General features: G+C 60.1%; 116 protein-coding genes and 1 pseudogene. 64 read left to right on the plus strand and 53 right to left on the minus strand.

Annotated elements, in window-relative coordinates; all coding sequences use genetic code 11:
• Positions 1–664 precede the first annotated feature (664 nt).
• Complete coding sequence (locus GOX63_RS23665; RefSeq protein ID WP_217356203.1) at positions 665–2,053, minus strand: hypothetical protein; 1,389 nt, start codon at positions 2,051–2,053, stop codon at positions 665–667.
• Position 2,054: 1 nt separating this feature from the next.
• A complete protein-coding gene (locus GOX63_RS14745) occupies positions 2,055–3,344 on the minus strand; it encodes a M16 family metallopeptidase (protein WP_170546238.1) in 1,290 nt (429 codons plus the stop codon).
• 673 nt (positions 3,345–4,017) lie between these two features.
• Between GOX63_RS14745 and GOX63_RS14750 the strand changes: the two genes are divergently transcribed.
• Complete coding sequence (locus GOX63_RS14750; protein ID WP_170327304.1) at positions 4,018–4,980, plus strand: M15 family metallopeptidase; 963 nt, start codon at positions 4,018–4,020, stop codon at positions 4,978–4,980.
• 74 nt (positions 4,981–5,054) lie between these two features.
• On the opposite strand, the gene GOX63_RS14755 is transcribed toward GOX63_RS14750, so the two are convergent.
• From GOX63_RS14755 to GOX63_RS14790, 8 genes are all read right to left on the minus strand, one after another.
• The gene (locus GOX63_RS14755; protein WP_170327303.1) at positions 5,055–5,300 is read right to left on the minus strand and encodes a hypothetical protein; all 246 of its coding nucleotides are present in this window, start codon (positions 5,298–5,300) and stop codon (positions 5,055–5,057) included.
• Between the two features lie 92 nt (positions 5,301–5,392).
• Complete coding sequence (locus GOX63_RS14760; RefSeq protein ID WP_170546241.1) at positions 5,393–8,710, minus strand: ATP-binding protein; 3,318 nt, start codon at positions 8,708–8,710, stop codon at positions 5,393–5,395.
• A 219-nt stretch (positions 8,711–8,929) separates the two neighbouring features.
• The gene (locus tag GOX63_RS14765) at positions 8,930–9,400 is read right to left on the minus strand and encodes an aminoacyl-tRNA deacylase (protein ID WP_170327301.1); all 471 of its coding nucleotides are present in this window, start codon (positions 9,398–9,400) and stop codon (positions 8,930–8,932) included.
• Between the two features lie 196 nt (positions 9,401–9,596).
• Entirely contained in the window at positions 9,597–9,980 is a 384-nt protein-coding gene (locus tag GOX63_RS14770; RefSeq protein ID WP_170327300.1) for a carboxymuconolactone decarboxylase family protein, read from the minus strand.
• Between the two features lie 17 nt (positions 9,981–9,997).
• The gene (locus tag GOX63_RS14775; RefSeq protein WP_170327299.1) at positions 9,998–10,738 is read right to left on the minus strand and encodes a sulfotransferase family protein; all 741 of its coding nucleotides are present in this window, start codon (positions 10,736–10,738) and stop codon (positions 9,998–10,000) included.
• Between the two features lie 19 nt (positions 10,739–10,757).
• Positions 10,758–11,576, minus strand: coding sequence for a hypothetical protein (locus GOX63_RS14780; protein ID WP_170546244.1), 819 nt, complete (start codon positions 11,574–11,576; stop codon positions 10,758–10,760).
• A 19-nt stretch (positions 11,577–11,595) separates the two neighbouring features.
• On the minus strand, positions 11,596–12,684 hold the full coding sequence (locus GOX63_RS14785) for an aromatic ring-hydroxylating oxygenase subunit alpha (protein ID WP_170546246.1): 1,089 nt from the start codon (positions 12,682–12,684) through the stop codon (positions 11,596–11,598).
• A complete protein-coding gene (locus GOX63_RS14790) occupies positions 12,681–13,568 on the minus strand; it encodes a MurR/RpiR family transcriptional regulator (RefSeq protein WP_170546248.1) in 888 nt (295 codons plus the stop codon). Before GOX63_RS14790 ends, GOX63_RS14785 begins: the two co-directional genes overlap by 4 nt.
• A 68-nt stretch (positions 13,569–13,636) precedes the next feature.
• Here GOX63_RS14790 and GOX63_RS14795 point away from each other — a divergent pair, with 68 nt between their 5' ends.
• From GOX63_RS14795 to GOX63_RS14830, 8 genes are all read left to right on the plus strand, one after another.
• A complete protein-coding gene (locus GOX63_RS14795; RefSeq protein ID WP_170327295.1) occupies positions 13,637–16,102 on the plus strand; it encodes an FAD-dependent oxidoreductase in 2,466 nt (821 codons plus the stop codon).
• A complete protein-coding gene (locus GOX63_RS14800) occupies positions 16,102–17,184 on the plus strand; it encodes an alcohol dehydrogenase family protein (RefSeq protein WP_254435980.1) in 1,083 nt (360 codons plus the stop codon). Before GOX63_RS14795 ends, GOX63_RS14800 begins: the two co-directional genes overlap by 1 nt.
• Positions 17,181–17,759 (plus strand): dimethylsulfonioproprionate lyase family protein, encoded by a 579-nt coding sequence (locus GOX63_RS14805; RefSeq protein ID WP_170546251.1) that lies wholly within the window; start codon positions 17,181–17,183, stop codon positions 17,757–17,759. The genes GOX63_RS14800 and GOX63_RS14805 overlap by 4 nt, the downstream gene beginning before the upstream one ends.
• Complete coding sequence (locus GOX63_RS14810; RefSeq protein WP_170327293.1) at positions 17,756–18,862, plus strand: mandelate racemase/muconate lactonizing enzyme family protein; 1,107 nt, start codon at positions 17,756–17,758, stop codon at positions 18,860–18,862. The genes GOX63_RS14805 and GOX63_RS14810 overlap by 4 nt, the downstream gene beginning before the upstream one ends.
• On the plus strand, positions 18,859–19,143 hold the full coding sequence (locus GOX63_RS14815; protein ID WP_254435975.1) for a cupin domain-containing protein: 285 nt from the start codon (positions 18,859–18,861) through the stop codon (positions 19,141–19,143). The genes GOX63_RS14810 and GOX63_RS14815 overlap by 4 nt, the downstream gene beginning before the upstream one ends.
• Positions 19,140–20,255, plus strand: coding sequence for a mandelate racemase/muconate lactonizing enzyme family protein (locus GOX63_RS14820; RefSeq protein WP_170327292.1), 1,116 nt, complete (start codon positions 19,140–19,142; stop codon positions 20,253–20,255). The genes GOX63_RS14815 and GOX63_RS14820 overlap by 4 nt, the downstream gene beginning before the upstream one ends.
• A 109-nt stretch (positions 20,256–20,364) precedes the next feature.
• Complete coding sequence (locus GOX63_RS14825; protein ID WP_170327291.1) at positions 20,365–21,468, plus strand: mandelate racemase/muconate lactonizing enzyme family protein; 1,104 nt, start codon at positions 20,365–20,367, stop codon at positions 21,466–21,468.
• A gap of 1 nt (position 21,469) precedes the next feature.
• Complete coding sequence (locus tag GOX63_RS14830) at positions 21,470–22,747, plus strand: aspartate aminotransferase family protein (protein WP_170327290.1); 1,278 nt, start codon at positions 21,470–21,472, stop codon at positions 22,745–22,747.
• A 223-nt stretch (positions 22,748–22,970) separates the two neighbouring features.
• Here GOX63_RS14830 and hemC read toward each other — a convergent pair whose 3' ends face one another.
• Entirely contained in the window at positions 22,971–23,930 is a 960-nt protein-coding gene (gene hemC / locus GOX63_RS14835; protein WP_170327289.1) for a hydroxymethylbilane synthase, read from the minus strand.
• A 108-nt stretch (positions 23,931–24,038) separates the two neighbouring features.
• On the opposite strand from hemC, the gene hemE reads away from it, so the two are divergent.
• The gene (gene hemE / locus GOX63_RS14840) at positions 24,039–25,073 is read left to right on the plus strand and encodes a uroporphyrinogen decarboxylase (RefSeq protein WP_170327288.1); all 1,035 of its coding nucleotides are present in this window, start codon (positions 24,039–24,041) and stop codon (positions 25,071–25,073) included.
• 61 nt (positions 25,074–25,134) lie between these two features.
• Here the strand turns inward: hemE and GOX63_RS14845 are convergent, their stop codons facing one another.
• On the minus strand, positions 25,135–26,244 hold the full coding sequence (locus GOX63_RS14845; RefSeq protein ID WP_170327287.1) for a CaiB/BaiF CoA transferase family protein: 1,110 nt from the start codon (positions 26,242–26,244) through the stop codon (positions 25,135–25,137).
• Positions 26,245–26,399: 155 nt separating this feature from the next.
• Between GOX63_RS14845 and GOX63_RS14850 the strand changes: the two genes are divergently transcribed.
• The 6 genes and pseudogenes from GOX63_RS14850 (at position 26,400) to uvrC (ending at position 33,095) form a co-directional block, all read left to right on the plus strand.
• Positions 26,400–27,329, plus strand: coding sequence for an ABC transporter ATP-binding protein (locus GOX63_RS14850; protein ID WP_170327286.1), 930 nt, complete (start codon positions 26,400–26,402; stop codon positions 27,327–27,329).
• The gene (locus tag GOX63_RS14855; RefSeq protein WP_170327285.1) at positions 27,326–28,087 is read left to right on the plus strand and encodes an ABC transporter permease; all 762 of its coding nucleotides are present in this window, start codon (positions 27,326–27,328) and stop codon (positions 28,085–28,087) included. Before GOX63_RS14850 ends, GOX63_RS14855 begins: the two co-directional genes overlap by 4 nt.
• Positions 28,088–28,200: 113 nt before the next feature.
• The gene (locus GOX63_RS14860) at positions 28,201–28,998 is read left to right on the plus strand and encodes a S49 family peptidase (protein ID WP_170327284.1); all 798 of its coding nucleotides are present in this window, start codon (positions 28,201–28,203) and stop codon (positions 28,996–28,998) included.
• A gap of 168 nt (positions 28,999–29,166) precedes the next feature.
• Positions 29,167–30,129 carry a calcium/sodium antiporter gene (locus GOX63_RS14865; RefSeq protein ID WP_170327283.1) on the plus strand — a complete coding sequence of 321 codons (963 nt, stop codon included), beginning with the start codon at positions 29,167–29,169 and terminating at the stop codon, positions 30,127–30,129.
• Positions 30,130–30,147: 18 nt separating this feature from the next.
• A pseudogene (locus tag GOX63_RS14870) lies at positions 30,148–30,930 on the plus strand (SDR family oxidoreductase); the annotation flags it as partial.
• A gap of 290 nt (positions 30,931–31,220) precedes the next feature.
• Entirely contained in the window at positions 31,221–33,095 is a 1,875-nt protein-coding gene (gene uvrC, locus GOX63_RS14875) for an excinuclease ABC subunit UvrC (RefSeq protein ID WP_170546254.1), read from the plus strand.
• Here uvrC and GOX63_RS14880 read toward each other — a convergent pair.
• Complete coding sequence (locus GOX63_RS14880) at positions 33,092–33,976, minus strand: DMT family transporter (protein WP_170546256.1); 885 nt, start codon at positions 33,974–33,976, stop codon at positions 33,092–33,094. The two genes, uvrC and GOX63_RS14880, sit on opposite strands and share 4 nt — an antisense overlap.
• Positions 33,977–34,159: 183 nt before the next feature.
• Between GOX63_RS14880 and pgsA the strand changes: the two genes are divergently transcribed.
• Genes pgsA through GOX63_RS14895 form a run of 3 tightly spaced genes read left to right on the plus strand, consistent with a single transcriptional unit; the run spans position 34,160 to position 35,522 of the window.
• Positions 34,160–34,828 carry a CDP-diacylglycerol--glycerol-3-phosphate 3-phosphatidyltransferase gene (gene pgsA, locus GOX63_RS14885; RefSeq protein ID WP_170327279.1) on the plus strand — a complete coding sequence of 223 codons (669 nt, stop codon included), beginning with the start codon at positions 34,160–34,162 and terminating at the stop codon, positions 34,826–34,828.
• A gap of 3 nt (positions 34,829–34,831) precedes the next feature.
• The gene (gene moaD, locus GOX63_RS14890; RefSeq protein WP_170327278.1) at positions 34,832–35,077 is read left to right on the plus strand and encodes a molybdopterin converting factor subunit 1; all 246 of its coding nucleotides are present in this window, start codon (positions 34,832–34,834) and stop codon (positions 35,075–35,077) included.
• A 1-nt stretch (position 35,078) separates the two neighbouring features.
• Positions 35,079–35,522 (plus strand): molybdenum cofactor biosynthesis protein MoaE, encoded by a 444-nt coding sequence (locus GOX63_RS14895; protein ID WP_170327277.1) that lies wholly within the window; start codon positions 35,079–35,081, stop codon positions 35,520–35,522.
• A 48-nt stretch (positions 35,523–35,570) separates the two neighbouring features.
• Here the strand turns inward: GOX63_RS14895 and GOX63_RS14900 are convergent, their stop codons facing one another.
• From GOX63_RS14900 to ubiA, 4 genes are all read right to left on the minus strand, one after another.
• On the minus strand, positions 35,571–36,101 hold the full coding sequence (locus GOX63_RS14900; RefSeq protein ID WP_170327276.1) for a hypothetical protein: 531 nt from the start codon (positions 36,099–36,101) through the stop codon (positions 35,571–35,573).
• A gap of 171 nt (positions 36,102–36,272) precedes the next feature.
• Positions 36,273–36,593, minus strand: a complete 321-nt coding sequence (locus GOX63_RS14905) for a hypothetical protein (protein ID WP_170327275.1) — start codon at positions 36,591–36,593, stop codon at positions 36,273–36,275.
• A 1-nt stretch (position 36,594) separates the two neighbouring features.
• Complete coding sequence (locus GOX63_RS14910) at positions 36,595–38,511, minus strand: OmpA family protein (RefSeq protein ID WP_170327274.1); 1,917 nt, start codon at positions 38,509–38,511, stop codon at positions 36,595–36,597.
• A gap of 64 nt (positions 38,512–38,575) precedes the next feature.
• A complete protein-coding gene (gene ubiA, locus GOX63_RS14915; RefSeq protein WP_170327273.1) occupies positions 38,576–39,538 on the minus strand; it encodes a 4-hydroxybenzoate octaprenyltransferase in 963 nt (320 codons plus the stop codon).
• A 12-nt stretch (positions 39,539–39,550) separates the two neighbouring features.
• On the opposite strand from ubiA, the gene GOX63_RS14920 reads away from it, so the two are divergent.
• The 8 genes from GOX63_RS14920 (at position 39,551) to pheT (ending at position 48,140) form a co-directional block, all read left to right on the plus strand.
• On the plus strand, positions 39,551–40,276 hold the full coding sequence (locus GOX63_RS14920) for a 16S rRNA (uracil(1498)-N(3))-methyltransferase (protein WP_170327272.1): 726 nt from the start codon (positions 39,551–39,553) through the stop codon (positions 40,274–40,276).
• Positions 40,273–41,121 (plus strand): GNAT family N-acetyltransferase, encoded by an 849-nt coding sequence (locus GOX63_RS14925; protein ID WP_170327271.1) that lies wholly within the window; start codon positions 40,273–40,275, stop codon positions 41,119–41,121. The genes GOX63_RS14920 and GOX63_RS14925 overlap by 4 nt, the downstream gene beginning before the upstream one ends.
• Positions 41,118–41,645, plus strand: coding sequence for a hypothetical protein (locus GOX63_RS14930; RefSeq protein ID WP_170327270.1), 528 nt, complete (start codon positions 41,118–41,120; stop codon positions 41,643–41,645). Before GOX63_RS14925 ends, GOX63_RS14930 begins: the two co-directional genes overlap by 4 nt.
• A 65-nt stretch (positions 41,646–41,710) precedes the next feature.
• Positions 41,711–43,081 (plus strand): glutamate--cysteine ligase, encoded by a 1,371-nt coding sequence (locus tag GOX63_RS14935; protein WP_170327269.1) that lies wholly within the window; start codon positions 41,711–41,713, stop codon positions 43,079–43,081.
• Positions 43,082–43,151: 70 nt separating this feature from the next.
• A complete protein-coding gene (pheS, locus tag GOX63_RS14940) occupies positions 43,152–44,225 on the plus strand; it encodes a phenylalanine--tRNA ligase subunit alpha (RefSeq protein WP_170546259.1) in 1,074 nt (357 codons plus the stop codon).
• 29 nt (positions 44,226–44,254) lie between these two features.
• A complete protein-coding gene (locus GOX63_RS14945; protein WP_170327267.1) occupies positions 44,255–44,800 on the plus strand; it encodes a hypothetical protein in 546 nt (181 codons plus the stop codon).
• A gap of 70 nt (positions 44,801–44,870) precedes the next feature.
• On the plus strand, positions 44,871–45,665 hold the full coding sequence (locus GOX63_RS14950; RefSeq protein WP_170546262.1) for an alpha/beta hydrolase family esterase: 795 nt from the start codon (positions 44,871–44,873) through the stop codon (positions 45,663–45,665).
• A 78-nt stretch (positions 45,666–45,743) separates the two neighbouring features.
• The gene (gene pheT / locus GOX63_RS14955; protein WP_170546264.1) at positions 45,744–48,140 is read left to right on the plus strand and encodes a phenylalanine--tRNA ligase subunit beta; all 2,397 of its coding nucleotides are present in this window, start codon (positions 45,744–45,746) and stop codon (positions 48,138–48,140) included.
• Positions 48,141–48,214: 74 nt separating this feature from the next.
• On the opposite strand, the gene GOX63_RS14960 is transcribed toward pheT, so the two are convergent.
• Positions 48,215–48,733, minus strand: coding sequence for a hypothetical protein (locus GOX63_RS14960; RefSeq protein WP_170327264.1), 519 nt, complete (start codon positions 48,731–48,733; stop codon positions 48,215–48,217).
• A 230-nt stretch (positions 48,734–48,963) separates the two neighbouring features.
• Between GOX63_RS14960 and GOX63_RS14965 the strand changes: the two genes are divergently transcribed.
• Positions 48,964–49,413 (plus strand): YtoQ family protein, encoded by a 450-nt coding sequence (locus tag GOX63_RS14965; RefSeq protein WP_170327263.1) that lies wholly within the window; start codon positions 48,964–48,966, stop codon positions 49,411–49,413.
• A 176-nt stretch (positions 49,414–49,589) separates the two neighbouring features.
• Positions 49,590–50,396, plus strand: coding sequence for a mechanosensitive ion channel family protein (locus GOX63_RS14970; protein ID WP_170327262.1), 807 nt, complete (start codon positions 49,590–49,592; stop codon positions 50,394–50,396).
• A 189-nt stretch (positions 50,397–50,585) separates the two neighbouring features.
• On the opposite strand, the gene ald is transcribed toward GOX63_RS14970, so the two are convergent.
• On the minus strand, positions 50,586–51,704 hold the full coding sequence (gene ald / locus GOX63_RS14975; protein ID WP_170327261.1) for an alanine dehydrogenase: 1,119 nt from the start codon (positions 51,702–51,704) through the stop codon (positions 50,586–50,588).
• Positions 51,705–51,841: 137 nt separating this feature from the next.
• Here ald and GOX63_RS14980 point away from each other — a divergent pair, with 137 nt between their 5' ends.
• Positions 51,842–52,300: an Lrp/AsnC family transcriptional regulator gene (locus GOX63_RS14980; protein WP_170327260.1), complete on the plus strand. Its 459-nt coding sequence runs from the start codon at positions 51,842–51,844 to the stop codon at positions 52,298–52,300.
• Between the two features lie 3 nt (positions 52,301–52,303).
• Here the strand turns inward: GOX63_RS14980 and GOX63_RS24130 are convergent, their stop codons facing one another.
• On the minus strand, positions 52,304–53,143 hold the full coding sequence (locus GOX63_RS24130) for a CPBP family intramembrane glutamic endopeptidase (protein WP_170327259.1): 840 nt from the start codon (positions 53,141–53,143) through the stop codon (positions 52,304–52,306).
• A 283-nt stretch (positions 53,144–53,426) separates the two neighbouring features.
• Here GOX63_RS24130 and ppk2 point away from each other — a divergent pair, with 283 nt between their 5' ends.
• Positions 53,427–54,344 carry a polyphosphate kinase 2 gene (gene ppk2 / locus GOX63_RS14990; protein ID WP_170327258.1) on the plus strand — a complete coding sequence of 306 codons (918 nt, stop codon included), beginning with the start codon at positions 53,427–53,429 and terminating at the stop codon, positions 54,342–54,344.
• Between the two features lie 58 nt (positions 54,345–54,402).
• Here ppk2 and GOX63_RS24005 read toward each other — a convergent pair whose 3' ends face one another.
• From GOX63_RS24005 to rpsU, 3 genes are all read right to left on the minus strand, one after another.
• On the minus strand, positions 54,403–55,593 hold the full coding sequence (locus tag GOX63_RS24005) for a CAP domain-containing protein (RefSeq protein ID WP_170546266.1): 1,191 nt from the start codon (positions 55,591–55,593) through the stop codon (positions 54,403–54,405).
• 202 nt (positions 55,594–55,795) lie between these two features.
• A complete protein-coding gene (locus GOX63_RS15000) occupies positions 55,796–56,878 on the minus strand; it encodes a CAP domain-containing protein (RefSeq protein WP_170546268.1) in 1,083 nt (360 codons plus the stop codon).
• A gap of 295 nt (positions 56,879–57,173) precedes the next feature.
• Positions 57,174–57,380 (minus strand): 30S ribosomal protein S21, encoded by a 207-nt coding sequence (gene rpsU / locus GOX63_RS15005; RefSeq protein ID WP_005614280.1) that lies wholly within the window; start codon positions 57,378–57,380, stop codon positions 57,174–57,176.
• Positions 57,381–57,491: 111 nt separating this feature from the next.
• On the opposite strand from rpsU, the gene GOX63_RS15010 reads away from it, so the two are divergent.
• The gene (locus tag GOX63_RS15010; protein WP_170327255.1) at positions 57,492–58,184 is read left to right on the plus strand and encodes a COQ9 family protein; all 693 of its coding nucleotides are present in this window, start codon (positions 57,492–57,494) and stop codon (positions 58,182–58,184) included.
• A 56-nt stretch (positions 58,185–58,240) separates the two neighbouring features.
• Positions 58,241–59,227 carry an NAD(P)H-quinone oxidoreductase gene (locus tag GOX63_RS15015; RefSeq protein WP_170327254.1) on the plus strand — a complete coding sequence of 329 codons (987 nt, stop codon included), beginning with the start codon at positions 58,241–58,243 and terminating at the stop codon, positions 59,225–59,227.
• Between the two features lie 34 nt (positions 59,228–59,261).
• Here the strand turns inward: GOX63_RS15015 and GOX63_RS15020 are convergent, their stop codons facing one another.
• Positions 59,262–60,119, minus strand: a complete 858-nt coding sequence (locus GOX63_RS15020; protein WP_170327253.1) for a DUF2189 domain-containing protein — start codon at positions 60,117–60,119, stop codon at positions 59,262–59,264.
• Between the two features lie 191 nt (positions 60,120–60,310).
• Here GOX63_RS15020 and GOX63_RS15025 point away from each other — a divergent pair, with 191 nt between their 5' ends.
• Entirely contained in the window at positions 60,311–61,294 is a 984-nt protein-coding gene (locus tag GOX63_RS15025; protein ID WP_170327252.1) for a quinone oxidoreductase family protein, read from the plus strand.
• Between the two features lie 52 nt (positions 61,295–61,346).
• Here GOX63_RS15025 and GOX63_RS15030 read toward each other — a convergent pair whose 3' ends face one another.
• The 9 genes from GOX63_RS15030 to GOX63_RS15070 all read right to left on the minus strand — a co-directional run bounded on the left by GOX63_RS15030 (position 61,347) and on the right by GOX63_RS15070 (position 67,479).
• The gene (locus GOX63_RS15030) at positions 61,347–61,880 is read right to left on the minus strand and encodes an outer membrane protein (protein WP_254435976.1); all 534 of its coding nucleotides are present in this window, start codon (positions 61,878–61,880) and stop codon (positions 61,347–61,349) included.
• Between the two features lie 271 nt (positions 61,881–62,151).
• Positions 62,152–62,625 (minus strand): YHS domain-containing (seleno)protein, encoded by a 474-nt coding sequence (locus tag GOX63_RS15035; protein ID WP_170327250.1) that lies wholly within the window; start codon positions 62,623–62,625, stop codon positions 62,152–62,154.
• A 195-nt stretch (positions 62,626–62,820) separates the two neighbouring features.
• A complete protein-coding gene (locus GOX63_RS15040; RefSeq protein ID WP_170327249.1) occupies positions 62,821–63,090 on the minus strand; it encodes a hypothetical protein in 270 nt (89 codons plus the stop codon).
• Positions 63,087–63,692 carry a glycerol-3-phosphate 1-O-acyltransferase PlsY gene (gene plsY, locus GOX63_RS15045; protein ID WP_170327248.1) on the minus strand — a complete coding sequence of 202 codons (606 nt, stop codon included), beginning with the start codon at positions 63,690–63,692 and terminating at the stop codon, positions 63,087–63,089. The genes GOX63_RS15040 and plsY overlap by 4 nt, the downstream gene beginning before the upstream one ends.
• Entirely contained in the window at positions 63,692–64,972 is a 1,281-nt protein-coding gene (pyrC, locus tag GOX63_RS15050; RefSeq protein WP_170327247.1) for a dihydroorotase, read from the minus strand. The genes plsY and pyrC overlap by 1 nt, the downstream gene beginning before the upstream one ends.
• Positions 64,969–65,355, minus strand: a complete 387-nt coding sequence (locus GOX63_RS15055; RefSeq protein ID WP_367646735.1) for a hypothetical protein — start codon at positions 65,353–65,355, stop codon at positions 64,969–64,971. The genes pyrC and GOX63_RS15055 overlap by 4 nt, the downstream gene beginning before the upstream one ends.
• The gene (locus GOX63_RS15060; RefSeq protein WP_170327246.1) at positions 65,340–65,858 is read right to left on the minus strand and encodes a hypothetical protein; all 519 of its coding nucleotides are present in this window, start codon (positions 65,856–65,858) and stop codon (positions 65,340–65,342) included. The genes GOX63_RS15055 and GOX63_RS15060 overlap by 16 nt, the downstream gene beginning before the upstream one ends.
• Positions 65,855–66,790, minus strand: coding sequence for an aspartate carbamoyltransferase catalytic subunit (locus GOX63_RS15065; RefSeq protein WP_170327245.1), 936 nt, complete (start codon positions 66,788–66,790; stop codon positions 65,855–65,857). The genes GOX63_RS15060 and GOX63_RS15065 overlap by 4 nt, the downstream gene beginning before the upstream one ends.
• Positions 66,791–66,849: 59 nt before the next feature.
• Positions 66,850–67,479 carry a scavenger receptor class F, member 2 gene (locus GOX63_RS15070; protein ID WP_170546271.1) on the minus strand — a complete coding sequence of 210 codons (630 nt, stop codon included), beginning with the start codon at positions 67,477–67,479 and terminating at the stop codon, positions 66,850–66,852.
• Between the two features lie 85 nt (positions 67,480–67,564).
• Between GOX63_RS15070 and GOX63_RS15075 the strand changes: the two genes are divergently transcribed.
• The 6 genes from GOX63_RS15075 to GOX63_RS15100 all read left to right on the plus strand — a co-directional run bounded on the left by GOX63_RS15075 (position 67,565) and on the right by GOX63_RS15100 (position 75,062).
• The gene (locus GOX63_RS15075; RefSeq protein WP_170327315.1) at positions 67,565–68,329 is read left to right on the plus strand and encodes a uracil-DNA glycosylase; all 765 of its coding nucleotides are present in this window, start codon (positions 67,565–67,567) and stop codon (positions 68,327–68,329) included.
• Positions 68,329–68,928, plus strand: coding sequence for a metallophosphoesterase family protein (locus tag GOX63_RS15080; RefSeq protein WP_170327314.1), 600 nt, complete (start codon positions 68,329–68,331; stop codon positions 68,926–68,928). Before GOX63_RS15075 ends, GOX63_RS15080 begins: the two co-directional genes overlap by 1 nt.
• The gene (locus GOX63_RS15085; protein ID WP_170327243.1) at positions 68,925–69,545 is read left to right on the plus strand and encodes a LysE family translocator; all 621 of its coding nucleotides are present in this window, start codon (positions 68,925–68,927) and stop codon (positions 69,543–69,545) included. The genes GOX63_RS15080 and GOX63_RS15085 overlap by 4 nt, the downstream gene beginning before the upstream one ends.
• A gap of 6 nt (positions 69,546–69,551) precedes the next feature.
• Positions 69,552–70,094, plus strand: coding sequence for a molybdenum cofactor biosynthesis protein B (moaB, locus tag GOX63_RS15090; protein WP_170327242.1), 543 nt, complete (start codon positions 69,552–69,554; stop codon positions 70,092–70,094).
• Positions 70,095–70,200: 106 nt separating this feature from the next.
• On the plus strand, positions 70,201–71,655 hold the full coding sequence (locus tag GOX63_RS15095) for an efflux RND transporter periplasmic adaptor subunit (RefSeq protein ID WP_170327241.1): 1,455 nt from the start codon (positions 70,201–70,203) through the stop codon (positions 71,653–71,655).
• A 5-nt stretch (positions 71,656–71,660) separates the two neighbouring features.
• Positions 71,661–75,062, plus strand: coding sequence for an efflux RND transporter permease subunit (locus GOX63_RS15100; RefSeq protein ID WP_170327240.1), 3,402 nt, complete (start codon positions 71,661–71,663; stop codon positions 75,060–75,062).
• On the opposite strand, the gene GOX63_RS15105 is transcribed toward GOX63_RS15100, so the two are convergent.
• Both GOX63_RS15105 and GOX63_RS15110 read right to left on the minus strand, forming a co-directional pair.
• Complete coding sequence (locus GOX63_RS15105) at positions 75,059–75,478, minus strand: NUDIX hydrolase (protein WP_170327239.1); 420 nt, start codon at positions 75,476–75,478, stop codon at positions 75,059–75,061. The two genes, GOX63_RS15100 and GOX63_RS15105, sit on opposite strands and share 4 nt — an antisense overlap.
• Positions 75,479–75,481: 3 nt before the next feature.
• Complete coding sequence (locus GOX63_RS15110) at positions 75,482–76,294, minus strand: protein-disulfide reductase DsbD domain-containing protein (protein ID WP_170327238.1); 813 nt, start codon at positions 76,292–76,294, stop codon at positions 75,482–75,484.
• A gap of 146 nt (positions 76,295–76,440) precedes the next feature.
• Here GOX63_RS15110 and GOX63_RS15115 point away from each other — a divergent pair, with 146 nt between their 5' ends.
• Positions 76,441–76,995 carry a YqgE/AlgH family protein gene (locus GOX63_RS15115; RefSeq protein WP_170327237.1) on the plus strand — a complete coding sequence of 185 codons (555 nt, stop codon included), beginning with the start codon at positions 76,441–76,443 and terminating at the stop codon, positions 76,993–76,995.
• Here the strand turns inward: GOX63_RS15115 and GOX63_RS15120 are convergent, their stop codons facing one another.
• Positions 76,996–77,946 (minus strand): L-threonylcarbamoyladenylate synthase, encoded by a 951-nt coding sequence (locus GOX63_RS15120; RefSeq protein WP_170546273.1) that lies wholly within the window; start codon positions 77,944–77,946, stop codon positions 76,996–76,998.
• Positions 77,947–78,084: 138 nt separating this feature from the next.
• Here GOX63_RS15120 and GOX63_RS15125 point away from each other — a divergent pair, with 138 nt between their 5' ends.
• The 7 genes from GOX63_RS15125 to GOX63_RS15155 all read left to right on the plus strand — a co-directional run bounded on the left by GOX63_RS15125 (position 78,085) and on the right by GOX63_RS15155 (position 84,599).
• Complete coding sequence (locus GOX63_RS15125) at positions 78,085–79,788, plus strand: acyl-CoA dehydrogenase (RefSeq protein ID WP_170546276.1); 1,704 nt, start codon at positions 78,085–78,087, stop codon at positions 79,786–79,788.
• Positions 79,788–80,834: an MBL fold metallo-hydrolase gene (locus tag GOX63_RS15130; RefSeq protein WP_170327234.1), complete on the plus strand. Its 1,047-nt coding sequence runs from the start codon at positions 79,788–79,790 to the stop codon at positions 80,832–80,834. The genes GOX63_RS15125 and GOX63_RS15130 overlap by 1 nt, the downstream gene beginning before the upstream one ends.
• A gap of 4 nt (positions 80,835–80,838) precedes the next feature.
• Positions 80,839–81,291, plus strand: a complete 453-nt coding sequence (locus GOX63_RS15135) for a DUF6173 family protein (RefSeq protein ID WP_170327233.1) — start codon at positions 80,839–80,841, stop codon at positions 81,289–81,291.
• Between the two features lie 64 nt (positions 81,292–81,355).
• Complete coding sequence (locus GOX63_RS24135; protein WP_170327232.1) at positions 81,356–83,194, plus strand: glycerophosphodiester phosphodiesterase family protein; 1,839 nt, start codon at positions 81,356–81,358, stop codon at positions 83,192–83,194.
• Positions 83,181–83,732: a hypothetical protein gene (locus GOX63_RS15145; protein ID WP_170327231.1), complete on the plus strand. Its 552-nt coding sequence runs from the start codon at positions 83,181–83,183 to the stop codon at positions 83,730–83,732. The genes GOX63_RS24135 and GOX63_RS15145 overlap by 14 nt, the downstream gene beginning before the upstream one ends.
• Before the next feature lie 68 nt (positions 83,733–83,800).
• Positions 83,801–83,935, plus strand: coding sequence for an aa3-type cytochrome c oxidase subunit IV (locus tag GOX63_RS15150; protein ID WP_170327230.1), 135 nt, complete (start codon positions 83,801–83,803; stop codon positions 83,933–83,935).
• A 31-nt stretch (positions 83,936–83,966) separates the two neighbouring features.
• Positions 83,967–84,599 (plus strand): hypothetical protein, encoded by a 633-nt coding sequence (locus tag GOX63_RS15155; RefSeq protein WP_170327229.1) that lies wholly within the window; start codon positions 83,967–83,969, stop codon positions 84,597–84,599.
• Here the strand turns inward: GOX63_RS15155 and GOX63_RS15160 are convergent.
• The gene (locus GOX63_RS15160) at positions 84,588–84,920 is read right to left on the minus strand and encodes an AzlD domain-containing protein (protein WP_170327228.1); all 333 of its coding nucleotides are present in this window, start codon (positions 84,918–84,920) and stop codon (positions 84,588–84,590) included. The two genes, GOX63_RS15155 and GOX63_RS15160, sit on opposite strands and share 12 nt — an antisense overlap.
• Positions 84,917–85,633, minus strand: coding sequence for an AzlC family ABC transporter permease (locus GOX63_RS15165; RefSeq protein ID WP_170327227.1), 717 nt, complete (start codon positions 85,631–85,633; stop codon positions 84,917–84,919). Before GOX63_RS15165 ends, GOX63_RS15160 begins: the two co-directional genes overlap by 4 nt.
• Between GOX63_RS15165 and GOX63_RS15170 the strand changes: the two genes are divergently transcribed.
• Genes GOX63_RS15170 through GOX63_RS15195 form a run of 6 tightly spaced genes read left to right on the plus strand, consistent with a single transcriptional unit; the run spans position 85,632 to position 90,078 of the window.
• Positions 85,632–86,570 carry a formate dehydrogenase accessory sulfurtransferase FdhD gene (locus GOX63_RS15170; RefSeq protein WP_254435977.1) on the plus strand — a complete coding sequence of 313 codons (939 nt, stop codon included), beginning with the start codon at positions 85,632–85,634 and terminating at the stop codon, positions 86,568–86,570. The genes GOX63_RS15165 and GOX63_RS15170 overlap by 2 nt on opposite strands.
• Complete coding sequence (locus GOX63_RS15175; RefSeq protein ID WP_170546279.1) at positions 86,567–87,073, plus strand: hypothetical protein; 507 nt, start codon at positions 86,567–86,569, stop codon at positions 87,071–87,073. The genes GOX63_RS15170 and GOX63_RS15175 overlap by 4 nt, the downstream gene beginning before the upstream one ends.
• Positions 87,074–87,093: 20 nt before the next feature.
• A complete protein-coding gene (gene mobA, locus GOX63_RS15180) occupies positions 87,094–87,738 on the plus strand; it encodes a molybdenum cofactor guanylyltransferase MobA (RefSeq protein ID WP_170546282.1) in 645 nt (214 codons plus the stop codon).
• Positions 87,735–88,226 carry a molybdopterin-guanine dinucleotide biosynthesis protein B gene (gene mobB, locus GOX63_RS15185; RefSeq protein ID WP_170546284.1) on the plus strand — a complete coding sequence of 164 codons (492 nt, stop codon included), beginning with the start codon at positions 87,735–87,737 and terminating at the stop codon, positions 88,224–88,226. The genes mobA and mobB overlap by 4 nt, the downstream gene beginning before the upstream one ends.
• A complete protein-coding gene (locus tag GOX63_RS15190) occupies positions 88,223–89,488 on the plus strand; it encodes a molybdopterin-binding protein (RefSeq protein ID WP_170546289.1) in 1,266 nt (421 codons plus the stop codon). The genes mobB and GOX63_RS15190 overlap by 4 nt, the downstream gene beginning before the upstream one ends.
• Complete coding sequence (locus tag GOX63_RS15195) at positions 89,485–90,078, plus strand: GNAT family N-acetyltransferase (protein ID WP_367647209.1); 594 nt, start codon at positions 89,485–89,487, stop codon at positions 90,076–90,078. Before GOX63_RS15190 ends, GOX63_RS15195 begins: the two co-directional genes overlap by 4 nt.
• Here the strand turns inward: GOX63_RS15195 and GOX63_RS15200 are convergent.
• The 3 genes from GOX63_RS15200 to GOX63_RS15210 all read right to left on the minus strand — a co-directional run bounded on the left by GOX63_RS15200 (position 90,075) and on the right by GOX63_RS15210 (position 92,072).
• A complete protein-coding gene (locus tag GOX63_RS15200; protein ID WP_170546292.1) occupies positions 90,075–91,067 on the minus strand; it encodes a hypothetical protein in 993 nt (330 codons plus the stop codon). The genes GOX63_RS15195 and GOX63_RS15200 overlap by 4 nt on opposite strands.
• Positions 91,068–91,080: 13 nt before the next feature.
• Positions 91,081–91,551: a transcription elongation factor GreA gene (gene greA, locus GOX63_RS15205; RefSeq protein ID WP_170327221.1), complete on the minus strand. Its 471-nt coding sequence runs from the start codon at positions 91,549–91,551 to the stop codon at positions 91,081–91,083.
• Between the two features lie 140 nt (positions 91,552–91,691).
• Entirely contained in the window at positions 91,692–92,072 is a 381-nt protein-coding gene (locus GOX63_RS15210; RefSeq protein WP_170327220.1) for a VOC family protein, read from the minus strand.
• 87 nt (positions 92,073–92,159) lie between these two features.
• On the opposite strand from GOX63_RS15210, the gene soxR reads away from it, so the two are divergent.
• The 4 genes from soxR (at position 92,160) to GOX63_RS15230 (ending at position 97,025) form a co-directional block, all read left to right on the plus strand.
• Positions 92,160–92,615: a redox-sensitive transcriptional activator SoxR gene (soxR, locus tag GOX63_RS15215; protein ID WP_170327219.1), complete on the plus strand. Its 456-nt coding sequence runs from the start codon at positions 92,160–92,162 to the stop codon at positions 92,613–92,615.
• Between the two features lie 135 nt (positions 92,616–92,750).
• Positions 92,751–94,397 carry an electron transfer flavoprotein-ubiquinone oxidoreductase gene (locus GOX63_RS15220; RefSeq protein WP_170546295.1) on the plus strand — a complete coding sequence of 549 codons (1,647 nt, stop codon included), beginning with the start codon at positions 92,751–92,753 and terminating at the stop codon, positions 94,395–94,397.
• 101 nt (positions 94,398–94,498) lie between these two features.
• On the plus strand, positions 94,499–96,214 hold the full coding sequence (locus tag GOX63_RS15225) for a tetratricopeptide repeat protein (protein ID WP_174826806.1): 1,716 nt from the start codon (positions 94,499–94,501) through the stop codon (positions 96,212–96,214).
• Positions 96,204–97,025, plus strand: coding sequence for a 4-(cytidine 5'-diphospho)-2-C-methyl-D-erythritol kinase (locus GOX63_RS15230; RefSeq protein ID WP_170546301.1), 822 nt, complete (start codon positions 96,204–96,206; stop codon positions 97,023–97,025). The genes GOX63_RS15225 and GOX63_RS15230 overlap by 11 nt, the downstream gene beginning before the upstream one ends.
• Here GOX63_RS15230 and GOX63_RS15235 read toward each other — a convergent pair.
• Positions 97,018–98,016, minus strand: coding sequence for a polyprenyl synthetase family protein (locus GOX63_RS15235; RefSeq protein ID WP_170327215.1), 999 nt, complete (start codon positions 98,014–98,016; stop codon positions 97,018–97,020). The two genes, GOX63_RS15230 and GOX63_RS15235, sit on opposite strands and share 8 nt — an antisense overlap.
• 56 nt (positions 98,017–98,072) lie before the next feature.
• Between GOX63_RS15235 and GOX63_RS15240 the strand changes: the two genes are divergently transcribed.
• The 3 genes from GOX63_RS15240 to GOX63_RS15250 all read left to right on the plus strand — a co-directional run bounded on the left by GOX63_RS15240 (position 98,073) and on the right by GOX63_RS15250 (position 99,344).
• Positions 98,073–98,288, plus strand: coding sequence for a putative signal transducing protein (locus tag GOX63_RS15240; RefSeq protein WP_170327214.1), 216 nt, complete (start codon positions 98,073–98,075; stop codon positions 98,286–98,288).
• A complete protein-coding gene (locus GOX63_RS15245; RefSeq protein WP_170327213.1) occupies positions 98,285–99,058 on the plus strand; it encodes a tRNA1(Val) (adenine(37)-N6)-methyltransferase in 774 nt (257 codons plus the stop codon). Before GOX63_RS15240 ends, GOX63_RS15245 begins: the two co-directional genes overlap by 4 nt.
• A 121-nt stretch (positions 99,059–99,179) precedes the next feature.
• On the plus strand, positions 99,180–99,344 hold the full coding sequence (locus GOX63_RS15250; protein WP_170327212.1) for a YdcH family protein: 165 nt from the start codon (positions 99,180–99,182) through the stop codon (positions 99,342–99,344).
• On the opposite strand, the gene yddG is transcribed toward GOX63_RS15250, so the two are convergent.
• From yddG to GOX63_RS15305, 11 genes are all read right to left on the minus strand, one after another.
• A complete protein-coding gene (gene yddG, locus GOX63_RS15255) occupies positions 99,341–100,207 on the minus strand; it encodes an aromatic amino acid exporter YddG (protein ID WP_170327211.1) in 867 nt (288 codons plus the stop codon). The genes GOX63_RS15250 and yddG overlap by 4 nt on opposite strands.
• Positions 100,204–101,151 (minus strand): transcriptional regulator GcvA, encoded by a 948-nt coding sequence (locus GOX63_RS15260; protein ID WP_170327210.1) that lies wholly within the window; start codon positions 101,149–101,151, stop codon positions 100,204–100,206. Before GOX63_RS15260 ends, yddG begins: the two co-directional genes overlap by 4 nt.
• A gap of 298 nt (positions 101,152–101,449) precedes the next feature.
• Positions 101,450–102,172: an acetoacetyl-CoA reductase gene (gene phbB, locus GOX63_RS15265; protein WP_170327209.1), complete on the minus strand. Its 723-nt coding sequence runs from the start codon at positions 102,170–102,172 to the stop codon at positions 101,450–101,452.
• 186 nt (positions 102,173–102,358) lie between these two features.
• Entirely contained in the window at positions 102,359–103,534 is a 1,176-nt protein-coding gene (locus tag GOX63_RS15270) for an acetyl-CoA C-acetyltransferase (RefSeq protein ID WP_170327208.1), read from the minus strand.
• A 183-nt stretch (positions 103,535–103,717) separates the two neighbouring features.
• Entirely contained in the window at positions 103,718–104,551 is an 834-nt protein-coding gene (locus GOX63_RS15275; protein ID WP_170327207.1) for an EAL domain-containing protein, read from the minus strand.
• Positions 104,552–104,642: 91 nt separating this feature from the next.
• The gene (locus tag GOX63_RS15280; protein WP_170327206.1) at positions 104,643–104,831 is read right to left on the minus strand and encodes a hypothetical protein; all 189 of its coding nucleotides are present in this window, start codon (positions 104,829–104,831) and stop codon (positions 104,643–104,645) included.
• Between the two features lie 93 nt (positions 104,832–104,924).
• Positions 104,925–105,896: a sterol desaturase family protein gene (locus GOX63_RS15285; RefSeq protein ID WP_170327205.1), complete on the minus strand. Its 972-nt coding sequence runs from the start codon at positions 105,894–105,896 to the stop codon at positions 104,925–104,927.
• Positions 105,893–106,279: a hypothetical protein gene (locus tag GOX63_RS15290; RefSeq protein WP_170327204.1), complete on the minus strand. Its 387-nt coding sequence runs from the start codon at positions 106,277–106,279 to the stop codon at positions 105,893–105,895. The genes GOX63_RS15285 and GOX63_RS15290 overlap by 4 nt, the downstream gene beginning before the upstream one ends.
• Positions 106,280–106,338: 59 nt before the next feature.
• Complete coding sequence (locus GOX63_RS15295; RefSeq protein ID WP_170327203.1) at positions 106,339–106,668, minus strand: hypothetical protein; 330 nt, start codon at positions 106,666–106,668, stop codon at positions 106,339–106,341.
• An 89-nt stretch (positions 106,669–106,757) separates the two neighbouring features.
• Positions 106,758–107,123: a hypothetical protein gene (locus tag GOX63_RS15300; RefSeq protein ID WP_170327202.1), complete on the minus strand. Its 366-nt coding sequence runs from the start codon at positions 107,121–107,123 to the stop codon at positions 106,758–106,760.
• 66 nt (positions 107,124–107,189) lie between these two features.
• On the minus strand, positions 107,190–107,756 hold the full coding sequence (locus tag GOX63_RS15305) for a TlpA disulfide reductase family protein (RefSeq protein WP_170327201.1): 567 nt from the start codon (positions 107,754–107,756) through the stop codon (positions 107,190–107,192).
• Positions 107,757–107,777: 21 nt separating this feature from the next.
• On the opposite strand from GOX63_RS15305, the gene argH reads away from it, so the two are divergent.
• From argH to GOX63_RS15320, 3 genes are all read left to right on the plus strand, one after another.
• A complete protein-coding gene (gene argH / locus GOX63_RS15310) occupies positions 107,778–109,166 on the plus strand; it encodes an argininosuccinate lyase (protein WP_170327200.1) in 1,389 nt (462 codons plus the stop codon).
• A gap of 153 nt (positions 109,167–109,319) precedes the next feature.
• Complete coding sequence (locus GOX63_RS15315; protein ID WP_170327199.1) at positions 109,320–110,507, plus strand: sugar-transfer associated ATP-grasp domain-containing protein; 1,188 nt, start codon at positions 109,320–109,322, stop codon at positions 110,505–110,507.
• Positions 110,508–110,693: 186 nt separating this feature from the next.
• Complete coding sequence (locus GOX63_RS15320; protein ID WP_437436615.1) at positions 110,694–110,879, plus strand: argininosuccinate lyase; 186 nt, start codon at positions 110,694–110,696, stop codon at positions 110,877–110,879.
• The last annotated feature ends 13 nt before the right edge of the window (positions 110,880–110,892 follow it).

Below are 110,892 nucleotides of genomic sequence, written 5' to 3' on the forward strand. Positions count from 1 at the left end.
GCTCGTCAGGCTCATAACCTGAAGGTCGCAGGTTCAAATCCTGCTCCCGCAACCAATCTTCCAGGTCGGAAATCAAACACTTAGCCTCGCATCACACGAGGCTTTTTGCTTTGCGCCAACACAACTGGAAGCACTGTGGAAACATCAGGATGCGAATAAACCGTGCGGTGAATACGCAACAGAGATTAATCGCTCAAAAGTTAGGGTTCACTGTTTCAAAGGTTGCACGGAGAAACTCGTACCGAAAATCGCAATGTCTGAGCGGGTGCCGAAACAATTTTAACTACAACGATCCCGTCGCAATACTCGCGTCGTATAATTCAGGGTCGATACGTTCATAGTCGTAAACGGCGGCTCGACAAATTACACACCCAAACTTGGACCGCTGACGGATTTTTCGCTTGATTGGGGCTGGAAGGTTTCGCGGAAGCCCATGTCTGTTTGCCAAAGCAAGCCCTAACTATTAACCGCGTTGGCACAGTCGAAAAATGAATCCAGTTAGACAATACGGGATCTTGTATATTTTGATAATTCCGACCGAAAATGAAGGGTCAATTTCAGGATACTGCACGAACTCCTTTGGGCCGATTTACGCGCAAAATGAGCCTTGCACAGGCTAACGCTGCCGCTTGAAAGCGCAATCTAAACAAATACTACGTTTCATCTATAGGTTTTCAGCATTGGAAAGAACATCAAGGCAAAACCTTAAAGGGGTGCTTTTCGGCTGCGAACAGTAACCTTTTGACTGAAGGGCGTCCGAAGGAGAGTTTCCTCCTCCGATCAGAATGAGAAGGAAATCGTCCAAAGGCGGCAAAAGTTCTTGCGAGTTTGCTGCTGTCTCCTTCAGCGACAGTGTTTGAAACACTCCAAAAAGCGGAATTTCTATAGTGCCGTCTGCCCCCTCGGGATACTCGTGCAGATATTGCCGTGTTCCCCAGACAGGTTCGGTGAAAAAGTCGCGATAGTAAGTCCGGTCCAACTGACCGAACTGAATCTCCAAACCTTCCTGTTCAATCTTCCCGCTGCGGACACTCTGGTAAATGTCCATTATTTTCTCATGGATCTCCGGCCACCTTACCGCCTCAACTGTCGCGCTTAGTGAGATAATTGCCTTTTTCTTTCCCATCACAACGAAGTCTGAGCGTGGATCGTAAGCCGCGCGCATTTCCTGGCGGATGATCCGAAACATCTCGGACCCTTGGTTCGCGCCGATGTAATCTACCAAGACATTTGTCCCAACCTGGTCTGCCTCATCTGCAAACTCTTCTGCTTTGACAAAAAGGATCAGCATCTCGGTAGAGTCGGGATCGGCAAAGTGAATGACGCCCGTCGGAAGGGTGAAGGCTTCTTCGTTCGTACCCATCAAGGCTTCAGCCCATTTTGCGAAAGGCAATTCCCACTTTCCTTTCGGGCGGGGAAGCTTGTTGACCAGTCGAATGGTGCGGCGTTCTACTTCTTCATCTCCAGATCTTAGGATTGCCTGAATGGGCTGGCCGAAACGAAATTTGCCATCGCCAACCTCTGTTTCCGCTTCATCAGGTTCGTACTCGAGGAAATCCGCCACTTCATTCAGAACATGTTCTGGCCTTCTGGTCCTGGTAGACTGGGTAGGGCTGGTATACTGCAGCTCTCTTGCGTACCAGCCGTCCGAGTATTCCGGCTCAAGCAAGAGGTTTTCGAGGTGGACGAGGGTCTCTGGAAAGACTTCGTTTGGCGCCGAGACAGTGAGCATCAGATTATGGTGACTTGTTTCGACGTAATGCCTGATCCCCTTCAACTGCTTGTACTTAGCAATCTTGTGGGAGGAACGGCTTGATGTTCCTCCTGACACGACACTTGCGAGACCAGCACGCAAGGCAGCCACCCGTTCTGTTGTCGGCCGATCAATCGGCCAAACCAAGGTGAGTTCCGAAATACCGTTCTTCAGAGGCGTCAGAAAAGCAATATTCGCATCGCCAGTCGTTGCGATCAGCTCTGCCCGGACCTGCTGAACAGAGAGCAGGCTGAGAACCATAAAGAGAGTGGCAATGAAACGGCCTTTAAGTGTTTGCATGTTACTCTGCTTTTTCGGCCAACACGACAGATGTCGCTGCTGGCTTGATGACCTTTTCGGCAAAATCAATAACGTCCTGATCTGTTGTATCGTTCAAGATGTCGACAAATACCGACGGGGTGATAGGGGGGAAGCCATCAGAAGCCACATTCTTCAGGAATGATAGAAACGCTACGGGTCGGCGCGTAGCATTTCGGGCCGCAACGACCTGCATCTGGCGTGCTTGATTGATCTCATCCTTGGTGATCGGTTCGTTCAACAAATTGGCCAGAGTCTCTGTCAGATGGCTGTGCGCCGCATCCAAGCTGAAACCGGGCATCAGGTGCAAATCTATGGTAAGTTCCAGGTCAGCATTCTTGGCAAGAAACCAGTCGGCGTCGACGCTGAAAAAGCGCTCGTCTTGATAGTACAGGGCCTTGTAGAGCCGTTCTTTCAAAATATCGCTGGCGATGAAAAATGCGCCCTGCATATCAATGCTGGTTGACCGATCTTCGAAGTCCACGAATTTCGCAAACTGGACTGTGTCATGCGCCAGCTTGTCCGACTTGATGCGTTCAATAAACCTGAGCTCGGGATCCGGTTTGTGGTCCAACCAGGGTTTCTGAGGCGTCTCAGAAGGTTCTGTGTCCCCAAATATGCGAGCAACGAGTTCCTCGGCTTTTTCCGGTTCAATTTTCCCCGACACGATTAACGTCACATTGGATGGTGCATAATGTGTTTCGTGAAACTGATAGGCCGTCTCAAGGTTCAATTTGGGAAGATCTTCGATGGTGTTATTTGCCCGACCACGCAGACTGCCATAGAGGTTTTGAAGCGCAATTCTTCGGAGCCAGCGGAGCGGAGACTGTCTTTCGCGCAACTGTGTTTCCCGTTGAACGATATCAATTTCGCTTTCCGCAAATCCTGCCGGCAGCGACGGCGTGTCAAGAACGGCCCGAGACAGCTGCAACAACATTTCTATGTCAGAAGGTACGCCGGAATTCGTGTATACCGTCGATACATTATGCGTTGTCGCATAGATATCGCGCTCACGGGGCTTTCTGAGTATTGTGGCGTCCGCTGAAAACGCGGCCAAGTGCTCAGTTAAATGTGCCGTGCCGGATGGTTCTGGATCATCATACTCCCCCGACAGAACAATTAACTGAACGTCCACACGGTCGAAATCATCCCTCGGGACCACGTAGGCCGCAAATAATCCGCCTTTCTCAGAAAGAGGGATGACGCTTTGAGCTTGAGCAGTTCCAGCAAACACCCAGAAGACAAGCGAAAAAAACAATACGAATGCGCGCATCCTGATCCTTTGAACTTTGTCACTGAGGACAAAAACTCTGCCATCAGGCGTTGAACGAAAATGGCAGTGACTTGCCGAATGCTTGTGGGATTCAAGGTGCTTTTTCAAGCGGCCAACTGAAAACTTGTCGAACTGTGTTCGAATCGAAACCAAAAAACTCCAGAATGAGTGCCTCAGCCCTGTGTGGATTGACCGGCCAAAAGTCGTATTTAATACAACAGCGGCGAACGAAGGTTCTTCTCCAAAAGCTACGAGGGCAATGTCTGTTTTGTGACAGGCAAAGTCATTGATTCAAAGCTGGTGAAAGTTTTTTTGGCTTCTAGGGATTTGCAAAGTCTAGTTGCGAATGTCCGCTTTAAGCTCAGAGCGGGCACTGATGCGAAGAACTGCGGACGGCGACACTGAGCCCTTAGTGTCGTATGGTGCACGTTATATAAAGGTCCGGTCCTCAAGCGTAGTCAAAGACCTGGCAATATCTAAGGCGGTTCTGTCAACGGCTTGTGGCACAAGAATTTCTGACGATTTCGGTTGAGTGCTCCAAAGAGACAAAACGACCTTTTTGGGCAGGAAGGTTTTGAATGCAGGTTTTTTGTCCAGAATACAACTTCAGCGTTTGTTGAACGAGTAGGTCCACCTCGGCTAACATTCTTAGAAGTATCGCGGGGTGATGTTGTTGTCTGACATAGAGCTCAAGAAACTTGAAATCCTAGATCGCGAAGCGCGCGTCAAGGAGCGTGAGTTAGAGTACAATATTGCACAAGCTAAGAACAACTCGTGGAAGTCGCCGCTAGTAGTCGCAATTCTCGCGGCAGCAATCGGGGCAATGGGTAATGCGTTTATTATCTATTACAGTTCGTATCTTGAGCGCGCCGCAGCGGCTACCGCTCACCAACGAGAAATCAAACTGGCTGAGAGTGCCGCTGAGCGAGAACGCATTCTGGAAATGATCAAGATCGGAGAACCTGAACAAGTTCAACGAAATCTTGAGTTTTTAATCGACACTGAACTCGTTCAAGATTCCGAGACAGTTGCCAGTATCCAAGAGTATTACCAGAATATCACGCCCGGTGAAGGCCCCGGGGCATCGTCTGGGACAGTGAGTTTTGACGAGCTAGGAATTAATCGGTCAGAAATAAACGGAAGTTTGAAAGCTCCGAGCAGAATGTTTTTGAAAGAAAATTTGGGAAAGCCGCGCGAAGAGTTAAGTGATAGTTGCGAACCGGTTACCAACGAGGCGTTGAAGGCAAAACTGCAAGTCGGAGAAGTTGGTGATTTGCGGGTACATCTACTGGCTCCCGCAATTCAATCGCTTGAGAAGGTTTTTTCCGAGATAGAGGAAAAGCACCCACACATTTTGTTCAAAATCGGTAGCGCTGGAACGCTATGCGTTCGCAGGGTCCGTGGCTCCTCATCGACTGCAGGCTCTCACAGTTGGGGCACAGCAATCGACTTATACTTGGATGGTGAACTAGATCGCTTCGGTGATGAAAAGGTGGATGTCCAGCTGTATCGCGTCGCTCTTGTTTACATAAAGAATGGATGGGTTTGGGGAGGAGGGTTCGCCGGTGAAGATTCGATGCACTTCGAAGTAAGCGAACAATTGCTTCAAAGATGGATAAGCGATGGCGTCCTGTAAAATCATTGTGCCAAAACTCAAGTGTTTATGTCACAGGCGAATACAGCCGTTTCTGTCTGGCTGACCGGAAGCGGTCATTCCATAGCTTTCGGCAGCATGGGTGACCCTCCGATCCAACTGCTACCCCGCATGCCCATCAATTCGTGCATCGGATGACCGGGCCTTGGCCGGAAGACAAGCGCCAAAATTATGAGCGGTAAGCTTTGCTGGACCAGCGCCCAGTTCTGCGGCTTACCTCTTACACCGATGATGATCATTGTGATGCCGACAAGCCCAACGATAGGCGCAACATATTGGATGAGTTGATAAAGGCGCTGCATGATCCCTGCCTGATTGTCGAAACAGTACGGCAACCTTGATTCAGCCAGGGGAAGAAATCCAGAGGCTGGATGAGCCTCTGAGCATTTGGCATTTAGCCCGCCGTTACCTCATCAAGCAATGCACGAGCATCGGTTACATCGCTCGTATGCTCGCCTCCTGTGACTGTTTTTAAAGCAGTGCTTAGTGCGGAAGAGGCCGCGGGCGACCCGATTTCTGTGCATGCTCTAAAGTAGTCCACTGCAGTTCGGAGTTCGAACATCCTCGCGTGTTGTTGCTGCGCGGTTTGCAGAGCTTTGTGAAACTCTGCTTCGGCGGGACCATTCCGGGAAATTGCCAGTGCATAGACCCGGTCGGTTTCAGCTTGTGCCCAGCCCTCATTCGTCAGGTTTTGGTGTTGGCGTGCTTCGGCCAGCAATTCCAGGGCACCGTCCTGATCACCCGTTTCAAGAGTGAGTTCGGCAATCAAAGTCAGGAAGAACGGCTTGTAATTTCCCGCCCCGCTGGCCCACCAAGCTTCTGCCGCGTTTCGCAACGCGCGGATCGTCGCCGGGGCGGGTGAAACAAAGGCATCCACCCAACTGCGCCAGAGGGCTGCAGTCACGGACATGAATGTAAAGGAGTGTTTAGAGGCTAGTTCCTCAAGTTGGGTCACAGCTTCAATGACCTGGTCGGGTTCACGGCGCAGAAGGTGCAGCATGCACAGGTAGGTCAGTGACTGCGCGATGCTATGGGCATGTTCAAGCTCTCGGGCGGCAGCAACCGCTTGCTTTTGAACTTCCAGTGCCTTGTCCGGCGCGCCGCGCATCCAGATGGCCAGGCTCAGGAAACACGAGGTGATCGCGGCATGGTCCGACCCATAGATAAAAGCCAGATGCCCATCCCGTTCCCGGCTGTAGAGGTCGAGCGCCTGCTTCAAATGCTCGTAGGCCCGGTCCAGTTCACCAATGTGAAACAGCACGGCACCCATCGCCCGATGCGCCACCATCTGATGCTGCGTTTCACCGGTCGTTCCCGCCAGTTTCAGCAACTCTCCGGCAACATTTCTGGCCAGATCGTATTCGGCACGCACCAAATGAAACGAATACAAACCGTTCAACACCGGAAACAAGTGCTCGGTTTCGTCGACGCGTTCACACAGGTCCCTAATCCGTTCGTAGACAGAACCGGTTTCATCGGCGGCTATTCCGGCCGTTGAGCGCAGAACACCCGCTCTGAGAACCTGAATCTCGATTTCCTTTCGGTCACGGTCGTCGCTCTGGCTTTGCTCTCGCAATTGCTCGATTGCCAGGGAAAGCTGTGTGTTCGCCTCAATGTTTGCTGAACGCTGAACCGCACGCTGGCCCGCAAGGTGGCGGCAGTCGATGGCCTGCTTGCTCATCCCGGCCATTGTGTAGTGATGGGCCAGAATTTCCGGGCTGGCATCCCCTATGTGAAGTGCTTCCTGATTGAGCGTCTCAGCGACGCGCGCGTGCAGGACCCGTCGTTCGCTTTTCAACAGACTGTTGTAGGCCGTGTCACGAATAAGGGCATGGCGATAGCTGAAGGTTTCCAGGCCGTCTGTCGCGGCAGTTGTGACAATGCCCGCGTCCACCAGAAGCTCCAGGGCTGAACGCAACGCTTTTTCGCCAAAGCGCGAAACCTCGGCGATCAACGGATAGGAGAACTGAGGGCCGATGACCGCGCCGATCTGAGCCACCTCCTTGGCCGAACTCAGTCGGTCGAGGCGCGCCATCAGCGCATCATGCAATGTGCTGGGAACCGGGCTTGCCGGAGACGATGCGCCAACCGGTTGGGCTGCGTGGTCTTCCATCAAAGCGCCTGATTCCAAGAGGTCTTTTGTCACTTCTTCGACGTAAAGCGGGACACCATCAGATCTGGCGGCGATCACCTCATACATCTCATCCGAGATGGACTGACCTTGGGCAACTTCGTCCACAATGCTTTTTACCTGATGGAAATCCAGTTGCCTCAAGACAACTTTCGTTAGGTTCGATTGCAGCGCCCAGCCCGGGTCGAATTCGGGCCGGAATGTCATCACAACCAACACAGGAAGGTCTTTGATCCGATCCACGATCTGATCCAGCAGCAACTTGGTCGTCGGATCAACCCAATGCGCGTCCTCAAACAAAAGAAGCACCGGTTTCTCCGCAGCCATAGACGCCAGAATCTTCAGCATCATCCCCAGCGTTTGATCCATGATTTTCTGAGGCGTCAAATCCAGCGGTCCCAATCGGTCTTCGAAGGGAACAGAAAGCAAAGACGCGGCCAGCTTTAACACATGGTCGGACGGATCCCCCAGGACCGAAGATATCTTGTTGAGCTTTGTTTCGTCTGAGTCGTCGGGGCGAAGTTCCGCCACGATCTCGAACTGACGAATGACGGGATAAAACGCACTCGCAAAATGATAAGGTGAGCACTGATACCGGGTTTGAGTGTGCGACACCCCCGAAGCGTTTTTTCGTAGTTCTTCAACCAGCCGGGACTTGCCAATGCCCGGCTCACCCGACACCAGCACAACCTGTCCCTGACCACCGCTGGCCAGTTTCCACTTTTCGTTCAGCGTCCCATATTCAGCCGCGCGACCGACCAATGGCTTCAATTGCACATCGTCCAGCGCCATGAACCGGCTGACAGTTTCCCGTGTTCCGGTCACTTGCCAGGCTTCGACCTCTTTGGCGAACCCCTTGAGCTTGAATGCGCCGCGCAAAACGTATTCGAAAGCGTCCCCGGCCAACTGATGCGTGCTGGGTGCAATAATCAGCGTGCCGGGGTCGGCCATTGCCTGCAGACGTGCGGCAAGATTTGGCGTCTCGCCCATCGCGGTCCCGTCCTCAAACATCTTTTCGCCGCGCAAATCTCCGACGACAACCAGCCCGGTCGCGATTCCAATTCGGACGTTCAGTTTCGCATGGGTCCGGATGTCCGGGATTTCTTTTATGATCCGCAGGCCCGCACGAACGGCGCGCTCCGGATCATCCTCGTGGGCATGGGGAAACCCGAAAAAGACCATGATCCCGTCGCCGTAATAGCTTGCGATGTGACCATCAAAGGCAGCAACAGACGCCGCACATGTTTCCTTGAACAGCCGCAGGACCTCGGCCAAGTCTTCCGGGTCGACACGCTGGGCGATTTCGGTGGATCCGACCAGATCGATAAACATGACGGTCAGTTGCCGTCGCTCTGCCACAATGGCGGGGCCGAGTGCTGTGTTTTGTGGACGACGCCCCCCGTCTGCGCCGGCACGAACGGCTTTCATAAATCGCCGTCTCGGACCCAGAGGAAGCCCGATCGTGACAAGATCTTCGTCGGTCAACTCTGTAAGATCACCGAGTTCGATTTCGTGTTCTTCAAAGGCTCTGGCGTATTTGGACAAACCGTGGTTTTCCAGCCAGACCGCGATATCGGACATTTTTGATTGTCTTGCTTGCTGCTTCAGCAGAGCCCTTGCCTGCATCCAGCCAGCGCGCATCCCCCTTTTTGCTTGGCCTTTCAAGGACCCCCCATAGGTCCCGTCGAAATACGGAGTACTTCCTTCTCAATGAAGTACTCCGATGTGGCTTTGGTCAAGGGGGTCATCACCATTTACTGGGTTGGACCCGATACCGGTTTGCCAGAATTCACCCGGTCCTTAGTGCATACAGCAGAATGCCCCATGAGGCGCATCTTTCATTAGCGTGTCGAAATCCTTGCCGCGCATCTCGATCAGGGTTTTGTGATCCCCTGCCTCGAACCAGATTTTGTCCAGCCCGGTCAGGCTGTCGTCGACAACGGTCGGCAAATCATAGGCTTCGCCTACAGGCGGCACCGCACCAAGGGCGCAATCATCGAACAGACCATCCATTTCGGATTCCGGCGCCAAGCCAAGACGGCGGTTCATCATCGATTGAAGCGCGGTCAGGTCAACCCGGTGATTGCTGGGCAGAACCGCAAGCAGAGGACCTTCCTCCATGTGGATCAGAACCGATTTGGCGAGGTGGTCACCGGGGACATGCGCCGCTTCGGCGCATTCGGCGGCGGTTGCGGCATAAGGATGGGGAACGGTGTCAAACGGAAGCCCTTGGGCATCCAGATGATGTTTTAGACGAGTCGCAATGGTCATTTAGCCCTCCGTATCATCGAAGGCGTCCCGGTCGCGAAACGTGTCATGGTGCGCAACTAGGGCGCAATTGTATGTGAGGCTTTATTGTGCGCTGATTGGTCGGATCGGGCAAGGGAAAGGATTCGTGCTCGGCTGGAAAGGGCTGGAAGGGAACAGTACGCGACGCCTTTAAACCTGCTTAAGCCACCCTGTGGACCTAACTCGCCTCAAGCACCTTTCGCGCGACCCGAAAACACTCCAGCGCCTGAGGCACGCCGCAGTAGATGCCGACCACGTGGATGATGGCGCGAATCTCTTCTTTGGTCACGCCGTTGTTCAGTGCGCCTTTGCAGTGGATCTCCCACTCGTGCATCTTACCCAACGCTCCGATCATCGCGAGGTTCATCATCGACCGGGTTTTCGCGTCGATCACGTCGTCGCCCCAGCCAAAGCCCCAGCACCAGGCGGTCATCGCCTCTTGAAACGGGCGGGTGAAATCATCCGCGGCCGCGAGGTTCTTTTCCACGTATTCGGCGCCCAGAGTGCCTTTGCGTTGCTCCAACCCTTTGAGGAAAAGGTCTTCGTCGAAAATATCTGCCATGTGAGGTCTCCGGTGCTTCAGCGCGTCAGGCGGTGTTTGTAGAGGTGATCATAATGCGGTTTCATCCGGCGATGCACCTGTTTCACCCGGTCCGGCGCACCGTCGATTTCGATATATTTTCGCGGCTGCGGCGCAAGGCCGGTCGAGTTTGCAAGATTGGCGTGGAAGGACCCGCCGTCCCACCAGCTATGGGCCGACGGGTCGCCGCCCGCCTCCCAGTTTAGGGCGTCTTCAATGAAAGGAATGCCGACGGCGTCGCAGAACCTCTGCGTCATGCCGTGCGGGTCTTCCAGCAGGTCATCGCTGTCGATCACCGGCGGCGGGGTGCCGTTCAACGCAGTCAGCAAGTCGAACAGGGCGCGTTGTTCGGGAAAGCCAACCTCGCCCTCGGCGAAGTCAGGCCAGCGTTTGTACATCGAGGTGATGGTTTTCGCCGGGTCCCGGATTAGGAAGGCATGGGTGAAATGCGAAAGGAACTCTGCATCCCATATGTGGTTGATGTAATGCGGGAAATCCTTGATGAAGACCGGCCCCTTTTGCGCACGCGCCTGAATGTCCTGCCACACGCTGCCCAGCGTCAGGCCGGGCGTTGTCACGTCACCCGGTTGAAACCGGTGCCACAGCGGGTCTTCGCCCTGATACCAGGCCTCGCCGAAAGGCTCGTGCAGGCAATCCAGATCACCGCGTTGCCGCATCATCCATTCAAAGGCCGTCGAGGTGGACCGGGGCACCGCCCAGAGCGCGAGGATTTTGTGCATGGTTTTGGGATCTCCGGTTCTAAAGCCGTTTCAAAAGCTGGCCATGCGGCGTGTCCGGTGACAGGCCGAGCGATTTGAAGATGCGCCAATAAAGCGCGATGTCGTGACCGATCACTGGCTTGCCAAGTGCAGCTTCTAGCGTATCGGCCAGATGCAGCGGACGTTGTGGCAGACCCTTCAGGCCGGTTCGAAAATTGCACATCCCGTTGATCAGGATCGCATCGGCCTGCGGAGCCTGATCGGCGACGTATTCAAAGCTTTTCAGCGCCAGCTCACCGTCAAAGACCCAGCGACAGCTGTTCACCTCTTCCTGCGTGGCGAACCATCCCTGATCATGGAAATTGCCCGCATAAAGCACGTCGAACCCGGCCTCACGCAGGAACCCGACCGTGCCCTGCCACCATTCGGGCCAGTGATAGGCGGCGTTCAGGGCGACCCTTTCCACATTCATCTCGCGCAAGGCTTCGACCATCGCGTAACCGGCCATGTGAAACTGCGTGCCGTATTTGTCGGACAGGTCGGCACAGTGCTGACGGACGCCCTCGACCCCCAACCCGCAGGCATGGACCCAGTTGGACCCGACCTGCCCGCAGACATCGACACCGTTGCGAGACATGCAATGGACGAAATCCTCAAGCATCCCGAAGTTCTGCTTTCGCTGATCCAGCCCGTGCACATAGTCCGGCACATGCAGCATCCACCCGTGCACGCCGACCGTCTCGGGGCACATCCGCAGGAAATCCGACGGCGCAGCATCAAAATCGAAGGGCGGGCAGGTGAAGCCCACCTGATGCGGGAACAGCTTGTGTTCCGGCCGCCACTCTTCGGGCATCAGCATGGGCGGATCACCGCGATCATCAATCCACCGCCTCGCGCATCCATTGCTGCAGCCGGGCAATCGAGTGTTCCGACATCACGCCGCAACCGGGGTCCAGTACCAGTGGGCCGGGGCGGTAGCCGCGGGATTTCAGGCCGCGATGGACGGATTCGACCAAACGAATGTCCTCCTCGACCGTGGTTTCGCGATCCTGCACGGCCAGTTGCCGGATTACCGCGCTCTCGGATCCGCCCTCGGTGTACCAGCCGCGCCAGACGGTGCAGTGATCGGCATCGTTTGCGCGCCAGTGATAGGTGTTCAGCACATTGCCCGGATAGCACTGGAATGAGAACATCGGCCACAGGAACCAGGACTGGTAATCACCCGCATGGGGCACCGACAGATCGACGGGATAGGTCATCTTGTCGAGGCTTTGGCATTCCGTCGTATGGCGCAACACGTAACCGCCATCCGCGTCGGGCTGGATGTCATAGGTCTCGGGTTTGACCACGCCTTCGGCAAAGGTCGGGTGATTGGTCGGGCAGTGGTAGCATTCCGAGTAATTCTCGATACTGACCTTCCAGTTGCAGTGTTCCGGGATCTCGACCCATTCCAGCGGTTCCAGATCGTCGATATGCGGAACAAAAGCGCGAATTTCCTCGCGCACGCCGGGGTACCATTCGTCCATCGGGGCGGCGTCATCGTCGAGGTTGACGAAGATGAAGCCGTTGAACACTTCGGTGCGGACCGAGGTCAGGCAGATCGCGCTGCGGTCGAAACCGGGGACGGATTTGATGTTTGGACCCGCCCGCAGCTGGCCCGACAGTTCATAGGTCCAGGCGTGATAGGGGCAGACGACAACGCGGGTGTTGCCTGCACCGGTGACCATCTCATGCGCGCGGTGCTGGCAGACGTTGTAGAAGGTGCGGATTTCGCCGTCGCGGCCGCGAATGCAGAACAGGCTCTGTCCGGCGATCTCAAAGGCGAAATAGTCGCCGGTTTCCCGCACCTGCGCCACATGGCCCGCGAATTGCCACGTTCGGGACAGGAGCCCCTGCATTTCCTGCTGAAAAACCGCAGGATCGGTGTAATAGCGCGCGTCCAGTGAATGGGTCAGGGGTGCGTTCATTCGGGCTCCTCCGCGTAGAGGCCAAGTTGGTGTCTGCGTTGGTGAAACCGCTCCACCCGTTCGACGATCTCGTCACTGGAGACCGCGATCACGAAGGACAGCAGCGTTTCCAGCAACGCGATGGTTGAAACGGAGGACGGGAAAAATTGCGGTGTGTCGGCAGCAACGACAAAGCCGTGCTGCGCGTTCAGGATGACCGGACTGGCCGGGCTGTCGGAAATGCCGACGACGGTCAGGCCCTGTTGCCGCGCCAGCTTGATCGCGTCGATCACTTCGGTCCGGTAGGGGTGGCAGGTGATCGCAATCAGCACGTCCTGCTCATCAGCCCAGGCCAGATCGTCCACCGGGGTCGAGCCGGGGCGCGGGATGGCGTGGAACTGCTTCATCCCGGTCGAGGCCAAATAAGTGAAGTTGCGCGCGTTGGCATTGTTGACGCCGACGCCCAGCGTGAAAATCTGGCGACAATTCCATATGTCTTCGGCCGCCGCCTTCAGGCGCGCGGCGTCGATCCCGGCAAAGGTTTCTTCGATGTTGCGGATCGCTGCGCCGACCATATCGGCGTAAAGGCCGCCCAGCTCTCCGGACTTGCCGATATCCTGCAGCCAGCGGGCGCGGTCAGGAAAGGACACGCCGCCCTGCCGAATCGCATCCCGGAACGGGGCGCGGAAATCCTCATAGCCTTCGAACCCCACCTGCCGCGCCATACGCACGAAGGTGTTGGGTTTGACCTTGGCGGCCTCGGCAATCTCTCGCACGGTTGAAACCCCAACGTCCGTTGGGTTTTCCAGCACATAGCGCGCGGCTTTCTGCGCCTCGGGAGTGAGGGCATCCCACTCCTCGGAGAGGCGGTCCAGAACGGCTGATGATACATTTGTGTCATTCATGATTGACGATGGTACATTTGTGGAATTAGCCTGTCGAGCAGAAACGCGACTCGGGAAGAGGAAAAATCATGTCCGAGAAGAATCTGCCGTCACATGCCCGTGTAGTGATCGTGGGCGGAGGTGTCATGGGGGTCGGTCTGGCCTATCATTTGGCGCATGAAGGGTGGGGCGACGATACTGTCCTGCTGGAAAAGGCTGAACTGACCAGTGGCAGTACATGGCACGCGGCGGGCCAGATCACGCATTCGACCTCAAGCTTTGGGCTGGGCAAATGCGTGGATTACAATATCGGCCTGTATTCCGGTCAGCTGGAGGCCGAAACGGGTCAACCGGTGACATGGCATGGCTGCGGGTCCTTCCGCCTGGCCTATACCGAGGATGAGATGGACTGGCTGCGCCACACCCTCTCGGTGGGCCGGTCGCTCGGGTTCAATATCGAACTGGTCGGGCCAGAGAAGGTGGCCGAGTTGCATCCGTTCTATAACCTTGAAGGCGTGCTGGGTGCGCTGCACACACCGGATGATGGGCATGTCGATCCGACCAACGTGACCATGGCGATGGCTGCGGGTGCGCGTCAGAAGGGTGTGCGCATCTTCCGCAACTGCCGCGCCACCAACATCACGCAGGCCGACAATGGCGAGTGGGTGGTTGAAACCGAGATGGGCACCATCACCTGCGAGCATGTGGTGAACGCAGGCGGCACCTATGCGCGGCAGATGGGCGAATGGTCGGGGCTGCAACTGCCGATGACCTCGATGACCCACCACTACTTCGTGACCGAGCCGGTGCCCGAGTTCCAGAATCTGGACAAGGAACTGCCGGTGATCCGCGATGACCGCAAAGTCTCGGGCTATATCCGGATGGAGCAACAGCGCGGGCTGATCGGGATCTACGAAAAAGAGAACCCGAACTCGGTCTGGCATGATCACTGCCCGTGGGAATACGAGAACTGGCTGTTCGATGCGGATTACGACCGGGTGATGCCGTGGCTTGAGGAAAGCCTGAACCGGATGCCAATTTTTGCCGAGCTGGGTATCCAGCGTGACGTGCATGGGGCGATCTCGCATCCGCCGGACGGCAACCCTCTGATTGGGCCTGCGCCGGGTGTGCGGAACTATTGGTGCTGCTGTGGAACGCAGATCGGTATTGGCTGGGGGCCGGGCCTGACCCGCGAACTGGCGCGCTGGATGGTGCATGGGGCCGCCGACATCTCGATGCGCGAGTTCGATCCGCGCCGGTTCGGCAGCTATGCCACCAAGGACTGGCAAGTTATCAAGGCCGAGGAAGATTATTGCCTGCGCCACGAAATCCCCTTTCCGCATTTCAACCGTCTGGAGGGGCGTCCGATCAAGCCGTCGCCGCTCTATGAGTTGCTGAATTCCAAGGGTGCTGTGCACGAAGAGGTCTACGGATTCGAACGCCCCCGCTGGTTTGCGCGGGAAGGTGTGGAACAGCGCGATCACTACTCCTTCCGCCGCACCCCTGCCGACGACATGGTCGCGGCCGAGGTCAAGGCGGTGCGCGAGCGCGTCGGTATCATGGATGTTTCCGCTTTCACCAAGGTGTTGGTATCTGGCGATGATGCAGAGGTCTTGCTGGACCGCCTGATTGCCAATCGCCTGCCAAAAATAGGCCGGATCACGCTGGGGCATATGTTGAATCGGCGTGGTCGGATTGAGATGGAAGTGACAGTGTCCAGAGTCAGGGAGGATGCCTTCTACCTTGTATGCGCAGCCTTCTTTGAGCAACGTCTTCTGGATCATTTGGAAGCCCACAGGCAAGGAGCGCGCGTAAAGATTGAAAACTTGTCCAAAAGCTACTGCGCGCTGTCCCTGAACGGACCGAAATCTCGCGAGGTTCTGAACGCGGTTCGTCAATACAGCCCGCCGGAAGACAAGCTGTCCAATGCAGATTTCCCGTGGATGACGTTGCAAATCAACACTATCGCTGAGGAGCAGGTCTGGGCTTTTCGTATGTCCTATGCAGGCGAACTCGGCTGGGAGTTTCACATGCCGCGCGCCAGCCTCGAGCCGGTTTACAACGCGCTTTGGGCGGCAGGCGAACCGCACGGCATCACCGACTATGGCAGCTTTGCCATGAACGTGATGCGGATGGAGAAGGGCTTCAAAGGCGCGGGCGAGCTGACAAACGAGGTCACTCTGGCCGAGGCTGATGTGCTGCGCTTTGCCCGTACTGACAAAGATTATCTGGGCAAGGACAAAACCCTGAACACTGACCTGCCATGGGTCTGTGCCTATCTGGAAATCGAACCGGATGGCGAGATCGACGGCCACGGCGGTGAGGCGGTGATGCTAAACGGGCGTGTCGTGGGTTCGACGGCCTCGGTTGCCTATGGCCATACGGTCGGCAAAATACTCGCCTTTGCCTATATCAAACCCGAGGCAGCAACACCCGGAACCGCGCTACAGGTCGTGGTCCATGGATCGCCCCGCGCGGCGCGCGTGCTGGGTGAACCTGCCTATGACCCGCAAAGCCTGCTGCCCCGCACAGACGCCGCTTTGGAGATCGCATGATGACTCTACCCGATACAATGAAAGCCATGGTCACAATGGGTCATGGCGGCCTCGAACAGATGGTGCTGCACGAAAACTGGCCGCGCCCGGAACCCGCCGCCGGAGAGGTGCTGATCAAAGTGGCTGCCTGCGGCCTGAACAACACCGACGTGAACACACGGTCAGGCTGGTATTCCAAGACCGTCTCGGATGCGACCACCGGAGGCGCGTTCGAGGAGGTGGGCGAAGATGACCCCACTTGGGGCGGCAATCCGATCACCTTCCCGCGCATTCAAGGGGCCGATATCTGCGGTGAAATCGTGGCCGTGGGTGAGGGTGTGGACAGCGCCCGCATCGGCGAACGTGTCATCACCGATGGCTGGTTACGCGACCCGTCAGATCCCGGCAACATGGACAAGACCGGCTATTTCGGCTCGGAACGGGATGGGGGCTTTGCCGAATACGCCACCACGCTGGCCGTGAACGCGGTGCCGATCACGTCTGACCTGTCGGATGCGGAACTGGCGACTTTTTCGTGCTCTTATTCCACTGCCGAAGGGATGCTGACTCGTGCCAACGTGACCAACAGCGACACCGTTCTGGTCCCCGGAGCATCTGGCGGCGTTGGCGGTGCACTGGTGCAACTGGCCAAACGCCGCGGCGCACGCGTAATTGCGTTGGCGTCCGAGGCAAAGCACGCAGATGTCGCGGAGCTTGGCCCTGACCTGATCCTACCGCGCGCGCCCGAAAACCTGCTTGCGGCGCTGGGCGAAGAAAAGATCACCGTAGTCGCGGATGTGGTCGGCGGTCCCTATTGGCCGAATCTGATCGACATTCTGGAGCGCGGCGGGCGGTACACCTGTTCCGGTGCCATCGCTGGCCCGATGGTCGATTTCGACCTGCGGACTTTCTACCTGCGCGATCTGACCTTCACCGGATCGACCGTAATTGACCCGCAAGTCATGCGGAACCTCGTGAAGTACATTGAGGCCGGTGAGATCAAACCCGCCCTCGCCGCAACCTACCCACTGGAGGAGCTGCGCGAGGCGCAAGCCGCTTTCATCGCCAAACAGCACACCGGCAACATCGTGGTGATCCCATGACTATGGATGACGTATTAGAGGCCGCGCGGCAGCTGCATCAGGCGCATCCAGATCTTTCCGAGTTCGGTGCATGGCCCACGGACCTGACCGAAACCCAATTGCAGCCCAGCCGTATTCCCGCTGCCGATCTGGTGAGCGATTTCGATGCAGGCGGCAGCGAAACCACCCGCGCGTTGTCCGACGCGATCAAGGCCACCGCGCATCTGGCCCATTGGAAGCTGACCTATACCGAGGATGAAGTCGGTGCCGATTTCCTGCAACGTTATGGGTATTACGAACTGTTCGGTCCGACCGGTCATTTCCATTCGACCCAGTTGCGGGGCTATGTGGCCTATTGGGGGGCGGGTCTGCACTATAACTGGCATAGCCATCAGGCCGAGGAGCTGTATCTGACGCTGGCCGGAGGGGCTGTGTTCCGGGTCGCGGGTGATGAAAGTTATGTCGGGCCGAACCAGACACGCCATCATGACAGCTGGCAAAGCCACGCAATGACCACGACCGACCAACCGATCCTGACCTTTGTCCTCTGGCGCGGCGAAGGTATGGGCGATCTGCCACGGATGGATGCCGCATGAAGATCACCCGCATCCGCATCTACCAGACTGGTCTGCCCTATGTGGGCGGGACCTATGTCTGGGGTGCGGGTAATGCGATCAAGACCGCCGTCGCATCGGTCGTTGTCATCGACACCGACGCCGGATTGCAGGGGTGTGGTGAGTTCACGCCCTGCGGTGAGAACTACATGGTCGCCCATTCCGAAGGCGTGGCGGCGCTGGCGCGGCTGGTGGCGCCTAAGCTGTTGGGCAAGGACCCCCGACAGGTGGCGCGCATCGAACAGTTGATGGATCATCTGGTGCAGGGGCACGGATACGCCAAGGCTCCGTTCGACGCAGCCTGCTGGGACATACTCGGGCAGGCCTGTGATCAGCCCGTCTGGATGCTGCTGGGCGGCAAACTAACCGATGGTGCGCCGATGTACCGGGTGGCACCGCAAAAGGCGGTGGATGAGACGGTGACCGAGATGAACGGCTACCGCGATCAGGGCTATCGCCAGTTCCAGATCAAAGTTGGTGGCGACTGGGTTGCTGACATTGATCGCATTCGCACCACGGTGCCTTTGTTGCAACCGGGTGAAAAGGCGATGGCCGATGCCAATCAGGGCTGGCGCGTGGACAACGCGATCCGGGTGGCGCGGGCAACGCGTGATCTGGATTTCATTTTGGAACAGCCCTGCCGCACCTATGAGGAATGCCAACAGGTGCGCCGCGTCGCCGAACAGCCGATGAAGCTGGATGAATGCGTCACCGGAATGCACATGGCCCAACGGATCGTTGCGGATCGCGGGGCCGAGATATGTTGCCTGAAAATCTCGAACCTCGGCGGCCTCAGCAAGGCGCGCCGGGTGCGGGATTACCTGGTCGAAAACCGCATTCCTGTTGTCAGTGAAGACACTTGGGGCGGCGAGATCACCACCTCGGTCGTAGCGCATTTCGCGGCCTCGACCCCAGAAGAATTCCTGCAGAACACCACCGACCTCATGGACTATAACACCCGGTCCACCGGGGTCGGCGGGCCGGTGTCGCGGGATGGCAGGCTCTACGCCTCTGATGCGCCCGGGCTGGGCGTGAGCCCGGATTTCGAAAGCCTTGGTTCACCGATTGAGGAGTTCCGCCTATGAGAAAACAAGCCGTTGCGACTCAGATGATCGACGATGCACGGGTGCGCGTAACGCGGTTCGACTTTGCGCCCGGTGCAGAAACGGGATGGCACCGTCATGCGATGGATTACGTCATCACGGCCATTACCGAATGCCAAATGCGCCTGGAATTGCCCGATGGGTCGGTCAGTGACGTAATGGTTCCCGCCGGAACAGCCTATCGCCGCGATGAAGGGGTCGAACACAACGTGATCAACGCGGCGGACACCCCGATGTCCTTTGTCGAAGTGGAACTGAAATGAAGATCACCCGGATCTCGGTTTTCCAAGTCGATCTGCCGCTGGAGCATCCCTATTGGCTGTCCGCCGGACGGCTGAAGTTCGAAACGCTCGACGCGACGCTGGTGAAGATCGAAACCGATGCGGGCCTGATCGGCTGGGGCGAGGGCACGCCGTGGGGCCACACTTACATACCCGCGCATGGGCCGGGTATCCGCGCGGGAATTGAAACGATGGCATCGTTCCTCCTCGGCCTCGATCCGCGCAAGGTGCTGGAGGTGGAGCGCGCAATGGACCTTGCGCTGCCCGGACACCTCTATGCCAAAAGCCCGATCGACATGGCTTGCTGGGATATCGCCGGGCAAGCCGCGGGCTTGCCGATTGCCGATCTGATGGGCGGTGGATCACGCACACCGCGCCCGATTGCTTCTTCGGTGGGGGCAAAAACCATCGAGGAAACCCGCGAGGTGATGGAGCGCTATCGCAGCCGCGGCTACATCGCCCATTCGGTAAAGATTGGCGGCGATGTGGAACGCGACATCGCCCGCGTCCGCGACGTCGAAAGCACCCGGCGTCCGGGAGAGATCGTTCTCTATGACGTCAACCGCGGCTGGACCCGGCAACAGGCCCTGCGGGTGATGAGCGCCTGCGAGGATCTGAATGTCATGTTCGAACAACCCGGCGAAACGCTGGACGATATCGCTGCGATCTCGGGCCGTCATGCCTCGCCGGTGTCTGTCGACGAAAGCCTCGTGACCCTACAGGATGCCGCCCGCATTGCCCGCGATGGCCTGGCCGAGGTGTTCGGGATCAAGCTGAATCGCGTCGGTGGCCTGACTAAGGCCGCGCGAATGCGGGATATTGCGCTGGCACATGGGATCGACATGTTTGTCATGGCGACCGGAGGCTCGGTTCTGGCCGATACTGAGGCGCTGCATCTGGCCGCCACCATCCCGGATGACAATTGCCACGCCATCTGGGCCTGCCAGGACATGATTACCGTCGATATCGCCGGCGGTCGCGGGCCGCGCAATATCGACGGCCATCTGCACCTGCCGGAAACGCCCGGCCTCGGGGTGCATCCGGACGAAGACACCTTGGGCAACCCAATCGCAACCTACGAAGCCCCGCGATGATCCGCCTCTTCATCTGGCCAAAAATATCTCGGAGAGTGAGTTGGCCGCAGGCCAAGAGAGGGGCTGGCCCCACTGTCACAACCACGCCCAAACGCAAAGGATGGGTCGAATGAAGATCAACAAGATATCCCTCTGGTCCGTCGACCTGACCAGCCATGAAACCTATCACATGGCTGAGGGCAAAACCTGCGCCACCGTGACCTCTCATATCCTGTGCCTTGAAACGGATAGCGGTTTGCAAGGATGGGGCGAGGTCTGCCCGATCCCGCATTACCTGCCCGCCTATGCGGGGGGCGTGCCGGGTGCGATCAGGGAAATGGGGCCGGAAATTCTGGGCATGTCCCCGTTTGGTGCCGACGCACCGATGCGCAAACTGGACGGGTTTCTGCAGGGGCACCGCTATGCCAAGTCGGTGGTCGATATCGCCCTGTGGGATTTGTTCGGGCAGGCCACAGGCCAGCCGGTCTATGCGTTGCTGGGCGGTCGGACGCGGAAGGATATGCCGCTCTACCACTCGATCACCTGCATCGCACCGGATGACATGGCCCGCATCGCCAAGACCGCCTATCAGACCGGCATTCGCCAGTTTCAGGTCAAGCTGGGCGTGGAAGGTGACTGGCAGGCCGATGCCGAACGCCTGATCAAGGTGCACGAGGCCGTGGGGCCGGGGCCGCTGGTCTATGGCGACTGGAACTGCGGGGCGTCACGCCTGCAGGCCACGCGGACGGGCCGCGCTGTGGCACATTTGGACGTGATGCTGGAACAACCCTGCAAGACTTTAGAAGATTGCGCTGCCGTCCGGCAGGCCACAGGCCTGCCGATGAAGATCGACGAGAACGCGCATGATTTGCCCTCACTGCTGCGCGCGCATGAGTTGGGCTGCATGGATGCCGTCGCCCTGAAACTGTCGAAATTCGGCGGGCTGTCGGCCATGCGCCGGGCGAGGGATCTGACCGTGCATCTGGGGGCAGAGATTTGTGCCGAATGCACCTGGGGCTCGGATATCGTCACCGCCGCCTCTCTGCACTTCGCGGCCTCGACGCCGCATGGATCGTTGCTGAATACCTGCGATCTGTCCTCCTATGTGGCCCCGCGCATATGCCCGGACGCACCAAACCGTGAAGACGGCCGGATTGCCCCGCCCGAAGGTCCGGGGTTAGGTGTGACCCCGGACCCCGAAATCCTTGGTTCCCCGATATTGGAGATCGTGTGAGATGCTGAAGATCAATACTCAATCCGAATGGATCGCCCGCGCGAATGAGGTTCTGCCCGCCGGGGGATTCGGCAATTTCGACCCTGGCATCATCATCGCCCGCGGCGAAGGCAGTCATGTCTGGGACGAGGACGGCAATGAATATATCGACTACCTGATCGGGTCCGGTCCCATGCTGCTGGGCCATGGCCACCCCGAGGTGATGGAGGCCGTGCTGGAACAACTGCCCAGGGGCATGACCTTCTTTGCCAATAACTCCAAAGGCATCGAGCTGGCCGAAGCCATCGTCGACGCCGTGCCCTGCTGCGAACAGGTCCGCTTTGTCGCCTCGGGCGGTGAGGCGGATATGTACGCGATCCGTCTGGCCCGCGCTTATACCGGGCGCGACAAGATCCTGAAATTCGAAGGCGGCTATCACGGCATGAGCGCCGAGGCGCAGATGAGCCTCGCCCCCAGCCGCCGGGTCAATTTCCCTCAGGCGGTGCCGGACAGTGCCGGTATTCCTGACAGCGTGGCCGAACAGATGCTGATCGCGCCCTATAACGACCTCGAGGCTGTCGCGGCCTTGCTGGACGAACATGACGACATCGCCGCGATCATGGTGGAACCGCTGCAGCGGATCATTCCACCGCTGCCCGGATACCTGCAGGGTCTGCGCGATCTGTGTGACAAACACAACGTACTGCTGATTTTTGATGAGATCGTCACCGGGTTCCGGCTGGCCTATGGCGGCGCGCAGGAAAGATACAGGGTAACGCCTGATATCTGTACGTTGGGCAAGATCATCGGTGGTGGCTTCCCCCTGGCCGCGTTGGGCGCCAGCGCGGAGATCATGAAGCATTTCGACAAGGCAAAAGTGGGCGAGGGCGGCTGGCTGATGCAGCTGGGCACCCTGTCCGGCAACCCGGTGGCCTCGGTCGCGGGTCTGAAAACCATGGAGGTTCTGCGGCGCGACGGTATCTATGATCAGCTCCGTGCGACCGGGTCGGCGTTGCAGCAGATGCAGGTGGAGGCCCTGACGAAGGCCGGTATTCCGCATCAGATCGTTGGGGATGAGACGCTGTTCGATATCTACTTTACCGATGCTGCCTGCCGTGACTATCGCAGCGCCAAACATGACGACGCCAACCGCAATGCGCTCTACAACGATACGTTGCGCGCGCATGGGATTTTCAAATCCCCGGGCAAACTCTATCCGTCGCTGGCGGTGACCGAGGCTGATCTGGAAAAAACCCGTTCAGCGGTCCATCAGGCCGTGCAGGCGATCAGTGCGGTTTGAGGTGCTGTCCCAAAATAAAAAGGGCCGCTGTCATAATGTGACAGCGGCCCTAACCAACTGGAAACTCGTTTAGTCTCGCCCCCTCGAATACCACTTAATCAAGAATACTGAACAAAAAACTTTCGACATATTCGAGACCAAACCAGCATTTCAACCAGTCTGATACTTGTTTGCCTGATCTTCGCCTCGGTTACAGTGAAGCAGTTCACATTCAACAAGTTTTTTAGCTTCTCCAGTCGAAAAAGCCCGGTCCAGCCTGTTCAAGAAGCGTCTGAGCCATGGCGCGGCCCATCTCGGCGCCGTCGGCAATCGCGCCGGTGATGTCCTCGGATATCGCCTCGGATCCGTCGGGGCGAAGCACTTCGCCGCGCAGGCGCAGCTGACCGTCCAGTATTTCGGCCAGCCCGGCGATGGGGGTTTCACAAGAGCCATCCAGCGCCGCCAGCAAGGCGCGTTCCGCAGCAAGACGTTGGCCGGTTTCGGCGTGGTGGATCGCCTCAAGCATACCCGCAGCACGGGAATCTTCGCTGCGGCGCTCGATGCCGATCGTGCCCTGCGCGATAGCGGGAAGCATGTCCTCGGGGGCGATGGCCGTGGCCGGGACGTCCTCCATATTCAGGCGGCGGATGCCGGCCATGGCCAGAAAGGTGCAGTCCGCCACGCCGTCGGCCAATTTCTTCAGGCGGGTCTGCACGTTGCCACGAAACTCGACCACATTCAGATCAGGCCGCCGGTTCAACAGTTGCGCGCGGCGGCGCAGTGATGACGTGCCGACCACCGCGCCCTGCGGCAGGTCATGGATCGACTTCAGGCTGGGTGAGATGAACGCATCGCGCACATCCTCGCGGGGCAGGAACGTGTCCAGCACCAGACCTTCGGGCTGCTCCACCGGCATGTCCTTGGTAGAGTGCACCGCGATGTCGATACCGCCGTTCAGCATCGCCTCTTCGATTTCCTTGGTGAACAGGCCCTTGTTGCCGATCTCTTTCAGCGGGCGGTCCGCGTCGATCATAGCGCGGTTGTCGCCGGTGGTCTTGATCACCACAATCTCGAACGCCTCTTCGGGCAGGTCGAATGCCGTTCCCAGCCGTTGCCGGGTTTCATAGGCTTGTGCCAGCGCCAGGGGTGAGCCACGGGTGCCGATCTTGAGCGGTGAGTCGGGGGAGGGCAGGGTCAGTGTCATGCGCACAGCTTTAGTCGCGTCACATTGCCCTGACAATGGGGGCATGGCTTGACAAATTGCCGCCGAAGGAAGACCCGTTGCGGCAAACCGGATGATTGGGGGCAAAAGATGGCCGAGACAAAGAAACTGCTGCGGGCGCTGGCGGGCGAGGTACAGGATGTGCCGCCGATCTGGATGATGCGTCAGGCCGGGCGGTATCTGCCGGAATACCGGGCGACACGGGCGCAAGCGGGGGACTTCCTTTCGCTGTGCTACAACCCGGAACTGGCGGCTGAGGTGACCCTGCAGCCGATCCGACGCTATGGGTTCGATGCAGCGATTCTGTTTGCCGACATCCTGCTGGTGCCGCAGGCGCTGGGCGCGGATTTGTGGTTCGTCACCGGCGAGGGCCCGCGCCTGTCGACCATCACGCAGCAATCGGAATTCGACGCGCTGAAACCGGTTGAAGCTATTCACGAGACCCTGTCGCCGGTTTATGAGACCGTCCGCATCCTGTCGCGGGAATTGCCGTCCGAGACGACTCTGATCGGGTTTGCGGGCGCGCCGTGGACGGTAGCGACCTACATGATCGCCGGGCGCGGCACGCCGGATCAAGGTCCAGCCCATGCGCTGCGCGAAGAAAACACCGCCTTGTTCGAGGCGCTGTTGGGGCGGATCACGCTGGCGACGATCGAATACTTGTCGGCCCAGATCGAGGCCGGGGCCGAGGTGGTCAAGATCTTCGACAGTTGGGCCGGGTCGCTGAAAGGCGACGCCTTCCAGAAATACGCGGTCGAGCCTTGCTGCGTGATCACACAGGCCATCAAGGAACGCCATCCCGGCATCCCGGTGATCGGCTTCCCGCGTGAGGCGGGCGACGGGTATATCGGTTTCGCCAAGGCGACCGGTGTGGATTGTGTGGCGCTGGACAACTCGGTGTCGCCGGAATGGGCGGCTGAGCATGTGCAGGCGGATGGCTGCGTTCAGGGCAACCTGGCGTCGTCGCATATGGTGACCGGCGGGCAGGCCTTGGTGGATGAGACGCGGCGGATTGTCGAGGCGTTCTCGAAGGGACCGCATATCTTCAACCTCGGTCACGGGATCACGCCGGATGCGGATCCGGAAAACGTGCAGTTGATGATCGACACGGTGCGCGGGCGGTAAGCAAGGGAAGGGGGCCAGCCCCCCTTCTTGGCCTGTGGCTAATACATCCCCCGGGACATTTTTAGCCAGATGAAGCGGCGGGTGGTTGCTGCGCGTCGAGTTCGTTCAGGATGTCCTGACGGTGTTCTCCGCGGGCAGGGCTGGATTTCGGCTGCCATTCCGAGGTTGAGAATCTGGGTGCGGCGGCAGCTTGCAGGGTGCCATCGGTTCTGCGCCATGTCTGGCGGGCGGCGTTCATTGGGTGGGCTTGCGCCTCGGTCGGGTTGAGGACGGGCGCGACGCAGGCATCGGTGCCTTGGAAGAGATTCGCCCAGTGGTCGCGCGGTTTTTTCGCGAAGATGTCAGACAGGCGTTGGGTGAGTGCGGGCCAGGTCGCGGGATCGAATTGCGATTGGAAGTCAGGGTCAACCGACAGGCCCATTTTCTGCAGAAACAGTGCGTAAAATTTGGGTTCGAGGCATTGAACCGTCACAAAGCCGCCATCGGAACAGGTGTAGGTGCGGCTCCAATGGGGGCCGTCCAGCAGGCTTTGACCGCGCGCGTCAGACATGTTGCCGGATTGGTTCAGGCTCATGAGCAGGTTCATCATATGGGCTGAACCGTCATAGATGGCGGCATCGACTACGGTGCCTTCACCCGTTTTCTGTGCGTTCAGCAGCCCGGCCAGAAGGCCCGCGACCAGATACATGGCGCCTCCGCCAATGTCGCCGACCAGAGTGGCCGGGGTTTGCGGGGGCTGGCCGGGTTGAGACGCGTACCAGAGCGCGCCGGACAAAGCGATATAGTTCAGGTCATGTCCGGCGGTGTCCGACAGGGGGCTGTCCTGACCCCAGCCTGTCATTCGTCCATAGACCAGCTTGGGGTTCATCTCGTGGCAGGGTTCCGGACCGAGGCCGAGTTTTTCCATTACGCCGGGGCGGAACCCTTCAATCAGAGCATCGGCCGAGGCGATAAGGCGTTTGGCGATCTCCAGATCGATGGGGTCTTTCAGGTCCAGATCAATCGACCGTTTGCCGCGATCCAGAATCGAGCATTCGGGCATCCCCGGTGTTGCAGCCTGCCCCTTGCGGTGGATGGTGATCACATCGGCGCCCATGTCCGCCAGCAGCATGGCGGCAAAAGGGGCAGGGCCCAGCCCCTCGATTTCAATGATCCGAATAGCGTTCAGCATGGTCCCCCCCTTCGATTAAAGGCAAGGTTTCGGGAACGCCGGTAAATTGCAAGGCTATAGGGCAAACCCGCAAAAAAGCGCAGAACGTTGTGCGAAATTGGCCTGTTCTGTGCCGGTGGGCCGGGGTAGGGTCGCCGCCAGAACGGGGAACTTGAATGACGACCATTCTTTCGATCAAGGATTTGCGCAAATCCTACGCCGACGGATTTGAGGCGCTGAAGGGCGTGTCTTTGGACATCGAGCAGGGGGAAATTCTGGCGCTGTTGGGGCCGAATGGCGCTGGCAAGACGACATTGATCTCGACCATCTGCGGGATTACCACGCCGACCTCGGGATCAGTGACGGTGGGCGGTCATGATATTCAGGCCGAGTTTCGCGCCGCGCGTCGGATGATTGGCCTGGTGCCGCAGGAAATCGCGCTGGAGCCGTTCGAAAAGGTTTGGAACACGGTGCGGCTGTCGCGCGGGTTGTTCGGGCTGGGCCGCAATGACGCGAGGATCGAAGAGGTTCTGCGCAAGCTGTCCCTGTGGGACAAGCGTAAGAACGCGATCAAGGAACTGTCGGGTGGCATGAAGCGCCGGGTGCTCATCGCCAAGGCGCTGGCACATGAACCGCGCGTTCTGTTTCTGGACGAACCCACCGCCGGGGTCGATGTCGAGCTGCGCAAGGATATGTGGGAGATCGTGGCCGAGCTGAAACGGGCCGGCGTCACCATCATCCTGACCACCCACTATATCGAAGAAGCCGAAGCGATCGCAGACCGCATTGGCGTCATCGACAAGGGCGAGTTGCTGCTGGTGCAGGACAAGGACACGCTGATGGCGCAGATGGGTAAGAAGCAGCTTGAAGTGATGCTGACCGAGCCGATCCAAAGCATCCCGGACAGTCTGGCATCCCACAATCTGGCGCTGAACGGCAATGGCGATGCGCTGGTCTATACCTACGACACCCATGCTGACCGTACCGGCATCACCACGTTGCTGAACGACGTGGCGCAGGCGGGGCTGGTGTTGCGCGACGTGCAAACCCGCCAGTCGAGCCTGGAAGAGATATTCGTTAATCTGGTGTCCGGAGAGCCCGCATGAACTGGTCTGCTATCGCCGCCATCTACCGGTTCGAAATGGCCCGGTTCTTTCGGACACTAGCGCAGAGCTTTCTGTCTCCGGTGCTGTCGACCTCGCTGTACTTCGTGGTGTTCGGCACTGCCATCGGCAGCCGTATCCAAGAGGTCGAAGGCGTGTCCTATGGCGCGTTCATCGTGCCGGGGCTGATCATGTTGTCGGTGGTGATGCTGGCGATCTCGAACGCGTCCTTCGGAATTTATTTCCCCAAGTTCCTGGGCACGATTTACGAGCTGCTGTCGGCCCCTGTAAACTTCATCGAGATTGTGATCGGCTATGTCGGGGCTGCGGCGACCAAGTCGTTGTTCGTGGGGTTGGTCATCCTCGTAACGGCCTCATTTTTCGTGGATTTACGCATAGAACACCCGTTTGCGATGGCGGCGTTTCTGATCCTGTCCTGCCTCAGCTTTTCGCTGCTGGGGTTCATCATCGGCATCTGGGCCAGCAATTTTGAACAGATGTCGCTGGTGCCGCAGCTGGTGGTGACTCCGCTGATCTTTCTGGGGGGCACGTTCTATTCCGTCTCTATGCTGCCGCCGCTGTGGCAGACCATCACGCTGTTCAACCCGGTGGTCTATCTGATCTCGGGGTTCCGGTGGTCTTTCTACGGATTGGCGGATGTCCCGATCGGGTTCAGCCTGCTGGCCATTGTGGCGTTTACCGGCCTGTGTCTGGGCATTATCTGGTGGATCTTCAAAACCGGCTGGCGCATTCGCAGCTAGGTTGTATCGGGCGTTGCATTTTTGCCCACTGACCTTGGGAAATGTGTTCACGTCACGTCTATCGGTTAAGCGGTCCCTTGTTTACCGGTTGGGTGCACTCTACATCGGCATCCATGAAACTCAGCCTGCCGTTTCTCAAAAAGCAACCCAGCGTGGCCGTTGTGCGCCTGTCCGGTGCCATCGGGATGGCCGGGCGTGGATCGATGTCCGATACCGCGCTGGCCCCTGTGCTCGAAAAAGCCTTTCGCAAGGGCAAACCCGCCGCCGTCGCGCTTGAGGTCAACTCGCCCGGAGGATCGCCTGTTCAAAGCTCGCTGATCGGGGCGCGTATTCGACGTCTGTCCGAGGAACTGAATGTGCCGGTCATTGCGTTTGTCGAGGACGTGGCGGCCTCGGGCGGCTACTGGCTGGCGACCGCAGCAGATGAGATTTACGCCGATGACAGTTCGGTGCTGGGGTCGATCGGGGTAATTTCCTCGGGGTTCGGCGCCCATGTCCTGCTGAAACGGCAAGGGATCGAACGGCGGGTGCATACCGCGGGGCAGTCGAAGTCCATGCTCGACCCGTTCTCGCCTGAAAAGAAAGAGGATGTCGCGCGGCTGGAAACCCTGCTGGCTGATATCCATGAGAACTTCATCACCCATGTCAAAACCCGGCGCGGTGGCAAACTGGACGAAAGCCAGGACTTGTTCACCGGGGAAATCTGGCTGGCGCGGCGCGCGCAGGAGCTGGGCCTGATCGACGGTATCGCACATTTGAAACCGAAGATGCAGGAACGCTTTGGCGACAAGGTCAAGTTCCGCCGCTATGGGCTGCGCAAACCGATCTGGTCGCGGCTTGGCGCATCTTTGGCGCAGGACGCTATCGCCGGGCTTGAGGAGCGTGCCGCCTACGCGCGTTTCGGTTTGTGACGTGATTATCAAGATTGTCACCCTTTTCCTGATCGCCATGGGAGTCCTGGCGATGTTCGGCAAGCTGCGCTTTCCGGGGCAGAAGCGGTTGCAATCCTCAAGGTGTCCGCGCTGTGGACGGTTCAGGATCGGCAAAGGCCCCTGCGCCTGCGAAAAAGGAGGCCGTACATGACGGCATGGCTGTTATCCGGCCTTGGTCTGCTGATCCTGCTGCTGGCAGGCGATGCGCTGGTGCGCGGTGCGGTGAACCTGAGCCTGCGCATGGGCGTGCCTGCGCTGATCGTCAGCCTGACGATCGTGGCCTTTGGCACCTCGGCACCCGAGCTATTGATCGCCATCAGCGCGATCAAGGAAAACGCACCGGGCATTGCGCTGGGTAACGTGGTCGGGTCCAATACGGCGAATATCCTGTTGGTTCTGGGCATACCGGCCTTGCTGTCGACGTTGCACACCAGCGAATGCAACAGCCGCAGGAACTATGTCTTCATGCTGTTGGCCTCGGTGCTGTTCATCGGTCTGGCCTTCTGCGGCGTGTTCACTTTGGTCAGCGGTGCCATTCTGCTGGCGGCATTGGGTCTGGTCCTGTGGAACGCCTTCCGCGAGGCGCACGCCCATCGCAAAGCCTGCGGTCAGGCCTGTGCCGAGGATGACGAACTGGACGGTCTGGAAGAGGCCGACCCCAACATGGCCTACTGGAAGATCTCGATCTATCTGGTGCTGGGCCTGATCGGTCTGCCGATGGGCGCGCATCTTCTGGTCGAATATGCCACGGTCATCGCCCTCACCTACGGCGTCAGCGAAACAGTTATCGGCTTGACGCTGGTTGCGGTCGGGACCTCTTTGCCGGAACTGGCGACGACAGTGATGGCGGCGCTGCGGCGGCAGGCGGATGTGGCGCTGGGCAATGTGATCGGGTCGAACATGTTTAACCTGCTGGCTATTGTCGGGATTGCCACGCTTGTCGGACCGATTCCCGTTGATCCGGAATTCCTGCGGTTCGACCTGTGGGTCATGCTGGGTGCCTCGCTGCTGCTGGCCCCGTTCGTGTTTTTCAAACAGGACATCACACGCACCTGGGGTTTCGTGTTGACCCTGCTATATGCAGTCTACGTCGTCGTGTTGCTGGCGTGATTTGATCAAGAGGAAGCGTCCATGACCCGAGCGTTAGTGACCGGTGCCGGAATTCGCCTTGGACGGGCCATGGCGCTGTATCTGGCGCGCCGTGGCTATGATGTCGCCGTGCATTACGCCACCTCGGAGCAACCCGCGCAGGAGACCGTGGCCGAAGTTCAGGCCCTGGGCCGCAAGGCTGTCGCTTTGCAGGCCGATTTGCTGGACGAGGCGCAGGTCAGCGCGCTGCTGCCCCGTGCGGCAGAATTGCTGGGCGGGCCGATCACCTGTCTGGTCAACAACGCCTCGATCTTTGAATACGACAATATCCGCACGGCCACCCGGCAAAGCTGGGACCGGCATATGGACAGCAACCTGCGCGCGCCCTTCGTGCTGACGCAGGCGATGGCGGGGCAGGGCCTGACGCCCGACACGGATGAGGCGGGCGAACCGGTCGCCACCGGTTTGATCGTCAATATGGTCGACATGCGGGTGCGCAAACTGACGCCCGAGTTCATGTCCTACACCATTGCCAAGATGGGCCTGTGGGCGCTGACCCGGACTGCCGCGCAGGCGCTGACGCCCGCGATCCGCGTCAACGCCATCGGCCCCGGCCCGACGATACAGGGGCACCGGCAATCCGAAGACCATTTCAAGGCACAGCGCGCCAACACGATATTGGAACGCGGAGCGAACGCCTCGGATATCACCGCTGCGTTGGGGTATTTTCTGGACGCACATGCCGTCACCGGACAGCTTTTATGCGTGGATGGCGGGCAGCATCTGGGCTGGCAAACTCCAGATGTTTTGGGCGTAGAATAGACATATTCGCTGCAAGTTTTGCACTGCTCGCAATCCCGTTACCTGCGCGTTACAAAAATGTCTTTTTTTTCATATACTTGCCTTGTGCACAAAATAAAAATATTTAAAAACAGCGCCTTAATTGGGTGCCTAATTATTAAGCAACTTAATGAATCCTTAAGTATACAAGGCGATTTCGCCTCTCCTGGAAACTTATCTGCATAGTTATCCACAGAAACCGTGGATTTGTTTTCTCTTGATCTAAGGCCCTCAAGATTGCAGCCATGGTCAGGGAATCATATCTCAGGCCCATGACGACCCAGAACGAATCGAATCCCGATACACAGCCCACCGGCTATGCTTGTATTCAGCGCTATGTGAAAACGCTGGACAGCTCGCCCGGGGTGTATCGGATGCTGGATGCGGACAGCCGGGTTCTGTATGTGGGCAAGGCGCGGAACCTTAAGGCGCGGGTGTCGAACTACACGCGCCCGGGCCATTCCGGGCGGATCGAAAAGATGATCACCTCGACCGCTTCGATGATGTTCCTGACCACCCGGACCGAGACCGAGGCACTGCTGCTGGAGCAGAACCTGATCAAGCAGCTCAAGCCCAAGTACAACGTGCTGCTGCGGGACGATAAGAGTTTCCCGAATATTCTGGTCGCCAAGGACCACGCATACCCACAGATCAAGAAACATCGCGGGGCAAAGAAAGAAAAGGGGGCTTACTTCGGCCCCTTCGCCAGCGCGGGCGCGGTGAACCGAACACTGAACCAGCTGCAAAAGGCATTCCTGCTGCGCAACTGTTCGGATTCGATGTTCGACAGCCGCACGCGGCCTTGTCTGCTCTTTCAGATCAAGCGATGTTCGGGGCCATGCGTCGGGTTGATCTCCGAGGACGATTACCGCGAAAGCGTCAAGGATGCGGAACGGTTCCTGTCGGGGCGTTCAACCAAGGTGCAGGAGGAGTTGGCCGAGCAGATGATGGCCGCCTCCGAGGCGATGGAGTTCGAACGTGCCGCCGGTCTGCGCGACCGTATTCGGGCGCTGACGCAGGTGCAGACCAGCCAGGGTATCAACCCGCGCGGTGTGACAGAGGCGGATGTGATCGGTCTTTATATGGACAGCGGGCAGGCCTGTGTGCAGGTGTTTTTCATCCGCGCGAACCAGAACTGGGGGAACAAGGATTTCTATCCGCGGGTCGGGGCTGATGTGTCACCAGCTGAGGCGATGGAGGCGTTCCTAGGCCAGTTTTACGACAACAAGGAGCCGCCGCGGCAGTTGATACTGTCCGACGGGATCGAGAACGCCGATCTGATGGAAGAAGCGCTCACCGAAAAAGCCGGACGTAAGGTGGAAATCCTTGTGCCGCAGCGAGGTGAGAAACAGGAACTGGTTGCCGGGGCCCTGCGCAATGCGCGCGAGTCACTGGCCCGCCGCATGTCGGAAAGCGCGACGCAGGCCAAGCTGCTGCGCGGTGTGGCCGAGGCGTTTGATCTGGATAACCCGCCGGGTCGGATCGAGGTCTACGATAACAGCCACATTCAGGGAACCAACGCGGTGGGCGGCATGATCGTCGCGGGCCCCGAGGGGTTCATGAAAAACGCTTACCGCAAGTTCAACATCCGGGGCGATGACCTGACCCCGGGCGATGACTTCGGGATGATGAAAGAGGTTCTGACCCGCCGCTTTACCCGCCTTCAGAAGGAAGACCCGGATCGCGAAAAGGGCATGTGGCCAGACCTTCTGCTGATCGACGGCGGCGCCGGGCAGGTGAGCGCGGTGCATGAGATCATGGTCGAACATGGCGTTGAAGACATCCCTATGGTCGGCGTTGCCAAAGGTGTCGACCGGGACCACGGCAAGGAAGAGTTCCACCGCATAGGTCAGCGCGCCTTTGCGCTGAAACGGAACGATCCCGTGTTGTATTTCATCCAACGCCTGCGGGACGAGGCGCACCGGTTCGCCATCGGTACCCATCGTGCGAAAAGGGCCAAGGCCGTAGGCGCAACACCATTGGATGAAATCCCCGGTGTCGGGGCTGCGCGCAAACGGGCATTGCTGACGCATTTCGGCAGTGCCAAGGCGGTCAGTCGCGCCAATCTGGCCGACCTCAAAGCGGTGGATGGGATTTCAGCCGGGCTGGCGCAAAAGGTCTATGATTTCTTCCACGACAAGGGCTAGGTCTTTCGCCCGCGCCACAGGATATACAGCCCCGAGGCTACGATCAGCGCGCTGCCGATCCACATGGTCTGATCTAGTTGCTCACCAAACATCAACACCCCCAGACCGACGCCAAACAGCAACCGGGAATAGCGGAAGGGGGTGACGGCCGAGACCTCGCCCGTCCGCATGGCTTTCATCAGCGCCGCGTAAGCCGCCGTGCCCATCAGGATCGCACCACCGACATGCAAGCTTGTGTACAGATCCAGCGGGGCCATTGGCGCACCTTCCCAGAACCGATAGGCCAGACCCGCGACCACGATGCAGAGAAAGCCGTAGAATCCCAGCACCTCGGTCCCAAGGGTTGCAGGGGCGGCACGGCTGGCCAGGTCGCGCCCGGCAAAACCCAACATGCCTAGCACGGCAAGGATGGACAGGGCCGAGAAACTGTCTCCGGTCGGTTGGATGATGATCACGACGCCGATCAGTCCGATCAGAATGGCGCTCCAGCGCCGCCAGCCGACCGCCTCGCCAAAGAACAGCGCCGCGCCCGCGACGACGACCAAGGGCGTGGCCTGCAGGATCACGGTCGCGGCTGACAGGGGCGTCAGCGTGATCGCCAGCACATAGAACAGCCGCCCCAGAATCTCGAACAGCACCCGCACCTTCATAGGGCGCGACAGAACGTCCCTGTGAAACAGATTCGTACCCCGCAACAGGGCCACCACCGCAAAGATCACCGAGCCACCGGCGCCGAAAAGGATCAGAACCTGCCAGATCGGCAATGCCGCGGACGCGCCCTTCAACAGCGCATCCTCGAGCGCGAACAGCGCCATTGCGGCGATCATCCACGCGCTGCCGATCAGGTTGGATCGGGGGTCGGTTTGAATATGTGCGGTCATACTGTGCAGTCGCTCCTGAGCCGTCCGTCAATCTGACCGCAAAGACGCCGCGCGCCAAGCTGTATCTGACTGAGAGTTCCCGGTTGCGACCCTTTGCCTTTTGGCCCTGCAACTGCCTGTGATCGGGCCAGTTTTTTACTGCCCCGTCTTTTCTGTCCCGGACCGGCGATGTAGGGTCGGTCCATGAAGTGGAACCTGCCCAATATCCTGACCGTGCTGCGCCTGTTGGCCGCCCCCGGTCTGGCCGTAATGTTTCTGTATTTCACACGCCCCTATGCCGACTGGTTCGCGCTGATCCTGTTCCTGACAGCAGCGATCACCGACTGGTTTGACGGCTATCTGGCCCGTGCGTGGAAGCAGGAAACCAAGATCGGTGCGATGATGGACCCGATTGCCGACAAGGCGATGGTGGTGATCGCGCTGATGATCCTCGTGGGCTATTCGACCGAGCATTGGACGCCGTGGCTGGTGCTGCCCGCCACTGTGATCCTGTTCCGCGAGGTTTTCGTCTCGGGGCTGCGTGAATATCTGGGCGATACGGCGGGAACGCTGAAAGTGACCAAACTGGCCAAGTGGAAGACGACCGCGCAGATGGTTGCCATCGCGGTTCTGTTCTCGCAGGGGATCTTCGAGCATAATTTTGTCATGGCCACTTTCGGCATGGACCCTACGGTCATTGATCAGGTTCTGACCGGGCAGGTCGAGGACCTGAACCACATCCGCTGGCATCTGGAAGGGATGTTCTGGTCGGGCCGCATCGGCTTGTGGCTGCTGTGGATTGCAGCCACGCTGACATTGATCACAGGCTATGACTACCTACGTAAAGCCATGCCCCATCTGAAGGAGAGCTAACCGATGGACGTGCTGTATTTCGCCTGGGTGCGCGAACGTATCGGCCTGCCAAAAGAGAAGGTCGAAACACAGGCCGCGACGGTATCCGATCTGGTGGCCGAACTCAGCGCGCGTGAGGACCGGTATGCGGCAGCCTTTGCCGATCTTTCCGCGCTGCGGGTCGCGCTGGATCAGGAACTGTCGGACTTTGACGCCTCGTTGTCCGGTGTGCGCGAGGTGGCATTCTTCCCGCCGATGACCGGTGGCTAAGATGCGCATCGCAGTTCAGGAAGAAGCGTTTGATCTGGGGGCCGAGGCCAACGCATTCGCGGCGGGCAATGCGGCCAACGGCGCGATCGTGACCTTTACCGGTGTCGTGCGCGATCTGGCATCCGGCGATCTGGATGTGATGGAGATTGAGCATTACCCCGGCATGACCGAACGCGCGCTGACCAAGATCGCCGAAGAGGCGCAATCACGTTGGTCTCTGGGGGATGTACTGGTGATCCACCGCCATGGGCGGCTGGCCCCAGGGGACCGGATCATGATGGTGGCCACGGCCGCTCCGCACCGCAAGGACGCGTTCGAGGCGGCAGAGTACCTGATGGACTACCTGAAATCTCGCGCGCCGTTCTGGAAGAAGGAAATCACCAAAACCGGTGAGGAATGGGTTGCGGCCAAGGATGAAGACGAAAGCGCACTGGACCGCTGGTGACTTTGAACCGGCACCCGTTAGGCAGATGCCGGCTTTCGTCAGAGCACCTTAGCTAGATTGCTCAGCGTTACATGCTCGCGCGGCTTCGATGGCTTTCAGCGTGCCATCCAAGCTTACGGTGAACGCAAACTCTTTTTCTGGAAACACCGTCATTTCGTGTTTGTGCATGACATCGTCTACAAACTGCGCGTTGTTCGCCAGAATGTAACCTCCGGTATACCCTTCGGCGAGGTGCTTGGTTTTCTTGTGCGCTTCGGCCTCGTAGACATTGCCGTCGAGTGACAGGAAGATTTTCTCTTTCTTGCCTTTCAGGCCGATGTCGTTTTTCGTGAAGACACCGAGGTAGCCCATCTCGTGGTCTTTGGTCAGGCCCATCTGGACGACATTTTCGTTTTCGTCCATGCGCTCGATCAGGCACGATCCGCGGGTATCATCCACAAAGATGGTCCAACCGGATTCTTCACCCCAATTGGAAAACGTGTCGTTTTCCGAGGGGATCACGTCACCGGCGGCAAAAGCTGCCGTCGCTGAAAAAGTGCAAAGGATTGCGGCGGTCTTCAAAGATGTTTGGAAATTCATAGTACACTCCAATTTTCTGGATAGTGGACAGTGAGGCGTGTAGGCAAAAATACACCAATTCATAATATTGAATTTGTTGCGATATTGAAGCAGGCAGAATTCAACCGGCTGAAACATGCCGATTGTGTGAATTGAAAGAAGAGCGCGATCCCGTGAATCGACGAGGCTGTATTAGTCCGCGTTGTTGATGCGACCGCGCAGTTCTTCGGCCTCTTGCCGCGCGGCGCGCAGGCCGTCCATGGCAGCGGCCAGTTCGGCCTCGGCCTGGGTCAGCTGATTGGTCAGCTCGGCCTCGCGCTGTTGCAGGTAGGTGATCGCCTGATCGCGGGTTTCCTCGGCCTCGTGAAGCTCCTGGCTCATGCGGTCCAGATCTGCGACGTCGCTTTGGCGGACGCGGGACAGGCGGTGCGCCAGCCAGTTGGCGAACCAGCCCATGCAGAAGGCCGCGAACAGGATGATGGCGGTGGCGATGATGAATTCGATTCTGTTCAACTTACTGGTCCCCTGCATCCGCATCTGAGGCGGGTGTGTCCGTCTGCTCGGCCTCGATGGTTTCCGCCTCGATCGCGTCCAGCCCGGTTTCGGTGTTTGCCACCGGCTCGGGTCGGATCAGGCGGAACTCGATCCGGCGGTTTTCCTCGCGGCCTTCTTCGGTGTCGTTGTCGGCGATCGGTTGCGATTCCCCATAGCCCACGGCGGTAAAGCTGGCCGTAGGTACGCGGCGCCCGCGCAGCTCGTTCAGGATCGACTGTGCCCGCGCCTGGCTAAGCTGTTGGTTCATTTCTTCGCGGCCCTGACTGTCGGTATGGCCCTGAATCTCCAGCCGGATCGGGCCGCATTCGCGCAGGATGTCGGCAATCTGGTTCACCGTATCGCGCGAGTCGGCGGCGACGGTGGCCGAGCCGGGCTCGAACGCGATCTTGGTGCCGGCCTGAACCTCGGCGATGCGCTCCTCGCATACCTCGGGGTCGGGCAGCTTGTCGGCGGGTTCGGGCGGTTCCTGATAGGTGATGGACAGGGTGAATTCCTGCGCGTCGCCCAGTTTTTCGGACAGCAGACCGGCGATTTGCGCCTTTGTCTCGGGGTCGTGGCTGATGCCGTTCAGGACCAGATCGTCGGGTGTGACGGTCAGCGCACCGTTATGCAGTTGGGCCAGCGCCTCAAGCCCGGTCAGAACGCGTACTGGCCACCCCATCGGCAGGCCTTCGGGCGCGATGCGGGTTGCGGTGTGGACCTGCTCGGACCCAAAGGCTGCGCGGGCGTAGCTGTCGACCATGTCGCGTTGGGTGTCGTCGCCCAGACGCCCGCGTATCTGCACCAAACCCTCGGGGCTGCGCGTGGCGGAGAATTCGGGGGGGCCTTCTGAGCCCTCGGTTTCGGGGGGTGGCAGGACGGCGTGCAGGGCAAAGACCGGGGGCAGGGCGTTCTCAAGCTCGCCCACCACGCGGTCAAACGCCCCGCCATCTGTGCCTTGCGCCGCGGCCAGCGTAATGTCCGCATCCGACATCGTCACCGAACCGCCGCCTAGCTCGGACAGAGCATTGATGCTCAGCACGGCGGCCTCGGACCAGCGGGGTGAGGGTACGCCCAGACCGATGGTGCAGCTATAAGGATCTGTCATGCCAGCTTCTTGCGCGGCGGCAACGATCGCGTCGCGGGCCTTTTCGTCCTGCGCCGAGCAAGCATCGAACTGGCCGCCATCTGCATCGATCAGAAAGCGAAGGGTAAAGGGTGTGATCACCGGGCGCGGGGCCGAGATGGACAGGCCGATCCGCAGGCTTGGGGGGGCTGTACGGGTCAGGTCCTGTTCCAGCTTTTCTTTTTCCTGCTGACTGTCTGCAATCGCAGTGATCTTGACCAACCCGGGGCTGGCCGAGATTTTGGCACGCGGCAAGCGTTTCAGAGCATCAACAGCATAGGCAATCGCGGCGTCCCACCCTTTTGGCTTGGGATAATCCGCGGTTTCCATCAGATCGGAAACAGGGGCGCCGCCGTCCAGATCGCTCAGCCGCTCCATCAGCGCCTCGCGGTTTTCGCTGGCCGGGATCAGGCCGATCACCGAAATGCCGCTGTCGTTGCGCAGGATCTCGGCAGAAAACCGGGGTGCGGCCAGTTCGGTTGTGGGGGCGACCTCCATTTCGTCGATCACGCGCGAAGTATCGACCTCGGTGCCCGCCGCGGTCAGCGCGTTAAACCGCGTGGCCTCATCCGTGGCTGTGCCTGTCAGCACGACGCGCAAACCGTCGGAATGCACTTCTGCCCAGTCATGCCCTTTCAGGTCCAGCGCCCGGCGTACGGCGAACTCGGACGTTTCTTCGACCTTGGTCACCGCAAAGCTGGCGGCCAACAGGCACAGGCCCGCCGATACGAGGAAGATAAGGGCAACGGCTAAAAAATAGGGCAAACGCATGTGCGGGTTATCGACTCCTCAAGCGATTGTGCGAACTCTTACAGAGCCGCGCGGTCAGGTGCAATCAGAGCAGCAGCGCAACGCAAAGGAAGATCAGCGGAATAAGGCCAGTGTCCCGGTTGGCGCGAAACAGCTGCAGCAGTTTCGCGTTGTCCTCGATATCCAGCCCGCGCAATTGCCACGCCATATGCCAGCCCATCGCCCACGGCCCGCCCAGGGCAACGGCCAGAGCCAGCATCGAAGTCTGCGCCAGCGCCCCGTCGATGATGGCGAGCCCCATCAGGAAGACCGTGGCCACAAGGAAGTATTTCAGCCAGCGCGCGGTATCGGTGCCAAATAGCCGGGCGGTGGATTTGATGCCGATCAGTTCGTCATCCTCGGCGTCCTGATGGGCATAGATAGTGTCATAGAACAGCGTCCATGCGATCCCGGCCAGATAGAGCGTGATCGCGGGAACGCCAACCGTGCCGGTATGCGCCGCCCAGGCCAGCAGGATGCCCCAGTTGAAGGCCAGCCCCAGAAACACCTGCGGCCACCATGTGAACCGTTTGGCATAGGGGTAGATCGTCACCGGCAACAGCGACAGCACGCCCATGGCGATGGCGGCCTGATTGAAGCTCAGCAAAATCCCCAGCGCCAGCAGGCATTGCAGGCCCATCCAGATCACCGCCTGACGCACGCTGACCTGACCGGACGGGATCGGGCGCGACCGTGTGCGTTCGACCTGTCCGTCGAACTTGCGGTCGGTAATGTCATTCCACGTGCAGCCCGCACCGCGCATCAGGAAGGCACCGATGGCGCAGCCAACGGCGATCCATAGATCCTCCCACCTTGGGTTGCCATCGCTGAGGATCGCCAGCGCCAGACCCCACCAGCAGGGAATCAGCAGCAGCCACGTGCCGATGGGCCGGTCCGCGCGGGAAAGCCGCAGGTAGGGGCGGGCAAAAGCGGGCGCGTGTGTGTCGACCCAGTTGCCACTGACCGCATCTGCGACCTGACCGTCTGGTGTTGGGGCGTTGCCTTGCATATGTAACGTCTCATGAGTGCAAAGATCAGACTGTATGTAGAGCACCCTCTGGGTCAGGGGCAATCGGTAGATTTGACGCGCGAGCAGGCCCATTACCTGTTCGGCGTCATGCGTCTGGCCGTGGGCGGGCAAGTTGCCCTGTTCAACGGCAAGGACGGAGAATGGCTGGCCGAAGTGGCTGAGGCCGGCAAGCGCGGCGGTGTTCTGAGCTGTGTGGAACAGACCAAACCGCTGCAGCTGCCGCCCGATCTTTGGTTCCTGTTTGCCCCGATCAAAAAGGCGCGCACCGATTTCATTGTTGAAAAAGCGGCGGAAATGGGAGCGGCGCGGATCATGCCGGTGCAGACCGAGTTCACCAACTCTGAACGGATCCGGCAGGACCGTCTGCAGGCCCACGCTGTTGAGGCCGCAGAGCAATGCGGCGGTACTTTCGTGCCCGAGGTCGCCGATCTGCAACGGCTGGACCGTGTTCTGGACGCGTGGCCCGAGGGACGACAGCTGATGTTCTGCAACGAGGCCGAGGTCGGCTCGGCCCTGCGGCTGGCGGCGAATGAAAAGGGCCTGCCCTGGGCGATTCTGATCGGCCCCGAGGGCGGTTTCTCGGACCGAGAGCGCGCACGGCTGACGGCGCTGCCCTATGCGCATGTTGTCAGCCTTGGCCCGCGTATCCTGCGGGCAGATACGGCTGCGGTGGCCTCGCTGACCATGTGGCAGCAGGCGCTGGGGGATTGGTCTTGAATTGGAGACTCGCGACGGATGCGGACGTGCCGAAGATCGACGCGTTCCTGTCGCAGTACATCCAGACCTCGATGTTTCCTTTGGCCAATTTGCGGGATTTTGGCCTGCGCGGTGATGATCCGCGATCCCTGAACATCTGGGTGATGGGCGATGGTCCGCGCTCTGTTTTCGCCATCACCAACGAAGGCATGGTGCTGGCGCAATGCCCCGATTGCGCGGATGCTGAGCTTGCCGCGGCAATTGCCCTGATCCGCGGGCGCAAGCTGTTCGGAGTGGCGTCCGAGGCGACACAGGCGCGCCGGATCATGCAGCTGGCTGGCTGGGAAGATCGGCCCGCCACCCTGAACAGCGATGAGCCTGGCTTTACCCTGCAATTGGGCGACCTTGTCCTGCCGGATACTACTGGCGCGACCTTGGTGTCGTTGGGCGATGTTGACCGTTCTGTTTCCGAAGCCTGGCGCGAAAGCTATCTGGTCGAGGCAATGGATTTCGCCCCCGAACGCGCGCAGGTGCAGGCGAAAAAGGACATCGAAGCTTATAAGCAGCGCGACTCGCACCGGGTTCTGCTGGTCGATGATCAGCCAGTTGCCATGACCGGGTTCAACGCCCGCCTGCCTGAAGTCGTGCAGATCGGAGGGGTCTATACCCCGCCCAACCTGCGCGGTCGCAGCTATGCCCGGCTGGCGGTCGCTTTGCATCTGATCGAGGCGCGCAACGGCGGGGCGTCCCGCGCGGTTCTGTTCGCGGCTTCCGATTCTGCGGCGCGTGCCTATATGGGTATTGGATTCAAACCCGCAGGACATTTCTCGTTGATCCTGTTCACTAACCCCGAGGAACCGGCATGAGTTTCATCCGACCCGAAGCCAAATTGACTCTGTGGCGCTGGCGCGAGGTGTTGGTGGCTGTGCTTGTGCTGCTGGTCGGCCTTAGCTGGATCAGCGGCCCAGGCGGGTTGTTGGGATGGTTGGGCTGGGTGCTTGTGGCCGTATCGGTGGCGCTCGCTGTAATCGGCATTCAGCGCGCTAGGTTCCGCACCGGGGTCGGCGGCCCCGGAGTGGTGACCATCGACGAAGGCCAGATCACCTATCTCGGCCCGCTGGATGGCGGCATGGTCGCCACGCGGGAGATCGAGCGTCTAGCACTGGACCCGACCGCGTCGCCTGCGCATTGGGTGTTGGAGCAACCGGGCCAACCGTTGCTTCACATTCCTGTGAATGCCGAAGGGGCCGAGGCTTTGTTCGATGTCTTCTCGGCCTTGCCAGGGCTGAAAACCGAACAGATGCTGGCGGAATTGAACGGTGGCGCGGCTCATCCGGTGGTGATCTGGGAACGCACGCCGTCCCGTCCTGCACATCTTAGGCTGCATTGACACTGGCGCGGTTTGCCCCCACGACTGACCAACTAAACAGACACATCAGGATCGGAGCGCGATTCATGTCCATCCCCCAATCCGGCGGCGGGCCGATCGAACGCCATGAACAACTGGCCGAATATCTGGAATCGGGCTGTAAGCCCAAGCAGGATTGGCGTATCGGAACCGAGCATGAGAAGTTCGGCTATTGCAAAGACACCCTGAAACCGCTGCCCTTTGAAGGCACCCGCTCGATTGTTGCGGTGCTTGAGGGTCTGCGCGACCGCCATGGCTGGGCCGAAGTGCGCGAAGGCGACAAGCTGATCGGTCTGGAAAAGGACGGTGCCAATGTCAGCCTTGAACCGGGCGGCGCACTGGAGCTGTCGGGTGCTCCGCTGGAGACGATCCACGAGACCTGCGATGAGGTGAACACGCACCTGCGCGAGGTGAAGGATATCGCCGATGAGATTGGCGTGGGCTTCATCGGTCTGGGCGCGGCCCCGATCTGGACCCATGACGAGATGCCGCTGATGCCCAAGGGCCGCTATCGGCTGATGAACGACTATATGGAGAAGGTCGGCACCATGGGCCGCGCCATGATGCGGCGGACCTGCACGGTTCAGGTCAATATCGACTTCGGGTCCGAGGCCGACATGGTGCAGAAACTGCGCGTGGCACTGGCCCTACAGCCGGTCGCGACGGCGCTGTTCGCCAATTCTCCGTTCTTCGAAGGTAAAGTGAACGGCCAGAAAAGCTGGCGCAGCTATATCTGGCGGCATCTCGACGATGCACGTACGGGCATGCTGCCGTTCGTGTTCGAAGACGGCTTTGGGTTCGAACGCTACGTGCAATACGCGCTCGATGTGCCGATGTATTTCGTCTATCGCGACGGCCAGTATATCGACGCGCTGGGCATGTCCTTCCGCGACTTCCTGCAAGGCAAACTGCCTGCGCTGCCGGGTGAGACACCGACCCTGTCTGATTGGGCCGACCACCTGACCACCGCCTTCCCCGAAGCGCGGATCAAGAAATTCATGGAGATGCGCGGCGCCGATGGCGGTCCGTGGCGGCGCCTGTGCGCCTTGCCTGCCTTCTGGGTTGGTCTGACCTACGATCAAGGCGCGCTGGATGCGGCCTGGGATCTGGTCAAAGGCTGGGATGCGGAAACCCGCGAAGCCCTGCGCATCGAGGCCGCCAAAGACGGGCTGCAGGCGCAGGTCGGCAACATCAACATGCACGATCTGGCGCGCGAGGTTGTGGCGATCTCCGAGGCCGGTCTGAAATCCCGCGCCTTCCCCGGTGCCGGTGGTCTGGTGCCCGATGAAACGCATTTCCTGAACGCGCTGAAAGACAGCCTTGAGACCGGAAAGGTTCCGGCTGATGAGTTGCTGGAACACTACAATGGCGACTGGAATGGCGATCTGACACGGGTGTTCCCGGAATACAGCTACTGATCCGTTCAGTCCCGCTTGCATTCGCGGGGCTGGCCCGATAGCAGGTTGGCGACCAAATTCAGAGGGCGTCATGGACGATCTTAAGGCAAAATATCTGGGCCAAATCGCCGAGGCTGGCGATGAAAACGCGCTTGAGGCGATCCGCGTCGCCGCCGTGGGCAAAAAAGGCGAGGTCGCGCTGAAGATGCGCGAGCTGGGCAAAATGACCCCCGAGGAACGCCAGGTCGCAGGCCCTGCGCTGAACGCCCTGAAGGATGAGATCAACTCGGCGCTGTCTGCCAAGAAATCCGCGCTGGCCGATTCCGCGCTGGATGAGCGCCTGCGCACCGAATGGCTGGACGTCACCCTGCCGACCCGCGCGCGCCGTCAGGGCTCGATCCACCCGATCAGCCAGGCGACCGAGGAACTGACCGCGATCTTTGCCGAACTGGGCTTCTCGGTGGCCGAAGGGCCGCGGATCGAAGACGACTGGTACAATTTCGACGCCCTGAACATCCCCGGCCACCACCCCGCGCGGGCCGAGATGGACACGTTCTACATGCACCGCGCCGAGGGCGATAACCGCCCGCCGCACGTGCTGCGGACGCATACGTCTCCGGTGCAGATCCGCTCGATGGAGAAACAGGGTGCGCCGATCCGCGTGATCTGTCCGGGCGGCGTGTACCGCGCCGACTATGACCAGACCCACACGCCGATGTTCCATCAGGTCGAAGGTCTGGCCATCGACAAGGATATCTCGATGGCGAACCTGAAATGGGTTCTGGAAGAGTTCGTGAAAGCGTTCTTTGAGGTCGACGATGTCGAGCTGCGCTTCCGCGCCTCGCACTTCCCCTTCACCGAGCCGTCGGCCGAGGTCGATATCCGCTGTTCCTGGGATAACGGTCAGCTGAAGATCGGCGAGGGCGACGACTGGATGGAAATTTTGGGCTCGGGCATGGTCCACCCCAAGGTCATCGCCGCCGGTGGCATCGACCCCGAGGTCTATCAGGGCTTTGCGTTTGGTATCGGTATCGACCGTCTGGCGATGTTGAAATACGGCATTCCTGACCTTCGGGCGTTCTTCGATTCCGATCTGCGCTGGCTGCGCCACTACGGGTTTGCCGCGCTGGATATGCCGAACCTGCATGGTGGTTTGTCGCGTTGAGCAGTCAATTCAAAGGAGCAGTATACGGCGTGGTCGCAACGGTCCTCGCTGGATTAATAATGCTCTTTGTCGCTCCAGAAGTCTCAAGTTCTAAGTATTTAGGGTCCAAAATAATTTGGGACGAGATTTACTCAAATTACGTCCCGAGTCGCGATGAAGATGAGCAGGGTTTCTATCTTAAAGTTCTACATATGGAGAACGCGGGTAGAAAACACTCAGAAGATATTCGTGTGTATGTCCGGGGTGAGATAGATTTCCTGGAAGTAGAGCCAGATGTTTTGGTTACTCAACATCTTAGCGAACAGAATCCCTATTTTGAGATTAAGAAATTGGCCTCAGGTGAAAAGGTTGAGGTATTATTGATGGGCTCGTACGGGCCGAAAGTAAAGAGAGTAACCGAGGGCGGAAAGGCTATCTCCTCAGCTTGGCTAGAACCTCAAGTTTACAGGTTTGGGTATGTCGAGATTCACTCTGTTTTGCTGATTATCTTAATGCCACTTTGTGTTGCTGGTTTCGTTCTCATTTTGAAAGGGTTTCTAGCGATTGGCGGAGAAAAGCGTTTGGAAAATGAGTAACTGTTCGCATTTAGGAAATGCACATAATTGTTAAGTGACGATGGGGGTTGGAACGTTAAGCTGCAGGCGCATGATTTATCGACTGCTTTGCCTTCTGTTGCTGACCGCCTCCCAAGCCGCTGCCGTGGAAACCTGCCACGGTGATACCGCCTGTCAGATCGGCGATCGCTCGTATCATGTGCTGGAACCCGATGGCTGGGACGGGCAAAGCCCTCTGCCCGTGTTGCTGCATTTCCACGGCTGGTCTCGGCAGGGGACAGTGGTGGTGAACCATGAACGTATCGCCGGGGCGACCAAGCTGCGCGGAGTGTTGCTGGTGGCCCCGAATGGGCTGGGCAAAAGCTGGGATTTCTGGTCGGCGGACACTGGCGACGTGCCCTTTGCCGACCGGGTGCTGGAGGATGTCGCCAAACGGTACCCGATTGATCCGGAGCGCATCTATGTCTCGGGCTATTCCTTTGGTGGCGCGATGGCGTGGCGCTATGTCTGCCAGTCGGGCAATGACACTGCGGCGCTGCTGGCCGTTGCGGGCAGCATCCGCCAGACGGAAGCATGCCCCGAAGCCCCGCGCGAGGTGCGCCATGTGCATGGGCTGGACGATACGGTGATGGATTTCTCCTTTGGTCCCGGTGGGGATAAGACTTATCCGGTGGCGCTGTGGCGTGAGAAATACAGCTGCAACGGTGCCACCCCGCGCGGGGATTGGAGCGTGAAACCGTTCCTGACGCTCAACCGTGTGGAGTGGACCGATTGCGCGCAGGGGCAGGTGGTACTGGATACCCATCCCGGCGGGCATTTCATCCCTCATGGCTGGATCGGCTGGCAATTGGACGAGCTTTTGGGCCGCACCCCGACCTATCCGTGACGCGCAGCGCTTGCACCCCGGCGCAATCTTTGCCATTGCCTGTGCCGACTGGATATCTGCCAAAAAAGGCCCCGTGCAATGAAATTCACTCTGTCCTGGCTGAAAGACCACCTCGACACTGACGCTTCGGTTGATGAGATCGCCGAAGCGCTGACCGATCTCGGGCTTGAGGTCGAAGAGATCGTGAACCCGGCGGATCGGCTGGCGGATTTTACGCTGGGCTACGTGAAACACGCCGAGAAACACCCCGACGCCGACAAGCTGCGCGTCTGCAAGGTGGACACCGATGAGGGCGAGCTGCAGATCATCTGCGGTGCCCCCAACGCGCGCGAGGGCATCACCGTCGTGGTCTGCAAACCCGGCATGTATATCCCCGGCCTGGACCTGACCATCAGCGTCGGCAAGATCCGCGGTGTCGAAAGCTTTGGCATGATGGCGTCCGAGCGCGAGCTGGAGCTGTCGGACGAGCATGACGGCATCATCGAGCTGCCCTCGGGCGAGGTTGGTGACAAGTTCATCGACTGGCTGGCCGAGAATGAGCCGTCCAAGGTCGATCCGATGATCGAGATCGCGATCACGCCGAACCGCCCGGATGCGCTGGGCGTGGCCGGTATCGCGCGCGATCTGGCGGCGCGGGGTGTCGGTACGTTGAAAGAGCGTGACTATGTGCCGGTGCCGGGCGATTTCGAAAGCCCGATCAAGGTGACGATCGACGAGGATACTCTGGACGGTGCGCTGCATTTCACCGGCCGTCTGATCAAGGGCGTCAAGAACGGCCCCAGCCCGCAGTGGCTGCAGGATCAGTTGAAGGCAATCGGTCTGCGCCCGATCTCGGCTTTGGTCGATATCACCAACTACATGACTTTTGACCAGAACCGCCCGCTGCACGTGTTTGACGCGGACAAGGTGCAAGGCAACCTGCGTGTTCATCGCGCCAAGGGTGGCGAGAAGCTGGTGGCGCTGGATGAGAAAGAATACACCCTGCAGCCCGGCATGATGGTGATTTCGGATGACAAGGGGCCGGAATCCATCGCCGGTATTATGGGCGGAGAGGAAACCGGCTGCACCCAGGACACGGTGAACGTGTTCCTTGAAAGCGCGTTCTGGGATCATGTGCAGATCGCGCTGACCGGTCGTGCGCTCAAGATCAACTCGGACGCGCGGTACCGGTTCGAACGTGGTGTTGATCCGGAATACACCCTGGAAGGGTTGGAGCAGGCGACCCAGATGATCCTGGATATCTGCGGTGGCGAGGTGTCGAAAGTGGTCGAGGCGGGCAAAGCCCCAAACCACGCGCGCGCCTATAAGCTGGACGCCGAGCGCGTGCAGTCTCTGGTCGGCATGGATATTCCCGAAAGCGAACAGCGCCAGACCCTGACCCGTCTGGGCTTCCGTCTGGAAGGTGAGATGGCCCACGTGCCCAGCTGGCGCCCGGATGTCATGGGTGAGGCCGATCTGGTGGAAGAGGTCGCGCGGATCGCGTCCCTGACCAAGTTGCAAGGTAAACCGTTGCCGCGTATTTCCGAGGGTATCCCGAAACCGGTGATGACCCCGGCACAGCGCCGTCAGTCGATGGCGCGGCGCACCTGCGCGGCGCTGGGGTATAACGAATGCGTATCCTATACCTTCATCGATCAGGCCTCGGCGGCTCTGTTTGGTGGTGGGGATGCGGCGACACAGCTGGAAAACCCGATCTCATCCGAGATGAGCCACATGCGCCCCGATCTGCTGCCCGGTTTGCTGCAGGCGGCTGCCCGCAATCAGGCGCGCGGCTACGCAGATGTGGCCCTGTTCGAGGTCGGCCCGGTCTTCCACGACGGAGAGCCCGGCGATCAGAAAACCCAGATCACCGGCCTGCTGGTTGGTCGCAACGGTCCCAAGGACGTTCATGGGGCCTCGCGCTCGGTTGATGTATTCGACGCCAAGGCCGATGCTGAGGCCGTGCTGGCCGCTATCGGCGCGCCCGCCAAGGTGCAGATTCTGCGCGACGGGGATGCCTGGTGGCATCCGGGCCGTCACGGCAAGATTTGTCTGGGGCCGAAAAAGGTGCTTGGCGTGTTCGGCGAACTGCACCCGCGTATCCAGCAGGCGATGGATATCAAAGGCCCGGCGATGGCCTTTACCATCTGGCCGGACGAGGTGCCTCTGCCCCGTAAATCCGGTGCAACCCGCGCTGCGTTGGAACTGCGTGATCTACAAGCGGTCGAGCGTGACTTTGCCTTTGTCGTGGATGAAGGCGTCGAGGCGCTTACGCTGGTGAATGCCGCAGCAGGAGCCGACAAAGCGCTGATCGAAGATGTGCGCGTCTTTGACGAATTCATCGGCGGCAGTCTGGGTGAGGGCAAGAAATCTCTGGCCATCACCGTGCGCCTGCAGCCGACGGACAAGACGCTGAAGGAAAAAGACATCGAAGCGGTGGCCGAGAAGATCATCGCCAAGGTCACCAAGGCGACCGGCGGCGTGTTGCGCGGGTAAGCTGACTGGTTACATGAACAATAAAAGAAAAGGGGTTCCGAAATTGGACCCCTTTTTTTGTTTCCGGGGACTGGTCAGTACGAGATTTTCCCGTGCAGGAAGTCCTTCCAGTTCTCTATATAGGGCCACTTTTTAGCGAAGTGTTCGACAAAATTTTTGACAAACGCGTCTAGATACGCGTGGTCAGCAGAGGTCATTGCTTCTCCTTTGCGATCACCTGATGGAATGCGAAGAGTATCGGGATCTTTGTAAGCTGGTAAACGTGCTGGGTTGTTGGTTCCGTTATCTTGGCAGATTTGATCCAGCAACGACATTAAATACTGAGTACGCGCTTCGTCTGCCAATCGATGGCATTCCCTGATATCAATGCTGAACTCCAGATCCATCACGCGCTGACGAAGACGACCGATTTCCTCCCGAAGCTCCTCATTCGTCGCGGCTTCCTGCTCGGCCTTGATCTTTTGCGCAACTGCCGTGCCCAACATATGGGCCATATCTTCCATATCGCGGTTTTGCTGACGGATACGCTTACTTTGTACCTGAGTTTTCTTCGTCAACCCTGCGCGAATGAACCCGTCCACAAACTTGCTCATACCTTTGCCTCTTCTGTCCCAGCTGTTTCTTCTCTGGCCGAACCGTGGTCCTCGGAAACTGTTTCAAATCATTGCTTTACCAGAACTCTGTCGAAAATTGCGAGAGTGGTCAACGACCGTTTCAACTCTTGCGGTTGCAGCGGGTAAATCCGTCTCGTTTGCGCGATCCCTCTCTTGGGTTGGCGCAGCAATAGCACTAGGGTCGCCGCAAAAGGTTAAAGGAGACACCCATGGGCCTGAACGTTTACCTCTCTGGCGAAATTCACACCGACTGGCGCGAACAGATCATCGACGGCGCGCAGGGGTTGGATATCACCTTCAACAGTCCGGTGACCGATCACGCGGCCAGCGATGATTGCGGCGTGGCCATTCTGGGGTCCGAGCCGAACAAGTACTGGCACGACCACAAGGGCGCAATGGTCAACGCGATCCGCACCCGCAAGGGCATCGCCGACGCGGATGTAGTCGTTGTCCGGTTTGGTGAGAAATACAAGCAATGGAACGCCGCTTTCGATGCGGGCTATGCAGCGGCGCTGGGCAAATCTCTGATCGTGTTGCATGGCCCGGACCACCAGCACGCGCTGAAAGAGGTCGACGCCGCCGCGCTTGCAGTAGCCGAACAGCCAAGTCAGGTGGTTGAGGTGCTGCGCTATGTTCTGACTGGACAACTGCCCGGTTAGGAACGGAGCAACCCGGACGATAGTCAGCCCGTGTGAGCGAGCGATGGTTTTGGCCTTGCCGCTCAACGGGGAAAACCGGGGAAACTGACACCTAGACCAAGACGCAGTTTTCGCTAAAACTTTGGCAAATCCCGCGCGAAAGACGCGGGTTTCTTAGTTGTGGAAAGGAAAGTCGCGTGGATGAGGTCGTAACACAGGTGAACGCGTTTGCGCCGCTTATCATTAATGCGGTTAAAGCGCTGGTTGTTCTGATCCTGGGATGGATCGTGGCCGGGGCTATTGGCGGGATGGTGCGCCGTCGGATCAACGCGACCCCGCATATTGATCTGACGCTGGGCAATTTCATGGCCAGCCTGGTCAAATGGGCCATTCTTGCGATGGTCCTGGTCGCCGTTCTGGGGATCTTTGGTATCGAGGCCACCAGTATCGTCGCCATTCTGGGTGCCGCGTCACTGGCCATCGGTCTGGCCCTGCAGGGCACGCTCAGCGATCTGGCAGCCGGGGTTATGCTGGTGGTGTTCCGCCCCTATAAGCTGGGCCAGTATGTAGATATCGGCGGCACGGCGGGGACGGTGAAAGACCTTAATCTGTTTACCACCGAACTGGTGACGCCGGACAATGTGCAGATCATCGTGCCCAATGGTCAAAGCTGGGGTTCGATCATCACCAACTACTCAGCCCATGACACGCGGCGTGTCGATCTGGTGTTTGGCATCGATTATGGCGACAGCGCCGATGAGGCGATGCAGATCATTCTGGACGTCGCCAAGGCGGATGAACGGATTCACAGCGACCCAGAGCCTTGGGTACGCGTGACTAATCTGGGCGACAGCTCGGTCGATCTGACGGCGCGCCTGTGGTGTGCTGCTGCGGATTATTGGGATGTGAAGTTTGAAATCACCAAGGCGGTGAAAGAGGCGTTCGACGCCAAGGGCGTGTCGATCCCGTATCCGCATTCAGTGGAAATCCACAAAGAGGCGTAAGCCTCCCGCCCGTCGATCGGGCATTGAAATGCCCTCCTCCGGTTGGGCCCGGCGCCGCGCTGATCGCGCGGCGCCGTTTCGTTTGCGGTACGGTTCCGATTCACGCAACCGCGCCGCACCGATGGTGCGGCGCCCGGCCCAACGCTGCAAGCGCCCTCGTCAAAGGGCGCTTGCAGGGGCGGGAGCGCTTCAGGACTTGATCACTACGTTGGGCGAAACCACGTCGATCCCCAGGGCCTTACCAACAGCGTAGTACGTCAATTGGCCGGCGTGGACGTTCAGACCGGCCAGCAGGTGCTCGTCATCCTGACATGCCTGCTTCCAACCTTTGTCCGCCAGCGACAGCATGAACGGCATCGTCGCGTTGCCCAGTGCGATGGTCGAGGTGCGCGCAACCGCGCCCGGCATGTTGGCCACGCAATAGTGCATGATGCCGTCCACGTCATAGATCGGGTCCGCGTGGGTGGTGGCTTTTGACGTCTCAAAGCAGCCGCCCTGGTCGATCGCCACGTCCACCAGAACCGCACCGGGTTTCATGGTCGACAGTTGTTCGCGGCTGATCAGTTTGGGTGCAGCTGCACCGGGGATCAGAACCGCGCCGATGACCATATCTGCGTCTTGAATCAGTTCTGCGGTGGCACCGGCGGTCGAGTACTGGTTGTTGAATGTGTCGCCAAAGACATCATCCAGATACCGCAGCCGCGGCAGCGAGCGATCCAGAACAGTGACATCCGCGCCCATGCCGGCAGCAATCTTGGCTGCATGCGTACCAACGACGCCGCCACCGATCACGACTACTTTCGCCGGGCCAACACCGGGTACGCCGCCCATCAGAACGCCGCGGCCGCCATTGGCCTTTTGCAGAGTCCACGAGCCGACCTGAGGCGCCAGACGACCGGCAACCTCGGACATCGGCGCAAGCAGGGGCAAGCCGCCATTTGCATCGGTCACGGTTTCATAGGCAATCGCGGTGCAGCCCGACTCCAACAGATCATGTGTCTGATCCGGGTCGGGTGCCAGGTGCAGGTAGGTGAACAGCAGCTGGCCTTCGCGCAGCATCTTGCGCTCAACCGCTTGCGGTTCCTTGACCTTGACGATCATGTCGGCGGTGGCGAACACCTCTTCCGCCGTGTCGATGATCCGCGCGCCTGCGGCGATATAGGCGTCATTGTCAAAGCCCGAGCCGATCCCGGCATTGGTTTCGATCAGAACCTCGTGGCCACGCGCGACAGCCTCTTGCGCGGCATTGGGGGTCATGCCGACGCGGAATTCCTGGGGTTTGATTTCCTTGGGGCAACCGATTTTCATTTTTGTTCCTCCATTCATAAACTGCTTAAATAATGGGCATTCCGGGGCGCAATTTCTGTGAAACTCTGCCCGCGAATTGGCTTTTCTTTGGGAGAATTTCCGCTAAATTGTCGAATCTCTGCAAAGGAATTGCGTCGATGAGCGTAGATACGACAGATAGAAAGATTTTGGCAGCCCTTCAGCGGGACGGCCGCATGTCGAATGCCGAACTGTCCGAGCAGGTAAATCTGTCTCCGTCGGCCTGCCACCGGCGGGTGCAGCGGCTGGAGGCGGACGGGTATATCCGCAACTATGTGGCGCTGCTGGATGCGCGCAAGATGAATGTGCCGACGACGGTGTTCGTCGAGATTACGCTGCAAGGACAGGCCGAAGAACTGCTGGACGCGTTCGAAAAGGCAGTGGCCCGTATTCCCGACGTGCTGGAATGTCATCTGATGGCGGGCACGGCGGATTACATCCTGAAGGTCGTTGCCGAAAACACCGAGGATTTTGCCCGCATCCATCGCCAATACCTGTCACGCTTGCCGGGGGTGGCGCAGATGCAAAGCTCATTCGCGTTGCGCACGGTTTTCAAGACCACCGCCTTGCCGGTGTGACGATCAGACCGGTCCGGGATAGGTGAACAGGATCAGATGCAGGGCGTTGAAGCCGAAGTGTATCAGAACCGGCACCCAAAGCCGCCCGGTCGCATAATAGCCCAACCCGCAGGCCGCCCCGAGGACCGACGCGAACACCACCAGCGCCGGGCCTCCACCCGCGTGGGCCAGACCGAATAACAGGCTGGCCGCTGCGATCCCGATGGTGGCCCCGGTTTTTGAGGTTATGATCGATTGCAGATAACCGCGGAAAAAGGCCTCTTCGGTCAGGCAGGTCAGGAACAGGTTCGACAGCGCGAAGACCAACCACCACGTGGGCAGGCCGATCTCGGGTCGCACAGCGCCTGTGGCAAGCCCCAGCAGGAACAGCGCGGGTAGCATAAGCAGGCCAACCGACAGAGGCGCGGCTTTGGTCGGCTTTGCACCTTGGATCATTCCGGGCCAAGCCAGCAGGACAGCAAACAAAACCAGCGGCTTGTCCAGATTCAGATACATAGTGAAAGCGGCGCTGTCCGGTCCCGCCTGAACCTGATCCAGCACCAGCAGGTTGTGAAATCCGGGAACCAGATGCGCGCCCAAAGCAAGACACCACAGGATCAGCGCCAGATGCCCCGCCAGAGCCGCTGGCCCGGACAGGTGTCGCAGCCCCGCCGCACCCAGCAACCCAAAGCACGCAATCCCAACCGCCAGCGGTGTAACCAGCCCAAGTGCCAGAGCGATGCATCCGAGCATGGCCAGCAAAGTCAGGCCCAACCCCCGTCGACCTGACACCGCGCCCGTTTGTGCGGCAATCAGGATGAACCAGGGCCAAATAGCGGGCAGAAGGGACAGAAAATACGTCACGGTGGTCTCATGCTTTGACGGGCCATTTTTGCCGTTGGATTGTGGTCTGTGGCAAGTGTGGAAACGGCAGCTTTACACCAACCCGTTGGCAATGCGTCAATTCTGACGCTTGTATCCCGCCGCTTGCGCGTTCAAATAGGGGAAGGCCGAACGCCCGCCTGCGTTGCATGTCTCAGCGTCCGCAGCGCATAATTGGCGAGGGTTTCATCAATTTCTCTGATGACATCAGGCGGTTACACGCGCCCTGTACGGTCCGGACCCGATAGACGATAAGGATGTAACCTTGGCTTACGAAAACAATGATGCCCCCAAAGACTGGCTGGAAGCCGAGTTGGAAGACACGCTGGACGAAGATTTCGAGATTGAGTTCAGCGAGCCCATGCTCTCGATGGAAGTCCGTAAGATCTATAAAGATCAGCACCCGGACATGCTGGATCGCAAAGTCTATTTCCGAAACCTGCTGCGACTGCAGGCTGAGCTGATCAGAGTTCAGGATTGGGTGCAACATACCGGGGCCAAGGTCTGTATCCTGTTCGAAGGCCGCGACAGCGCGGGCAAAGGGGGGGTGATCAAGCGCATCACCCAACGCCTGAACCCACGGGTGGCCCGCGTGGTCGCCCTGCCTGCGCCCAGCCGTCGTGAACAAAGCCAGTGGTATTTCCAGCGCTACGTTCCGCACCTGCCTGCGGCGGGTGAAATCGTTCTGTTCGACCGCTCCTGGTACAACCGCGCCGGGGTCGAGCGGGTGATGGGCTTCGCCAGCGAAGATCAGGTTGAACAGTTCTTTCAGGACGTTCCGGAATTTGAACGGATGCTGGTGCGCTCCGGGATCATCCTGCTGAAATACTGGTTCTCGATCACCGACGAGGAACAGCAGTTGCGATTCCTCATGCGTATTCACGACCCGATGAAGCAGTGGAAACTGTCGCCGATGGACCTGGAGTCGCGCATCCGCTGGGAGGCCTACACCAAGGCCAAAGAAGACATGCTCTTCCGCACCAACATCCCCGAGGCGCCGTGGTACATTGTCGAAGGCAATGACAAAAAACGCGAACGCCTGAACTGTATCGAGCATCTTCTGACCAAGATCCCCTATACCGATGTGCCGCAGGAAAAAGTCGATCTGCCGGACAGACGCTACAACCCGGAATACGAACGCCGCGTTTTGCCGGACGAGCTGCACGTGCCCAAGATCTACTGATCACAAACAAAAACGCCCCCGAATTCGGGGGCGTTTTCAGTTTGGAATGCCGGGAAAATCAGAACACGAAATACTCCTGTGACAGGTCCGACACCTGCGTATTCGCCAGGATCAGGCTGTTGCCGTTGCCGTCGTCGATCACCACATCGCTGCCGGACTGCGAAATGTGATTGTTCATCAGGTCGCTATAGCCCGTGATCGCGGCCGTGCCGCTGAGGTCGATGTAGTCGTCGCCGGAGAAATCGAGAACGGTGTCCGCCCCGGTGGTGAAGACGAACAGGTCTGAACCGGACCCGCCGGTCAGGTTGTCGTCGTCGCGGCCGCCATACAGAATGTCACTACCCGCTCCGCCAAAAAGGTCATCTTCGCCACGTTCGCCCCTCAGGACGTCATTGCCGTTGCCGGATTGAATTCGGTCGTTCTCGGTGCCGCCCAACATCAGGTCATTGCCGTTGCCGCCATGCAGCCTGTCGTTGCCCCGGCTGCCCTGGATAAAGTCGTTTCCGTCCGCGCCTCTCAGTAGGTCCGTTCCCTGACCACCGATCAGGGCGTCATCGCCGCCATAGCCGATCAACGTGTCATTGCCCGTGCCGCCGTGAAGGAAATCACCGCCGTTTGCGCCGGTCAGCGTGTCGTTACCACCGCGCCCTTCCAACGAGCCCGCCTGGTCGAGGTTGAGAGCGAACCAGTTGTCCCCATCATCGCCAACAGTGCCTGCGTTCACATATTCAGGCCCCGGTTCTACAGGGGCAGGCGCGGGTGCGGGCGCAGGCGCAGGTGCCGAGCCGCCGTTGTCCAGCACAACCGTACCGTTGGTGGCGGCAAAGTTCTGCGTCACGATCACGGCGTCCCAACCGTTGAAGTTGCCTTCTTCGATGCCCAGCCCGATATAACGGAAGTCGGGGTTAAGAATATTGGCACGGTGGCCGGGGCTGTCCATCAGGCTTTGATGCAGCTGAACGACGTCGTCGCTGGCGCCGCTGGCTCCGCGTTCGGATTGCCAGGCGATGTTCTCACCAGAGGCCCAGCTGCCTGAGAAATCGAAGCCCGCATCTCTCATCCGCTCGGTTGCGCTGGAGCCACCCTGACCGGTGTGGCTGAACGTGTTCGTCTGCAGCATCCATTCGCTATGGTCTTCGGCTGAGTCATTCAGCCTCTGTTCAAGCTGCAGGGGTTGAAGCCCCCGGCTTGTCCGCTCCTGGTTGATCAACGCAAGCATTTGCCGTTCTAGATCGCTAGCGATTGCCATGATTCTGCCTCCAGTGGATCGTGTTATTTTGGCGGGACATTAATGGCGAGACTTAGGCGAGATAAGGCCGCAAACCGGACAGGCCGGCCCGCTGAGCGAATTGTCACCGCCGATTTTACCCGTTTTGTGCAAGAAATCGCGCAGAATACCCTGCGCATATAGGCGGGGCACCGCCAAGGCGCCCCGCTGATTGTCTGTACGCTTAGGCGAAGTCCACCATGCAGACAGTGTCGATGGAGAAGAAGTTGACGAAATCGTCCTGCATCTCCGCGCCCATGTCCGATGTGATCTCGGTTTCGGCCGGGGTGTCTTCATCCATGTTCCAGGTCAGCATGAAATCATCCTCGACCTGAGTGGTCTCGGTTGCCGCGAAGTCGTTCAGCCTGATGTCGTCGACCAGAACCAGCAGTTCATTCACGAACTCTTCAATCGCCGCAAGAAACGCCTCGACGTCAAAACTATCGTTTGCCGGGGCTTCGGTAACGTCAGTGTCGGGTGTTTCGTCCGCCGGTTCCTCGGTCTCGGTGACGTCAGTGTCGGGTGTTTCCTCCGCCGGTTCCTCGGTTTCGGTGACGTCGGTATCGGGTATTTCGTCCACCGGTTCTTCGGTTTCGGTGACGTCGGTGTCGGGTGTTTTGTCCGTCGGTTCCTCGGTTTCGGTGACGTCGGTGTCGGGCGCTTCGTCCGCCGGTTCTTCGGTTTCGGTGACGTCGGTGTCGGGTGTTTCGTCCGCCGGTTCCTCGGTCTCGGTAACGTCAGTATCCGGTTCTTCCACCACTGGGTCTTCGGCAACAGGTTCTTCTACCGGAGGCATCGGCGCGGCACCGTTGTCCAGCACAACCGTCCCATCGGTGGTGGCAAAGTTCTGGGTCACCATGACGGCGTCCCAACCGTTGTAGTCGCCTTCTTCGATACCGATGCCGATATATTCGTAATCGGGGTTCAGGATATTGGCGCGGTGGCCCGGGCTGTTCATCAGGCTCTGGTGCAGCTGTTCGACATCATCGCTGATGCCCGGCGCGCCGCGTTCCGATTGCCAGGCGATGTTTTCACCCGACCGCCAGCTGCCGGAAAAGTCGAACCCGGCATCTTGCATCCGCTCGGTCGCGCTGGAACCGTTCGATCCGGTATGGCTGAACGTATCGGTGTTCAGCATCCAGGTGCTGTGATCCTCGGCCGAGTCATTCAGGCGGGTTTCCAGCTTCAGCGGGTTCAGCCCGCGGGATGTGCGCTCTTCGTTGATGAGCGCCAGCATTTCTTGCTCGAATGTACTTGCAGTCGACATTTTTGCCTCCGGTTTGAGTGGTCGTCTGTGCAGACGGGGCCAGTTACAGGGGGCACCGAGCGGTCGGACAGAGGAGGCGGGGATTCAGGCGAAATCCGGCAGGGGCGTGCTACCGATGCAAGATTCGTTGCGCTGCAACATGCCGGGCAAAATGTTGCTGAAACGGATTTGGCAGCTTGTCGCTTAGTGCGGTGACCGATTCGGCGAAATAAAACCGGTGCCTGAAACGACAAACCCCCGGGCAGGGCCTCGGGGGTCGTCAAATAGTGTCATCCAAAGCTGGACGAGCGAGGTTTTAGAGCAAACCTTCGCGCTGTGCTTTCTTACGTGCCAGTTTACGGGCACGACGGATCGCTTCAGCCTTCTCGCGCGCTTTTTTCTCGGACGGTTTCTCGAAATGTTGCTTCAGCTTCATTTCACGGAACACGCCTTCGCGCTGCAGCTTTTTCTTCAGGGCACGAAGCGCCTGATCGACGTTATTGTCGCGAACACTAACCTGCATGTGGTTGTCACCACCTTTCTAGATAGAGTTGCAAGGAAATTGCAGGAGTTGGCCGTATAGCAAAGCCGATGTATCTTGTCTAGTACTGGCCCCGAGAACCGGAGAACCGCCATGACCCTTACCTATGAAGATGCAAAACAACAGCTTTTGGACGCGATGCTGATCCATGTGCCGTTTGATGGCTGGTCCGAGGCCAGCTTTCGCGCCGCGATCACCGATTGCGATATGGATGAGGGTCTGGCGCGGGCAATCTGCCCGCGTGGGGCGGTCGATCTGGCGCTGGCCTTTCACGCGCGGGGTGATGCGGCGATGGTGGAACGCCTGAAATCCACCGACCTAAGCGAGATGAAGTTCCGCGACCGCGTGGCTGCCGGTGTCCGGTTCCGGCTTGAGGCTGTGCCCGACAAGGAACTGGTGCGCCGGGGGATGACGCTGTTTTCCCTGCCAACCCATGCGGCGGACGGGGCCAAGGCGCTGTGGCAGACCTGCGACCTAATCTGGGACACGCTGGGCGATACCTCGGACGATGTGAACTGGTACACCAAACGCGCGACCCTGTCGGGGGTATATTCCTCGACCTTGTTGTTCTGGCTGGGCGATGATTCTCCGGATCATGAAAAAACGTGGGAGTTTCTGGATCGCCGCATCGACAACGTCATGCAGTTCGAGAAGCTCAAAGCGCAGGTGAACGACAATCCGCTGTTCAAACCGTTCCTTGCGGTGCCGAACTGGTTCGCCAGCCAGGTGAAGCCACCGATGAAAATGCGCGCTGATCTGCCCGGGATGCTGAACCCGCGCAAGTAAGCATCTGGGCCTTCCGGAAATTGCCTGCTAGGCATTGGGCAAAGGAGGATTTGCCCATGACCCAGACGATGCGCGCCGTAGAAATCTCGCAGCCCGGCGGCCCGGATGTTCTGCAACTGATCGAACGCCCGATCCCCGAGCCGCAAAACGGCCAGGTGATCCTCAAGGTCGCTTATGCAGGGGTGAATCGCCCCGATGCGTTGCAACGGGCAGGGGCCTATGATCCGCCTCCGGGCGCCAGCGATCTGCCGGGGCTTGAGGCGTCGGGCGAAGTGGTTGCCGTAGGCACCGGGGTCGAAGGGCTTTCGGTCGGCGATCAGGTCTGCGCGCTGCTGCCCGGTGGCGGATATGCCGAATACGTAGCCACCCCCGCAGCACATTGTTTGCCGGTCCCCAAGGGCATGGGGATGAAAGAGGCTGCATGCCTGCCTGAGACCTTCTTTACCGTCTGGTCCAACGTCTTTATGCGCGGCGGGTTGAAGGCTGGTGAGCGGTTTCTGGTGCATGGTGGGTCCAGCGGCATTGGAACTACGGCGATCCAACTGGCCCATGCGTTTGGTGCCCGCGTCTTTGCCACTGCCGGATCGGACGAGAAATGCGAGGCCTGCGTCAAGCTGGGTGCCGAGCGGGCGATCAACTACCGGGATGAGGATTTCGTCGGCGTCATGCGGGCCGAAGGCGGCGCAAACCTGATTCTTGATATGGTGGGCGGCGATTATATCCCCCGCAACGTCAAAACGCTGGCCGAGGATGGCCGTCTGGTGCAGATCGCATTTCTGCAGGGGCCGAAGGTCGAGCTGAACTTTGCCCTGATGATGGTCAAACGCCTGACCCTGACCGGCAGCACCCTGCGGCCGCAAAGCGATCTGGCCAAGGCGAAAATCGCTCAGGAACTGCGCGAAGCGGTCTGGCCGTTGCTGGAGGCCGGGAAGGTAGCCCCCGTCATGGACAGCGAGTTCGATCTGGCAGAGGCCTCAGCGGCGCACGCGCGGATGGAAAGCTCGGGCCATATCGGCAAGATCGTCCTGAAGGTCGCGGGTTAACCGGGCTGCGCGGGCTTGTCCCGCGCGCCTTCCGTCAGGCCACCGCGCGGCGATACAGGTGCCATGTGGCGTGACCCAGAACCGGCATCACCACGATCAGTCCCAACATCATCGGGATTGCGCCAAGGACCAACAGGGCAGCGACGATGAAGCCCCATGCCAGAATCACTCCGGGATTGTGGCGCAGCACCCGAACCGAGGTCACAACCGCCACCGGCAGCCCCACTTTGCGATCCAGCAGCAGCGGAAAGCTGACCACGCTGATTGCCAGCGCGACCAGTGCAAACAGGAATCCGACCGCGTTGCCGAAGATGATCATCGTCCAGCCCGCGCCGGTGGTGAAGACCTGCGTAACAAAGGCGCCGATTGATGTGGGCAGGTCGGGGCCCAGCGTGTGGACATAGATGCTCTGCGCGACCATCAGCCAGATCAGCAGCCACATGACCAGATAAAAGCCCAGCATCAGGATTGCGCCGAAAGATGGCGACTGGAATACGCCGAAGGCGTCCAGCCAATGGACCTCGCCCCCCTGTTCGCGTTTGCGGCTGATTTCGTACAGGCCAACCGCGGCGATCGGACCAATCAGGGCAAACCCCAGAATCAGCGGTGCCAGTAACGGCACCATGTTGCGATTCAGTCCGAACCCGAACATCAGCAACCCCGCGATGGGGTAGATCAGCACGATGAATATGGCATCGGCCCGTGTCTCCAGAAAATCGTTGTATCCCGCCCTCAGACAGGCGCGCAGGTCCTGCATCGTCAAGGTCTGTACCTTTGGCAGATGCCGTGTATCCGCGCTGCCGATACGGTTCACGCTTTCAGCAATATGATCGCCGGTCGCCCCGATGTGCTGGGCGGCCCAGCTGATCGGATTTCCAATCGTTTTGGCCATCGTCATCCCCTCCCTTTGCGTAACTGCGCAGCAGGGTGATTCCGGCATCGGTTGCCCGTGGCCGGACCAGCCGGCAACGCCTGAACCCAGTATAGCACATTTTTTCGCGTTGCGGTTGCGTGGCGCGGAATCGTGCCGATTGCCCTTATTTTCAGGCGTGTTAGCTTGGGTTCAGGCAACAGGAGGTGAGCATGCAGCAAACGGCAAGAACGGTCGTCATCAAAAAACATGGCGGCCCTGAAGTTCTGAAGATTGAAGATCGAGTTTTTGGCAACCCCGGACCTGGAGAAGTTCGCATCCTCCAACGCGCCTGCGGATTGAATTTCATAGATGTCTACCAGCGCACGGGGCTGTATCCGATGGAACTGCCGCACGCTTTGGGCATGGAAGCTTCAGGTGTGGTTGACGCCGTCGGTGAAGGCGTCACGCATCTGGAATACGGTCAGCGCGTTGCGTATGCCGCAGCACCGCCCGGTGCTTATACCGAGGCACGTGTTATGCCCGCCGCGCAGGTTTGCCCTCTGCCCGATGGGATTCCTTATGATGTGGCGGCGGCGATGATGCTCAAGGGGATGACGGTGGAATACCTGTTTCACCGCACCACGCCGCTGAAACGCGGGGATACAGTGCTGTTTCACGCGGCGGCGGGGGGTGTGGGGCTGATTGCCTGCCAATGGGCCAAGTCCGAGGGGATCACCCTGATCGGCACCGCCGGAACCGATGAAAAATGCAGTCTGGCGCAGTTCAACGGCGCCGCCCATTGCATCAATTACCGCACCGAAAACTTTGCCGAACGCGTGGCCGAGATCACCGGCGGCCAGGGGGTGGATGTGGTGATGGACTCGATCGGGGCGGATACGTTCACCGGGTCGCTGGACAGCCTCAAGCCACTGGGGATGATGATTTCCTTCGGCAACGCTTCGGGGCCGGTGCCGTTGATGGATATCGGGATGCTGGCCAAGAAGGGTTCGCTAAAGATCACACGCCCGACCCTGTTCACCCATATATCCGATCACGCGGTCTGTCAGGCGATGGCCCGGCGTCTGTTCGGCAAGGTCGAGGGCGGAGAGGTCAAAATCCATATCGATCAGCGTTACCCGCTGGATCAGGTCGCCGACGCCCACCGCGCACTTGAGGCCCGGCAGACCACCGGCAGCACGGTTTTGGAGCTCTGACACACAGAACCCGGCCCACGGGGGCCGGGTCCAACGCTTACCTTTCGTCCGTTCAGAACCGATAGGCCGCGCGCACCTGAAGGGTGGTTGCGTCCACGTCGATGCCGGTACGGTCGAAATTGCTGAATTCGTGATAGAGGATCTCGCCACCTACGCTGATGTTCGGGGCGACGATCTGTTCGTAGCCGGCCCCGATGAACCAGCCGTCCTCGCTGCCCAGATTGTCGGTTCCGGCTTCGGCAAAGCCGCCGATACCGTAAAGCAATCCGGTAGAGGTCACCTTGTAGCCCGCGCGTGCCTTGACGCGCCAGACATCCTCGACCTTGACGCCGGGGGCCAGTCCGATACTCGCCCAGTCATAGTCGAAACCAAGGCCGACAACCCAATCGCTCAGGTCGTAGTCATAGCCCAGGATGATACCGCCGATCGCACCGTCGCCTTCCACGCCCGAGATATTGGTGTCGATATCGGCGTAACCGAACTGCAAACCACCGTAGAAGCCGGTCCAGTTGCCCGAGGACTGCGCCGCAGCTGCACCTGCGGACAAGGCCGCGATCGTTGAGACGAGAAGAAACGTACCTTTCATGTTATATCCTTTCATCGGAAATGGCCTGCAGCAAATCCGCGCTGCCTGTTTGTCTTTATTGATCACTACGGCCCGGTCTCACGACCGGATCACAGTTTGTTCAATTATTCCGACCCAAAAAAGATGCACCGCATTCGTAACCTGCGGCATCACCGGCCCGTTGAAACCGGGCGCGTCCCTTCCTTTAAATGTAGGTCCCAAAAATGGCTGTTTCAAATGACAATCGGCGGCAGAGTGATCCGCCGCCGATCTGACTGGTTCTGTCAGCAGTTTATTGCTGCAATTCTGCCGGAGATTTGTCGGCAATGGTTTGCCAGTTGGTGCTGGCCTGCTCGATAAAGCCGGGGATGTCGCCTTCCCAGCGTTCCTGAATGTCCTGCGACAGGTTCAGGTACAGCTTGTTGTCGACGATTTTCCAATAGGTCGGGTCGCCGTCAAACTTGAAGCCCATCGCGGCACCAAAGGCGCAGTAGCCACCATAGGCAGGCAGGTAGGCTTCGGGGTTTTCTTCGAACGCGACTTTGTTTTCCTCAGTGGCAAAGCGGTACAGCGCGTCATTGTGCAGCGTGGTGATGCGGTAATCGCCTTTGGTCGGCTGACCTTCGGTGAAATAGGCAACCGGGTCGTAGCCCTGCAGCGCCAGACCGGTCGAGCTTGCGTTCAGCTCAACGCCTGCGGCCAGGGCCGAGCTTGCGATTGCAACGGACAGCGCGACGCCGCCAATGATGGATTTGATCTTGTTCATTGTTTTCACCTTTCGTGAAACGGGTGGTCCGGCGGCGCCGAAATTGCGCCAGGACACCTCTTGGGATTTTTGTCCGTGCGACCGGTAATTGGCCGTCACGCAACCGAAGTGGGCAATCCCGCCATCACGTTCAAAACAATCAATCGTGAATGTGCGGCGACGAAGGGGCGCTGTTCAAAATTGCGCATTTCCGCCTCAGGTGTCGGGCTCGAACGCAACCACGAAAGCTATGACTTTCTCGGCGGGCATCTCGCAGGGGCGTAACAACGCGCCACTGCTGTCGGTCAGGTAGAGGTTCAGGCTGATGTAATCGCCGCCGCCCAATTCATGCGCAACCAGCTTATGGGATTTACCGCCAGCCAATTCCGTCCGACTGACGATATACCGCCTGCCTTGGCTCTGCCCGATGGACGAGCCAAGTGGGATGGCAAAAAACGCGGATAGAAATTCGTCCGGGGCGATCAAGACTGGCCGATTTTGGGTTCGGTCCCGGCCTTGATCCGCGCCAGGTTCGCGCTGTGGCGCCAATAGACCAGCATGGTCAGGATGATGCCCAGGAAAAAGGTCGAACCATCCGTCAGCAGCAACACCCAGAGGGTCGACGTTGCCGCGGCGACCAACGCGCCCAGCGAGGAAATCCGCCAGATCGCGGCGGCGACCAGCCAGCTCAGGCAGCAGGCCACTCCCACGCGCCAGTCCAGCGCCAGCCACAGGCCCAGAAAGGTGGCCACGCCCTTGCCGCCCTTGAACCCCAGCCAAACCGGGAAACAATGGCCCAGAAACGCGGTCAGGGCGGCGATCTGGGCGGCGTCCTCTCCGGCCAGTGCGCGGGCCAGCAATACGGCGACCGCACCCTTGGCGGCATCAAAAACCAGTGTCAGCGCGGCGGCGGCCTTGTTGCCGGTGCGCAAGACATTGGTAGCCCCGATATTGCCCGATCCGATATTGCGCAGATTGCCCAGCCCCATGACCTTGGCAATGATCATGCCGAACGGGATCGACCCCATCAGATACCCAATCGCGGCCCAGAGGATCAGCTGGGTCATCGTGCTGTCGAGTAGGGGCATCAGGATCTCCGGTAAACTTCTTGGCCTGCTACATAAGTTGCGGTGACCTTACCCTGCAACCGCTGGCCGTCAAACGGAGTGTTCTGCGATTTCGATTTTAATGAAAACCGGTCCAGCACAAAGGGCACATCCGGGTCGAACAGCACCAGATCTGCGGGGGCGCCCTCGGCCAGACGGCCGGCGTCCAGCCCCAGCCGTTTTGCAGGGTTCAGCGCCATGGCGCGGAACAGGGTGGGCAGGTCCAGCTGGTCCGAGTGATACAGCCGCAGCGCCGCAGGCAGCAGCGTTTCCAGCGCCACCGCGCCCGAGGCCGCCTCTTCAAACGGCAGGCGTTTGCTTTCCTCGTCCTGCGGCGTGTGCATCGAGCTGATGATGTCGATCAGGCCGGACCGCACTGCGTCGATTACCGCTTGCCGGTCGTCTTCCGACCGCAGCGGCGGTTTGACCTTGAAGAAGGTGCGATAGTCGGCGACGTCCAGCTCATTCAGCGTCAGATGGTGGATCGAGGTTCCGGCGGTTATGTCCAGCCCGTTGCGCTTGGCGCGCTCCAACGCGGGCAGGGCGCGGGCGGTGGTGATCTGGTCGGCGTGATAGGCAGCACCGGTCATTTCCAGCAGCGCGATGTCGCGGTCCAGCCCCATGCGTTCCGCCATTGGTGACACCGCAGGCAGACCCCGCAGGGCCGCGAATTTGCCGCTGGTGGCCGCCGCGCCATTGCTGAGGCCCGGTTCCTGCGGGTGGGCGATGACCAGCGCACCGCAGGACCGTGCATAAGTCAGCGCGCGGGAAAACACCTTGGTATTGGCGATGACGTGATCGCAATCGGTGAAGGCGACGGCCCCGGCATCCTGCAGAAAGCCGATCTCGGTCATCTCGCGCCCTTCGCGGTTCTTGGTCAGGGCGGCCATGGGCAGCACGTTCACCGGCGCATCCGCCTGCGCCCGCCGGGTGGCGAATTCCAGCGTTTCAGGCGTGTCCACGGCAGGCAGCGTATCGGGGCGGGTGACGATGGTGGTCACCCCTCCGGCAGCGGCGGCCAAACCGGCGGACTTGTAGCTTTCCTTGTGGCGTTCGCCCGGCTCGCAAACCTTGACGCCGATATCAACGATCCCGGGGGCCAGACAGTGGCCGCCGCAATCAACGACCTGTGCGTCCAATGCCGGGGCGTCGCCTTCACCGCGCGCGGCAATCCGGCCTTCGGCCACCTGCAGCCAGCCGATGCTGTCCGTGCCGGATTCTGGGTCGATCAGGCGGGCGTTGGTAAAGATCAGGTTGCTCATGCCATGGCCCTTTCGATTGCGGCTTTGGTGGCGGCCGGGTCCGCCTGGTATTTGATTAGGTGCTTGTCGCCGCCCTTGGTGACAATCTGGACAAAGCTGCCAATGGTGTTGACCGCCTGTATCTGGTTCAGCGCCACTTTGCGCGGACCGGGGCCGGTGAGCGTGGTGTCGGTCATCTCCCACGTGGCGACCAGCTCTTCGGAGGCCAGGTACCACGCGCGAATGCCGATGGCCGCAAGGCCTGCGGGCGCGCCGGTCCAGGGATAGGGGTTGCCGATCAGCCAGAGAATGATCATCGCGGCGGCCATCGCGAAGGCGGCCAGCCATGCGTTGGTGCGGATATAGGCGCCTTTGTCGGGGGCGAAGGTCACAGGATCAGCCACAGGGCACCTCCGATAGCCAGTAGGATAGCCAGCGCCAGAATGGCCGAGCCGATGCGGCGGGGCCGGTCATCTTGTGGCACTGCTTGCGGCGCCGAGAACGGCTTGGCGCTTTCGGTTTCAATCGGGCCGCCGGTCCAGTTGGTGGCCTCTTCGGTGTAAAGACCGGCCAGATGCAGCCTCGGGTCCGGCGTCAGCGTTGCTGCGCGGTCGCCAAAGGCGGCGCTGCGCACGACCATGACCCAGCCTTCGATAGCCTCCAGCGCGGCGCGATCCAGCTGATCGGCCGAGACGCCGCAGCCTTCGTTCAGATAGCCATAAAGCCCAAGGTCTTCGAGGTCCGAGACCGGAAAGACGTCGATCTGGCCCGGGTCAAGCCCTACCACCCCCAGAGCCTGATCGGCAGCGCCCGGTTCGCGCAGGAACTTTGCCTCTTCCGGGCGCATATCCAGCGTGAACAGGCGGATCACGCCGCGTTCATGGGGGGCGATGGTCAGATCGCTCATGCGGCGTCTCGCAGGTTGCGGGCCAGCAATTCCATCGCGGCCATGCGGACGGCAACGCCCATCTCGACCTGTTCCTGAATGACGGACCGGTTGATGTCGTCAGCCAGAGTCCCGTCGATCTCGACACCGCGGTTCATCGGGCCGGGATGCATGACGATGGCGTCGGGTTTGGCCAGCGCCAGTTTGGCGGCGTCCAGACCGTAGCGGTGATAATATTCGCGTTCTGAGGGGATAAAGCCGCCGTCCATCCGCTCTTTCTGAAGTCGCAGCATCATCACGACGTCGACGTCCTTCAGGCCCTCGTTCATGTCGTCATAGATCTCGGCGCCGAAGTCGGCGAACTGGCCCGGCACCAGCGTCGGCGGCCCGATCAGGCGAATGCGGTTTTCCATCTTGCCCAGCAGGATCAGGTTCGAACGTGCCACGCGGGAATGGGCGACATCTCCGCAAATGGCAATGTTCAGGCGGTGCAAACGACCCTTGGCGCGGCGGATGGTCAGTGCGTCCAGCAGGGCTTGCGTCGGGTGTTCGTGCCGCCCGTCGCCTGCGTTCAGCACGGCGCAGTTCACTTTCTGCGCCAGCAGGTCGACCGCGCCGGAATGCGGATGCCGAACCACCAGAAGATCGGGGTGCATCGCGTTCAGCGTCATTGCGGTGTCGATCAGGGTCTCGCCCTTTTTGATCGAGCTGGCCTGCATCGCCATGTTCATCACATCCGCGCCCAGCCGCTTGCCCGCCAGTTCGAAACTGGCCTGCGTCCGGGTCGAGTTTTCAAAGAACATGTTGATCTGCGTCAGCCCCGACAGCACGTCGGAATGCTTGGTCGACTGGCGGTTCATGTCGACATATTTCTCGGCCAGATCGAGGATGGCGGTGATATCGGACTGCGACAGATGCTCGATGCCAAGAAGGTGACGATGGGCGAAACGCATGGGCGGGCTCCTGTCTGACAATCGAGCCGCTTATAGAAAGCCCCGCGCGCGAGGGCAACCTAAGGTTCAGACCCTTCGGGCAGTTTCTCGCATCCGCCTTCGGGCAAACACTGCTCACCGGGTTTGCACCACTTGCCATAACCGCAATCGACCGCCTTGACCGGGACACAGCCCTGGTGCTCGGAACATTTGAAGCCGGGGCGACATTGCGAGTCGGTTTCTTCGCACAAGAACCAGCCGGGCCGCGAGCATCCGCCGCCCGGCAGGCAGGACGTGCCCGCTGCGCAGGACTGGCCGTCGTCGCATAGCGAGGGCAACCCTTCGATTGCGGTATTCGGGTCAAACTCGGGTGAGGTCCGCTCGCATTCGCCGCGCGCGTTACAGAAGGTGCCTCCGGGGCAATCCAGCCGCGAATAACATTTGTTGGCCCCCGCAGGGGCGCAGCGGGTGCCCCCGGCCACGCAGCGTTCGAAAGGTCCGCAGGTGCGCCCGCCGCCGCAATAGGTGCCGCCCAGGGGGATGCAGTGGCCGTCAAAGCTGCATCTTTGTCCGCCCGAACAGCAGCGGGTGCCGCATTGGAACTGACCGGGGCGGCATTGGCCGTTGCGGTCGAAAAGCTGTGCAAAGGACGGACCGCTGAGCCGGATCAGCAGCAGGGAAATCAAAAGGAATCGCAACAGGACCATCATGAATGCCGCAATGGTCGGTGCGATGAACGGTCCGATCAAGGCCTATTCGCTTTCCCTCGATCAAAAGCTGGTTAGATTGAGGGGTATGGAATCGGCTTTGGACTATCATACTGCGCAGGCGCTGCTGGACTGGCAGATTGAACTGGGCGCAACGGACGCGATCGGTGATGCGCCGGTTGACCGATATGCGCTGCCCGATACTGCGCCCAAAGCCAAGAAACCCGCAGCCATTCAGGCCGTGCCCGAAAAGCCGAAAAAGGTGGACCCCGCCGCAGTGGCAAAGGCTGCTGCCCAAAGCGCCGGGTCGCTGGACCAATTACGGGCTGCAATGGACGGTTTCGATCATTGCGAGCTGAAACGCGGTGCGCGGCAGTTGGTGTTTGCCGACGGCACGCCGGGCGCGCGGGTGATGATCATTGGCGAGGCCCCGGGGCGCGAGGAAGACCGCGAGGGCAAGCCTTTTGTCGGCCGCGCCGGGCAATTGCTGGACCGGATGCTGGCGGCGATTGATCTGGATCGCAGCCAGAACGTCTACATCACCAATGTTCTGCCATGGCGGCCGCCGCAGAACCGCGACCCCAAACCCGAAGAGATCGGGATGATGAAGCCGTTTCTCGAACGCCACGTGGCGTTGGCCAAGCCCGAGGTTCTGGTGATCATGGGCAATATCAGCTGTCAGGCGGTGCTAGGCAAACGCGGGATCACAAGGCTGCGCGGGCAATGGGATCAGGCGCTGAACCTGCCGGTCATCCCGATGTTCCACCCTGCCTATCTGCTGCGCCAGCCGCAGATAAAGCGCCACGCCTGGGCGGACTTGCTGGAGCTCCGGGCCAAGCTGGAGGGGAAATGATGCGCATTCTGGCCTTTTCCGATTTGCATATGGCCCGCAACCGCGCGGCCGAGGTTGTGGCCGCCAGCGCCGAAGCCGATCTGGTGATCGGAGCCGGAGATTTCTGCAACATGCGGCAGGGGCTGGAAGAGGCGATGGCGATGCTGTCCGGTATCTCTGCGCCCTTCGTAATGGTGCCTGGCAATGCGGAAAGCGCGCAGGAATTGGCTGACGCCGCGCCCGAGGGTGGCCATGTGCTGCACGGCACCGGCATGACCTTGGACGGGTTGCGCCTGTTCGGGCTGGGCTACGGTGTGCCGGTCACGCCGTTTGGCGACTGGTCCTGCGACCTGACCGATGCCGAAGCCGCCGAGTTGCTGGACCGCTGCGACGGCGCCGACATTCTGATCGCGCATTCTCCGCCCAAGGGGTATGGCGATGTCACGTCTAGGGGCGACGCGGTCGGCTCGGTCGCCGTGCGCGACGCAGTAGAACGGCTGCAGCCGCAATACGCGCTGTGCGGTCATATCCATGACAGCTGGGGTTATCGCGGCACAATCGGCCGCACACAGATCGCCAATCTGGGACCCAAGGTAAACTGGTTCGAGGTCACTTTATGATAGAAACGGTCACTCTGCTGGCGTTCATTCCGGCAGCTCTGGCGCTGAACTTCACCCCCGGCGCCGACATGATGTTCTGCTTTGGTCAGGGCCTGCGGTCGGGTGCCCGACCGGCTTTGGTGGCCAGTGCGGGTATCTCGCTGGGGCTGATGGTGCACGTGCTGCTGGCTGGGCTGGGGTTGGGTGCTGCTGTCAACAGCCTGCCGTGGCTGTTTGATGTCATCCGCTGGATGGGCGTGGCCTACCTGCTGTATCTGGCATGGGGTGCCATACGGAACGGGGCGGTGTCTGCCGATGCGCCCGCGAAACCCACAAGCCATGCGTTTCGGGATGGAATGGTCGTCAACTTGACCAACCCCAAGGTCATCCTGTTCGTGCTGGCCTTCATCCCGCAATTCGTGAACCCCGCCACCGGCCCGATCCTGCCGCAATTCCTGATCTTTGGCGTCATCATCGCGCTGGGCGGGTTAGTGGTAAACGGGCTGGTGGGCATTTTTGCCGGTGGCGCGGGCAAGGTTCTGATCTCGAACCCGCGCGCCTCTCGTATTATGGGCTGGGTGACAGGGGGGATTTTCACCGCCCTTGCCGTCCGGCTTGCCATCATGGAAAGGGCCTGACGCCATATGTCGCGCATTGATGAAAACATGGAGTTCATTCCGGTTCGGATCGCCGTTCTGACTGTGTCGGACACACGGTCGCTGAACGAGGACCGCTCGGGTCAGACGCTGGTCGACCGGATCGAGCGTGCGGGCCATTCGGTGGCCGATCGCAAGATCATCCGGGATGAACGGGGCGAGATCGCAGCCCAACTGCGGCTATGGGTTGGTGATCCCGAGATTGACGTGGTGATCTCGACCGGGGGCACCGGCCTGACGGGCCGCGACGTGTCGGTTGAGGCGCATCGCGACGTCTATGAAAAGGAAATCGAGGCGTTCGGCACGGTTTTCACCATCATTTCAATGGAAAAGATCGGCACCTCAGCGGTGCAGTCCCGCGCAACCGGTGGCGTGGCAGGCGGTACATATCTGTTCGCCCTGCCCGGTAGTCCCGGCGCCTGCAAGGACGCTTGGGACGGGATTCTGGAAAAACAGTTCGATTACCGGCATCGGCCCTGCAATTTCGTGGAAATAATGCCCCGATTGGACGAACATCTGCGACGGAAGTAGACTGGTTGCACGTATAACTGTTCGTAACCGCTTTGTGGCTTGGCATTTTTCCGTGCCCAGCTACCATTTACGTATGGCAGCCTGAAGCGACCGGGGTGAAGGATTGATGCGATTTCTGAGGCAAAGCCTTGTGGGTGTCTTTCTGGCGTTTCTGACGCTGGCCCTGCTGTTTGTTGCGGCGCAACTGATCACCGGCGCGGTGCAGGATGCGCTGACGCGTGAAAATACGCCACCCGAGGCACGAGAACGCATCTTTGCCGTCAGCGTGCGCCCGGCGGAACTTGAAACCGTCACGCCGTATCTTGAGGCTTTTGGCGAGGTGCAAAGCCGCCGCCGTCTGGAACTGCGCGCGGCGTTGGGCGGGCGTGTGGTCTCTCTGGCCGAGGATTTCGAGGATGGCGGCGTCGTGACCGCAGGGGAGGTTCTGGTTGAACTTGACCCAGCGGATGCGCAATCGGCGCTGGATCGCGCCAAATCCGACCTGCTGGATGCGCAATTCGAGGAACGCGACGCGGAACGATCGCTTCTGCTGGCGCAGGACGAACTGAACTCGGCCGAAGCGCAGGCGGCCCTGCGCGGTCGTGCCTTGCAGCGCCAAAAAGACCTGCAGGGACGCGGCGTCGGCACCCCCGCTGCCGTGGAAGAAGCGGAACTGGCCGAGGCGGCGGCGCAACAATCAGTTCTGGCCCGCCGCATATCGCTGGCCCAGGCGGAATCGCGGGTCGATCAGGCGACCACCTTGCTGGCCCGTGCCCGTATCGCGCTTGAGGCCGCCGAACGCGATCTGGACGACATGACCGTTCGTGCGCGGTTTGCCGGAACGCTGACAGACGTGACGCTAGTCGAAGGGCGGCTGGTGTCGGCCAATGAAAAACTGGCGGAACTGGTTGATCCAACCGCGCTTGAGGTGGCGTTTCGCGTCTCGACTGCGCAATACGTGCGCCTGCTGGATGCCGAGGGTGACCTGATCAACGCGCCGGTTACCGTATCCCTTGAGGTCACTGGAACCGATCTGATGGCCCAAGGCCGCATCAGCCGCGACAGCGGTTCTGCGGGCGAAGGCCAGACCGGGCGGCTGATCTACGCAAGGCTGGAGGACGCACCGGGGTTCAAGCCCGGCGATTTCGTAACCGTAACGGTCGAGGAACAGCCGCTGGATAACGTGGTGCGCCTGCCCTCATCGGTTCTGGATGCGGCGGGAACGGTGCTGGTTCTGGGCGCCGATGACAGGCTCGAGGCGCTGCCGGTGCAGCTGATCCGCCGTCAGGGCGACGAGGTTCTGCTGCGCGGGCAGGGTCTGGTTGGGCGCGAGGTTGTGATTGGTCGCACGCCGCTGCTGGGCGGCGGGGTGCGTGTGCGCCCACTGCGGGATGAGGCTAACGCCGGGGCCGATCCGGGCATGGTTGAACTGTCCGACGAACAGCGGGCCCAACTGGTCGCTCAGGTCGAGGCCAGCGAACAGATGTCTACTGAAGCCAAGGCCAGCGCCCTGAGCCAGCTGAGCGCGCCCAAGGTTCCCGCCTCTCTGGTGCGCAGCATCGAAAACCGGGCAGGGGGCTAGGCGCCATGATGCGCGAGATCCCCGGCGCGGCGGGCGGTATCCTCAGCTATTTCACCCGCCACAGGACGGTCGCCAACCTGCTGCTGCTGGTGATGCTGGTTCTGGGCGCGGCGGCGATCCCGGCGATGCGGGCGCAGTTCTTTCCGGACGTGATCCTTGAACGTGTGGACGTGGATATCAAATGGGAAGGCGCCGGTCCCGAGGATGTGGATAACGGCATCGTTCAGTTGCTTGAACCAGCCCTGCTGGCGGTCGAAGGGGTGGCGAGCACGACCTCGACCTCGCGCGAGGGGCGGGCCAATATCCGGCTGGAGTTCGAGCCCAACTGGGACATGTCGCGCGCCGTGGACGAGGTTCGGACCGCCGTCGATGGTGTGACCAACCTGCCCGAAGATGCCGAAGAGCCCTCGATCAAGCGCGGAGCGTGGCGGGATCGGGTGACGGATGTGGTGGTGACCGGCCCGGTCGATCCGGATCAGCTGGCGAAATTCACCGATGAATTGATAAACCGCCTGTTTGCGGTCGGCGTGACCCGCACCACGATCCGGGGCATTGCCGCGCCCCGCGTGGTGGTCGAAGTGCCGACGGCGCAGCTGATCGCCAACGACGTCACCCTGTCGGAAATCGCGCAGGCCATCGCGGCCGAGGCGATGGCCAACCCGGCAGGTGATGTCACCGGTGCCAATGCCCGCATCCGAACAGGCACGGAAAAGCGCACCCCCGAAGAGATCGAGGGCATCGCGCTGCGCAACTACCCCGACGGCTCCAAGCTTTTTGTGGGCGATGTGGCGGAAATCCGGGTCGAAGGGGTCACCCGCAACCGCAGCTATTTTGTTGGCGAAAACCCAGCCATGTCCGTGCGCGTGGACAGGTCCAATCTTGGGGATGCCATCAAGATTCAACACACGGTCGAGGACGTGGTGGCCGAACTGCAGGCCAGCCTGCCTGAAGGCGTGACTATCGAGCTGATCCGCACCCGGGCACAGGCCATCACCGAACGGCTGGATATTCTGGTCGATAACGGGCTGGTGGGTCTGGGCCTGGTGGTTTGCCTGCTGTTTCTGTTCCTGAACGCGCGCATCGCCTTCTGGGTTGCGGCGGGCATTCCGGTGGCGATGTCCGCAGCGATTGCGTTCATGTATATCGGCGGGCTGTCGATCAACATGATCTCACTGTTCGGGCTGATCATCACGCTGGGCATCGTGGTGGATGATGCCATCGTTGTGGGCGAACATGCAGATTTCCGCGCGCGGCGGCTGGGTGAGGCCCCGGTCGTGGCCGCCGAACGCGCCGCGCGGCGCATGGCGATGCCGGTCTTTGCCGCCACCCTGACCACGGTGATCGCGTTCTTCGGTCTCACCGCCATCGGTGGCCGGTTCGGAGAGTTGATCGGCGACATCCCCTTTACCGTGATCGCGGTGCTACTGGCCTCGCTGATCGAATGTTTCCTGATCCTGCCCAACCATATGGCCCATGCGATTACGCATTCGGCCAAGGAACACTGGTATGACTGGCCCAACCGCGTGGTCAATCGCGGGTTCCGCTGGGTGCGGGACCACCTGTTCCGCCAGTTGATCGCCTGGGTTGTTTGGGCGCGCTATGTGGTTGTGGCGGTGATGGTGGTGATTCTGGCCAGCCAGATTGCCCTGTTCATAAAGGGCGACGTGACCTGGCGGTTCTTCAATGCGCCCGAGCGCGGCTCGGTCACCGGCAATTTCATCATGGTCGAAGGCGCCACCCGCGAAGACACGCTGGAAATGATGCACCAGATGCAGCGCGCCGCCGAAGAGCTGGGCCGGATTTATGAAGAGCGTCACGGCCGCAATCCCATCGACTATATTCTGGCCGAGGTCGGCGGCAACGCCGGGTGGTTCAACCTGAGTGCTGCAGATGGCAAGGACAAGGACCTGCTGGGCGGAGTTTCGATCGAACTGATCGACTCGGACCTGCGCCCCTATTCCAGCTTTGAGTTCGTGGGCGAGTTGCAGGACTTCGTGCCGCGCCATCCCAAGGTCGAGCTGCTGACCTTCCGCGGCTGGCGTTCCGGACCCGGTGGCGATGCGATCGATGTGCAGTTCTACGGGGCTGACGTGAACACGCTCAAGGCGGCGTCCGAGGATTTGCAGGCCGAGCTGTCGAAATACCCCGAGGTGTCCGCGCTTGAGGATAATCTGGCTTATGACAAGGAAGACTTCATCCTGGACCTGACGGCCAAGGGGCAGGCGCTGGGCTTCCGCATCGAAACGCTGGGCCGCGTGCTGCGCGACCGGCTGAACGGGATCGAGGCCGCAACCTTCCCGGACGGCCCCCGCAGCGCCGAAATTCGCGTGGAACTGCCCGAGGGTGAGCTGACCGCCGATTTCCTGGAGCGCACGCTGATGCGCACACCAGATGGGGTCTATGTGCCGCTGGCCGATATCGTGTCGGTCGAGCGTAAATCAGGTTTCGCGTCTGTTCGGCGCGAAAACGGCCTGCGGGTGCTTTCGGTGATCGGTGATATCTCCGAGGATGACCCGGCCCGCGCCGAGGAAATTGCCCGCGCCCTGAACGAAGAGATTCTGCCCAATATCGCCGCCGAACGGCAGGTCGAGTGGCAGATGGCGGGTCTGAGCGAGCAGGAGGATGAATTCCTGACCGAGGCCCGCACCGGCCTGATCCTGTGCCTGACCGGGATTTATCTGGTTCTTGCCTGGGTGTTTGCCAGCTGGACCCGGCCTGTAGTGGTGATGGCGATCATTCCGTTTGGCTTGGTGGGCGCGATCTGGGGCCATTACATCTGGGACGTACCGCTGAGCATGTTCACCGTGATCGGTTTGCTGGGGATGACCGGGATCATCATCAACGATTCGATTGTTCTGGTGACGACCATCGACGCCTATCAGCAGGACCGAGGGTTGGTGCCGTCGATTGTCGAGGGCACGGCGGACCGGCTGCGCCCGGTGATGCTGACGACGCTGACCACGGTTCTGGGGCTGACGCCGTTGCTTTATGAAGGCTCGCAACAGGCGCAGTTCCTCAAACCCTCGGTGATCACGCTGGTCTATGGGCTGGGCTTCGGGATGCTGCTGGTGTTGCTTCTGGTGCCTGCGTTGCTGGCCATTCTCAACGACCTGGCGCGACCGATGACAGCGATGCGTCGGGCGCTGCGGGCACCGGATCGGGTAGTGCAGGGCGCGGTGACAGCCACTGGACTGGCGCTGCTTGTCTGGTTTGGCGTGACGATGGTCTGGCCTGCGATTTCGGGCGCGCCGGTTGGCCTGTTGTCGGCTCTCTATCCGGGTGAAGGGGGTGTTGCGGTTCTGCAAATGGGGCTGGGGGCATTCATCACCGGTGCCGTGCCGATCCTTGTTCTGAGCGTCGTGCTATCCGGCGTGCTTTACGCGCGCCTCAGACGGCGGGTTGCCTAAGCGCGACGTAGGGCGGTATCCAACAGGTCGGTAACGCGGTCGCTCATGGGCAGATCGCCCCGGCGTATCTGATCGACCGGAAACCAGCGGGCGTCCAGCGCATCATCCCCGGCCAGCGGAGACCCCGAGCGATACTGACAAGCGACTCCGACCAGCAGGTAATGTGACTGCACAGCGCCTTGCGCGTCGTGGCGCAGCAAGTCAAGATTGTCGAGATAGTGCAGCGGTTCGGCGATGACCGCGGTTTCTTCGCGCAACTCCCGCTGTGCCGCCTGCATGACGGTTTCGCCCCATTCCACATGACCACCGGGAAAACCCCAAAGTCCCGCGTCGGGTTGTTTGCTGCGCTGCACCAGCAGCACGTTTGCGTCATGCACAACAACGGCCAGAGCGCCGATCTTCGGGGTTTTCTCCATCAATCAGCCCGCGCTGCAGCCCCGAATGTCGACTGCGTGGTTGGCGCCCAGCACCGTGATCCTGATCTCGGACCGGTCCAGCGCGAAAGGCCCGCCCGAGGCGCTAATAACCTCGGATGTCGCGACCAAAGTATCGCCCTGCCGCGTGGTTTCCGGCTGCGAGGCCCAGAGTGCGGGGTTGCCCGGTTCGATCACGGCCACTTCGCGCCCACCTGCCGAGGGCATTTTCACGCGCGCCTCGATCTGCATCCCGTCCGAGGTTGGGGTCAGGTGACAGCTTGCAGCACTCACGCGTGCCTCTTTCGCGGAATAGGGGCGCTGGGCCAGAGCGGCAGCGATAGCAGGGTTGCGGTCGGCATTGGCGTTCAGCGTGTGGTCGAAATCCAGCCGCTCGGGGATGCAGACATCCTTGCAGACACCCAGATCCATATCACCACGCAGCCGCACCGGTTTGGCGGGGTTCTTGGGCGTGATCTCGACCGGTAACACCAGTTGGTTGGCATATCCGATGGATTGCAGACCGTTCTGAACAAACACCTCGGGCGCGGGCCAGGTGATCGACACATCACCCACATTCTGCGAGCCGCGCCAGTCAAACTGCGGCGGGATACCGGCATCGCCGGGTGCGCGCCAATAGGTTTTCCAGCCGTCCTTCAGCGTCAGCCGCAACGCGCCCAGATAGGTGCCGTTGGCCGTGCGCCCGCCATCCAGCACGTCCAGTTGCACAACCCCGTCCACATCCTGCGCCTGCGCAGGGGCGGTCAGGGCGAAACAGGCGGTTAGGGCGGCCGCGGTCGACTTCAAAAAACGCTTCATACTCCATAAATGCGCTGTGCAGGCCGGGATTCCAAGTCACGTTCCGGTCACCCGGATGAAATCTGGCGAAATGTGGCCTCTTCCCTTGCCAATCCCCATGTACCGGGGCCATTGTTGAAGGGGGACGAAGCAAGAGATGTAAATCTATGGACCTGACCGGAAAACTGTTGATTGCGATGCCTGGCATGGGTGATCCGCGCTTCGATCATTCGGTGGTTTACATGTGCAGCCATGGGGATGATGGGGCGATGGGCCTTATCATAAACAAACCCTCGGATTTGCGGATCAAAACCTTGCTGGAGCAACTGAATATTCCTTGCCGAATCCCGATTGTGGGTGAGCGTCTGGTGCATTTCGGCGGTCCGGTCGAGATGTCGCGCGGCTTTGTCCTGCACAGCGCGGACTACGAGGCCAACCTGCATTCGATGCAGATATCGGACGATTTCAGCATGACTGCGACGCTGGATGTGCTCGAGGATTTGGCCTCGGGGCGTGGGCCTTTGAATTCGACACTGGCGCTGGGCTATTCGGGCTGGGGTCCCGGCCAGTTGGAGGACGAGATTGCCATGAATGGCTGGCTGACCACCGATGCGAACCAGAAACTGGTGTTCGACGTGCCCGATGACGAGAAATGGGAGGCCGCGCTGGCGACGCTGGGCGTTGACCCGTTGACCCTGTCGGCCAGCGCCGGGCGTGCCTGATCAGCTGTCGCGTGGTGCTGCGGCGCGGCGCAGGCGGTCGTTGATGGCTGCACCCAGACCCTGATCCGGGATCGGTGACACCGCAATCGGGCGGCCCGTGGTATTCAGCCTATGCAGGGCCGAGAACAGATTGGCTGCAGCTTCGGTCAGGTTCCCCTTTTCCGATAGGTTCAGATCGCAATCGACCGGGCCAAAGCCCAGCAACACCTCATCGCCTTGCCGGTTTTCTGCATTCAGCCGCACCGGTGCGTCCGGGGCGTAGTGTGATTGCAGCTGTCCCGGCGCGGTCAGCAGGTCTCCGGCCTGATGGATGTGCAGTTCTGTGCCCAGAACAGATTCGACCTGTTCCAGCGCCACACCGCCCGGACGCAGCAGAGAGGGTTCTCCGGCCAGTCCGACGATAGTGGATTCCAGCCCGACACCGCAGGGACCGTCATCCAGAATCGCCGCAATGCGCCCGTCCAGCCCGGCACGTACGTGATCGGCGGTTGTGGGGCTGATCTGGCCAGAAGGGTTGGCTGACGGGGCCGCAACCGGCCCGTCAAATGCCGCCAGCAAATCCCGCGCAGTGCCGTGAGCGGGCACGCGCACCGCCAGCGTGTTCAGCCCCGCGGTGACCAGTGGAGAAATCCCGTGCCCGTCGCGCAAAGGCAGAACCATCGTCAGCGGGCCGGGCCAGAAGGCTGCGGCCAAAGCTTCGGCCCGGTCGGACCATTCGACAAAACGCTTCGCCGCCTCGACTGAGGCCACATGCGCGATCAGCGGGTTGAAACTGGGCCGTCCCTTGGCCGCATAGATACTGGCCACCGCCTCGCCATTGCGGGCATCGCCACCCAGCCCATAGACTGTCTCGGTCGCGAAGGCGACCAGCAGTCCCTGCCGCAGCAAGTCTGCCGCCTGTGCGATTCCGCCGGGATCGGCGGACAAATCCAATGTGCCGTTAGGGATCATATCTGGTGACGCCGCGTTTTGATTGCTTGTACCATTTGGCTGGCTAGGTAATCGAATTGATCAAGGATGCATAAAGGTGGGCATTGCAATTTCCAACCCCACCCGCGAAAAACCATACAGTTAGCCCCGAGGGAACTCATGCCATACCGCGCACCCATTTCCGACTATGAACTGCTTTTCCGCCACGTGGTCGGGTTCGATCAGATTGCCGCGACCGAGAAGTTTTCGGAAGCCAGCGAGGATGTCGTCGGCGCGATCCTGACCGAGGCCGGCAAAATGTGCGAAGAGGTGATGGCCCCGCTGCAACGTCCTGGCGATCTTGAGCCCGCGCGGTTGGAAAACGGTGTGCTGCGGACCTCGCCCGGTTATGCCGACGGTTGGAAGGCAATTGCCGAAGGTGGCTGGATCGGGATGAGCGGTGATCCCGAATATGGCGGTATGGGCCTGCCGATGACTTTGACCACGGCGGTGAACGAGATGATGTCGGCGGCCTGTCTGTCGCTGCAGCTTGCGCCGCTGATGACGCAGGGTCAGATCGAGGCGCTGGAACATCATGCCAGCGACGAGTTGAAAGCGCTGTACCTGCCCAAGATGATGTCGGGCGAGTGGGCCGGCACCATGAACCTGACCGAGGCGCAGGCCGGGTCGGATGTGGGGGCTTTGTCCTCGAAGGCCGAGGCGAATGGCGACGGCACCTTTTCGGTAACGGGGCAGAAGATCTTCATCTCGTGGGGTGACAACGACTTTACCGAGAATGTCTGCCATCTGGTGCTGGCGCGCCTGCCCGACGGTGTTCCGGGAACCAAGGGGATTTCGCTGTTCCTGGTGCCCAAGTACCTGCCTGACGAAGACGGCAATCCCGGTGTCGCGAACGATCTGAAAGTAGTGTCGGTCGAACACAAGATGGGTCTGCACGGCTCACCCACGTGCGTGATGCAGTATGACGGCGCCAAGGGCTGGCTTGTGGGCAAGGAACATGGCGGTATGGCCGCGATGTTCACCATGATGAACAACGCGCGTTTGGGTGTAGGTGGACAGGGTGTGGGGGCCGCCGAAGGGGCCTATCAGAGCGCGCTGGCCTATGCGTTGGAGCGCAAACAGGGCAAGACCCCCTCGGGCACGATCATCGATCACGCGGATGTGCGCCGGATGCTGATGAGTATGCGCGCCGATACCTTTGCCGCACGGGCGATCATGCTGGCCAATGCAGCCGCGATCGACATGGGCAATGCCACCAGTGATCCCGAGTGGAGCGCGCGTGCCGCGCTGCTGACGCCGATCTGCAAGGCTTTCGGAACCGAGACCGGGATGCGGGTCTCCGAGACCGGCGTGCAGGTCCATGGCGGCATGGGCTTTATCGAAGAAACCGGTGCGGCGCAGTATTACCGCGATGTCCGCGTCACCGCGATCTATGAGGGCACCAACGGCATTCAGGCCATGGACCTTGTGGCGCGCAAGATGATGGACGGCGGCGAGGCAGCTTCGCGTCTGCTGGACGAGATCGAGGATCACGCCGAAGAAGCCCGCGTCACCATGCCCGATCTGGCCGGTCCCGTCTGGGAGGCCACCGAAAGCCTGCGCGAATCCACCGAGTGGATCGTGGCGCAGTCCGACATGAATACTCGCTTTGCGGGGGCTGTGCCCTATCTGCACGCCTTCGCCCGGGTTCTTGGGGCGCATTTCCACCTCAAGGCCGCATTGGCTGAACCCAATGGTCCGCGCTTTAAACTGGCGCGGTATTACATCAACGCGCTGCTGCCGGAATATGCCGGTTTGCTGGTGCAGGCTCAGAACGGGGCCGGGGACCTTTATGCCCTCAGCGCCGAGGATTTGGCGGTATAATGGACGGGGACACTCCTTTGGCGATCAGATACCCTTGGCCCGAGCCTCCGGCACCGGGTGAGGCCATTGAGGTCGCCGAGGGTGTGCTGTGGATGCGCCTGCCGCTGCCCATGGCGCTGGACCACGTCAACGTCTTCGCGCTGGATGACGGCGATGGCTGGACGGTAATTGACACCGGTATTTCGTCGAACAAGACACGCCGGGTTTGGGAAACGCTCATGGCCGGGCCGCTGGGTGGCAAACCGGTGACCCGCGTGGTGGTCACGCATCACCATCCCGATCATGTCGGCAATGCGGGCTGGTTCCAGTCCGAGCATGGCGCTGAACTGGTCACGACCCGCACCGCGTGGCTGTTTTCGCGGATGCTGCAGTTGGATGTTCAGGAAACCTGGCCGCAAGAGACGCTGGACTATTACCGCAGCGCTGGGATGCACCCTGACGTACTTGCCAAGCGCATGACCGAACGCCCGTTCAATTTTTGCGATACGGTCTACCCGATGCCGCTGGGCTTTACCCGTATCAAACAGGGCAGCGTGATCCGCATGGGCGGGCGCGACTGGGACGTGCATATGGGCAACGGCCACGCCCCCGAGCACGCCACGTTCTGGAGCCGCGATGACAATCTGGTGATCACCGGTGATCAGATCCTCAGCTCGATCAGCCCCAATCTGGGCGTCTATGTCACCGAGCCGATGGCCGACCCGGTGGCCGAATGGCTGGAGGCTTGCGAGCGGTTGCAGGGCTTGGCGCGGCCCGATCATCTGGCGCTGGGAGGGCACAAGCTGCCCTTCACCGGGTTGCCGCTGCGGATGAAGCAATTGATCGACAATCACCACGGCGCGCTGGATCGCTTGCAGGACTATCTGGATACACCGAAAACCGCCGCCGAGTGTTTCACGCCCCTGTTCAAGCGTCAGATTGGTGAAGGCGAATACGGGCTTGCGCTGGTCGAGGCGGTTGCACATCTGAACCATCTTTACCACATTGGAACCGTAACCCGTACGAAGCGCGCGGACGGGGCGTGGGAGTTTCAGCACAAAGGGTAAAGCCATGCAGGACCAGATCGAAACATCGGCCGAGGCGGCAGAAGCGGCGGCATTGCCCAGGTGTTACGAGTTCCATGCGAACCCCAACGCTGAGTCCGCGGCCAAGAATCTGCCCGAACCATTGCAAAAACCGGTTCAGACCAAAAGTCCCGCGCAATGGGCCTATGAGAGGTTGATCCTTTATATCCAGAACTTCGAAAAGACGCTGACCGGCGATCAGGAGGTCGCCATGGGCTTTACCGGCGGCGATGCGGGGGTCATGCGGATCGAAGGCATGGGTTATTTCGACCCTGATGTCATCACCTTTTACGGTTCGGATGCGAGCGGGGCGCGGACCCAATTGGTGCAGCATGTCAGCCAGTTGAATGTGATGCTGCGCGCTCTGCCTAAATCGGTCGAGGACAAGCCCGCCAACCGCATCGGTTTCCGGCTGGCGAAGGATCTGGAAGAAAGCTGACCGCCTGACTTGCATTTCACGTCTGCGCAGCCTTGAATGAGTGCACCGTTCAAGGGGGTGCCACGTGTCCGATTTCTCAGCCGTTACAAGTGCCTACAAGGGCGCGTGGGCGCGTCGCCGCGTCTTTGTGCCGATCTATATCGCGGTGCGCCTGCTGCTGGTCGCTCTGGTCGCGCCGGGCGTGGCGATTACTGTCAATTTGGCCGTGTCGCTGTCGAACCAGACTGCGCTGACGGATCAGGCCATCGCCGCCTTCATCTTGTCACCGGTGGGCTTTGTCGCTGCGATTGCCGTGCTCAGCCTGTTTCTGTTGGCCGAGGTGTTCGTGTTCTCGGTCATGGCAGGATCGCTGCGGATGGGCGAATCCGATCCGTGGCGCGCGGGCAGCTCCGCCATCGGTCTGATCCTGTCGCGGCTGCCGGCGCTGTTCGGCTTTGCGGTGCGCTTTGTGCTGCGGGTTTTGGTGCTGATCCTGCCCTTTGCAGCCGTTTCCGCTGTGATCGCGTGGTGGACGCTGACCGAATATGACATCAATTACTACCTGACCTTCCACCCACCATCCTTCTGGATTGCAGTGGTTTTGATCGGGGCCGTGATTCTGGTCATGGCCTGGGTGTTGATCCGCCGATTGTCGGCCTGGGCGCTGGGTCTGCATCTGGTCTTGTTCGAGGGTGTTCACCCCGCCCACGCCTTCAACATCAGCGCCACCCGGATGGAGGGCAAACGCGGGCGCCTCAAGATCGAACTGGCGATCTGGCTGATCCTGCGCGTGATCATTGCTGGCCTGATCGCATGGGTGGCGGGGCTGCTGTTTGCCATCGTGCCGCTGCAGGGGGCTAGCCATCTGCGGCTGGCGTTGGTCTACAGCCTGTTGGTGGCCGGCGTCTGGTCCGTGGCTGGCCTCGTGCTGGCCGCAACGGCGTTGGGGGCGCTGGCGGTGCTGCTGGACGGGTTCTTCGAGATCAGGACCGAGGAACCGCCGCATCCCGAACCCGGAAGCCTGCGTATTCCATTGTTTGCCATTTTGGGTGCAGCCGCGGTAGCCGTGCTGGTCGGGCTCTGGTTCGGGCAGCACTTGTTGGAACGCATACAGGCCCCGGACCGGGCCGAGGTGATCGGCCACCGGGGCGCTGCCGCCCTGCGGCCTGAAAACACCATGGCCTCGGTGCTAAAGGCGATTGAGGACGGGGCCGATTGGGTCGAAATCGACGTACAGGAATCGGCTGATGGCGAGGTCATCGTGGCCCATGACAGCGATTTCATGAAACTGGCGGGTGTGAACCTAAAGGTCTGGGATGCTACGATGGAGGATATCGCCCAGATCGATATCGGCAGCTGGTTCGGTCCCGAATATGCCGACGAACGCACGCCCACCCTGCGCGAGGTGCTGGAGGCCGCGAAGGGCAAATCCAAGGTCATCATCGAACTGAAATACTACGGTCATGACGTCGATCTGGAGAACCGCGTGGCGGTGATTGTGGAAGAGCTGCAGATGCAGGACGACATCGCCACCATGTCGCTGAAATACCCGGCAGTACAGAAGATGAAAAAGCTGCGCCCCGACTGGCGGGCCGGCGTTCTGGCCGCAACGGCAGTGGGTGATCTGACCGGGCTGGAAGGCGATTTCATTGCCGTCAACGCCGCGATGGCAACGCCAGGGCTTGTGCGCTCGGTCCATGATGCGGGAAAGGATATCTATGTCTGGACGGTGAACGACCCGCTGCAGATGTCGGCAATGGCCTCGATGGGGGTGGACGGGCTGATCACTGACCGCCCCGCGATGGCCAATGAGGTGCTGCGGTTGCGTGCCGAAATGGGCCCGGCCGAGCGGCTGCTGCTGTGGCTGGCGACCACCTTCGGCATGTCCGTCGACACACAGGCGATGCGCGATGAAAGTCCATAATCTGGGCGTGGCCCTCGCATTAATGGTGACCCCGGTGGCGGCGCAGGATTTCATGCGCAACATCGAGTTGCCCGCCCACCGTGCCCTGATCGCTCAGCGCGGGGATGCAGACCCCATTCCGTTTGAAACCGATGGCTGTTCCGGTGGTCTGTCGACCAGCTGGCGCTTTGTGGCCGAGACTTTCCCCAAGTTTCGCGCGCTTTACGAGGAACACCCGCCGTGGGAATATTGTTGCGTGACCCATGACCGGACCTATCACAACGCAGGTGGGGCGACGCAGGCCGAGGACAGCTATAATGCACGCCTGTCCGCGGATGACGCGCTGCGGGCCTGCGTCAAGCAGCACGGAGAAGACAACGCCGACATCTATACCGAACGCTATGACATGACGCCCGACCAGATTCGCACGGCGCATTCCGTCACGGCCGAAGCGATGCACGCAGCAGTGCGATTGGGCGGCGGGCCATGCTCCGGACTGCCGTGGCGATGGGGTTTTGGGTATCCGGGCTGTTCGGTGTTTCTGCCTGCGCGCGAATGACGTGGTGACAGGCCGTGGAAATTCGATTATCCAACATCTTAAACACGCGAACTGGGAATCTGTGAACAATGGCTGAATACAAGCACGGCGAAATGGACATCACCGTCCAGGAAAAAACCTTCAACGGGTTCATCAAGGCCACCACATGGTGCGTGGTTGCCATCGTCTTCCTCTGCCTGTTTCTGGCGGTTTTCGCCGCTTAATCCAATTTTTTAATCCAAAACGGGGCTCACCGTGATCAGGATTTTGCTTGCCTGCCTGTTGGCAGTAACCGTGGCAGGCTGCACCGGCTCGCAGCGACCACAGGCGGACCAGTCCGAAATTGTGGCCCGATCCTATCGTGATCCGGGGCCTTCGACCCTAACGCTTTACACCATGATCAGCACCCGGACCGGTTCGGGTGCTCATACCTCGTTGATGATCAGCGGCAGCGAACGGGTGATTTTTGACCCGGCAGGTTCCTTCCGGGCAGATGTCGTTCCAATCAAGGACGATGTCCTGTACGGCATCACTCCGAATGTAGAACGCGCCTATCGCAGCAGCCACGCTCGCGAAACGCACTACGCACGTATCCAGACCATTGAAGTGTCGCCTCAGCAGGCTGAGATTGCCCTACAACTGGCAAAACAGTCCGGGCCGGTTGCAGGCGCGTTCTGCGCCAACTCGACGGCTCAGCTTTTGCAACAGGTTCCTGGGTTTGAGCAGATCCAAACCACGTTTTACCCTGTCAAACTCTCCGATCAGTTTGGTCAGTTGCCCGGAGTTCAAACCGCTGAATACCGTGAGAACGACGACGCGGATCTACAACGGGGTTTGGCGTTCAATAATGCCCGACTTAATGAGCTAGAAGCCGGATCAGGTCAGTAAGTATAGCAACCCGTACAGGGTTGCAGCCCCAGAAAAAATAGCGGCGAGTACGTTCTTCGTTATCAATCCGACAACCAAAGCGATGGCTGCTGCGGCCATGCGAGGAGCGTCCGGCTGTCCACCGGTTGCGGTTGGCCAGACCACCAGTGGTGCGATCAGCGCCGGCAAGATAGCCACGGCGGTATAGCGCAGGTGGCGCAGCAGCCAGGGGGGCATCGGGCGGTCTCCGACCAGACCGATGAAGACAAAGCGCAGCGCATAGCTGCCAACGGCAAGACCGATGATGATCGTCCAGACCGCAACGGGATCAGGATGGGTCATGCGTCGACCTTTCTGCGCTCGGCGATCAGTTCAGCCTGTGCGCCCGCGACCATTCCCGCGCAACCGGCGATCAACAGGCCCAGATTGTACGGAATTCCCACCATTAGCAGTGATACGATAATGGCAACCAGCGCGGCGACCACATGGGGCAGGGTCCGCATCATCGGGCCGATCATGGCCAGAAAGGTGATCGGCAAGGCGAAGTCTAGCGCCCAGCTTTCGGGAATGCGCGTCCCCAGCACCGCGCCTAGATAGGTGGCCAGAATCCAGAGCGGCGTAATCGGGGTGACCGAGCCCACGAAATAGGCCATGCGCTGGGGCACGGTCATCTTCGGCTCTTTCTCGAACTGCACGATCGAGCAGGCATAGGACTGATCGACGGTCAGATAGGCCGCGCAGGCCCTCTGCCACAGGGGGGCCGCGCCCAGAAACGGCGTCAGCGAAGCCGAATACATTGCCATCCGCAGGTTCACCGCCAGCGCCGAGATCAGAATGATGGCCGTAGGCGTTTGGTCCTGCAACAGTTGCAGCGCTGCGAACTGCGCCGCCCCCGCAAAGACGGTCGAGGTGAGCGTCATGGTCTGGACGATATCCAGCCCGGCCTCGGCTGCGAATACGCCGAACAGGGTGCCGAAGGGGACTGCGACAAAAATGAACGGGGTCCCGTCGCGAAAACCCTTCCAGAAGTACGACTTGGATGTGGTGTCTGCCATGGCTAAATCCTATGGTGTTGCCCGCAGCACTAACGGTCTTGGGAAAGGGTTGCAATTGGCCACGGAACTGGATCTTTCGGAATACATCATCGCCCCTGACCCCGGAGCGGAACGCCTGACCCGCGCAGTTGAAGGCGTGAACCAGAATGGCGAAGTCAGCCAGATCTCGGTGGTCGAAGAGCGCCCGTTGACGATATTCCTCAATTCTCAGGAAATCGTGACCGCTATGACCATCGGCGATTACCCCGAATATCTGGCGCTGGGCTTCCTGCGCAATCAGGGGATGCTGCTGGCCGATGACGAAATCACCCGCGTGGATTACGATGATGATCTGGAAACCGTCATCGTCCGCACCGCGCGACAGACGTCCTATGAGGACAAGCTGAAGAAAAAGACCCGCACCAGCGGCTGCGCCGTGGGCACGGTGTTCGGCGATATGATGGAGGGGCTCGAGGACGTGCGCCTGCCACAGGTTCAGGTGCGCACCTCGTGGCTGTATGACCTGGCCGCCAAGATCAACCGCACCCCGTCGCTGTATCTTGAGGCCGGGGCGATTCACGGCACTGTATTGTGCCGCGAAAACCGCCCGCTGGTCTATATGGAGGACGTGGGCCGCCACAACGCCGTCGACAAGATCGCGGGCTGGATGCTGTCCGAGGGTGAGGCGGCGGCGGACAAGATTCTTTACACCACCGGCCGTTTGACCTCGGAAATGGTGATCAAGACGGCAATGATGGGCATCCCGGTGCTGGCGTCCCGCTCGGGCTTCACCGCCTGGGGTGTCGAGATCGCCCGCGAGGTCGGCCTGACCCTGATCGGCCGCATGCGCGGACAGCGGTTCGTGTGCCTGTCCGGTGAGGGCCGTCTGCTGCGCGATGTGGACCCGGCGACTGTGGCGGTAGAGGACAAGAAACACAGGCGGAAGAGTGCGGGATGATCGTTGCGCTTTACATCATTCCGATACTGTTCCTGATCCTCGTTACGTGGATCATGATAAAAGCGTTCCTCCACTTCGAGCGCAGCAAGAAATCCGTTGTTGACGGGATCGCAACGCTTGGCGCGGACAGGCTTGCCCAGCTTGGATGGAAAGCTGGCCCCTACGTTTGCCTATGGAAATCCCTACCGTTTCCGGGATCGGACTGGAAACTAAATGACACAGGCTTTAGCGATCAGATGCACGGCCTTCAAAGGGTGGCGATCTACGGCCTGCCTGCGTCAGAAGAGATGGATGCATCTGTTCGAAAATCGGCGCGCAACTTCCGACTCTATTTCTGGATAATTGGGTTTCCAGGATTGTCTTTGGTGTATTTGGCTGGCTCGGCGAAGATCGGTATCTGGTTGGGCAGAGCCACGTCCACACCTCCAGTCTATTGGTTTGCTGCCATGGTGGCCGGTATTGCCATTGGTTTTATTCTTCCATTCGACAAGTATCGAAAATGACCCAACGTCGAGGATATGAAATGACCAAACCTCTCGGAGTTATCCTCGCAGGCGGTTTGGCCACCCGGATGGGCGGTGGCGACAAGGGCCTGCTGCAGATCGGCGGGCAGAGCCTGCTAACCCATGTCATCAAACGGCTGACCCCTCAGGTGGACGGGCTGGCGCTGAACGCAAATGGTGATCCCGAACGGTTCACTGATCTGAACCTGCCCATTCTGCCCGACACGATCGAAGGGTTCGCTGGCCCTCTTGCGGGCGTTCTGGCCGGGCTCGACTGGGCGGCAGAGCATGGGGCGGACAGTATCGTCACCGCCGCCGCCGACACGCCGTTCTTCCCGCGCGATCTGGTGACACGTCTGGCGCGGGCCGCCGAGGGGCAAAAGCACCCGCTCGTGCTGGCAACCACACCGCGCACTGGCGATGAAATGCTGAAATCAGGTGGCGGAAAGCGTATCAACCGGCACCCGACCTTTGGCCTCTGGCCCGTGGCGCTGCGAGACGATCTGCGCGACGCGCTGAACGACGGGCTGCGTAAGGTCGTGCTGTGGACCGACAAACATGACGGGCGCGAGGCCCTGTTCGACGCCGAACCGTTCGATCCCTTCTTCAACGTCAACACGCCCGACGATCTGGCGCGGGCAGAAAAGCTGCTGGAGCAGGCATGAGGGTCTACGGCGTCACAGGTTGGAAAAATGCGGGCAAAACCGGGTTGATGGAACGGCTGGTGAACGAGATCACCGGGCGGGGTTTCACCGTTTCGACGGTCAAACACGCCCATCACAGCGTTGATGTCGATCAGCCGGGCACCGACAGCTATCGCCACCGCATCGCGGGCGCGTCCGAGGTGCTGCTGGCCTCGGGCCAGCGCATCGCCATCATGCAGGAACTGCGCGGCGCGCCCGAGCCGTCTCTGGATGATCTTCTGGCGCGTTTGTCGCCGGTCGATCTAGTGTTGATCGAGGGATTCAAACGCGAAGCTCATCCCAAGGTCGAGGCGTTTCGGGCCGAGGCCAAAAACGCTTTGATGGCGCCCGAAAACACAACCATCCGCGCCGTGGCCAGCGATACGCCGCTGACCGTGGATTGCCCGGTATTTGATCTGGATGACACCGCAGCCATCGCGGATTTTATCCTGCAGGAGGTCGGATTATGACCAAACCGAACATCACTCCGCCGCCCCTGCGTAATGATTGTTTTGCGCTGCCCGCCGGGGTGAATTGGACGCCGGTGGACGACGCGCTGGCCCTGCTGCGCCAGCGACTGACGGTGAGGATGGGTGCTGAAACCCTGCCGTTAGAACAGGCAACCGGGCGCATTCTGGCCGAGGATGTCATCGCCAAACGCTCCAATCCGCCGCTGCCGAACACGGCGGTAGATGGCTATGGTTTTGCCGGATCTGTGCCGGAGGGTCCGCAGGTGATGCCCCTGCATCCGGGGCGGGCGGCGGCGGGCATTCCGTTCGACGGCACTGTGCCAGACGGCCATGCGCTGCGCGTGCTGACCGGTGCGGCCCTGCCTGCGGGCGTGGATACCGTCATTCTTGAAGAAGACGTCACCGTTCAAGAGGGTCACATCGCCTTTCACGGCCCTTTGAAACATGGTGCCAACACACGCCGCGCCGGTGAGGACGTGGCCGAGGGCGACCCGGTTCTGTCCGCCGGTCGCAGGCTGACGCCCGCCGATCTGGCCTTGCTGTCCGCGACGGGTCTTGCCGAAGTCTCGGTCCGGGAAACGCTGCGGGTGGCGGTATTGTCCACCGGGGACGAGTTGGTCGAACCCGGCGAACCCGCCGGGCCGGGCCAGATATTCGACGCCAACCGCCCGATGCTGCTGTCGCTGATCGCGCGCATCGGGTTTCAGCCGGTGGATATGGGGCGCGTTTCGGATGACCGTGACACCCTGCGCGACAGCCTGAACCGGGCGGCAGGGCAGGCGGATGTGATCCTGACCAGCGGCGGGGCGTCCGCCGGGGATGAGGATCATGTCTCGGCTCTGTTGCGGCAGGCGGGCGCGATGCAGGAATGGCGGATCGCACTGAAACCCGGGCGGCCTCTGGCGCTGGGCATGTGGGACGGAACACCGGTCTTCGGCCTGCCGGGCAATCCGGTGGCGGCCATGGTCTGCACGTTGATCTTTGCCCGCCCGGCACTGGGTCTGATGGCGGGTGAAGGTTGGCAGGATCCGCAAGGCTTTGACCTGCCCGCGGCGTTCGAAAAACGCAAGAAACCGGGGCGCCGTGAATACCTGCGCGCCCGTGTCCGTGATGGCCAGGCCGAGGTGTTCGCTTCGGAAGGGTCGGGCCGGATCAGCGGACTCAGCTGGGCCGAGGGGCTGGTCGAGATCGAGGACGGCGCGCGCCACATCAAACCGGGCGATATGGTCCGTTTCATACCCTATGGAAGCTTTGGGTTGTGACTGTCAGGATCGAACAGGGTTTCACCGAGGCGGAACGACCAAAGGCCGCAGACCTGTTCTGGCAGGCTTTTGCAGCCAAGCTGCACAAGGTCATGGGACCGGACAAAAAGGGATTGGCCTTCATTGAACAAGCCATAAACCCGAAATTTGCCCTGGTCGCGCGGGACAGTTCAAAGCAGTTGTTGGGGCTGGCTGGGTTCAAAACCAAGGATGGCGGGCTGGTCGAGGGCAGCTTGTCCGATTTGGCAAACATATATGGCTGGTTTGGCGGCGCGTGGCGCGGTCTGTTGCTGAGCGTTCTGGAGCGGGATCTGCAACCCGGCGTGTTTCAGATGGACGGTATCTTTGTCGCCGCAGAAGCACGCGGGCAGGGGGTCGGAACCGCGCTGCAGTCCGCGATCAAGGATGAGGCCCGCAAATCGGGCATGTCAGAGGTTCAGCTGGACGTGATTGACACCAACCCGCGCGCAAAGGCCTTGTATGAACGCGAGGGCTTCAAAGCCGTCAGCAAGGAAAAGGCCGGGCCGTTTCAGTATCTTTTTGGATTCAGCAGCGCCACGCGCATGAGCTGGGCCGTCACCGCGCCTTAGTCGAACGTCCCGGCCACACGCCCCAGCAGCATGAAAGCCCGTGCCGTGCGGGTTTCACCAAGGGCGGTCAGGTCGGCGTCGCTGGCCTCGGGTTCAAAGGCCACGATCATGTGGTCAAAACGGCGCAGGAAATGATGCGCGGCATCGCGAAAGATCGGGTCTTGCTTCATCCGCGCCGCCGTAAGCGCCAGCGAGGACCGGTCGCGGATACCGCCCAGAGCAGCCACCGAACGCCCGCGCGCACCTTGTGCGAACTGCCGCCAGACCTCGGGCCGGGCCATGTCGGGGCGCAGGTCATCCATATAGATGCCTTCCTGGCTGAGCAGGGTCAGAACATCCTGCGAGGCCTGCACCAGTTGCGCGGTCTTGCGGTCTTTCAGCGCCAGACGCAGGGCGTTGAACCCTTCGGTATCGTCCTGCGTTTCAGGAAAGTTCAGCGCGCGGATGAAAATGTCGGTGCCCAGCGGCTGCGCGATGTCCTCGGCCTGTGTGCCCAGTTCTAGTGTTGTCTGATCGCCTGTGCCGTTTGGCGCGGCTGCGCGCGGTGCCTCGGTTCGCTTGGTCGAAAACGTTGCCAGCGCACTCTCGGTCTTTTTGGTGGCTTCGGCGATTTCGTCCAGTTTTTTGCTGACAGCCGGCTCGTACGTGCTGGCCGCACGCTGTTGTTGGATGACATAGGTCTGTCGGATCGCGTCGATCGCGGTCTGCAGGCGTTCGCTTTCTTCGCGCATCACGCGGCTGGCGCGCATCGCAGTGGCGGCAACCCAGATCATCGCCACCGGCATGAACACCGCCAGCAGGGTCACAACGAACCCACCGCCCTGCGTCTGGCCGGGCAGCACCAGAAACACCACAGACACCACCAGCCAGATCACGCTGAGCACGATGGCCGCGATCTCGATCTCGGTCACCGCCGGGCGCGAGGGCTTGTCGTAGATGCCCAGTGAGGTCGGTCGCTCGGTTTCCTGTTCAGGCGTGGGCTCAGACATGGGAGCGCTCCGGTCAGGCGTACTCGATGTTCAGAACTTCGTAGGACCGCACGCCGCCGGGGGTGCGTACCTCGACACTGTCGCCTTCGTCCTTGCCGATCAGGGCGCGGGCCATGGGCGACTTGATGTTCAGCAGGCCATTTTCGATATTGGCCTCATACTCACCCACGATCTTCCAGGTCTTTTCCTCGTCGGTGTCCTCATCGACCAGTGTGACCTTGGCGCCGAACTTGATCGCGCCCGACAACTTGGCGGGGTCGATCACATCGGCCAGAGACAGGATGCCTTCCAGCTCTTTGATGCGGCCTTCGATAAAGCCCTGCTTCTCGCGCGCCGAATGGTATTCGGCGTTTTCCTTCAGGTCACCCAATTCGCGCGCTGTCGCGATGGCTTCGATGATCGCCGGGCGTTCAACGGATTTCAGGTTTTTCAGCTCTGCCTCGAGCGCGGCATTGCCCGCAGGCGTCATTGGAATCTTTTCCATACTCTTATCGTCCACTCAAAAAGTGATGCGCCCCGCCGCATGGAACCAGCGTCGGGGCGATTTGATGGGTTGGCAAATACCTGACCCAAATGGAGCGTGAAATGCAAGAGGGCATGGCCATGCACCGGGCGGATTACAGCCTAAGCGTAGCTAATCACCTCGAATTCGATGCCATTGTCGTCGTTGAAGTAGAACCGCTTGCCCGGTTCATAATCGGCGTGGGATTTGGGGGTGAAACCTGCGTCGATCACTTTCTGCTCGGTCGAGTCGATATCTTCGACCAGCACACCCACGTGGTTCAGGCCGCCAACGATGTCATAGCTGCTTTCGCCCGAGGGTTTCGGATCGCTGGGCGCATAGAGCGCCAGATAGGTATGCTTGCTGCCCACATGCACCGTGTATCCACCCGCAATGGCCGGGCCTTCCCAGCGGGTTTTCCAGCCAAACACCTTGTGCATCCACGCGGCCGAAGCCTGCGGGTCGCGGACGGTGAAGTTGGTATGTTCAAGCGTCGCCATCATGGGATCTCCTTTGCGAATTGAGGCTTGTTTCGACTCACCGTAATTTCTAAACCTAACTTTAGGTCAAGGAATTTTTGAGAGGGCGATATGGCTGTATCCGAAGGGTTGGCGATTGGTGCCTTGGCGCGGCGCACCGGGTTAGCGGTGTCCGCCATTCGGTACTACGAGGCGCAGGGGCTGATCGCGCCCTGGCGTAACGCGGGCGGGCAGCGACGGTACCAGCGCGCCGACATAAGGCGGCTGAGTTTCATCATGATTGCCCAGCAGTTCGGTCTGACCCTGCCCGAGATTCGCGAGGTGTTGTCGGGCTTGCCGGGGAACCGCACGCCGACACCGAAAGACTGGCAAAAGATCAGCATCGGCCTTCGGTCCCATCTGGACCAGCGAATCGATACCCTGATGCGGTTGCGCGACAATCTGGACGGATGCATTGGCTGCGGCTGCCTGAGCCTGCCGAAATGTGCCCTATACAACCCTGATGACCGCGCCAAATCCCATGGTAGCGGTCCCAGATACCTCATGGGGGACACTCCCGAGGCATAACTGCCGCATTGCAGCAATGTTACGCCGTGTTTTGATTGACCAAGGTCTTTCAGACCATGTAATCAGCCGTGAAACAATATTGCGCAGACCACGCAGTGAAAGCGCCAATTCGGAAAGTTAGCTAAGGAGCCCGCGATGGCCGAGATTGAACGCGAAGCGATGGAATACGATGTGGTGATCGTGGGTGCAGGCCCCGCGGGCCTGTCGGCGGCCATACGTCTGAAACAGCTGGACGCGGACCTGAACGTTGTCGTTCTGGAAAAGGGTTCGGAAGTGGGTGCGCATATCCTGTCGGGTGCGGTGCTGGACCCCTGTGGTCTGGACGCGCTGATTCCGGACTGGAAGGAAAAAGGCGCGCCGCTGAACGTGCCGGTGCACGAAGACAATTTCTACATGCTGGGTGAGGCAGGTAAAATCCGCATCCCCAACTTCCCGATGCCGCCGCTGATGAACAACCACGGCAACTACATCGTGTCGATGGGCAATGTCTGCCGCTGGATGGCCGAGCAAGCCGAAGAGTTGGGCGTGGAAATCTTCCCGGGCATGGCTTGTTCCGAGCTGGTTTATGGCGAGAACGGCGAAGTCAAAGGCGTGGTTGCCGGTGTATTCGGTCTGGAACCCGATGGGTCCTATGGTCCGGGCACCGAGCCGGGCATGGAGCTGCACGGAAAATACGTCTTCCTCTCGGAAGGTGTCCGTGGTTCGCTCTCCAAGGAAGTCATCGCCAAGTACGACCTGTCTGCTGGTAAAGAGCCGCAGAAATACGGCGTCGGCATGAAAGAGATTTGGGAGATTGACCCGGCCAAGCACAAGGAAGGCTCGGTCACGCACACCATGGGCTGGCCGCTGGGCAGCAATGCAGGTGGCGGGTCGTTCATCTATCATCTGGAAAACAATCAGGTCTATGTCGGCTTCGTGGTTCACCTGAACTACAAGAACCCGCACCTGTATCCGTACATGGAATTCCAGCGCTTCAAGCACCACCCGATGGTGGCCGAGCTGCTGAAAGGCGGCAAGCGCGTGGCTTACGGTGCCCGTGCGATCACCGAGGGCGGCCTTCAGTCGATGCCGAAACTGGTCGCGCCGGGTGTGGCGCTGCTGGGCTGTTCGGCGGGCATGGTCAACGTGCCGCGCATCAAGGGCAACCACAACGCGATGCTGTCCGGTAAAGCCGCGGCTGAGGCCGCCTTTGACGCCATCAAGGCCGACCGTTCGGGCGATGAGCTGACCGCGTACGAGACCGACGTGCGCGATGGTGCCATTGGCAGCGACCTGAAGAAGGTGCGCAACGTCAAGCCGCTGTGGTCGAAATACGGCCTGACCGCCAGCCTCGTGCTGGGTGGCATGGACATGTGGACCAACACGCTGGGCTTCTCGCTGCTGGGCACTCTGGGCCACGGCAAGAACGACGCGCAGTCGACCGAAGAGGCCAGCAAGCATCAGCCCATCGACTACCCCAAACCCGATGGCACGCTGTCCTTCGACCGTCTGACCAACGTCTCGTTTGCAATGACGAACCACGAGGAAAGCCAGCCCTGCCATCTGAAGCTGACCGATCCGGACATTCCGGTGAAGGTCAACCTGCCCAAGTTCGACGAACCGGCGCAGCGTTATTGCCCGGCGGGTGTGTACGAGATGGTCGAGGATGAAGACGGTCCGCGATTCGTGATCAACTTCCAGAACTGCGTCCACTGCAAAACCTGCGATATCAAGGACCCCAGCCAGAACATCACCTGGACCACACCGCAGGGCGGGGATGGCCCGAACTATCCCAACATGTAAGCGAAAATCCGGGCACTGGCAGGGTCGTGAAGGCTCTGCCATTGCCTCTTGCCAGCCAAAGCCCTAGCTTGTTGCGCAGACAAGAATAGCAAGGCAGGATTTTGGTGGTTTCTCTGGTTCGTCGCGCAGCGCTGGCTGTGCTGTTCACCTCGTCTTTTGTTTTTCCGGTTCAAGCGGATAATGGGTCCGGCGCCTATCTGGCGGGCCGCCAGGCGATTTACGAGAACGACTATACCGCAGCCGAGAAATACTATGCTCGCGCCCTGAAGGCCGATCCCGAAAATGCGACCTTGTTGGAAAGCGTCGTCGTCGCACGCCTGTCCCTGGGCGAGGTGCAGCGTGCGCTGCCTGTTGCACAGGCGATCGCGGACATGGACCTGCCCAGTCAGGCGGCGCGGATGGTGATCACCGCCAATCTGGGGGCCGAGGGCAAGCTGGACGACCTGTTGGCGCTGGATCCCGAAACACAGGGCGTGGGGCCTCTGGTCGACGGTCTGATGGCGGGCTGGGCCTATATCGGTCAGGGTGCCATGACCCGCGCCATGGAGCAATTCGACGAGGTCGCCACGCAGGACGGGCTGCGGGACTTTGCGCTGTACCACAAGGCGCTGGCCCTGGCGTCGGTGGGTGATTTTGAAGGCGCCGAAGAGGTGTTTTCGGCGAACAATGGTGCTGTGTCCCGATTTTCGCGCCGTGCGGCTCTTTCCCGGGCCGAAGTTCTGTCGCAACTGGACCGTCATGACGAGGCGCTGCAGTTTCTGGCGGAGGTCTTTGTCGCTGGCAGCGATCCGTCCATCGAAGGTTATGTCGCGCGTCTGAGCGCCGGTGAAACGCTGCCGTTCACCCATGCGCAATCGGCTCAGGACGGTATGGCCGAAGTGTTCTTTTCCGTCGGCGCCGCGCTCAGCAACGATGCAGCTGAAAACTACGTCCTGCTATATGCGCGCATCGCCACATTCCTGCGGCCCGATCACGTGGACGCGATCCTGCTGAGCGCCGAGCTGTTGGACGAGCTGGAGCAATATGATCTGGCGGTAGACGCCTATCGCATGGTGCCATCCAGCAGCAGCGATTACCACGCCGCCGAACTTGGCCGGGCCGAGGTGCTCAGCCGGTGGGGCAAAAAAGATGCAGCCGCCGAAGTGTTGCAGACGCTCGCCAGCCAGAGCCCGGACCTGCCCAGCGTGCATGTGGCACTGGCCGATCTGCAGCGCCAGCAAGAGGAATACGCGAGCGCCATCGCGTCTTATGACAAGGCGATAGAGCTGACTGAGAGCGGTACGGGCGGCAACTGGTTCCTGCACTATGCCCGCGGTATCTCGCATGAGCGGTTGAAGAACTGGGATCAGGCCGAGGCCGATTTCCGCCGCGCATTGGAGCTGAACCCGGATCAGCCGCAGGTGCTTAACTATCTGGGCTATTCGCTGGTTGAACGGCAGGAAAAGTTGGATGAGGCGCTTGAGATGATCGAACGCGCCGTCGCGGCGCGACCCGACAGCGGCTATATCGTCGACAGTCTGGGCTGGGTCCTGTTCCGTCTGGGCCGCTATGACGAAGCGGTCGAGCATATGGAGCGCGCGGTCGAACTGATGCCGGTCGATCCGGTGGTGAATGACCATCTGGGCGATGTGTACTGGGCCGTGGGTCGTGGGCGTGAGGCCGAGTTCCAGTGGAGCCGCGCCCTGTCCTTCATCGACCCGTCTGACACGGATGCCGAGGCCGACCCCGAACGCATCCGCCGCAAGCTTGAGATTGGGCTGGACGCGGTTCTGGCCGAAGAAGGTGCCGAGCCGCTGAAGGTCGCCAATGGCCATTAAGGCCTTCGCACCCGCCAAGATCAACCTGACCCTGCATGTAACCGGCCAGCGGCCGGACGGCTACCACCTGCTGGATTCGCTGGTGGTATTCGGAGATGTCGGCGACACGTTGGAGTTTACCCCCGGCCCCACATTGTCGATGGCTGTCACCGGTGAGCATGCGGTGGGTGTGCCCACGGACGACCGCAATCTGGTCTGGAAAGCCGCCGAGTCTGCGGGCTGGACGGGGCATATCGATCTGAACAAAGTGCTGCCCCACGGCGGCGGGATCGGCGGGGGCTCATCCGACGCTGCGGCGACGCTGCGGATGATTGCGGATCAGGGTGGGGCTGTCTCGCCGGATGCCGCTTTGTCTTTGGGTGCGGATGTTCCGGTGTGCATGTTGGCGTCTGCTGCACGGATGCGCGGCATCGGTGAGCAGTTGGACCCGATCACATTGCCCCCATTGCCCGCCCTGCTGGTCAATCCCGGCGTCGAAGTGCCGACAGGCGCGGTGTTCTCGGCATTGACCAGCCGTGACAACCCGCCCATGCCGGGCGTGATCCCAGCCTTCAACACGCCTCAGGACTGTGCCGCGTGGTTGCAGGATCAGCGCAATGATCTTGAGCCGCCCACCACCGGGCTGGCCACGGAGGTGGCCCGTGTGCTTGAGGAGTTGGCAGATACAAAGAATAGCCTGCTGGCCCGGATGTCAGGCTCAGGTTCGACCTGTTTTGCGTTATACCCAACGATGAAAGACGCGCATTTCGCGGCTTATGAGATCGGCGCGGCCCATCCCGATTGGTGGTGCCGCGCGACGCAACTTAGTTAAGGCGCGAGACCACGTAGTCAGCCAGATCGCGCAGCAGGGTGCGGATCTCGTGATCGGGCAGGGCATCCAGCGATGCCTTGGCCTTGGCGGCCCATCCAAACGCATCCGCACGGGTGGCGTCCAGAGTGCCGTATTTTCCCATCAGACCCAGCGCATGGTCCAGATCGCCATCTTCCTGGCGGCCCCGGCCAATGGTGCGCTCCCAAAAGGCGTGTTCCTCGGGGGTTGCCTGCGCCACCGCCTTGATTACCGGCAGGGTCAGCTTGCGTTCACGGAAATCGTCACCGACATTCTTGCCGGTGGCTTTGCTATCGCCCTGATAATCCAGCAGATCATCCGCGATCTGGAAGGCGATACCCAGCGCATCGCCATAGTCATAGAGCGCCTTGACCTGCTCTTCCGAGGCGCCGGCGATCACACCGCCGACTTCGGTTGCGGCCGAGAACAGCGCGGCGGTTTTGCCACGCACGACCTGCAGGTAAATCGCCTCATCCGTGCCCAGATCGGTGGCGGCCGTCATCTGCAGCACTTCACCTTCGGCAATGGTGGCCGAGGCATTGGCCAGAATGTCCAGAACCCGCAGCGATCCGGTCTCAACCATCAGCTGGAAGCTGCGGGAAAACAAGTAATCGCCGACCAAGACGCTGGATTTGTTGTCCCACAACAGGTTCGCCGTAGGCCGTCCGCGCCGCTGGGCGCTTTCGTCCACCACGTCGTCGTGCAGCAGGGTGGCGGTGTGGATGAACTCGACCGTTGCCGCCAGCCGAACATGGTGGTCGCCCGGATAACCGAACAACCGCGCGGCCGCCAGGGTCAGCATCGGGCGCAGGCGCTTACCGCCGGCCTCAACCAGATGTGCGGTCACTTCGGGAATGCGCGGCGCATGTTCAGAGGCCATACGCGTGCGGATCAGCTCATTGACCGCGTCCATTTCGCCGGCCAGAATTTCCGCCAGCCGCTCATGCGGTTTTGTGATCGTGTCGATATCCATCACACTCCTGATACAAGGCTCGACTTTCGGCGGTCCTTGCCCTTACATCCATCCCCATGAAAGAACTTTTGCGCAGCACCGATCCAACGATCCTGGCCTTTGCTTCGGCCCTTCTTGAGGGAGAGGATATAGACTGCTTTCAGATGGACGTAAATATGAGCATCCTCGAAGGCGGCATCGGAATCTTCCCCCGCCGCCTGATGGTGCGGGCGGATGACCTTATCCGGGCGGAACGGGTGATGCGCGACAACGACATTCCGCTGGGACGATGAGCCTGTTTTCCGATAAAGAATTGACTTGTAACGATTTTCTGGACGGGCGTGTACGCTTGTGGCAACCGCGTGCGGGCTATCGCGCTGGGGTGGATCCGGTGCTGCTGGCGGCGTCGGTTCCGGCGACACGTGGTCACACCGTGCTGGAATTGGGCTGCGGAGCCGGTGCCGCGATCTTGTGTCTGTTGGCCCGCGTGTCGGGACTGCAGGGGGTCGGGGTGGAGCTGCAGCCTGCTTATGCCGATCTGGCGCGCCGGAACGCAGTCGAAAACGGGGCGTCGCTGGAGGTAATCGAAGCAGACCTGAACGCTCTGCCTGCCAACCTGAAACAAAGGCAATTCGACCACGTGATCGCCAATCCGCCTTATTACCGCGCCGGGGCGCATAGCCCGGCTGCGGATAAGGGGCGCAGCGTGGCCTTGGGAGAGGAAACGCCTCTGACGGACTGGTTCGACGTCGCAGCCAAGCGCCTCGCGCCACGCGGGTATCTTCACATGATCCAAAAGGCCGACCGTCTGCCTGACATGCTGGCGGGCTGCGCCGGGCGTCTGGGCTCGGTCGAGGTGCTGCCGCTGGCCGCGCGTACCGGTCGCACCGCTGAACTGGTCATTTTGCGGGCCAGAAAGGGCGGTAAGGCGGCGTTTCGGTTACACGCGCCGCTGATTTTGCACGCGGGCGAACGTCACGAAAAAGACGGTGAAAGCTATACGCCACAGGTCTCAGCCGTACTGCGCGACGGGGCCGCGATCTGCGGCATTTTCGACCGATAGGCATTAACCAGCCGAAATTGTCGGATTTATGACATTTTCTGTGCGTCTGCAGCGTGACAGGGTGGAAACGATGTGGTCAACTTCTTACGTGAAACTCAGACACCAACAGAGGAGTATCGCCATGAGCGTGAGCGCACACCTGACCGAACTGAAGAAAAAGCACGAATCTCTCGGTCTTGAAGTAGAACAAGCCCAACGCTCGCCTGGCATCGACGATCTCCACATTGCTCAGCTAAAAAAGCAAAAGCTTAGGTTGAAGGAAGAGATCGAGCGACTGTCGAACTAGCGTCTCATACTGGCCCGCGCGGCAATCGCCGCGCCGCCTGTGATGAACACGGCCGCGATCGCCAGACCCCAGGATGGGGCGGCGATCCCGGCCACAACCAAAGCCAGCGTAGACAACAAGGGTGCCGCATAGGACGCCGTGCCCAGCATCTGAATGTCGCCCTGCTTGACCCCGATATCCCAGACATAGAACGCAAGCCCGACTGGTCCCAGCCCAAGTGCCGCGACTGATATCCAGCCGATTGCATCCTTCGGCCAGACGGTGTCTTCGACCGCCAGATGCAGCAGGCCCGAAGCGAAAGCGGCGGCGATGCAGAATACGGCGACCGAACTGGTCGGCGTATCGCCCAGTCGCCGCGACAGGACCGAATAGCCCGACCATGTCAGCGCGCAGAGCAGGGCCAGCCCATAGCCCGGCAGGTGATCGGCCTGAAACCCCATGCTGCCGCCACCGCCGATAATCACAGCCGCCCCGGCAAAGCCAAGGCAGGCGCCGATCAGATGTCCGAGGCGCAGGTTCTCACCCGGCAGCAACCCGGAAAACAGCACGATCAGCAGCGGCCAGAGATAGGCGATCAGCCCGGCCTCGGCTGCCGGGGCCATGCGCAGGGCCGAAAAATACAGCGCGTGGTATCCGAACAGCCCCAAAGTGCCGAACAGATATGTCGTGATGGGCACCGCGCGCAGTTGGCGCAACCCACCGTTGGCCCCGGTCCAGATCAGGCCCAGCGTGCCGCCGATCGAAAAGCAGATGGTGTTCAGCAGCAAGGGTGGGGCCGGAGACGACCCAACGGTGAACAGGGCCAGCAAGGACCACAGCAAAACGGCGATAAACCCTATGGCTGTTGCGCGTGTTCTGGTCATGAGGTCGGGATGTCTTCCACCGGGATGATCTTGAATTCGTCCGAGATATGCGCGGTCTTTTCGATCTCGGCAACGAACCAGTCCCGAAACGCTGCGATCTGGGGCCGGTTTTCGGCACCGGGCAGGCACAGAAAGCGGAACCGCCCGCGGGTCTCGATGGCGACCTTGAAGGGGGCAACCAGCCGCCCCTCGGTCATGTCCTTCAGGATCATGGCGCGGCGACCCAGCACCACGCCAACACCCGCAACGGCGGCATCGATCGCGTGATCGGCATTCGAGAACCGCGCGCCATGCTCGGGCGTGAATTCGACCCCTACGGCCCGGAACCAGGTGGGCCAGTCGCAACGGGGCCGCAGAAACGCAATCGAGTCGTCGTGGATCAGCGGCGCGTCCTTCAGACTTTCGACGGTCGGAAACTGTTCAGCCAGTTCGGGGGTCATTACCGGGGTCAGCCATTCTTTGCGGACGGGGACGGAATACATCCCCTCATCCGGGCCATAGCCAAAGCGGATGGCCACATCCACATCGTCGCGTTCCAGATCCACGATCCTCAGGGTGGCCGAAAACTTCAGGTCAATCTCGGGATGCGACCGGGCAAAATCATAGAGCCGCGGCGCCAGCCACTTGGCCGTCAGCGCAGGGCCTGCGGTCACTGTCAGACTGGTGTCGTTGCCCTGCCGCCGGGTCGCCTGCCACGCGGCCTGCAACGTGGCAAACCCTTCGGCCGCACCGGGGGCGAGGGCGCGCCCGGCCTCGGTCAGCTCCACCGCGCGGTTCAGGCGGTGAAACAGGGGGCGGCCAAGATGTTCCTCGAGGGATTTGATCTGAAAAGACAGTGCCGCGGGTGTCACATGCAACTCGTCTGCCGCCTTGGCAAAGGACATGTGCCGTGCGGCGGCATCAAAGGCGCGCAGGGCGGTCAGAGGGGGAAGTGCGCTGCTCATATCGTCAAGAAATTCTTATCTGATGGCGGAAAAAAGCTCGTTTGTCAGTCGCTAGGTTAAGGTTCACATTCAATGCAAGTCAAACAAAACTGAATTGAAAGGATACTTGCATGTTCGAGGTCACCAGCAACACCGCAATGGCCCGCGCCTTTCAGCGCGCGCACTTGGAACGGTCCCGCGCAATCAACAATGCCCTGAAATGGCTGTTCGGTTCCCGCTGAGCGCAGCGCGCGCGTTCTTACGGGATAAAAAAGGGCCGGTCCAAAAGGACCGGCCCGATTTCTTGCGGATCGTCTAATTAGACGAAGAATTGTGCACCGTTGGCCGAAATGGTCGAGCCGTTGATGAACTGAGAATCGTCGGACGCCAGGAACGCCACGCAGCGGGCGATTTCCTCGGGCTCACCCAGGCGACCGGCTGGGATCTGGCCAATGATGGATTCACGAACCTTTTCCGGAACCGCCATGACCATCTCGGTCGCAATGTAACCGGGGCAGATCGCGTTGGCGGTGATGCCTGCGCGTGCGCCTTCCTGCGCCAGCGATTTGACGATGCCCAGATCGCCCGCCTTGGTCGCGGCATAGTTCACCTGCGCGAACTGGCCCTTTTGACCGTTGATCGAGCTGATAACGATCACGCGGCCGAACTTGCGTTCACGCATACCGGGCCAGATGGGGTGGACGGTGTTGAACACGCCGGTCAGGTTGGTGTCGATCACGTCTTTCCACTGATCCGGGGTCATCTTGTGGAACGGCGCGTCGCGAGTGATGCCGGCGTTGGCAACCACGATGTCGATCGGGCCGACCTCGGCTTCGACTTTTTCGATACCCGCTTTGGATTCGTCATAATCGGCCACGTTCCACTTGTAGGTGGCGATGCCAGTTTCCTCGGTGAATTTTGCCGCCGCTTCGTCGTTCCCGGCATAGGTTGCTGCAACATTATACCCTTCGGCCTTGAGCGCCTTGGAAATTGCTGCGCCGATGCCGCGGGAGCCGCCGGTTACGAGTGCTGTACGTGCCATTGAGGATTCCTCCAATTTAGTCTGCTTGGTAATTCTGTTACTCTGAGAGAGATTGTTGCGCAATATCGTTTCGTGCTCGATTTCGTTTTTCTGTCCGGTGATATTGTCGCATCTATCGGGTAAGGGGTAATTGTAACAAAAAAGGGCGCCCGTCGGACGCCCTTTTATGTTTAATTGTCAAAGCACTTAGTCGCGCTCCACGCAGAGGGCGACACCCATGCCGCCACCGATGCAGAGGGTCGCCAGACCCTTCTTCGCGTCGCGGCGCTTCATTTCGAACAGCAGCGTGTTCAGAACGCGGCAGCCGGATGCGCCGATCGGGTGACCGATGGCAATCGCGCCGCCGTTCACGTTCACGATCGACGGGTCCCAACCCATGTCCTTGTTCACGGCACAGGCTTGCGCGGCAAAGGCTTCGTTGGCTTCGACCAGATCCAGATCGTCAACCGACCAGCCTGCTTTCTCCAGGGCTTTGCGCGAGGCATAGATCGGGCCGACGCCCATGATCGACGGGTCCAGACCGGCGGTTGCGTAGGACGCGATGCGGGCCAGAGGCTCAATCCCGCGCTTCTCGGCGTTTTCAGCCGACATCAGCAGGGTCGCTGCCGCGCCGTCGTTCAGGCCGGATGCGTTTGCCGCAGTGACCGAACCGTCCTTGGTGAAGGCGGGGCGCAGCTTGGCCATCGCCTCCATGGTTGCGCCGTGGCGGATGTACTCGTCGCTGTCCATCACGATGTCGCCCTTGCGGGTCTTGATGGTGAAGGGCACGATCTCATCCGCGAATTTGCCAGCCTTCTGCGCGGCTTCGGCCTTGTTCTGCGACGCAACGGCGAATTCGTCCTGCATGTCACGGCTGATCTGCCACTTCTCGGCCACGTTCTCGGCGGTCTGACCCATGTGGTAGCCGTTGAAGGCGTCCCACAGACCATCGCGGATCATGGTGTCGATATACTTCATGTCACCCATCTTGTGACCGGCGCGCAGGGCGGCGGCATGGGGCGAGAGGGTCATGTTTTCCTGACCACCGGCGGCAACGATTTCAGCATCGCCCAGTTGGATGTGCTGGGCACCCAGAGCGACGGCACGCAGGCCCGAACCGCAGACCTGGTTGATGCCCCAGGCTGCGCTTTCCTGCGGCAGGCCGGCATTGATATGCGCCTGACGGGCAGGGTTCTGACCCTGAGCCGCAGTCAGCACCTGACCCATGATGGTTTCGCTTACCTCGCCCTTTTCGACGCCGGCACGTTCGACGACGGCCTCAAGAACGGCGGCACCCAGATCATGTGCGGGTGTGTTTGCAAACGAGCCGCCAAAACTGCCGACACCGGTGCGTGCTGCGGATGCGATTACTACGTTGGTCATATAGACAATCCTTTACCATCAAGGTCCTGTGGGAACCGTAACGGCGCGGATCGCAAAGGCAAAGCCCCTGTGAACCAGAGCGCCTCCTGATCCCCCGCTCCAACTGAACATGGCATAGCGCAATGCTGCAATTGCAGCAACGGTCACCTTGTCTCAGGGTGCCCTAGGGGCAGTTTTGCGTGGTTAGCTGCCGGTTTGCTGGGTTTTCACGTCTTTCCAGGGGGCTGAAACGGTGGGGGCGCCGAACAAGAACCCCTGCAAACAGTCCACGCCATTGGCCACAAGGAATTCGGCGTCTGCCTTGGTTTCAACCGATTCGGCGGTCACCAGAATTTCAAACTCCCGCGCCACGGCGACCAAGGCGCGGACCAGCGCCTGATTGTCGGGGTTGTCGCTAATGCCGCGCACGAATTGCCCGTCGATCTTGGCGGCGTCGAACAGAAACTCTCGGAAATGGCGGAAGCTGAAATTGCTGGCACCGAAATCATCCAGCGCAAAGGCGACGCCGCGCGGTTGAAGCCGGTCCATGAAATCGATCACCAATTCCGGCACCGTCATCGCCGAACTTTCCGAGATTTCCAGAATCAGCCGCTCACCAATACTGGCGTCTTTTTTCAAAAACCGCTCCAGCACCCGTGAATACCGCGCATACCCGATCGAGCGGGCGGACATGTTGATCGACAGGCGGATGTCGGGGTTTCGGGCCAGCGTCCGCAGCCCCATCTCCAACGCAACGCAATCCAGATCCCGCCCGATGGGTGTATTTTCCAGCTGCGGCATGAAATCCCGCGCGGGAATGACTCGCCCGGTTTCATCCAGCACCCGGATGAATCCTTCGTAGAACGCTACACCAAACGGGGGATGCGCCTGCATGATGGGTTGAAAAGCGAGTTTGCACTGTTTGTGCTTTACCGCCTCGGTCGCCATTTGAACCGTGGAGGTGTCGCGAGATGTAACAGCCGCGTTCAGAGGGCTTTCGGCACCCTCGGGCATATCTGCCTGTTCTTTTCCCCGCATAGCCTTGCCATTCCCATTACGTCGCCGCTCGGGATCTGATTTCAGAGCAAAACTATGAATCTGCGGTTAAGGGGGGAGAAAATGATGCGGTTCAGCGCACCGTTTCCCAGACGCGGCCCAGGGCGGCCGCTGCGCCGATTACTGCGCCCATGAAGCCCAGTGCCAGCATGACAAACCCCAGCGCGATGAGGCTGGGGGCACCGCCCGCCAATGCCGTCAGCATAGCCAGCACCAGCCCGACCAGACCAAGAACGGTTGATACACTCGTCAATCTGGACATTTCGGCCTCCGGCTACTTGATACGGGTCACATCCGCTGAATATGGAATGTGAATTTCCGCTTTCAAGGAACGGGGGGTGCCGGATCGGCGGATTTAAGCCTGTTTTGCCTGCGTATTGGGCGTTTCTGCCTCATATTGCTCGAATCCGGGCGTTCCGCGATCTTCGGGGTGGCGGGCCAGGTGTTTGGCTTTGATCTGCTCAGAGCTGTCACGACTGCCGTCATGGCTGTAACCCGGTGGCGCAAAGCAATAGGCCAGACGTTCGCGCAGAGTCAGCCCCGGTTGGGTTGCGTCGCGCCAGATGCCAACCCATTCATGGAACGCCACGCGCAGCGGATTGAACGTGCCTATATTGTGGACCAAGCCGTAATCGACGCGATCATCCTCTTGTTCAGGTACGAAGGTGCCGAACATCTTGTCCCAGATGATGAAGACACCCGCATAGTTGCAATCGAGATAGCGTGCGTTGCGGCCATGATGTGCGCGGTGGTGACTGGGGGTGTTCATCACCGCCTCGAACCAGCGGGGCATCTTGCCGATGGCTTCGGTGTGAATCCAGAACTGGTAGATCAGGTTCAAGCCACCGCAGAACAGTACCATAGCCGGGTGAAAGCCCAGCAGGATCAGGGGCGCGCGGACAACCATCATGAAAGTGAAGGTATAGGTCCAGGTCTGCCGCAGCGCCGTTGTCAGGTTGTAGTGTTGCGAGCTGTGGTGATTCACATGGCTGGCCCAGACCCAGCGGATGCGGTGGCCAAAACGATGCACCCAGTAATAGCGCAGATCGTCCAGCACAAAGCACAGGATGATCACCGGGATCGAGGTGCCCAGGTTCAGCGGTGTGATCTGCCACAGCCACATAAAGAAGGCATAGGCGATGAATCCCAGCAAAAAGCCCGAGGCAATATTCCCAGCCCCCATCACCAGCGAGGTCACGGCATCGCGCGTCTCATACCGCCCGCCCTTGCCCTTGATGGCGATCCACAAAAACTCGGCCAGAATGGCGGCGATAAAAAACGGCACCGCCCATTGCACGGCATCGGGAAAGGTCACTTGGTCGGTCATGAGGGGTCCATCAGATGTTCCCAATGCGGGCGTTCGAAGTCGTCCAGGCGGACGATGGCTTTGGGAGTGCCAAATTCGTGGAACTGGATCTCAATCCCTTCGGGGTGATCCAGCCAGTCGAAATCCAGCAAATGACGCGCCACGGTGTCGGCACCGAAGGACCACAACAGCCCGTTGCCGGTTTCGGTTCGGATCAGGGCCGAGTGGTTGTCATGGGCAATGGTGATGTCGATGATCTCATCGTCGGGCGCGTGACGCAGCCATTCCGAGCGCGCGGTTTCGGGCGTTAGTTCGCGCACCCGTGACCGCCCGGTAAAATGCAGCAGCACCGTCACTCCGACGATGCCTCCGACAACCAGAACCAGCAATATTTCAAGCGGCATTCCGTCCTCCCGCCCGCAGAGTGCAAAGCGGTCAGGACGCTGTCAAAGGTAGCGTGGCGTCAGCCTGCCTCGAGCGTGTCGAGTATTTCGTGTTGCACGACTCGCTGGACAAAGGGCACCAGGCCATCGGGGCCAGAGGCGCGATCCTTGAGGTGAATGCAGATATCCGGCCTGCGTGCGGCGATGATGCCGACCAACTCGCCGCGTATCTTGTCATCCAGACCGGCACCCATGATGGCGCAGACGATCCGGGGCTCGGCATCCAATTGCCGCCGGACCTCGTCGGGGTCATGAGCCCCTAGCCATTGGATCGGCATGTGATCCAATTGCCGCGCCACGTCGCCAATGACATTGGGCAAGCGACCTATCAACAGTACTACGGGTTTCATTGTCGCCTCCGTATCCAGTTTCGCACCGCCACCGATTCAGATGGCGGTAACGTTAGTTTAGCATGGAATTCGGTCCGAAGCGTGATTGGCTATTGCAACGTGTAGATCGTCGAGCTTCCCTTGCCCTTCTCACGCGTCATCTTGACGGTAGTCCCGTCCACTTCGAAAACCTGACAATCAGTGCCAAGGGCTTTGCCATCCAGCACACCATTGCGGCACCAGAACTTCTTGTCCCACACCCAGTTGCCGCTGAACTTTTTCCCGCTGGTCAACTTGGCCGAGATTGTACCATCTGCATTGGCAATAAAAACATTGCCTTGGTCATCGACGAGCTTTTTGCCAACAAGTTCCTTGTTGAACTGCTCGGCTGTTTTGACCCTCTTAAAGTCAGCCTGAGCCGTTCCTGCAACCACCAATACGGCCGCAACAATTGGTACCAGTTTAAATCCAGTCATTACTATTCCCCCAAAACAATTGAGATCGGGAGAATAACACGATTCGGGCCAGTAGGGGCGCAGGCGTTAACTTTCAGCGCCTACCAGCGTCGAGATGATCGCCTTGGCGCTGTCCGAATTCCACTCGGCATCCCCGATAAGACGGGCTATTTCATTGCCGTCGGGATCAAGGATCACCGTGATCGGCAGGGCGATCACTCCGAATTCCCGCGCCACAGCCGAGCCTCTGTCCTGATGGCGGGGCAGGTTTTCGATGCCGTTTTCTTCGAAGAACTTTTTGATCCCCGCAGGCGAGTTGCGCCCGGTGGCCAGTGTCAGGACCTCGAACTTGTCGCCGCCGAACTCTGCTTGCAGCTCGGCGATCTGGGGCATTTCCTTGCGGCAGGGCGCGCACCAAGTGGCCCAGAAGTTCAACAGAACGTATTTGCCCTTATAATCCTCAAGCGTCGCGGTGCCGCCGTCATCTTCCAGCTGAAACTCGACCGCTTCGACCGGTTTCGGCTCTTTATGCAGGATCAGCCGTTTCAGCGTGCCGTCGCGCAGCGGGCCCAGAGTTTCCGCATCCGTGGCCAAAGCCGCATTTGCACCCAGCGCAAGGGCAATATAAAGGGGGATCAGACGAAATAGGCGCATATCAACTCCGGGTTTTCTTACATGACCGATCAATCCTCGAACCAGATGTGGGGCGGCCGCTTTGCCGCCGGTCCAGACGCGATCATGGAGGCAATCAATGCCTCGATCGGGTTCGATCAGCGGATGGCAGCCCAGGACATCGCAGGCTCGCGCGCCCATGCCGCCATGCTCGCGGCCACAGGCGTTATTACTGATAGTGACGCTGAAGCTATTCGGGAAGGGCTGCTCACCGTTTTGTCAGAAATCCAGAACGGAGAATTTCAGTTCTCGACCGCGCTGGAAGACATCCACATGAATGTCGAAGCGCGGCTGAAAGAGGTGATTGGTGAGCCCGCAGGCCGTTTGCACACGGGCCGCAGCCGGAATGATCAGGTGGCGACCGATTTCAAACTGTGGGTGCGCGATCAACTGGACGCGGCTGAAACCGGCCTGCTGGCCCTGATCCGCGCGCTTTTGGCGCAGGCCGAGGCCGGGGCTGATTGGGTTATGCCGGGCTTTACCCACCTTCAAACCGCCCAGCCCGTCACATGGGGTCACCACATGATGGCCTATGTCGAGATGTTTGGTCGGGACCTGAGCCGCGTTCGCGACGCCCGAGCCCGGATGAACGAATCCCCGCTGGGGGCGGCTGCTCTGGCCGGAACGTCCTTCCCCATCGACCGTCACATGACGGCGCAGACGCTGGGCTTTGACCGCCCCGCCGCGAACTCGCTGGATGCCGTCAGCGACCGCGATTTCGCGCTGGAGTTTCTGTCCACCGCTTCAATCTGCGCCGTGCACTTGTCGCGCTTTGCCGAGGAACTGGTGATCTGGTCTTCGGCCCAGTTCCGGTTTGTGACGCTGTCCGACCGTTTCTCGACCGGATCGTCGATCATGCCGCAGAAGAAAAATCCCGACGCGGCCGAGCTGATCCGCGCCAAGGTTGGTCGCATCTATGGTGCCAATACCGCGCTGATGATGGTGATGAAGGGACTGCCGCTGGCCTATTCCAAGGACATGCAGGAAGACAAGGAACAGGTCTTTGATGCTGCCGACAACTGGATGCTGGCGCTGGCGGCGATGGAGGGCATGGTCAAGGACATGACCGCCAACCGCGAAAGCCTGGCTGCGGCGGCGGGGTCCGGTTTCTCGACCGCAACCGATCTGGCCGACTGGCTGGTGCGGGTGCTGGGCCTGCCGTTCCGCGACGCGCACCACGTCACCGGATCGCTGGTGGCCATGGCCGAGGGCAAGGGCTGCGACCTGCCCGACCTGACGCTGGAAGACATGCAATCGGTGCATGCCGATATCACCGATGATGTCTATTCTGTCCTTACCGTGGAAAATTCGGTAAACTCTCGCCAATCCTATGGCGGCACGGCGCCGGATCAGGTGCGCGCGCAGGTCGAACGGTGGAAAACCTTGGTCTGAGGACTTTCAGCCTGCGCCCGAAGGTCCGGGTCCAGCTTCAATTGCTGCCATCTGGTGAACAGTCGCGCCAAAATTTGGCCATTTTTTCCTGATTCAAGTCGGTCTCAGAATGCTCACGCGATATTTCTGGCACCCAACCTTGCAGAGAAAACGATGACAACGATCACAGCCAATGAAAAAGCGCTTTTGGAAGCCCCCAAAATCGCCGAAACGCCAACCTCCGCTGCTTTTGTGGCGGTCGCCAAAAAGTTCGGTGTCAGCCCGTTTTCTCAGTTCCGGGACATGATCAGGTTGCAGAGAGGGCGCAGCAAGGTCAGTTTCCCCGAGTATTTTTCGCTGGGTCTTTTCAATCCTGAAATGACGCTGGATGAAAAGCGAACCTTTGTTGGCGAAAAGGGATCGTTCCAGGCCAACTGCGACATGTCACCGGTGCGATTGACTTTGAATCGCGCGTTTGTTCGCGACAAGGTCATGTATTCGTCCTTGCTGACGTCGCTGGGAATTCCCACAACCGTGACGCAGGCGGTTGCGTCCAGCAACCGGCGATTTGGAAACATTCCTGCCCTGAAAAGCCCGACCGAGCTCTTTCAATTTCTGACGCAAAAGGCCGCCTTCCCCCTGTTCGGCAAACCCTGCGAAGGTTCGGGAAGCTTCGGCTCGGTGTATCTGGAGGGCATCGAGGGTGACCTCATCGTTCTGGGAAACGGGCGTAAAGTACTGTTGGAGAGTTTCTGCAACGAAGTTTATGCAGACTACCCGGATGGATTCATTCTGCAGTCGGCGCTTCGTCAGCACCCCGAGTTCTGCAAGATCGCCGGCAAAGCCGTTGGCTCGCTGCGATTTGTGACGATCCGGGATCAGGACAAGCCGCGGAAACTCTATGCCCTGTGGAAAGTGCCGTCGCCGAATGCGATGTCGGACAATTTCTGGCAACAGGGTAGCATTCTGGTTCAGATTGACGACAATGGTGTTCTGGGCGAAGCGCGAACCGGTATAGGGCTGAATGCACAAACCATCGAACGTCATCCGGTGTCCGATGAACCGTTTGCCGGCGTCCGCGTCCCAAATTGGGAAGAACTGGTCGAAACTTGCGTGTCAGCCCACGAGTTGTTCCCCGAATTCGGCGTTTTTGGCTGGGATGTTGCCGTGACTGAAACCGGCCCGGCAATCATCGAGTGCAACGCAAACCCGTTTCATACGCTCTACCAATTGGTCTATGGGCGCGGCCTGTATAATCCGGACTTCGCGCCAGCGATTGAAAACGCATCAAAAATTTCTTCGGATATGCTGAAGCAAGTCGAGGAACTGGAGAAATCCCGCCGCGACGCGCGCCGCTCATAGGTACGGATGATTGCATTGCTTTTGGTGGGCACGGTCCGTGATGTGCGTTCAGGAAAACTGTGGGCGAAAACTCCGGTGACAATCTTGGTGTGCCCGGTGTGAAAATGCAGTAAAATCCTGCCAGTCCTGTTGTGGCATGGTGCCCGGTCAGGTGCGTGCCCGGATCAAGCGATGGAAGGTGTTGGCATGATGCGAATTTTGCGTTTGGGTTTTGTCCTATTGGCCGGGTTTGCCCTGGCCGCCTGCGGTGCCGATGGCGAACCGATCCAGCCAACGGCAAGCCTGGGTGTCGGCGTTGGCTCCAGTGGCACCCATGTCGGTGGCGGTGTTGGGTTCCGACGCGGCGGTCTGGGCGTCTATCTGGGCGTGTGATACTTTTGCAATC

This window comes from Ruegeria arenilitoris (assembly GCF_013031355.1).
GTDB classification, from domain to species: Bacteria; Pseudomonadota; Alphaproteobacteria; order Rhodobacterales; family Rhodobacteraceae; genus Ruegeria; species Ruegeria arenilitoris_C.

What these genes read in the sequence shown, in the direction of transcription:
- GOX63_RS23665 (WP_217356203.1), bottom strand. Translation starts at nt 2,053, where the DNA reads ATGCAAACACTTAAAGGCCGTTTCATTGCCACTCTCTTTATGGTTCTC.
- GOX63_RS14745 (WP_170546238.1), bottom strand. Translation starts at nt 3,344, where the DNA reads ATGCGCGCATTCGTATTGTTTTTTTCGCTTGTCTTCTGGGTGTTTGCT.
- GOX63_RS14755 (WP_170327303.1), bottom strand. Translation starts at nt 5,300, where the DNA reads ATGCAGCGCCTTTATCAACTCATCCAATATGTTGCGCCTATCGTTGGG.
- GOX63_RS14760 (WP_170546241.1), bottom strand. Translation starts at nt 8,710, where the DNA reads ATGTCCGATATCGCGGTCTGGCTGGAAAACCACGGTTTGTCCAAATAC.
- GOX63_RS14765 (WP_170327301.1), bottom strand. Translation starts at nt 9,400, where the DNA reads ATGACCATTGCGACTCGTCTAAAACATCATCTGGATGCCCAAGGGCTT.
- GOX63_RS14770 (WP_170327300.1), bottom strand. Translation starts at nt 9,980, where the DNA reads ATGGCAGATATTTTCGACGAAGACCTTTTCCTCAAAGGGTTGGAGCAA.
- GOX63_RS14775 (WP_170327299.1), bottom strand. Translation starts at nt 10,738, where the DNA reads ATGCACAAAATCCTCGCGCTCTGGGCGGTGCCCCGGTCCACCTCGACG.
- GOX63_RS14780 (WP_170546244.1), bottom strand. Translation starts at nt 11,576, where the DNA reads ATGCTGATGCCCGAAGAGTGGCGGCCGGAACACAAGCTGTTCCCGCAT.
- GOX63_RS14785 (WP_170546246.1), bottom strand. Translation starts at nt 12,684, where the DNA reads ATGAACGCACCCCTGACCCATTCACTGGACGCGCGCTATTACACCGAT.
- GOX63_RS14790 (WP_170546248.1), bottom strand. Translation starts at nt 13,568, where the DNA reads ATGAATGACACAAATGTATCATCAGCCGTTCTGGACCGCCTCTCCGAG.
- GOX63_RS14795 (WP_170327295.1), top strand. Translation starts at nt 13,637, where the DNA reads ATGTCCGAGAAGAATCTGCCGTCACATGCCCGTGTAGTGATCGTGGGC.
- GOX63_RS14800 (WP_254435980.1), top strand. Translation starts at nt 16,102, where the DNA reads ATGACTCTACCCGATACAATGAAAGCCATGGTCACAATGGGTCATGGC.
- GOX63_RS14805 (WP_170546251.1), top strand. Translation starts at nt 17,181, where the DNA reads ATGACTATGGATGACGTATTAGAGGCCGCGCGGCAGCTGCATCAGGCG.
- GOX63_RS14810 (WP_170327293.1), top strand. Translation starts at nt 17,756, where the DNA reads ATGAAGATCACCCGCATCCGCATCTACCAGACTGGTCTGCCCTATGTG.
- GOX63_RS14815 (WP_254435975.1), top strand. Translation starts at nt 18,859, where the DNA reads ATGAGAAAACAAGCCGTTGCGACTCAGATGATCGACGATGCACGGGTG.
- GOX63_RS14820 (WP_170327292.1), top strand. Translation starts at nt 19,140, where the DNA reads ATGAAGATCACCCGGATCTCGGTTTTCCAAGTCGATCTGCCGCTGGAG.
- GOX63_RS14825 (WP_170327291.1), top strand. Translation starts at nt 20,365, where the DNA reads ATGAAGATCAACAAGATATCCCTCTGGTCCGTCGACCTGACCAGCCAT.
- GOX63_RS14830 (WP_170327290.1), top strand. Translation starts at nt 21,470, where the DNA reads ATGCTGAAGATCAATACTCAATCCGAATGGATCGCCCGCGCGAATGAG.
- hemC (WP_170327289.1), bottom strand. Translation starts at nt 23,930, where the DNA reads ATGACACTGACCCTGCCCTCCCCCGACTCACCGCTCAAGATCGGCACC.
- hemE (WP_170327288.1), top strand. Translation starts at nt 24,039, where the DNA reads ATGGCCGAGACAAAGAAACTGCTGCGGGCGCTGGCGGGCGAGGTACAG.
- GOX63_RS14845 (WP_170327287.1), bottom strand. Translation starts at nt 26,244, where the DNA reads ATGCTGAACGCTATTCGGATCATTGAAATCGAGGGGCTGGGCCCTGCC.
- GOX63_RS14850 (WP_170327286.1), top strand. Translation starts at nt 26,400, where the DNA reads ATGACGACCATTCTTTCGATCAAGGATTTGCGCAAATCCTACGCCGAC.
- GOX63_RS14855 (WP_170327285.1), top strand. Translation starts at nt 27,326, where the DNA reads ATGAACTGGTCTGCTATCGCCGCCATCTACCGGTTCGAAATGGCCCGG.
- GOX63_RS14860 (WP_170327284.1), top strand. Translation starts at nt 28,201, where the DNA reads ATGAAACTCAGCCTGCCGTTTCTCAAAAAGCAACCCAGCGTGGCCGTT.
- GOX63_RS14865 (WP_170327283.1), top strand. Translation starts at nt 29,167, where the DNA reads ATGACGGCATGGCTGTTATCCGGCCTTGGTCTGCTGATCCTGCTGCTG.
- uvrC (WP_170546254.1), top strand. Translation starts at nt 31,221, where the DNA reads ATGACGACCCAGAACGAATCGAATCCCGATACACAGCCCACCGGCTAT.
- GOX63_RS14880 (WP_170546256.1), bottom strand. Translation starts at nt 33,976, where the DNA reads ATGACCGCACATATTCAAACCGACCCCCGATCCAACCTGATCGGCAGC.
- pgsA (WP_170327279.1), top strand. Translation starts at nt 34,160, where the DNA reads ATGAAGTGGAACCTGCCCAATATCCTGACCGTGCTGCGCCTGTTGGCC.
- moaD (WP_170327278.1), top strand. Translation starts at nt 34,832, where the DNA reads ATGGACGTGCTGTATTTCGCCTGGGTGCGCGAACGTATCGGCCTGCCA.
- GOX63_RS14895 (WP_170327277.1), top strand. Translation starts at nt 35,079, where the DNA reads ATGCGCATCGCAGTTCAGGAAGAAGCGTTTGATCTGGGGGCCGAGGCC.
- GOX63_RS14900 (WP_170327276.1), bottom strand. Translation starts at nt 36,101, where the DNA reads ATGAATTTCCAAACATCTTTGAAGACCGCCGCAATCCTTTGCACTTTT.
- GOX63_RS14910 (WP_170327274.1), bottom strand. Translation starts at nt 38,511, where the DNA reads ATGCGTTTGCCCTATTTTTTAGCCGTTGCCCTTATCTTCCTCGTATCG.
- ubiA (WP_170327273.1), bottom strand. Translation starts at nt 39,538, where the DNA reads ATGCAAGGCAACGCCCCAACACCAGACGGTCAGGTCGCAGATGCGGTC.
- GOX63_RS14920 (WP_170327272.1), top strand. Translation starts at nt 39,551, where the DNA reads ATGAGTGCAAAGATCAGACTGTATGTAGAGCACCCTCTGGGTCAGGGG.
- GOX63_RS14930 (WP_170327270.1), top strand. Translation starts at nt 41,118, where the DNA reads ATGAGTTTCATCCGACCCGAAGCCAAATTGACTCTGTGGCGCTGGCGC.
- GOX63_RS14935 (WP_170327269.1), top strand. Translation starts at nt 41,711, where the DNA reads ATGTCCATCCCCCAATCCGGCGGCGGGCCGATCGAACGCCATGAACAA.
- pheS (WP_170546259.1), top strand. Translation starts at nt 43,152, where the DNA reads ATGGACGATCTTAAGGCAAAATATCTGGGCCAAATCGCCGAGGCTGGC.
- GOX63_RS14950 (WP_170546262.1), top strand. Translation starts at nt 44,871, where the DNA reads ATGATTTATCGACTGCTTTGCCTTCTGTTGCTGACCGCCTCCCAAGCC.
- pheT (WP_170546264.1), top strand. Translation starts at nt 45,744, where the DNA reads ATGAAATTCACTCTGTCCTGGCTGAAAGACCACCTCGACACTGACGCT.
- GOX63_RS14960 (WP_170327264.1), bottom strand. Translation starts at nt 48,733, where the DNA reads ATGAGCAAGTTTGTGGACGGGTTCATTCGCGCAGGGTTGACGAAGAAA.
- GOX63_RS14965 (WP_170327263.1), top strand. Translation starts at nt 48,964, where the DNA reads ATGGGCCTGAACGTTTACCTCTCTGGCGAAATTCACACCGACTGGCGC.
- ald (WP_170327261.1), bottom strand. Translation starts at nt 51,704, where the DNA reads ATGAAAATCGGTTGCCCCAAGGAAATCAAACCCCAGGAATTCCGCGTC.
- GOX63_RS14980 (WP_170327260.1), top strand. Translation starts at nt 51,842, where the DNA reads ATGAGCGTAGATACGACAGATAGAAAGATTTTGGCAGCCCTTCAGCGG.
- GOX63_RS24005 (WP_170546266.1), bottom strand. Translation starts at nt 55,593, where the DNA reads ATGGCAATCGCTAGCGATCTAGAACGGCAAATGCTTGCGTTGATCAAC.
- GOX63_RS15000 (WP_170546268.1), bottom strand. Translation starts at nt 56,878, where the DNA reads ATGTCGACTGCAAGTACATTCGAGCAAGAAATGCTGGCGCTCATCAAC.
- rpsU (WP_005614280.1), bottom strand. Translation starts at nt 57,380, where the DNA reads ATGCAGGTTAGTGTTCGCGACAATAACGTCGATCAGGCGCTTCGTGCC.
- GOX63_RS15010 (WP_170327255.1), top strand. Translation starts at nt 57,492, where the DNA reads ATGACCCTTACCTATGAAGATGCAAAACAACAGCTTTTGGACGCGATG.
- GOX63_RS15015 (WP_170327254.1), top strand. Translation starts at nt 58,241, where the DNA reads ATGACCCAGACGATGCGCGCCGTAGAAATCTCGCAGCCCGGCGGCCCG.
- GOX63_RS15020 (WP_170327253.1), bottom strand. Translation starts at nt 60,119, where the DNA reads ATGGCCAAAACGATTGGAAATCCGATCAGCTGGGCCGCCCAGCACATC.
- GOX63_RS15025 (WP_170327252.1), top strand. Translation starts at nt 60,311, where the DNA reads ATGCAGCAAACGGCAAGAACGGTCGTCATCAAAAAACATGGCGGCCCT.
- GOX63_RS15030 (WP_254435976.1), bottom strand. Translation starts at nt 61,880, where the DNA reads ATGAAAGGTACGTTTCTTCTCGTCTCAACGATCGCGGCCTTGTCCGCA.
- GOX63_RS15035 (WP_170327250.1), bottom strand. Translation starts at nt 62,625, where the DNA reads ATGAACAAGATCAAATCCATCATTGGCGGCGTCGCGCTGTCCGTTGCA.
- plsY (WP_170327248.1), bottom strand. Translation starts at nt 63,692, where the DNA reads ATGCCCCTACTCGACAGCACGATGACCCAGCTGATCCTCTGGGCCGCG.
- pyrC (WP_170327247.1), bottom strand. Translation starts at nt 64,972, where the DNA reads ATGAGCAACCTGATCTTTACCAACGCCCGCCTGATCGACCCAGAATCC.
- GOX63_RS15060 (WP_170327246.1), bottom strand. Translation starts at nt 65,858, where the DNA reads ATGAGCGATCTGACCATCGCCCCCCATGAACGCGGCGTGATCCGCCTG.
- GOX63_RS15065 (WP_170327245.1), bottom strand. Translation starts at nt 66,790, where the DNA reads ATGCGTTTCGCCCATCGTCACCTTCTTGGCATCGAGCATCTGTCGCAG.
- GOX63_RS15070 (WP_170546271.1), bottom strand. Translation starts at nt 67,479, where the DNA reads ATGATGGTCCTGTTGCGATTCCTTTTGATTTCCCTGCTGCTGATCCGG.
- GOX63_RS15075 (WP_170327315.1), top strand. Translation starts at nt 67,565, where the DNA reads ATGGAATCGGCTTTGGACTATCATACTGCGCAGGCGCTGCTGGACTGG.
- GOX63_RS15080 (WP_170327314.1), top strand. Translation starts at nt 68,329, where the DNA reads ATGCGCATTCTGGCCTTTTCCGATTTGCATATGGCCCGCAACCGCGCG.
- GOX63_RS15085 (WP_170327243.1), top strand. Translation starts at nt 68,925, where the DNA reads ATGATAGAAACGGTCACTCTGCTGGCGTTCATTCCGGCAGCTCTGGCG.
- moaB (WP_170327242.1), top strand. Translation starts at nt 69,552, where the DNA reads ATGTCGCGCATTGATGAAAACATGGAGTTCATTCCGGTTCGGATCGCC.
- GOX63_RS15095 (WP_170327241.1), top strand. Translation starts at nt 70,201, where the DNA reads ATGCGATTTCTGAGGCAAAGCCTTGTGGGTGTCTTTCTGGCGTTTCTG.
- GOX63_RS15100 (WP_170327240.1), top strand. Translation starts at nt 71,661, where the DNA reads ATGATGCGCGAGATCCCCGGCGCGGCGGGCGGTATCCTCAGCTATTTC.
- GOX63_RS15105 (WP_170327239.1), bottom strand. Translation starts at nt 75,478, where the DNA reads ATGGAGAAAACCCCGAAGATCGGCGCTCTGGCCGTTGTTGTGCATGAC.
- GOX63_RS15110 (WP_170327238.1), bottom strand. Translation starts at nt 76,294, where the DNA reads ATGAAGCGTTTTTTGAAGTCGACCGCGGCCGCCCTAACCGCCTGTTTC.
- GOX63_RS15115 (WP_170327237.1), top strand. Translation starts at nt 76,441, where the DNA reads ATGGACCTGACCGGAAAACTGTTGATTGCGATGCCTGGCATGGGTGAT.
- GOX63_RS15120 (WP_170546273.1), bottom strand. Translation starts at nt 77,946, where the DNA reads ATGATCCCTAACGGCACATTGGATTTGTCCGCCGATCCCGGCGGAATC.
- GOX63_RS15125 (WP_170546276.1), top strand. Translation starts at nt 78,085, where the DNA reads ATGCCATACCGCGCACCCATTTCCGACTATGAACTGCTTTTCCGCCAC.
- GOX63_RS15130 (WP_170327234.1), top strand. Translation starts at nt 79,788, where the DNA reads ATGGACGGGGACACTCCTTTGGCGATCAGATACCCTTGGCCCGAGCCT.
- GOX63_RS15135 (WP_170327233.1), top strand. Translation starts at nt 80,839, where the DNA reads ATGCAGGACCAGATCGAAACATCGGCCGAGGCGGCAGAAGCGGCGGCA.
- GOX63_RS15145 (WP_170327231.1), top strand. Translation starts at nt 83,181, where the DNA reads ATGAAAGTCCATAATCTGGGCGTGGCCCTCGCATTAATGGTGACCCCG.
- GOX63_RS15150 (WP_170327230.1), top strand. Translation starts at nt 83,801, where the DNA reads ATGGCTGAATACAAGCACGGCGAAATGGACATCACCGTCCAGGAAAAA.
- GOX63_RS15160 (WP_170327228.1), bottom strand. Translation starts at nt 84,920, where the DNA reads ATGACCCATCCTGATCCCGTTGCGGTCTGGACGATCATCATCGGTCTT.
- GOX63_RS15170 (WP_254435977.1), top strand. Translation starts at nt 85,632, where the DNA reads ATGGCTAAATCCTATGGTGTTGCCCGCAGCACTAACGGTCTTGGGAAA.
- GOX63_RS15165 (WP_170327227.1), bottom strand. Translation starts at nt 85,633, where the DNA reads ATGGCAGACACCACATCCAAGTCGTACTTCTGGAAGGGTTTTCGCGAC.
- GOX63_RS15175 (WP_170546279.1), top strand. Translation starts at nt 86,567, where the DNA reads ATGATCGTTGCGCTTTACATCATTCCGATACTGTTCCTGATCCTCGTT.
- mobA (WP_170546282.1), top strand. Translation starts at nt 87,094, where the DNA reads ATGACCAAACCTCTCGGAGTTATCCTCGCAGGCGGTTTGGCCACCCGG.
- mobB (WP_170546284.1), top strand. Translation starts at nt 87,735, where the DNA reads ATGAGGGTCTACGGCGTCACAGGTTGGAAAAATGCGGGCAAAACCGGG.
- GOX63_RS15190 (WP_170546289.1), top strand. Translation starts at nt 88,223, where the DNA reads ATGACCAAACCGAACATCACTCCGCCGCCCCTGCGTAATGATTGTTTT.
- GOX63_RS15200 (WP_170546292.1), bottom strand. Translation starts at nt 91,067, where the DNA reads ATGTCTGAGCCCACGCCTGAACAGGAAACCGAGCGACCGACCTCACTG.
- greA (WP_170327221.1), bottom strand. Translation starts at nt 91,551, where the DNA reads ATGGAAAAGATTCCAATGACGCCTGCGGGCAATGCCGCGCTCGAGGCA.
- GOX63_RS15210 (WP_170327220.1), bottom strand. Translation starts at nt 92,072, where the DNA reads ATGATGGCGACGCTTGAACATACCAACTTCACCGTCCGCGACCCGCAG.
- soxR (WP_170327219.1), top strand. Translation starts at nt 92,160, where the DNA reads ATGGCTGTATCCGAAGGGTTGGCGATTGGTGCCTTGGCGCGGCGCACC.
- GOX63_RS15220 (WP_170546295.1), top strand. Translation starts at nt 92,751, where the DNA reads ATGGCCGAGATTGAACGCGAAGCGATGGAATACGATGTGGTGATCGTG.
- GOX63_RS15230 (WP_170546301.1), top strand. Translation starts at nt 96,204, where the DNA reads ATGGCCATTAAGGCCTTCGCACCCGCCAAGATCAACCTGACCCTGCAT.
- GOX63_RS15235 (WP_170327215.1), bottom strand. Translation starts at nt 98,016, where the DNA reads ATGGATATCGACACGATCACAAAACCGCATGAGCGGCTGGCGGAAATT.
- GOX63_RS15240 (WP_170327214.1), top strand. Translation starts at nt 98,073, where the DNA reads ATGAAAGAACTTTTGCGCAGCACCGATCCAACGATCCTGGCCTTTGCT.
- GOX63_RS15245 (WP_170327213.1), top strand. Translation starts at nt 98,285, where the DNA reads ATGAGCCTGTTTTCCGATAAAGAATTGACTTGTAACGATTTTCTGGAC.
- GOX63_RS15250 (WP_170327212.1), top strand. Translation starts at nt 99,180, where the DNA reads ATGAGCGTGAGCGCACACCTGACCGAACTGAAGAAAAAGCACGAATCT.
- yddG (WP_170327211.1), bottom strand. Translation starts at nt 100,207, where the DNA reads ATGACCAGAACACGCGCAACAGCCATAGGGTTTATCGCCGTTTTGCTG.
- GOX63_RS15260 (WP_170327210.1), bottom strand. Translation starts at nt 101,151, where the DNA reads ATGAGCAGCGCACTTCCCCCTCTGACCGCCCTGCGCGCCTTTGATGCC.
- phbB (WP_170327209.1), bottom strand. Translation starts at nt 102,172, where the DNA reads ATGGCACGTACAGCACTCGTAACCGGCGGCTCCCGCGGCATCGGCGCA.
- GOX63_RS15270 (WP_170327208.1), bottom strand. Translation starts at nt 103,534, where the DNA reads ATGACCAACGTAGTAATCGCATCCGCAGCACGCACCGGTGTCGGCAGT.
- GOX63_RS15275 (WP_170327207.1), bottom strand. Translation starts at nt 104,551, where the DNA reads ATGCGGGGAAAAGAACAGGCAGATATGCCCGAGGGTGCCGAAAGCCCT.
- GOX63_RS15280 (WP_170327206.1), bottom strand. Translation starts at nt 104,831, where the DNA reads ATGTCCAGATTGACGAGTGTATCAACCGTTCTTGGTCTGGTCGGGCTG.
- GOX63_RS15285 (WP_170327205.1), bottom strand. Translation starts at nt 105,896, where the DNA reads ATGACCGACCAAGTGACCTTTCCCGATGCCGTGCAATGGGCGGTGCCG.
- GOX63_RS15290 (WP_170327204.1), bottom strand. Translation starts at nt 106,279, where the DNA reads ATGCCGCTTGAAATATTGCTGGTTCTGGTTGTCGGAGGCATCGTCGGA.
- GOX63_RS15295 (WP_170327203.1), bottom strand. Translation starts at nt 106,668, where the DNA reads ATGAAACCCGTAGTACTGTTGATAGGTCGCTTGCCCAATGTCATTGGC.
- GOX63_RS15300 (WP_170327202.1), bottom strand. Translation starts at nt 107,123, where the DNA reads ATGACTGGATTTAAACTGGTACCAATTGTTGCGGCCGTATTGGTGGTT.
- GOX63_RS15305 (WP_170327201.1), bottom strand. Translation starts at nt 107,756, where the DNA reads ATGCGCCTATTTCGTCTGATCCCCCTTTATATTGCCCTTGCGCTGGGT.
- argH (WP_170327200.1), top strand. Translation starts at nt 107,778, where the DNA reads ATGACCGATCAATCCTCGAACCAGATGTGGGGCGGCCGCTTTGCCGCC.
- GOX63_RS15315 (WP_170327199.1), top strand. Translation starts at nt 109,320, where the DNA reads ATGACAACGATCACAGCCAATGAAAAAGCGCTTTTGGAAGCCCCCAAA.
- GOX63_RS15320 (WP_437436615.1), top strand. Translation starts at nt 110,694, where the DNA reads ATGATGCGAATTTTGCGTTTGGGTTTTGTCCTATTGGCCGGGTTTGCC.